Genomic DNA, 103,281 nt, shown 5'->3' on the forward strand with positions numbered 1-103,281 from the left:
GATCTCCTCGAGGATCTGCTCGGGCAGTTCCCCGTCCCGCGGGACCCGCAGCGAGATCATGCCCATCCCGACGCCGGCGATCCCCTGCTCGGTGAACCAGTCGAGCCATTCACCACCGCGCTGCGCCTGTCGATCGAGGTCTTCTCCGGCGTCGGCCAGCCACAACGAGACATAGCTGACCGGGTCGGCCAGCTCGCGCTGTACCACCCAGGCGTGCAGGCCGGTGCCGGCCAGCCAACCAGAAACACGTTGGCGCCAGGTCTCGCCTTCTTTACCCTCGCGCACAATCCAGTTCGCCATGATGTGGGCGGTGCCACCCGGGGAAAGATGATCACCGATCTGCTCGATCAGGCTCTGGCACAAGGCATCTCCGGCCACACCCGAATCGCGGTAGATGTAATCGCGGGCACCCGAACCCACCACGAACGGTGGATTGGAGACGATCAGATCGAATCGCTCTCCCGCCACCGGCTCGAAGAGGCTGCCCTGACGCAGATCCCACGACATGCCGTTCAGCCGCGCAGTCATCGCTGCCAGTGCCAGCGCCCGCTCGTTGGTGTCGGTCGCGACGATCTCGTCGCAGTGTGCGTCCAGATGCAGCGCCTGGATACCGCATCCGGTTCCGAGGTCAAGGGCGCGGCGCACCGGGTTACGGGTGACCGCCCGCGCCAATGACACCGACGCCCCGCCGATCCCGAGCACATGATCGTGTCGCAACGGCCCCCGGCGCACCGCGGCGTCCTGATCGGACACGACGTAAAAATCCCGGGCTCCGTCGCTGTGCGGGCGGATGTCGAGGGCGGCCCGAACCTTGTCGCCGGTGAACTCCAGGACGCCGTTGGCAGCCATGGTCTCCAGGCTGGTCGACGGGAGGGCCGCCCCGACCAGATCGCGTGCCTCCTCGGTCCCGAGCAGCAGCAGACGCACCAGCACTGCCAGTCGTTGCCGGTCTGCCGGGGCGGCATGGGTAACCCGCAGGACCGGCCACCACACGCCCCGGCCCAGCGCGGCGTTGGCGTCGGCGCCGAGCAGCTCGGCCACTCCGTCGGTGGTGAATCCGGCCGATCGCAGGTCGGCACCGATTGCGTCGATTAGGTCAGGGTCGACACCACCGGCATCGATGCCGCTCAAAACAACCCCATCTCTTCGGGCTCGGCCGGCTCGATGAGCTCGGGGCCGTTGTTCCGGACACTGTTGACCAGTCGTGACACCTCACGGACGGCGATCCGGTCGAGATCCCCGTGACCACGCAGCAGGCCCTCATCGATGGGGGCGTCGGGATCCATCCAGCGGTCCCAGTCGGGCGCGCTGATGGTCAGCGGCATCCGGTCATGGATCTCGGCGAGCGGGCCGGCGGAGTCGGTGGTGATGATCGTGCAACTGAGCAGCGGCGGGGCGTCCTTCGGTGCGCCCTGCGGACGCCACGTCGTCCACAGCCCCGCCATGAACAGCAGCTCGCCGTCGGCCCCGTACATGTAGTACGGGGTCTTGGCTGCTTTTTTCCCGGCGTCCGGATTCGGCTTCCACTCGTACCAACCGTCCATCGGGATCAGACACCGCTTGCTCTTGGCGGAGTTGCGGAATGCCGGTGATGTGGTGACCTTCTCCGCGCGCGCGTTGATCAGCAGCGGCCCCTTGGTGTCGGGGCCGCCACCCTCGGCCGTCTTCACCCACGGCGGGATCAGCCCCCAGCGCATGGACCGGACCCGGCGGGTCGATTCGTCCTCGGGCTCGGTGTGCCGTTTGACGACGCTGGAGATGGTGGTCGTCGGCGCCACGTTGTAGTTGGGACCGGCACTGTAATTCGCACCCGCGACGTCCTTGTCGCCCTTGTCCCCGGAGCTCGACGTGCTTTCATCAATCGCCTGGATCTTCTGCGCCAGCAGCGCCGGGTCGGTGGTCACCGCGAAACGTCCACACATAGTGCCCATGGTTGCAGAGTCCGCGGACAAGGCAGGATGTAGTGCGTGAGTGCACGTGAGGAGCAAACAGAACACTGGCAGGCCCCGTCGACGGCGGTGCCGGTCGACGCCACCGTCACGGTGCCGGGTTCGAAGTCTCTGACCAATCGTGCACTCGTACTGGCCGCGCTGGCCACCGCGCAGGGTCCCTCCACTGTCAGCGGCGCACTGCGCAGCCGCGACACCGACCTGATGATCGACGCGATCCGCACCCTCGGCGTCAGCGTCACGGCAGCCGACCACGACGACACCGAGCTGACCGTCAGCGGCCGCATCACGCCGGCCCCGGATGCGCGGGTCGACTGCGGACTGGCCGGCACCGTGCTGCGGTTCGTGCCCCCGGTCGCCGCGTTGGGCACCGCCTCGGTCACCTTCGACGGCGACGAGCAGGCCCGGTCCCGGCCGATCTCCCCGCTGCTCAACGGGCTACGTGGGCTCGGAGTCGAGGTGGACGGCGACAGTCTGCCGTTCGCGGTACTCGGCCGGGGCGCCGTCACCGGCGGCACCGTCGAGATCGACGCGTCGGGTTCCTCGCAGTTCGTCTCCGGGCTGTTGTTGTCGGGTGCGACCTTCACCGACGGGCTCACCATCGTGCACACCGGAACCTCGGTGCCGTCGGCTCCGCACGTCGCGATGACGGTGGCGATGCTGCGCGACGCCGGTGTTCAGGTCGATGACTCGGTTCCCAACCGCTGGCTGGTCTCTCCCGGGCCGGTCGCCGCGCGGGCCTGGCACATCGAACCGGATCTGTCGAACTCCACGCCCTTTCTGGCCGCTGCGATCGTCACCGGCGGAACAGTGCGGATCGCCGGTTGGCCGTCGGCCAGCATCCAACCCGCCGACACCATCCTCGACCTGCTGACGAAGGTGAATGCGACTGTCCACCAACGTGATACCCACTTGGAGGTCAGTGGCGCCGAAGGATATGGCGGGTTTGACGCCGACCTACACGACGTCGGCGAGCTCGCTCCCACGGTGGCCGCGCTGGCCGCATTGGCCGCTGACGGCTCGACGTCGCGGCTACGGGGTATCGCGCACCTGCGCGGACATGAGACCGACCGGCTGGCCGCACTGACCACCGAGATCAACGGACTCGGCGGCGACTGCTCGGAGACCGAGGACGGCCTGCTCATCACCGCGCGGCCGCTGCACGGCGGGACCTGGCGCTCCTACGCCGACCACCGGATGGCCACCGCAGGGGCGATCATCGGCCTGCGGGTAGCCGGTGTGGCGGTGGAGAACATCGAGACCACCGCCAAGACCCTGCCCGACTTCCCGCTCATGTGGGAGCAGATGCTGGCGGGCGACCCGTCGACTGGCCCGCACAAAAAGGGGAAGTAAACCACTTTGGGAGCGCGGGAATACGACGAGTCCGATGTCCGGATCAGGCCGGGCCGGGGTACCCGTCCGCGCACCAAGACCCGCCCCGACCACGCCGATGCCCAGTCCGCGATGGTGGTGACCGTCGACCGCGGCCGCTGGGGCTGCGCCCTGGATCGCGACCCGCATCACCGCGTGGTCGCGATGCGGGCCCGTGAACTGGGCCGCACCCCGATCGTGGTCGGCGACGACGTCGACATCGTCGGCGACCTGTCCGGCCGCCCGGACACCCTGGCCCGGATCGTCCGCCGTGGTGAGCGCCGAACAGTGTTGCGCCGCACCGCCGATGACACCGATCCGACGGAACGGGTGGTGGTCGCCAACGCCGACCAGCTGTTGATCGTGGTGGCCCTGGCCGACCCACCGCCGCGCACCGGTTTCGTCGAACGCGCACTGATCGCCGCCTACGCCGGCGGGCTGAAACCAGTGCTGTGCCTGACGAAATCCGATCTGGCCGCCCCAGAGCCGTTCGCCGCGCAGTTCGCGGATCTGGACCTGACCATCGTCACGGCGGGCCGCGAGGATCCACTCGATGCGGTCGCACCGCTGCTGACCGATCAAGTCACCGTGTTCCTCGGGCATTCCGGGGTGGGCAAGTCGACGCTGGTGAATCGCCTTGTCCCGGAGGCGGATCGGGCCACGGGCGAAGTCTCCGGAGTGGGCAAGGGCAAGCACACCTCCACCCAGTCGGTGGCGCTCCCGCTCGACGGCCAGGGCTGGGTGATCGACACTCCAGGCATCAGGTCGTTCGGGCTGGCACACATTCAACCGGACGACGTGATCAGGTCGTTCTCGGATCTGGCCGACACCATCGAGGACTGCCCGCGCGGCTGCGGCCATATGGGCCCACCCGCCGATCCCGAATGTGCGCTCGACACCCTGACCGGGCCGGCGGCGGGCCGCGTCGCGGCGACCCGTCACCTGTTGACCGCTCTGCGGGAAGCCTGACCTGCCCCGACGTCTCGGCGACTATGGTCGCTGAACGTGGCTACTTACGTTCTCACCGGCAGCGCCTCTGGTCTTGGGGCGGCAACCAAGAAACGGCTGGAATCCGACGGGCATCGGGTGATCGGCGTCGACCTGCGCGGGGCCGACGTGAACGTGGACTTGAGCACCCCGGACGGACGTGCGGAGGCGATCGTCAAGGTCACCGAGCTGGCCGACGGCGGCATCGACGGTTTCGTCCCGTTCGCCGGTCTGGCCGCCGCAACCGGCCGTCCGGCGGACCTGCTCATCGCCGTCAACTACTTCGGCGCCATCGAGCTGCTGGAAGGTCTGCGTCCACTGCTGGCCGGCCGGGAGAACGCGTCGGTGGTGCTGATCAGTTCGAATTCGACTACCACTCAGCCCAATTGGCCGGTGGAGCTGGCCGAAGCCTGCCTGGCCGGTGATGAGACGGGCGCCAATACCGTCGCCTCCACCTACGGCGATTTCGCGGCCCTGCAGGCCTACCCGGCGACCAAGGCCGCCCTGGCGTACTACGCCCGCACCAAGTCCGCGGAGTACATCGCCGACGGCATCCGGCTCAACGCGATCGCACCGGGGCTCATCGACACTCCGATGACCCAGGAGGGCCGCAAGGATCCGCTGACCGGTGCGGGAATGGAGCAGTTCCTCAAGACGATCCCAGCGGGGCGCGGCGGGCGGCCCGAAGAGGTGGCTGCGCTGGTGGCGTTCCTACTGGGTCCCGATTCGGGTTACTTCGTCGGATCGGTCGTCTTCGTCGATGGCGGTATCGACGCCGCCTTCCGGGGCAAGGACTGGCCGAAGGTCTGGGAACTCAACATGTAACGGGTCAGTGCTTGGTCTTGGCCTGGTCGGCCGCAGCCTGCTGCTGTTCCTGCTCGGCCTGCTGTTTGGCCGCCGCGATGGCGGCGCGCCCCTCCGGGCTCGCCGCCGAGTTGCCCGGCGTCTTGGCCGAGGCCACCCCGGCGTTGCAGTTCAGGTTGAGCAGCACGGTGTCGGTGACGGGCGCGAAGTTGTCGCCCTTGTGCCAGGATGCCTTCTCCGAGCTCGCCACCACGCAGTCGTCGTCGGCCTCGGAATCACCCGAACGGGTCGCAACGACACCCTTCATCCCGGCATCGGACAGCTCGGACTGCACGTCGGAGTATTTCTGCCCGGCGTAGTCGTCGGCCGCGGCGATACCGGTGGCCAGTGCACCGACCGGAACGGCCGAGGCGCCCAGCACCATGGCAGCCGCAAGTAGCTTCCTCACGAACGCAGAATATGAACGACGACTGCGAGGACCCTGGGAGTGCGTCGGGCAATTGCTTGGAATTCGAGCGCAACGTGAAGAAGGTGTCGAGAAATCAGCGATTTCTCGACACCTTCTTCACATTCGACCAGCTCAGCGGCGGCGCCAGCCCCGCACGGTCGCGATGGCCGTCTTCAGACCACGACGACGTCCCGTCGTCGGATCGGTGACGCCGTACCCGTCGAGCTCGGTGAACATCCGCTCACTGCGCGTTTCCGGGGCATTGTCGGCCGTGTCCTTCAGGAACCGGTCCGGCAGCGACAGTTTGGCGATCGTGCGCCAGGTCTTGCCGTACTGCACCAGGAACGGTCCCGTGGTGTAGGGCAGGTCGTACTTGTCGCACAGCGCCCGTACCCGGACCGCGATCTCGGCGTACCGATTGCTCGGCAGATCCGGGAACAGGTGGTGCTCGATCTGGTAGCTCAGATTGCCGCTCATGAAGGCCAGCACCGGACCTGAGTTGAAGTTGGCGCTACCCAGCATCTGGCGCAGGTACCACTGGCCGCGGCTTTCACCGACCATGTCGGTCTTGGTGAATTTCTCTGCGCCATCGGGGAAGTGGCCGCAGAAGATCACCGCGTTGGCCCAGACGTTGCGGATGACGTTGGCCACCGCATTGGCCTTCAAAGTGGACTTGAAGGTGGCGCCGGGCGACAACGACGTGAGCGCGGGCCAGACCACGTAGTCCTTGGCCAGCTGGTGGCCGGCCTTGACGCCGAACTCACGTACCCGGACGAGCGTCGCGTTGCGATTGTCGCGACCCTTGAAGATCTTGCCGAGCTCCAGGTGCTGCAACCCGACGCCCCACTCGAAGCCGATCGCGAGAAGGGTGTTGAAGAGCAGGTTGCCGTAGAGGTTGAACGGCTTCCACTTGGCATCCCGGGTCACGCGGATGACGCCGTAGCCCACGTCGTCGTCCATGCCGAGGATGTTCGTGTACTTGTGATGCATGAAGTTGTGGGTGAACCGCCAGTGCTTGGACGCCCCGCTCATGTCCCACTCCCACGACGAGGAGTGAATCTCGGGATCGTTCATCCAGTCCCACTGGCCGTGCATGGTGTTGTGGCCGATCTCCATGTTCTCGATGATCTTGGCCACGCCCAGGGTGATGGTGCCCGCCCACCAGGCGGAACGCTTCGAGCTCGCCGCGAGCATGACGCGGCCGGCGACGTCGAGCGCACGTTGCGCCGCGATGGTGCGGCGGATGTAGCGGGCGTCCCGCTCACCACGGGAGTCTTCGATGTCTTGTCGGATCGCGTCGAGTTCGATGCCCAGATTCTCGATGTCGGCATCGGTCAGATGCGCGAATGCGGGAACGTCGGTTACTGCCATCGTCAGCCTCCTCTCAATTACCTACGGTAGCGTAACCTACGACCCCGTAGGTTACTAGCCAGTAAAGCTTAGACATCCAGGACGCAGTCGCCGGAAGCGGCGGAAACACACGTTTGGATCCTGGTGCCGGGGTCATGCTCGACGCCGGTGCGTAGATCGCGCACATGTCCTTCGACCAGGCCCACCACACAGGACTGGCAGATCCCCATCCGACAGCCGAACGGCATCTGAATCCCGACCTGCTCCCCCGCGTCCATCAACGGCGTCGCGCCGTCGATCGTGACCTCCTTGCCGCTGCGCTCGAACGTCACCGTGCCCCCGGCGCCGTGCGGAGCCGCCCGCGACACCGCGAACCGTTCCAGGTGCAGGTGCTCGGCGATACCGGCGGCCTCCCACACCTGTTCGGCGTCGTTGAGCATGCCTTCGGGCCCGCACGCCCACGCTTGACGCTCACGCCAATCGGGAACCAACTCACCGAGTTGCGCCAGATCAAGCCTGCCTTCGGTCCGGGTGCTGCGCAACAACAGCCGGTAGCCGGGATGCGCATCGTGCAGCTCTGCCAACTCCTGGCCGAACATCACATCGGATTCGGTTGGCGCGGAATGCACGTGCACGATGTCGGTGATCTGGCCCCGTCGCACCAGGGTGCGCAGCATCGACATCACCGGAGTGATGCCCGAGCCCGCCGTCACGAACAGGACCGTTGCCGGCGCCGGTTGCGGCATGACGAAGTTGCCCTGCGGCGCGGCCAGCCGCACCACGGTTCCCGGACGCAGCCCGTCGACCAGGTGAGTCGACAGGAACCCCTCCGGCATCGCCTTGACGGTGATCGCGATGGTGCGCGCGGATTTCTCCGGCGTCGAGGTCAGCGAATACGACCGCCAACGCCAGCGCCCGTCGATCAGCACACCGATGCCGATGTACTGACCGGGCTCATAGTCGAACGAGAAACCCCAGCCCGGCTTGATCACCAAAGTCGCCGAGTCGGCGGTTTCGCGGCGCACCTCGACCACCCGGCCGCGCAACTCCCGTGCCGACCACAACGGGTTGGCCAGCTTGAGGTAATCGTCGGGCAGCAGCGGCGTGGTCACCTGACCCAAGATGCGGCGAAGCGCGTTCCACGCGGGACGGTGCTCGGCGCCGGCAACGGTAGGGCGAACCGTGTCGGCCACATTGGCCGAGACCTTGATCGAGTTCTTGGCCATGAACCTACGGTACCGTAGGTTACTGCCCCGTAGCTAGTCGTACGTCCGCTCTCACAGGTCAGGACGCCAAAGTGTTCTTGTACGTTTTCCCGTCCTTCATGATCACTTTGAAATTCCGTTCCGGGTCGGCAACCAGGTCCAACTGAGCCAGCGGGTCACCGTCGACCAGCAGGAGATCAGCCAGCGCACCCTCCTGCACCACGCCCAGCTTTCCCGCGTACGGACTGCGCTTGCCTGACAACGCCAGCAGTTCGGCGTTGGTTCCGGTGGCCATCGTCAACGTCTCGGCGGGCGAGAACCACTTGCCGAGCCCGGCCAACAGCGCGCCCTGTTTCGGCGCCAGCTGCGGCGAGAACAGGATGTCGGTGCCGAAGGCCGTCTTGAGCTTGTACTTGCGGGCCAACTGATAGACGTTGCCGACGCCGTCGACGATCTCCTTGGCCTTGGCCGCCTCGTCGGAGCCCGGCCGAAACGCACCGATCATCTCGGCCGGGATGGGCTGCGTGCTCAGCCAGATGTTCTTGTCCGCCATCTCTTTTGCCGTCGCCTCATCCATCAGGTGGGCGTGTTCGATGCACGTGACGCCGGCGCGGATCGCCTGCTGGATGGTCTGCGGGGTGTAGGCGTGTACGGCGACATAGGTGCCCCAGTTGCCGGCCGCTTCGGTGGCCGCCCGAAGTTCGGGTTCGGTGAAGGTGGTGACGTCGAGCGGGCTGTGTGGGGACGACACCCCGCCCCCGGCGGTCAGCTTGATCTGTGAGGCACCCTGGAACAGCTGCTCGCGGGCACGCATCCGCACCTCGTCGGGACTGTCGGCCACCATGGCGGCGCCGAGTTCCTCCTGACGCGACTGCGGGTCACCGGAATTGCGGGGTAAGTCCGAGGACGTACGGAAGTCACCGTGGCCGCTGGTGACGGTGATGATCGCGCCCGACGGGAAGATGCGCGGTCCATCGATGACACCTTCGTCGATGGCCTTCTTCAGCCCGAAGCTCGGGCCACCGAGATCGCGCACCGTGGTGAATCCACGCATCAAGGTGTCGCCGGCCTCGGCGCCGGCCAACAGGTTGAGGTACCCCGGATCCAAGGTCGTCAGCTGTGTCACCGGCGGCCGCACGAGCATCGTGTGCCAGTGGTTGTCGATCAGGCCGGGCATCAACGTGCGCCCGTCGCCGTCGATCACCGTGGCGGCCGGATCAGCCGGGAGCTCCTCGGTGGAGATCCGTTCGATCCGGTTGCCTTTCACCCGCACATTCGACGGCGCCGACAGCCGATCACTATGGCCGTCAAAGATTTTCACGTTCCGGAAGTCCGTCGTGGCCACCTCGGCGTCCGTGGCCGGCGGCGCCGGAGGCTGCCGGGACTCCGTCGGGGGCGCCGACTCGGTCGGGCCTGCCGACGGGGCGTCACCCCCGCCGGTCGAACACGCTGCACTCGCCAAGACCACGGCCAGCACCGCCAACAGTCCGAATCCGCGCATCGAAATCCCCGTCTCGTCGATCAGAGCAGTTCGAGCAGGAACGGCAATTCCTGCGGGGCGTACCACGCCAGGTCGTGATCCTGGGCGTCTCCCACCGTGAGTTCGGCGTCCTCGTCGCCCATGTCCGCCTCGTCGATGACGTCGACCGCGGCCAGCACCGCCGACTCCGCATCGGCATTGTCGACGTACACCGCGACCACGGCATCGATCGGCAACGGCCCGGACAGCCGCACCACGGCGTCATCGAGATCAGGGCGAATCGTCACCTCCACGTCCGCCCCGGGGTCGGCGACCACGACCGCCCGCCGCGGCGGCAGGCCCGAATCGGACGGGCCGACGGCCAGCAACCGCAGCGAGGCCAGGGCGGCCTCCCGCAAGGCCACCTCGGCGAGTTCGTCGTCGTCGCCCTCGGCATAGGCCTCCCGCAAGGTCGGGGTGACCGCGAAGGCGGTCCCGTTCACGACGAGCAGGTGACGGTCGGCGACGAGCTTCTGCAGGGCGACCAGGGTCGTCGGGATGTAGACGCGCACACCGCGAGGTTAATCGTCCGCGGCGTCTCTGCGGTCGTCGGCTTGCGGGTCCTTCTCCACCGAAATCACGAAATCGTCGCCGTGCTGGGTGACACCGGCGACCACCGCATCGTTGACCGCCTCCAGCGCGTACTCGCGGCGCACCACCAGCGGGTCCTGGCGCAGGTCTCGGACCAGCGACACTGCAAGCCCGATCATCACCAGCACGAAGGGCACCGCGACGATGATCGTGATCGACTGCAGGCCGTTCAGCGCGTCGGCTCCACCGACCAGCAGCATGACCGCGGCCACCGCACCGGTGGCGACACCCCAGAAGATCACCGTCGGCCGGGTCGGCTTGATGGTGCCGCGCTCCGACAGCGAACCCATCACGATCGACGCCGCATCGGCGCCCGACACGAAGAAGATGGCGACGAGCACCATCACCACCACACTGGTGACGGTCGCGATCGGATACTCGCCGAGCAAGCTGAACAGCTGTTGCTCCTGGCTGCCCATTCCGGCCAGGTCCACACCGTTCTGCTGCTCGAAGATGGCCGCGCCGCCGAACACACAGAACCAGACCACCGACACCACACTGGGCACCAGCAGCACGCCCGTGACGAACTGCCGGATGGTGCGGCCGCGGGAGATCCGGGCGATGAACATCCCGACGAACGGAGTCCACGAGATCCACCACGCCCAGTAGAAGATCGTCCACTTCTGCAGCCAGGTGCTGACCGCTTCACCTTCGGCCCCGGTCCGGGCAGCCATCTGCGCCAGCTGATCCACATAGCTGCCGATGGAGGTCGGGATCATGTTCAACATGAACATCGTCGGGCCGACCAGGAAGATGAACAGCGCCATGGCCAGCGCCAGCACCATGTTGATGTTGGACAGCCACTGAATCCCGCGCGCGACCCCGGACACCGCCGACAGCACGAACGCGACGGTGAGGATCGTGATGATGCCGATCAGGACGGCATTGCCGGTTTCACCGATTCCGGCGACGATGTGCAGCCCGCTGCGGATCTGCAGCGCACCGAGGCCGAGCGAGGCCGCGGACCCGAACAGCGTGGCGAAGATCGCCAGCATGTCGATCACCTTGCCCCACGGCCCGTTGGCGTGTTTGCCCAGCAGCGGCTCGAATGCCGCCGACACCAGCTGCAACCGGCCCTTGCGGTAGACGCCGTAGGCGATGGTCAGGCCGACGACTGCGTAGATCGCCCACGGATGCAACGTCCAGTGGAACATCGTGGTCGCCATCGCGGTCTCGGCTGCCCGGGGATTGCCCGGGCCGCCGGTCCCCGGTGGCGGGGAGTCGAAATGCGACAGCGGCTCGGACACCCCGAAGAACATCAGACCGATACCCATGCCGGCGCTGAACATCATCGCCACCCAGGACACGGTGCGAAACTCCGGCTCGTCGTCGTCACGACCCAGCGGGATGTTGCCGTAGCGACTCATCGCCAGCCAGATCACGAAGATCACGAACCCGGACGCGGTCAGGACGAACAACCAACCGACATCGGCCATCACCCAGCCGAGGGCGTTCTTCGAGGCGCTGGCAAGCGAATCCGTGCTGACGAATCCCCAGACCAGGAATGCGAGCGCGATGACGGCGGTGACCCCGAAAACCACCCAGTCCACGCCGGCACGGCGGGTGTAGGCCTTCTGCTCTACCGGGACGTCGAGTACCGGGTGGTGGGGCACCACCTCGGCAACCGACTTGAGCGCATCTTCGGTCTTCTTGACGACTGATCTCTTGGCTTCGTGCGTGTTCTTGTCGGGTCTACTGTTTCGTATCTCAGCTGGCATGATCAATTCATCAGACCGCGAATTGCAGCTCAGGTCAAACAGCCCACGCGCTTCGCCACGATTATCTTGCCGCCTCCAGCAACTCTTCGAGGGATTCGCGGAACAGGCTCGGCAAGACGTCGACGTCGCTCATCGCGTCCCGGTCGGCGTTGATCCCGAAGTACAGCATGCCGTTGTACGACGTGACCCCGATGGCCAGCACCTGGTTCTGCAGCAGCGGCGGCACCGCGTAGGTCTCCAGCAGCTTGGTGCCCGCGACATACATCTGCTTCTGAGCCCCGGGCACATTGGTGATCAGCAGGTTGAACAGCCGAGCCGAGAAACCTGTCGCCACCCGAATGCCCATGGCGTGCAAGGTCGGCGGCGCGAACCCGGACAGGGTGACGATGGTGCGCGCATCGACCAGGCTGGCGGCGGTGGAATGCGATTCGGTGGCGTGGGCGATCTGCGACAGCCGCACCACCGCATTGCCCTCGCCGACCGGGAGGTCGACCAGGAACGGCGATACCTCGCTGATGGCCTGGCCCGGTCCCGTGGAGTCCAGCTCGGCATCCGGGTACACCGACATCGGCGCCATCGCCCGGACCGTGGTGGTCGGGTTGACCGGTTCCCCGCGCGACAGCAGCCAGTTGCGCAGCGCGCCGGCCACCACCGCCAGGACGACGTCGTTGATGTCGCAGTTGTAGCGGGCGCGCACCAGCCGGTAATCCTCCAGCCGGTGCTCGTCCACCGAGAACCTGCGGTTGCGCGAGACCGTGGTGTTGAGCGGACTGCTCGGGGCCGTGCCGCGCGCCACCGTGCGGGCCACATCGGCCACCCGACGGCCCACCGCCGCCAGTTCGCTGGCACTGGTGGCCACCTCGGTCACCGTGTCGCGCAAGGCGGCGAGCTGGGTGGTGGGGCGGGTGATCCACTCCCCGATCGCACCGAGCATCAACTGGCGGTCGCTGGGTTCGCGGGCCGGGATCCAGATGTCCTCGCCGAACTCCGGCGGCTTCTGCGCCCGATCGACGATGACGTGCCCGATCTCAAGGGCGGTCATCCCGTTGACCAAGGCCTGGTGCGTCTTGGTGTAGATGGCGATGCGGTTCTTGGTCAGCCCTTCGACCAGGTACATCTCCCACAGCGGACGGGTCCGGTCCAACGGCCGCGAGCCGAGCCGGGCGATCAGGTCGTGGAGCTGCGCGTCGCTCCCCGGAGACGGCAGCGCCGAGCGCCGAATGTGGTAGGTGATGTCGAAATCCCGGTCGTCCACCCACACCGGGCGGGCGAGGCCCAGCGTCACCTCACGCACCTTCTGCCGGTAGCGAGGGATCTGCGGCAACCGGCGCTCGACGGTCTCCAGGAGAGTCTCGTAACTCAAGCCGGCCCGCGGCTTGCGGAGGATCGACAAGGACCCCACATACATCGGCGTAGCGGAGTTCTCCAGGTGGAAGAACGCTGCGTCGGACGCCGACAGCCTGTTCACCATGCGGCGCCAACCTCCCCTTCTCGCTCCCCTTGAACCCGTCACGTTAACCGGCGAATCTGCTGCTCCGCATCACGGGTGCTACCGCGCGTCAATTTCACGCCGGAGCTACCGAGAGTTCATCCCGGGATCACCGAGAGCTCCCAGCGGCCACTGCCCTCCAACTGCAAACGTGACCGGTGATGCCGGTCGATGGTGGACCGGTGCCCCACACTGACCACCACACAGTCGGGTAACCGTTCTCGCACCAGCCCATACATGGCGTCCTCGAGTCCCTCGTCCAACGCGGAGGTCGACTCGTCGAGGAACACCACCCGTGGACGGACCAGCAGCACCCGCGCAAAGGACACCCGCTGTTGCTCGCCCAGGGACAGCACCGACGCCCAGTCGGCCTCCTCGTCCAGGCGCTCGGTCAGATGCCCGAGGGCCACCGCCCGCAAGGTGTCCCGCAGTTCGCTGTCGCCCACATCGGCAATCGGCAGCGGGTACACCACCGAGGCCCGCAGGTCACCCAGCGGCAGGTACGGCAGTTGGGGCAGGAACAGTGTCGACCATCCGGACGGATACTCCGCCAGTCCCCGGGCCCTCGGCCACAACTCGGCCAGACTGCGCAGCAGGGTGGTCTTACCGCACCCGGACGGCCCCTTGACCACCACGCTGTCCCCCGGGTTCAGCACCATCGACAGATCCGCGATCAGCGGACTCCCCTGCAGGTCGTCGACCTGCACCTCCGTGAGCGCCAGCGAATCGCGGGTGGCAGCGACCGAGATCCGGGGCAGCTCCCGGGCCTGGCGATCGTGAGCGAGCATCTGATCGATGCGCATCAGGGCGGCCCGGTAGACGGTGAACTCGTCATAGCTGTCCCGGAAGAACGACATTGCGCCACAGACATTTCCGAACGCCGCAACGGTCTGCAGCAGACCGCCGAGCGTGATCTGCCCGGCGAAGAACCGTGGCGCCTGCACGATGTAGGGGATCATGCCCGTCGTCACGTCACCGACCCCGCGGTTCCAGCCGTTGAGGCGCAACTGCGCGAACACGATCCGCCACATGTTGGCGATGATCTCGGCGAACCGGGAGTGCAGCAGTGTCCGTTCACGCTCCCCACCGCGGTAGAACGCAACGCGCTCGGCGCTGTCACGCAACCGCACCAGCGCGTACCGGAAACTGGCGCTGAACCGTTCGTTGAGGAAGTTCAACCGGACCAGGGGGCGGCCGATCCAGAACGCGATGACCGTCACCGTGATCGAGAAGATGAACGCCACGAAGACCATCGCCCGCGGAACCACCAAGCCGCCCAACTGCAATGGCCCCGATAGTTGCCACAGCACCCCGGTGAACATGACGATCAACAAAGACTTGCTCACCGCCCCGATGCTCAGGTCGACCGACTTGGTGGTGAAGGTCTCGACGTCGGTCTGGATGCGCTGATCAGGGTTTTCCACCGGCGCATCCAGAAAGCGGTTGCGGTAGAACGCATCGCCGGCCATCCAGTCGTCGACCAGCCGCGCGTTGAGCCAGACCCGCCAATGGATCGAGAAGACGCGGCGCAGGAAGAGGTCCACCACGGTGTAGATGACGGTGAGTGCCACCAGAATCCCGCTGATCGCAAACGACGTCATGAACGCCTGTCGCGCGGCATCGAGTTTCGCGTCGTCGTGGGTGGCCAGTGCCTCCGAACCGGCCTGCACCGCATTCATCAGGTCCGCGTACTGGTAGGTGAAAATGACCACCACCCGCGCCGCGTACACGGTGTGCCACAGGATGAACGCCAGCAGCACCCAGGTGCGCCAACTGCCGGCGCCGGTGAAGAACGGTGCGTTGACCCGCCAGAACTGTTGTCCCCACCGGGTGAACCTCGCGATCAGCACCGCCACGGCGAGGAACACCACGAACGTGATCACCCACGCCTGCAGCGTCCACACCAGCGAGCGCAGCGGCTCGGCCGGCCAATCGATGCTGGGCTGAACCATTCTGTTCCCCCTGGTTCGACGACTCTCGTCACGCTAACCGGAGAAACCGAGCGCCGGATTATCCGTGCTTCCGGCACGCCGAACCCATGCGATCATGGGTAGGTCTGCACCTCTCCAGCAGATGTCGTCCGTGATGCCGACCGCTGGAGGTTGCCTGTGACCACCCCGAAACGCGCTGCGCGGCCGCTGACCGCACCCGTCATCGACTGCGAGCCGCCGGCGCTGCCGCTGGGCGGCCCACCGCCTGACGTGCCCGCCGCCCCTTGCCCGAGCCCGACCGTGCTGCACGGGCACAGCCCGCGCCGGCTACGGCTTGTGAGTCCCGAACCCGAACGCCAATTGCAGCCTGGTGCGGCACAATTCGCCGACATGGCCCTGCGCCGGGTCCTTGAGGTCGTCGACCGGCGCAGGCCGCCGTCCCAGCTGAGATCACTGATGAGCCAACTGCTGCTCGACGCGGTCGTCGCCTCCACCGCATCCCGGCACGTCACCACCGCCAGCCTGCGACGGGTGGGGTTACGCCCGGCAGCCTCACCCGAGGCCGCCGAGCTGTTCGCCACCTACACCCGCGGGGCGCGCGTACGCGCCATCGCCGGACGTATCGAATTGCGCAGTGGCCGTTGGCAACTCACCGCGCTGCAGTTGGGTTAACCCTTGCGGTGCGACTTCGACGGCCGGCCGGTCTTGGCCTGCTTGCGGGCTGCTTCGCGCCGCTCACGCCGCGTGCCACCACCGGCAGGCGCGGAATGCTTCCCACCACCGCCGGACCGCTGGACCTCCGCGGTTCCGTCCTCGGACGGTCCGGTGTAGGTCAGCGGCGGAGCGTCGTTCTCGATCCCCTTGGCCCGCAATGCAGGTGCCGGGCGCTCCTTGGTGGCCACCGCACCGGAGTCGGCCTCGGCGGCTGCAGCCTCATTGGCCTCACCGGCCTTCGCCGCCGCGGCCGCAGCGAACTCGGCCAGCCCGCTGGGCGCGGCCACAGGTGCCACCTGGGCGCTCGGCTGCGAAGGCACAGCCTCGACCTGAACGTTGAACAGGAATCCGACCGACTCCTCCTTCAGCGCGTCGAGCATGCCGACGAACATGTCGTAGCCCTCGCGCTGGTACTCGACCAGCGGATCGCGCTGCGCCATCGCGCGCAGACCGATGCCCTCCTTGAGGTAGTCCATCTCGTAGAGGTGCTCGCGCCACTTGCGGTCGATCACGTTGAGCAGGACGTTGCGCTCCAGCTGGCGCATGGCGCCCTCGCCCGCCAGTTCCTCGAGCTGCTTCTCGCGCTCGGCATAGGCGCGGTCGGCGTCGGCGACCAGCGCTTCGAGCAACTCGTCACGGGTCAGCTCACCGGGCTCGCCCACTGCATCGGAATCGACCAGATCGTGGTGGTCGATGCCCACCGGGTACAGCGTCTTGAGCGCCTCCCACAGCTTGGCCAGATCCCAGTCCTCGGCGTAACCCTCGGCCGTGGCGCCGTCGACGTAGGCGGTGATCACATCGACGAGCATGTCGTGGGCCTGTTCCTGGAGGTTCTCGCCCTCCAGGAGCATCCGCCGCTCCTTGTAGATGACCTTGCGCTGCTGGTTCATCACCTCGTCGTACTTGAGGACGTTCTTGCGGACCTCGAAGTTCTGCTGCTCGACCTGGGTCTGCGCGCTCTTGATCGCGCGGGTCACCATCTTGGCCTCGATCGGCACATCGTCGGGCAGGTTCAGCCTGGTCAGCAGCGACTCGAGCGTCGCGCCGTTGAACCGTCGCATCAACTCGTCACCCAGCGACAGGTAGAACCGGGACTCGCCCGGGTCACCCTGGCGGCCCGAGCGGCCGCGCAGCTGGTTGTCGATACGCCGGGACTCATGACGCTCGGTGCCCAGCACATACAGCCCACCGGCCTCGGTGACCTTCTCGGCCTCTTTGTTGGCCTCTTCCTTGATGGCCGTGAGGGTGTCGTCCCAGGCGGCCTCGTACTCCTCCGGGGTCTCCACCGGATCCAGGCCCTTTTCCCGCAGCCGCTTGTCGGCCAGGAAGTCGGCATTGCCGCCGAGCACGATGTCCGTACCACGACCGGCCATGTTGGTGGCGACCGTGATGGCGCCGAGCCGTCCGGCCTCGGCGATGATGTTCGCCTCCTGCTCGTGGTACTTCGCGTTCAGGACGTTGTGCGGAATCTTGCGCTTGGTGAACTGCCGCGACAGGTACTCGGAGCGCTCGACGCTGGTGGTACCGATCAGCACCGGCTGTCCCTTTTCATAGCGCTCGGACACGTCGTCGACGACCGCGATGTACTTGGCTTCCTCGGTCTTGTAGATCAAATCGCCCTGATCGGCGCGGACCATCGGCTTGTTGGTGGGGATCGGCACCACACCCAGCTTGTAGATCTCGTGCAGCTCGGCGGCCTCGGTCTCGGCCGTGCCGGTCATGCCGGACAGCTTGTCGTAGAGCCGGAAGTAGTTCTGCAGCGTGATCGTGGCCAGCGTCTGGTTCTCGGCCTTGATCTCGACGTGCTCCTTGGCCTCGATCGCCTGGTGCATGCCCTCGTTGTAGCGGCGCCCCAACAGCACACGGCCGGTGAACTCGTCGACGATGAGCACCTCGCCGTCGCGGACGATGTAGTCCTTGTCGCGCTGGAACAGCTCCTTGGCCTTGATGGCGTTGTTCAGGTAGCTGACCAGCGGCGAGTTGGCCGCCTCGTAGAGGTTCTCGATGCCCAGCTGGTCCTCGACGAACTCCACGCCCAGCTCGTGCACACCGATGGTGCGCTTGCGGATGTCGACCTCGTAGTGGGTGTCCTTCTCCATCATCGGGGCCAGTCGGGCGAACTCGCTGTACCAGTTGGAGGCGCCGTCGGCGGGACCCGAGATGATCAGCGGGGTACGGGCCTCGTCGATGAGGATCGAGTCGACCTCGTCCACGATCGCGAAGTTGTGGCCACGCTGGACCATGTCCTCGACCGAGTGCGCCATGTTGTCGCGCAGGTAGTCGAACCCGAACTCGTTGTTGGTGCCGTAGGTGATGTCGGCGTGGTAGGCCGTCCTGCGCTCCTCCGGGGTCAGGCCCGAAAGGATCACGCCGACCTCCAGGCCCAGGAACCGGTGCACGCGGCCCATCCACTCGCTGTCGCGTTTGGCCAGGTAGTCGTTGACCGTCACCACGTGCACGCCCTCGCCGGACAGCGCGTTGAGGTAGGCCGGCAGCACCGCGGTCAGGGTCTTGCCCTCACCGGTCTTCATCTCGGCGACGTTGCCGAAGTGCAGCGCCGCGCCGCCCATGATCTGGACCTCGAAGTGCTTCTGGGACAGCACCCGCCACGCCGCCTCACGGGCCACCGCGAACGCCTCGGGCAGCAGGTCGTCGAGGTCCTCGCCGTCGGCGATCCGCTTCTTGAACTCGTCGGTCTTGCCTCGCAGCTCGGCGTCCGAGAGCTTCTCCATGTCGTCGGACAAGGTGTCGACATAGTCGGCCACCTTCTTGAGGCGCTTGACCATGCGGCCTTCACCGAGACGGAGCAACTTCGACAGCACGCTATTTCCCCTGTGGGTTCGATGGATCCCGTGGGCGGGATCGCACGGGCTTAGTTGACGTCCATCGTAGGTGACCGGTCGAAGTCGCTGGTTCTGCTGGCGCCAAGAGACAAAATCGCACCCCGGAATGCTCCGAGGTGCGATTCTGCGCCTTCTGGCGGTCAGGCCAGACGGATCAGCCCGTAGTCGTAGGCGTGGCGGCGGTACACCACCGACGGGCGATCACTCTCCTTGTCATGGAACAGAAAGAAATCGTGGCCGACCAGCTCCATCTCATAGAGGGCGTCATCGACGGTCATCGGCTTCGCCGGGTGTTCCTTGGTCCGTACGATCCGGCCCGGCTCATGGTCGTCGAGGCCATCCGCCAATCCGCCATCGACCGTCGCCGTCGGCTGCTGTTCGAACAGCGTCTCGTGCGCGGTCGCTTCGGCCAGTGAGACCGGGGTCTTGTCGCCGTAGTGGATCTTGCGGCGGTCCTTGCTCTTGCGGAGCCTGCTTTCGAGTTTGCCGGCCGCTGATTCCAGGGCCGCATAGAAGCTGTCTGCGCAGGCCTCGCCGCGCACCACCGGGCCACGGCCGCGAGCCGTGATCTCGACGTGCTGGCAGTTTTTGCGCTGACGGCGGTTACGTTCGTGGTCGAGTTCGACGTCGAACAGGTAGATGGTGCGGTCGAACCGCTCCAGGCGCGACAACTTCTCCGAGACGTAGATACGGAAGTGATCGGGAACTTCGACGTTTCGACCTTTGACCACAACCTCTGCGTTCGGCTCCGGGGTGGTGTCGCCGACCTGCTCGTCGGGGTCGACCACCATGGTGGCGCTTGTGTCCGGGGAATGGGTTGACATACTCGGCAACTCGTTTCTCTCAGTTGTCACACGCGTTCACGCGTGCCCTACTTCTCAACGAATCGAGATGGTGCCGATGGGCCGAATAGTTTGCTCCACCCATCGGCGAAAGGTGTCGGGTACTCACCTCCTACCGTTTGGCAGTGAAGTGGCGCCGCGTTCGGGGGGCGCCGCCGTGAGTCGTTCACGGGTGGTTGCTGCCGACGGTAGTCCGTGTTCACCCACTCGTGCCACCAATTTCAAATACGTGTTCTCAGTTCTTCATGTGGGTTTGATCTCAGCGAAATGACGCGCGCGTCAGGCATGCGAAATCGCCAGTACAGCAGCCACGTCGGCCCCCGAAGTGGTAAGCATCCGCACCGATTCGGCCGCCGTGGCTCCGGTGGTGACGATGTCGTCGACCAGCACCACTTCACCCACGACCGGCCTGATCAGACGCACGCGGCCGGCGATGTTGCGCTCGCGGGCGGCGCCCGACAGGCCCACCGAATCACGCACCCACGGCCGCAGGCGCAGCGCGGGCACCACGCCGACACCCGGCAGTCCGGCAACCGCCGCCGTCGCGATCCGGCGGACCGGATCACCACCGCGCCGACGAGCCGCGACGAAGCGGGTCGGTGCCGGCACCAGTGTCACCGGAGTGCCGACGACGCCCCAGGTCAGCAGATGCTGCAGGCCGGCACTCAGCGCATCGGCCAGCGGGACGATCAGGTCGCTGCGGCCGTGTTCCTTGGCCGCCACAATTACGCGCCGGCGGATACCGGCGTGGCGGCCCAGGGCAAACACCGGCACCCCCGGATCGGTTCGTGGAGTGACCAGGTGCGGCTCGTCGTCGCCGACGCTCAACTGCGCGGCACACGTCACACACCATCTGGTTGCCGGTGCCCCACAGCCGCCGCACTCCAGCGGCAGGATCAGGTCGAGCATGCCGGCAGTCTGCGCGCCGGCACCGACACGGCGGGGGGTCGGTCAGCCGGGCAGCACCGGGGCCGAGCCGGGAACCATCAGCGGACGCACCTCGACCCAGCCGGGGTTGTCCTCACTGACCGATGCGGACAGCTGCATCACCCCGCGCTGATCAGCGACGTAGACCGTCGACGGATTCGCCGCCACCGTGCCCACCGGGACCTGCAGATTGCGGCTGGGCCCGTCCGAGTTCACCCCGTCGAGATTGACGTAGGACACCGGGTGCGCCGGATCGGTCCGGCTGACCACGATGTCGTCGCCGGTACGCCAGGACAACGACACCACCGTGTTGCCCAGGCCGAAGCCGAGACGCCGCGGATAGGTCAGCAGGAACTGTCCTTCCGGAGTCCGCTCGATCCCGGCCAGGATCACCTGCCCACCGATCACCATCGCCGCGCGAGTGCCGTCCCGGGACAGCTGCAGTTCGGTGATCGGGCCGGGATATCGGGTGACCACGGCCGCCGCGTCGACGGGGATACGCGCCGGCACACCGGACGCGTCGCGGATGGCGCGGACCACATTGACGTCGTCGACCACCACCCATACGGCTTGGTCCAGCGACCAACTCGGGCGGCTCAGGGTCCGGCCCTCGATGGCCATCGCGGTGGGGCCCCCCAGCGGGCCCATCCACAGCGAGGCGGCCGTCGCCTCCGGGGCATCGGGCAACACGACGACAGACGCCGCATCCTGGCCATTGCGTGACACCGCGGCCGACTTCTGATTCGGTGCCGAACCGAACGCGCCGGGCACGCGGGTGGTGCTCTGCCCGTCCAACGCCACCAGCGATCCACCGACCAGTGCGTGCAGGCCTGCGGCCGCGCCAGGCACCGCACCCGGGTCGGTGGCCGCGACGTCGGAGGTCTCCCAACCGTCGGCGAACCGGTCGTCCAGCGGGGCACCGTCGACGTTGATCACGTACGGCCCACGGATCCCGGCCCGCGACAGGGTCCAGATGATCTGTGCGGCAAGCAGTTGCCGGCTGTGCGGATCGGTGGTCGAGAGATTCTCGAGGTCGATTCGGGCGCCGCCGTAGCCGCGCCCCACTCCGGTCTTTCCACCGTCGGCCCGGGTGACCGGACCGCGCAGCCGCAATGGTGCGTCGAGCAGGTTACGCACGGCCCTGGCGATCTCCGGGCGGGGCCCGGAGACCAGTTTGGAGATCAGTTCGGTGGCCAACTGGTCGGGATCGGACACCGCGACATAACGGGGATCGGGCACGACCGTGGTCCCGGTCGGGTCGACGAAGTAGAGCGTGTTGCGCTTGTACGTGGACTGAAACTGTTGCCAGTCAAGGAAAACGCCGTTGGGCAGCCGGTCGATGCGCCAGCCGGCCGGAGTCTGGACGAGCTCGATCGGACCGGGATCGGGCAGTGCCCCCTCCCCGGTCTCGAACACCCCCATGTCGGAAAGGGATCCCAGGATGTCTGCCCGCATGCTCACCGAAACCCGGTCCGCGCCGCGGGTTTCGACGAACACCACCCGGTCGAGCAGCAGCGCGCTGCCGGCGTCGTCCCACGAACTGGACGCCGACTCGGTGAGGAACTGCCGGGCCGCCAGGTGCCGGTTTGCGGGATCGGCGGTGGCCTTGAGGAATTCGCGCAGGAGAACATCGGGGTCCATGCCCGGCGCCGGTTTGGGCAGGTTCGGTGGCGCCGGCCTGTCGACGGTACCGATCGCTTGCGGGGACGACGAATTCGGAATTCCCGCGCATCCGGACACCAGAACTACCAGACCGACGACCACCACCGTCAGTAGGCGCTTCACACGTTCTCCTCCGCATGCTCCCGGTCGCGGTTGGGGCGCTGCCGCGACTTTTGCTGCTGCGAAGCAGGTTTCAACGGCAGCGGACTGGTGGTCACCTTGTGGCCGCGCACCAGGGGCAGCGTCAGACGGAAGCAGGCTCCCTTGCCCGGCTCACCCCAGGCCTCCAACCGGCCCTGGTGCAGGCGCGCGTCCTCGATGCTGATGGCCAGGCCCAGGCCGGTGCCGCCGGAGCGGCGAACCCGGGACGGATCGGACCGCCAGAACCGGCTGAACACCAGCTTCTCCTCGCCGGGACGCAGGCCGACACCGTAATCGCGCACGGTGACGGCGACGGTGTCCTCGTCGGCAGCCATCCGGATGCGCACCGGTTTGCGCTCGGCGTGATCGATGGCGTTGGCGATGAGGTTGCGCAGGATGCGTTCCACCCGACGCGGATCCACCTCGGCGATCACCTCGTCGCCCGGCATGTTGACGTCAAGCTCGACCTCGGCATCGGCCGCCAGGTGCCCGACGTTGTCCAGCGCACTCTGCACCGTCGTCCGCAGATCCACCGACTCCACCGACAGCTCGGCCACACCGGCGTCGTGGCGGGAGATCTCCAGCAGATCGGCCAGCAGTGTCTCGAACCGGTCCAGCTCGTTGACCATCAGCTCGGTGGACCGTCGCAGCGCGGGGTCGAGGTCCTCGCTGTGATCGTGGATCAGGTCGGCGGCCATGCGCACGGTGGTCAGCGGGGTCCGCAGTTCATGGCTGACGTCAGAGGTGAAGCGGCGCTGCAGGTTTCCGAATTCCTCGAGCTGTTGGATCTGGCGTGAGAGACTCTCGGCCATGTCGTTGAACGACACCGCGAGCCGGGCCATGTCGTCCTCGCCGCGCACCGGCATCCGCTCGGTCAGGTGGCCTTCGGCGAACCGCTCGGCGATCCGTGAGGCGGACCGGACCGGCTGCACGATCTGACGGGCCACCACGAGAGCGATCGCCGCCAGCAGACCCAGCAGTACCACGCCACCGGTCGCCATGGTGCCGCGCACAAGGGAGATGGTGCTTTCCTCGTTGTTCAGCGGAAAGATCAGGTACAGCTCAAGATTGGGCACCGACGAGGACGCCGGGCTGCCGACGATCAGCGCAGGGCCGGAGAACGCATCGGTGGCGACCGGCGTGTACTGGTAGCTGACCTGTCCGGCCTTGACGAAGTCACGTAGCGCCTTGGGCACCTGTTGCACCGGCCCGGCCGCAGCGGCTTCGCGCGGCCCGTCGCCGGGGACCATGAGCACCGCGTCGAACGCGCCGGCCACGTCCGCTCGGGCGTCGGCCTTGCGATCGATCAGGGTGTTGCGGGCCAGCTGCAGGCTGCTGTCGAGCGACCTGCTCTCCTCACCGCCGACGATGCCGCCGACTGTGACGCGGGCCCGTTCCACCTCTTCGGTGGCGGCCTTGACCTTGACCTCGAGGATCCGGTCGGTGATCTGGCTGGTCAGCACAAAGCCGAGCACCAGGATGACGGCGAGCGAGAGCCCCAGGGTCAGCGTCACGACCCGCAGTTGCAGCGAGCGACGCCAGACCAGGCTCACCGCCCGTCCGAGCGTCCCCAATCCGCGCAACAGCGGACCAGAACCTCCCCAGCGACCACGAATGCGACGTCTGGAGCTGAAGATCACGGCCACCGCCGGGCGGTGAGTGTCACGGCGACGGCGAGCCGTCCGATCACGGTGGTCCGGCCTTGTATCCCACTCCTCGAACGGTCAACACCACCTGCGGGTTCTCGGGATCCTTCTCGACCTTGGCCCGCAACCGCTGGACATGCACGTTCACCAAACGGGTGTCGGCGGGGTGGCGATATCCCCACACCTGTTCGAGCAGCACATCACGAGTAAACACCTGGCGTGGTTTACGTGCCAGCGCCACCAGCAGGTCGAACTCCAGCGGCGTCAGCGAAATCTGCTCGCCCTGCCGGGTCACCTTGTGGGCGGGCACGTCGATCTCGACATCGTTGATCGAGAGCAGCTCGGCAGGCTCGTCTTCGTTGCGGCGCAGCCGCGCGCGCACCCGGGCCACCAGCTCCTTCGGCTTGAAAGGCTTCATCACGTAGTCGTCGGCGCCGGACTCCAGGCCGAGTACCACGTCAACCGTGTCGGTCTTGGCCGTCAGCATGACGATCGGCACGCCGGAGTCGGCACGCAGCACCCGGCACACGTCGATCCCGTTCATGCCGGGCAGCATCAGATCCAACAGGACCAGGTCAGGCCGCAATTCGCGGACCGCTGTGAGCGCCTGGCTGCCATCGCCGATGACCGCGGTGTCGAATCCTTCACCACGCAAGACGATGGTGAGCATCTCGGCCAGCGATGGGTCGTCGTCGACGACAAGGATCCTTTGCCTCATGGTGTCCATGGTGTCACCCGATAGCGATAAAACCGGGGTACCACACGCGGGTTTCTCCGCTTTATCTGCTGCTTAGCCGCCCCGCCAGGGCTGCCGGGTCCACATCCGGGCCCGCGACCGCCCATCGGCCGCACCAGTCGGCGGCTGCCAGCGCGGCATACACCGCACCGGTGCGCTGTTGCAGCCCGCCGTCGCGCTCGTAGGCGTCCTTGGCGCGGTCGGCTTCGGTGTTGGCGCGATGCTCGGCCCGCGCAGCAGCCAGCTCGGTGGGGACATCGAGCAGAATCTGCCAATCCGGGCTGGGGAGTTTCAAACGGTCGAACTCGAGCTCACGCACCCAGGCCACCGCTTCCCCGTCGGCACCCTGGTGGAGCCGGGCCGCGCTGTAGGCCGCGTTGGACGCCACGTAGCGATCCAGGATGACGACGTCATAGGCGGCCTGCAGGTGTTCGATCTCCTCCCGGGCACCGGCACGGTCGAGCGCGAACAGGGTGGCCATCGCGTAGACGGATCCGGCCAGATCGCCGTGGGCGCCGTGCAGCGCCTCGGCGGCCAGGTCCGCGGGCACCGAGCGGTGATAGCGCGGGAACGCCAGACTGCCGACAGAGAGGTGGTCGGCCTCGAACGCCGCCCGCAGGCCGCCCGTCAACGTACGTTTGCCTGCGCCGTCGACACCCTCGATCGCAATGAGCACCCCGCGAGCCTAGCTCTGCGGCGGCCGTCGCCCCCCAATGTCACGCCAGAGTGGCGCCAGCCCTCGAGCGTCACGCTGGAGTGGCGGCCGCGCGTCAGCTCGGCCGCTGCGCGGGCGGCACATAACCCGGCGTGAATCCGCGTTCCTGCACAATGAGATTCAGTCCGCCGAGCGAGCACTCCTCGATGTCGTCGAAGGCGATGTCGGGTTTCAGGTCGGTGTGGAAGATGGGATGACCGTCGGCGTCGTAGCCGCCGTAGCCCTTGTCGGCGTAGACGTCGACGTACTTCACGAGGCCCATGGCGTCGGCAGCCCGACGGGCGTAACCCTCACCGCCCCCGGACCAGAGCATGATCCGGGTGTTCTTCATGCTGGCCAAGGTGATCAGTAGCGTGCGGATGCGTTCGTTGGCCACATAGCCATCGGTGATCGTGTTGTCCCGCAACGTCCCGTCGATGTCGAAGGCGATCGTCACCTGCTTCATTTCCATCCCCCCTATTGACCGCTCAGCCAGCCATACACCCGCAGACTCACGGCCCCGAACAACAGCAACGGGCCCAGGACATCTGTCAGCGGAGTCGATCCCACCGCCGCAGTGACCGCTCCGGCGACGATCGCAAACCCCAGGAACCCTAGCCGGACGGCCAGGAAGGTTCGTTCACGTAACACTGCGTACAGCGTCGGGCGTGGCACGCTGCGCACCAGCCAGGCGATCACCGCCACCAACCCGAGCGACAGCAAGGCAGTGAAAATCCTTGGTACCACGGTCGGTTGGGAATCTCCGTGCACGGCCATCACGGAGATCATCGCGAGGGCCAGCAAGATGACGCACGCGGTGGAGACGCGCAGAACCCGGATCAGCACCACCCCGATGTTGCGGCGGGCCAACGCGCCCAGTCCCGGATCCAGCCGGCCCGCCCCGAGGAAACCGTTGATCGACGTCGTCAGTTTGCCCCACTTCAGCCTGGCGACCGCCAGATTGTGAACCGCCGAAGCATGGTCGGGTTCCAACCGCAGGGCCGCCTGGTAGCTGTCCTCGGCAGCGGTGAAACTCCCCAGCGCCCGGTGGATGTCGCCGCGCAGCACCAGCGAGTCCGCCGACTCCGGGTACAACCGGAGGGCTTCGTCGATCACGTCGAGCGCCTCTCGCGAACGCCCGGCCTCGTGCAACAGACTGGCGTAGGTGTAGTGCACGGAATAGATGTGCGGATTCTCCGTGGCTGCTTTCCACGCCATCTGCAGCGCTTCCTGCCGCCGTCCCTGTCCGTTCAGCGCGAGGGCATACACACGCATCACGTGTTCGTCGCCGGGAGCGGCGGCCAACGCCGAATGAGCGGCCTGCGCCGCCCGCTGATAGTCCTTCAACCCCAGGCACGCACGGGCGTACTGCGCAAGGAGTCCGGCATCGTTGGGGGCTTCGGCCAACGCGGACTGCAGCACTTCGGCAGCCCGCTGGTAGTTTCTTGTGCCCAGATACGCCTCGGCGACATCGCCGGGGCCTGCGGCTGCCGACGTCACCGAAGTTTGTTCCGCCGCATGTATTTTGCGAGATCGTCGTAGGTGCCGTCGCGGTTGCTGAACTCCACGACGTTACGTGCGGTCTCGAACCACGGTCCGGTCGACGGCCGGATCTGCGCCACCGCGGCGTCGATGTCGGACATCTGAACGGGCCGCACCTGACCGCTTCGCAGAGATTCGGCCATCGCCAATTGCGTTGCGGTATCACAGACATGGGCCAGGTCGGCGCCGGAGAAACCGTCGGTACGTTTGGCCACCGACGCCAGGTTGATGCCCTCCACCGGCCGGTCCTGCAGATGCAACTTCATGATCGCCGCACGCGCATCGACGTCAGGCAATGACACGAAGATCATCCGGTCGAACCGGCCGGGCCTGCGCAGCGCGGCGTCGACGTCCCATGGAGCGTTGGTGGCGCCCAGCACGTAGACACCGTCGTTGTCGGATGTGGCCGAATCCAGTTCTTCCAGAAGGGCGTTCACGACGGTCCGTAACCCGGCAGACCCGCTCAGTGCCGAACGACGATGACCGAGCGCATCCACCTCGTCGAAGAACAGCACGCAGGGCGCGTTGCGACGCGCGTTGTCGAAGATCGCCCGGACACTGTGTTCGCTCTCGCCGAGCCAACGGGACAACACGTCGGCGATCCCGACCTGATAGAAGTTCGCCCCGAGTTCGCCGGACACCGCCTTGGCGATGTACGTCTTGCCGCATCCGGGTGGGCCGTACAGCAGCAGTCCGCCGCGCGCGGACACCTTGAATGCCTTCATCAGCTCGGGATTGCGGATGGGGCCCAGCAGTGAGAGCTCGAGCTGTTTCTTGACCTCGGCCATCCCCGCGATGTCGTCGAGCCGGACCGACGTGCGCTGCAGTGCGTCGTAGTCGTTCTCGTTGACGGCTTCGGCGGGTTCGGTGACGAATGCCGGTTTGACGATGTCGGCGACCTCCTTCTCGGCCGCCGTCCAGTCGAAGCCCCGAGCGGGCTCTGCGGGCGCAGCAGGGGCTGACGCGCCCGCCAGGCCGGCGCTGCACTGCTGCAGCAGCGTCACGGCCCGGATGTTCGAGGCGTCCTGGGCCAGCACTGCGCTGCAATGTGTCAGCGCCTCGGCATAGCGGCCCCGTTCGACCAGCAAAGTGGCCAGGTGCAGGCGCAACTCTGCCAGCTCCGGGCTGCGTTCAACAGCGGCAGCTAACTCCTGGATGACTGCGTCCTCAGCCATGCAAACCCCCGATCGATCGCTGGTGAAATCCTATCCGGAGCTCGACGCCGCCTCCTGCGGGTAATCCGAGGGCCCTCCGGGGCGTCCGGTACGGTCGCCTGATCCCAGGAATCGCCGACGTATGAGGTAGCGGATGCACCAGAACACAGTGCTCGCGGTGAAGCCCGCCGCAGCAACCCTGCTGGAGATGCTGCAGCAGCGGGCCGCGACGTATCAGGACAAGGTTGCGTTCAGCTTCTCCTACGACGGCGACGACCAGAACCGCACCCAGCTGACCTACCGCGACCTGGATCGACGGGCCCGCGCGATCGCGTCCACCCTGCAAGAACTGGGCGCTGCCGGTGAACGCGTTCTGGTCCTGTGCCGGCCCGGCCTGGATTCCGTCGCCGGGTTCTTCGGCTGCATCTACGCGGGCGCTGTCGCCGTGCCGGTGCACGAGCGGCTGGCTCCGCGTCTGTCCTCGGTGGTGCCCGACGCACATGCGCGCTTCGCCCTGGCCACCGCCAAGACGCAGGCGAAGATCAAGGCCGCCATCGATGAGTTGGCCGAGGGGCGTGACCTGCGGTGGGTCCGCACCGATGAGGTGGACGGCGCTTCCGCAGACGGCAGCGGCTGGGCAGCACCCGATGTCGACGCCGACGCGATCGCCATGGTGCAGTACACGTCTGGCTCCACCACGACCCCGAAGGGCGTCGCCCTGACGCACCGAAACCTTATGCACAACATGGAGTCGATCCGCCAGGTATGGCACGGCGACGACACCGCAACCAGCGTGTTCTGGCTGCCGTCCCACCACGACATGGGGCTGATCGGCGGGATCCTCTCGATGATCTACGTCGGGTGCACCACCCATCTGATGTCGCCGTCCTCCTTCGTCAAACGGCCGATGGGCTGGCTCGAAGCGATCTCCCGGCTTCGCGCAACCTTCACCGCCGCACCGAACTTCGCCTACGACCGGTGTGTCGACGAGAGCACCGCAGAGCAGCGCGCGGCGCTCGATCTGTCCAGCCTGGCCACCGCCATGAACGGCGCCGAACCGGTACAGGCCGCCACGCTGGAGAAGTTCGCCGAGGCGTTCGCACCGGCGGGCTTCCGGCCGGAGGCGCTGTGTCCGGTGTACGGGCTCGCGGAGGCGACGTTGCTGGTGTCCGGCGGGTCGGACTCCGCGTTGCCGGTCGTTGCACACGTCGATCGCACCAGCCTTCAGGTCGATCGCGTCGTCGACGTCGACCCGGGTCATCCGGCTGCTCTGGCGTTGGTGGGATGCGGTCGTCCGCGAGGCGGCCAGGACGTGGCCATCGTCGACCCGCTGACCCACCAGCCTTGTGGGGCAGACGAAGTCGGCGAGATCTGGATCGCCGGTCCCAGCGTCGGTTGGGGCTATTGGGCCCGACCGGACGAGACGACGCAGACGTTCTCGGCGACGCTGCCAGACGAATCCGGCGGCCCGTTCCTGCGCACCGGCGATCTGGGTTTCCTTCGTTCGGGCGAGCTGTACATCACGGGACGCTGCAAGGACCTCGTCGTCATCCGTGGCGGCAACTACTACCCCAACGACATCGAGCGGACGGTGCAGGACTGCCATCCGGCACTCGTCTCGGGCCGCGGCGCCGTCTTCACAATCACTCCCGGCCTGGGCGCCGTCGAACAGATGGTGATCGTGCAGGAGGTGGCGCGCCGACGAGAGGGGTCGGCCGACCTCGCCGCGGTGGCCGATGCGATCCGGACCGCGGTGACCACGCGATACGGAGTCGAGCCGAATTCGGTTCTACTGGTGGAACATCTGTCGATTCCGACGACGTCGAGCGGCAAGATCCAACGGGGCCGGTGCCGGCAACAGTTGCTCGACGACGAGATCGCACCCGTGGCGCACTGGCGTAGGCCGTCGGCACTTGATGACCTCGCCAAGGCCAGGGAACTCGAGGCGGCGATCCAGATCGCCGAGCTGATCAAGGCGGAGGCGGCCCGCCAGCAGGCCGCCGGCCAGAACTGACTCAAAAGCTGACCAAGATTGTTAGCTGACCGTGGCCACCCGGTCGGGTGGCCACGGGTTATCGCGTCCGAATCTGGTCGGCACGACCCAGGCACGGCCCGTACCGCGAGCCACGGTTTCCGCCCACCCACGCACAAATGACGCTGCACCGAGATGCCTCGACCTCGCGCGCCTGCCCCATCCGAGCCGGATGACCGACTACCGGCAGCACGCCCGGAACGGGGCTTGATCGCATGAATCATGTTGTCAGACAAATTTTTTGACAGACGACACACGATCTCGCCGGGCGCCCGGCGACGCGAATCGATACCTCACCCCGAGGTCGTTCGCGACATAAGGAAATGTCTAATTATTAGCCCAAATGAGGTTCGAGCCCAGCGAGCAGCGGATTCCCGCGCCGCAACGCGTTGCTCGAAAGCGCGGAACCTTAAACTGGCTACATTCGTTGCCCAAATTTTGCATCTGCAACTACTTGGCCAGGCTATGGTCTGTCCGATTATTTACAGATGCGAAAGGAGATGCCGTGCATCTCGTTGCTCAGCCCCACACTGCCGTGGGTGCAAAGCAAGAAACCACCCGTCACTGGCTCACTGCAGCCGGAGTCGTTGTCGCCGCTGCCGGAATGATCGCTGCCACGCCGGGGATCTCCCCGGTCCAGGCCGGCGTTCAGCACGACATCCAGGCCGACGCGGTCCGGCTGACGGCGGGTTGGGACCCCTTCGCGCCGTTGCAGGCGGCCTTCGACACTGCGAAAGCCAACGGCACGATCCTGGGCGACAACTTCCTGTTGGCCCCGGGAGTCGGACTGCAACAGGCGATCGCCAACCAGATCGGTTACGCCAAGCAGCTGTTCGACGACCCGTCGAGCTTCGAGGCCGTGTCGCAACAGTTCGCCGCCAATGCGATGAAGGTGCTGACCGGTCTCACCCTGATCGGCGCGGACGAGGAAACCAGGGACGCTGTGGTCAAGCACACCCTGGGTGGTATGCACGGCATGGCGCTCGACATGTTCCCCGGCTTCCTGGCCGAAGGTGTTGACCCCGAGGCCTTCTCGGCGGTCATGAGTGTATTGGCCTCGCCGCTGAGCGGTGTGCTCATCGGCTCCATCGGGCCGGTCGTCAGCCCCGCGGTGGCGCTCCTCAACAGTGCCGTGGCGATCTCAAACGCGCTTCAGGCCGGTGACTCGACGACGGCGCTCTCCAGCCTGCTCGGGGTACCGGCCGGCATGGTCGACGCGTTCCTCAACGGTGCCAACCTCAACCTCGATGCGCTGGCGCCCATGATCAACGATGCGGGGCTGATCAAGGACACCGTCACCATCGCCGGGCTCAACATCGCGTTCGGCGGTCTGCTCACCCCGGGCTCCACCGATCGGAGCACCTACGAGTACACCGACGAAGACGGCAACAAGGTCACGATCCCCTCGGTCGGCGGCTCGATCTTCAACAGCCTCGGCATGGATATCAAGCTCGGTGCCCTGCCCATCTCGGTCAAGGGTGAGGCCGTCGGCCCGATCGGCGCCCTGCAGGGTCTGTCGCAGACGGTCGGCGTGCTGCTCGGCAGCGGCTGGGACGATTGGGACGGTAAGGGGAATGCTCCTGCCCCGAAGCCCCCGCTGTTCGGACTGCATCCGCTCGCGACGGGCGACATTCTGAGCGACACCGCCGAAAGTGCAGGCGTCACCAAACTTCGTGAAGCGTTGAAGGGTGCCGCTGTCGAGAACATCGTCAAGAAGCTGCAAGGCATCACCACGGGCACCGAGGAGGCCGCCGACCTGGCTGCCGCTCCGGTGACGGATGCCGACAGTTCGGTCACCGACAGTTCAGCCGCCAACGCCATCGCAGCGGCCAACGAGCTGACGCACACAACCGTGAACAAGACCGTCACGGTGTCGTTGGAGAAGCCGGCCGCCGTACCCGCGGCCGCGGATGCCACCAAGACCCCGGCCGCCACCAAGGTCGATGCCGCTGACGAGGCAAGCATCGCCGGCGAGACCGCCGGAACGGCAACGGAATCGGCTGACGATGCCGGGACCGTAGTGAAGGCGACGCCTAAGGTCCAGACCCGCCTGAAGGCGCCGTCCACCCGGCCGGCCGGCCCGACGGACAAGGCCCCGCGCAGCAATCTGGTCAAGGGCGTCAAGGATGCGGTGAAGAACGTCCGCAACGGACTGGGCGCGAACAGCACCCGCAAATCCAGCGAATCTTCCTCCAGCTCAAGCGGTTCGAGTGCCGGTGCGTCCAGCTCCGGTTCCGAAGCCACCAAGCCGGCCAAGAAGGACGCCGGCAGCAAGAGCAAGCACGACAACAAGAAGTAATCGGCCAGCAGACAGAAAAATGCCCCAAATCGCTTGATTTGGGGCATTTTTCCGTCTGGTCGCGCTACCTCAGTGACTCAGTAGCGGTAGTGCTCCGGCTTGTACGGGCCGTCGACGTCGACGCCGATGTACTCGGCCTGCTCCTTGGTGAGCTTGGTCAGCGAGCCACCCAGTGCCTCGACGTGGATGCGCGCCACCTTCTCGTCGAGGTGCTTGGCCAGGCGGTAGACCTCGTTGTCGTACTCGTCGTTCTTGGTCCACAGCTCGATCTGGGCGATCACCTGGTTCGAGAAGCTGTTGCTCATCACGAACGACGGGTGCCCCGTGGCGTTTCCGAGGTTGAGCAGCCGGCCCTCGCTCAGCACGATGATCGACTTGCCGGTGTCGCCGAAGGTCCACTGGTCGACCTGCGGCTTGATGTTCAACCGCGTAGCACCCGACTTCTCCAGGGCCGCCATGTCGATCTCGTTGTCGAAGTGGCCGATGTTGCCCAGGATCGCGTGGTCCTTCATCGCCTTCATGTGGTCCAGCAGGATGATGTCGAAGTTGCCGGTCGCGGTCACCACGATGTCGGCGTTGCCGATCGCCTCTTCGACGGTCACCACGTCGTAACCGTCCATCAGCGCCTGCAGGGCGTTGATCGGGTCGACCTCGGTGACCTGCACGCGCGCGCCCTGACCGGCCAGCGACTCGGCACAGCCCTTGCCCACGTCGCCGTAGCCGCAGATCAGCACCTTCTTGCCGCCGATCAGCGCGTCGGTGCCACGGTTGATGCCGTCGACCAGCGAGTGCCGGGTGCCGTACTTGTTGTCGAACTTGCTCTTGGTGACCGAGTCGTTGACGTTGATGGCCGGGAACGCCAGCTCACCCGCGGCGGCGAACTGGTACAGCCGCAGCACGCCGGTGGTGGTCTCCTCGGTGACACCCTTGACCGACGCGGCGATCTTGGTCCACTTGTCCTTCTCGGTCTCGAAGCGCTTGCGCACCAGGGACAGGAAGACCTTCCACTCGGCCGAGTCGTCTTCCTCGGCGGGCGGGACCACGCCGGCCTTCTCGTACTCGGCGCCACGCAGCACGAGCATGGTGGCGTCGCCGCCGTCGTCGAGGATCATGTTCGCCGGCTCACCCTCCCAGGTGAGCATCTGCTCGGCGGCCCACCAGTACTCCTCCAGCGTCTCGCCCTTCCAGGCGAACACGGGGGTGCCCTTGGGCTCCTCCGGCGTGCCGTTCGGACCGACGACGACCGCCGCGGCAGCATGGTCCTGGGTGGAGAAGATGTTGCAGGACGCCCATCGCACTTCGGCGCCGAGAGCAACCAGTGTCTCGATCAGCACCGCGGTCTGCACGGTCATGTGCAGTGAGCCGGAGATGCGGGCGCCTTTGAGCGGCTGCACGTCGTGGTATTCGCGACGCAGCGCCATGAGGCCGGGCATCTCGTGCTCGGCCAGGCGGATCTCCTTGCGGCCGAATTCGGCCAGCGAGAGGTCGGCCACCTTGTAGTCGATACCGTTGAGGCTGTCGGCCTTCAACTCGGTCATGTAGAGCCCTCTTTCAGTCGTGATTGCTTGCACGCGCACAGACGCGCCCAACGGCGACGCCACACGCAGATACCTCTAGCCTGCGGGCTCGCGGGACAGGCGCTCATGCGGAGTAACGGCAGCGGCGCTCTGACAGCTACGGGGTATCTATGACACCGTAGCGCTCGGCGAAAGGCGTCATGAGTCGGGCCAGGTCACCGGCCACGTCGTGGTCCGCCTCGGGCGGCATCGACACGTAACTCATCGCCAGGCGCACGATCGCGCGGGCCAGCACCCCGGCGTCCTCGTCACTGGCTTTCATCCAACTGTTCTGAAAGGTTCCGGTCAGCCGGGCAGAGCATCGCGAGATGATCGGGCCGCTGCCGGTGGTGATGATCTGGAGCAGGTCGGGCTTGGAAGCGCCGGTGAGCAACGAGATCACCAGCGGATCGGCGGCCGATTCCAGGAAGAACGCCCGGAACCCCTCCAGGAACGCCGCGTGCACCTCGCCGACGTTGTTGTTGATCGCATTGTCGACCGCGTCGACCAACCGGTCCGCCAGGCGCATGGCATAACCCTCGGCCAGTCCCTGTCGGGACCCGAACTCGTTGTAGATCGTCTGACGGCTGATCCCCGCGACCTGGGCCACGTGCGAGAGCGTGATGGCCGACCAGTCGCGGGTCAACAGCAGTTCCCGCATGCCGTCGAGAATCGAATCGCGCAGCAGCACCCTGGATGCCTCCGCATACGGGATGCGCTGTTTGTCTCGCGGCCGACTCACACGGGCGACAATATCGCTTTCCGTCCGTGTTTCGAGCGCGTCGCTCGAAGCCGTCAAGGCCGTGCGACCTCGACCATCTCGAAATCGGTCTTCGCAGCGCCACAATCCGGGCAGCTCCAGTCCTCGGGGATGTCATCCCAGCGGGTCCCCGGGGCGATGCCGTCCTCGGGCCAGCCCTTGGCCTCGTCGTACTCGAATCCGCACTGGACGCAGATGTACAGCTTGTACGGCTCGGTGCCGGTCGGCTCCTCGCGCAAGCGCTCGTCGGTCATTTCACTGCTCCCATCGGTTCGAAGTCGACCTTCTCCCGCACCGCACAGTCCGGGCAGCACCAGTCGTCGGGCACGTCGCTCCATGGCGTTCCAGCCGGGAACCCCTCTCGCGGAGCGCCTTTCGCTTCGTCGTACACGTAGCCGCATCCAGGACACTCGTAGGCGCTCACGCGGCATCACCGGCCCCGTAGCGCGCCAACACCTTCGCCCGCAGCCGCGGCTGGATGTTCACCTTGGTGATGTCACCGTCGTAGTGCTCCAGCACCCGGTGGTCCATCAGCTTGCGCCACAACGGCGGCAGGTAGGTGAGCCCGATCAGCGACGCATACCCACTGGGCAGGTTGGGTGCGCCGTCGATGCTGCGCAGGGTCTGATACCGGCGGGTGGGGTTGGCGTGGTGATCGCTGTGCCGCTGCAGGTGATACAGGAACAGGTTGGTGACGATGTGGTCGGAGTTCCAGCTGTGCACCGGGGCGCACCGCTCGTAGCGACCGCTGGCCGTCTTCTGCCGCAACAGCCCGTAGTGCTCGAGGTAGTTCACCGATTCCAGCAGGCTGAAGCCGTAGATGGCCTGGATGACGATGAACGGGATCAGCGCGGGTCCGAACACCGCGATCAGGATGCCGAAGAACACCACCGACATGGCCCACGCATTGAGAACGTCGTTGGACCAGTGCCACGGCGACTTGTCCTGCCGGCGCAAGCGCTGGGCCTCCAACTCCCACGACGAGCGCAGGCTACCGAACACGCTGCGCGGCAGGAACTCCCAGAAGGTCTCGCCGAAACGCGCCGACGCGGGATCCTCGGGCGTGGCGACCCGCACGTGGTGCCCACGGTTGTGCTCGATGTAGAAGTGGCCGTACCAGGTCTGGGCCAGCGTGATCTTGGACAGCCAGCGCTCCAACGAGTCTCGCTTGTGCCCCATCTCATGCGCGGTGTTGATGCCCACCCCTCCGAGCACACCCACCGACAGCGCGATACCGATCTTGGCCGGCCAACCGAGTCCGCCGTCGAACCCGAGCCAGCTGAGATCGGACGCCGTGAACAGATACGCGCCCATGACGACGCTCGCGTACTGGAACGGGATGTAGAGGTAGGTGCAGTACCGGTAGTACTTGTCGTTCTCCAGCTGCTCCATCACCTCGTCGGGCGGGTTCTGGCCGTCGGGCCCGAACCGCAGGTCCAACAGCGGCAGCAGCACGTAGAGCAGAATCGGCCCGATCCACAGTGGCACCTGGGCGGCGGTGTGCCAGCCGAGCTGGTTGAGCCCCCAGATCAGCGGCAGCATCACGAAGATCGCCGTCGGGGCGATCAGGCCCATGAGCCACAGATGCCGCTTCTTGTCCCGCCACTGCCCGACGTCTGCGACGTCCGGTCCGCTCGAGAGTTCCGCCACCACGATGAGCCTCCTTGTGTGAGTGCTGTCACTGCGATGACTTGACTATAAGCGCGCCTATGTCTCTTGTCTAGACATTGACCTATCTTTTGTAAAGTGACCCAGGCCACGAGGGATCCACTGTGGTCGAGCGTCGATTTCAGCTACTGCGACGGCGTCGCCGCGACTTCCCTACTGGCCAGCGTCGAATGGCTCCGGCCGTACACGGCGTACACCACCACCCCGATCACCATCCAGAGCAGGAACCGGATCCAGGTCAGCCCGGTGAGGTTGAGCATCAACCACAGGCACGCCAGGATCGCGGCGATCGGCAACACCGGCACCCACGGCACGCGGAATCCGCGCTTCAGGTCGGGCCGGGTCCGCCGCAGCACGATCACCCCCGCCGAGACCAGCACGAAGGCGAACAGCGTGCCGATGTTGACCATCTCCTCGAGCCGGCCCATCGGGAACACCGAGGCGGCGATCGCCACCAGCACCCCGACGATCAGGGTGATGCGGACCGGCGTCCCGTGGGTGCCGGTCACGGCCAACTGTCGCGGCAGCAGACCGTCGCGCGACATCGCGAACAGCACGCGGGTCTGTCCCAGCATCAGCACGATCACCACCGTGGTGAGCCCGGCAAGCGCGCCGATGGAGATCACCTTCGCGGCCCAGTGCACACCGTTGGCTTCGAAGGCAGTGGCCAGGTTGGCGTGGCCGTCGGGTGCATCGCGCAGCACGGTGTAGGACACCATGCCGGAAAGCACCACCGACACCGCGACGTACAACACGGTGACGATCCCGAGTGAGGCCAGGATGCCGCGGGGTACGTCGCGCTGCGGATCGCGGGTCTCCTCGGCAGTGGTTGCGACGACGTCGAACCCGATGAACGCGAAGAACACGATCGAGGCACCGGCCAGCACCCCGTACCAGCCGTAGTGGCTGCCCGCCGCTCCGGTCAACAACGAGAACAGTGACTGGTCGGCCCCGCTGGCCCCCTCGCCGGCCTCGTTCGGCGGAATGAACGGGGTGTAGTTGGCGGCCTTTATATAGAAGGCGCCCACGACCACCACCAACAGCACGACCGACACCTTGATGACAGTGATGACCAGGCTGAAGAGCGCTGACAACTTGGTGCCCACCACCAGCAGAACCGTCACCAGCGCGATGATCACCAACGCGCCCCAGTCGATCTCGAGACCGCCGAAATCCGCGATCCCGCCCCCGAACCCGAACACGGTTCCGAGGTAGCTCGACCACCCCTTGGCCACCACCGCGGACGCGACGGCGAACTCCAGGATCAGGTCCCATCCGATGATCCACGCCGCGAACTCCCCGAACGTGGCATAGGAGAAGGTGTACGCGCTACCGGCAACCGGCACGGTGGAGGCGAACTCGGCGTAGCACAGGGCGGCCAACCCGCACGCGACGGCGGCGATGACGAAGGCAATCGAGATCGCAGGCCCGGTCAAGTTGCCCGCCGTGGAAGCGGTGATGGTGAAAATGCCCGCACCGATGACGACCGAGACACCGAACACCGTCAGGTCCCACCAGGTGAGGTCCTTGCGGAGCCGGGTCGACGGTTCGTCGGTGTCGGCAATCGACTGTTCGACAGATTTGATTCGCCGAAGGGCAGACATCCCGTCATGCTCCCATCACGGTGGCGGTGAAACCGGTAGGACTCTCAAACTTCGCCGAACCGTGCCCTGCCGCGAGAGTGGGGCGTACGTCACACTCGGCGCCGATCGTGATACGGTCCGCGCATGGCTGAGCTCCCCTACTTCGACCTGCTGATCGATGAACGGCAGGAAGGTGGCGAAACGGGCCAGCTGTGGGAAAACCAGGTGCACTGGGGCTACTGGGAAGATCCCAAGACCGCCAAGGGCACCCGGGATGACTACATCGCGGCCATGGAGCAGATGGACCATGTCCTGTTCGCCGCCGGAAAGGTTGCCGACGGGCAGAAGCTGCTGGACGCCGGCTGCGGGTTCGGTGGGACCATCCAGCAGATCAACGGCACCTACTCGGACATGGACCTCACCGGCCTCAACATCGACCCGCGCCAGCTCGCGGCGGCCGAGGCCCAGACCAAGCCCGTCAACGGCAACAAGATCGGTTGGGTCGAGGCCGACGCCTGCCAGTTGCCGTTCGAGGACAACTCCTTCGACCGTGTCCTGGCCGTCGAATGCATCTTCCACTTCCCGTCCCGCGAGAAGTTCCTCGCCGAAGCCGCGCGGGTGCTCAAGCCGGGCGGGTACCTGGCGGTGTCCGACTTCGTACCGACCCTGATGTTCTTCGGGAAGACCCCGATCTGGATGGCGATCCGTCCCCGGATCGCGAAGTCCTACGGAACGCTCGGGAATGTCCCGCTGCGGGGTTACCGGTCCATGGGTAAGCGTGCGGGGCTCGAGCTCGCCGAGAAACGCAACATCCGGAAGAACACCTTGCCGACGTACCCCTTCCTGCTCAAGTTCTTTCGCGAGCAGGGGTCAGCGGACGCCCAGAAGACGATGATCGTCGGCACACGCTGGATGAAGTGGCTGTCCAAGGCCGGCCTCATCCAATACCGCGTGTACACGTTCCAAAAGCCCGCCTGACCGGTAGCCGGATCGGCCTGAAACTCCTCGACTGACGCGGCGCCGCCCGCGCAGGCCGTCATGCGCCGAGGCCGGCCGAGACCAGGGGCACCAGACTCACTCAGGCTCAGCGGTTCTCCCCGGATACGCGTCGCAGGACGTTGCCGACCGGCAACGTCCTGCGCAAACGATTCAGGTTGGCTCAGAGGGTGGGCATGAATTCGGCGAGTGCCAGGATCATGAAGACCACCAAGGCGAGTCCGATCAGCCCGCCGGCGGGAATCATGGCCACGCACACCACTATCCACACAAGAAGCCTCGGCCATTCGAACGGCTGGTTGCCCATCACACCGCCGCGGCGCTCCCGGAACGTGTGATAGGCCGCCCACACGCCCGCGCCGGCAGCGGCGCAGCCGATGATCTTCAGGCCGTCCGGCGCCACCAGCAGGGCAACGCCCGCCATGATCGCCACGGCCGCAAGGCGGGCCGCCACTGCCGTGCGAAGCCCGGTCACGCGCGTGATCGCCGAGCCGCGATCCGGCTCACCGCGGTACCGCGGTAGCCGCCCGTCGATACCCAACATTCGCCAGATCCAGCGCGACCACACCGTCCGCAAACCGAGGTCCTCGGCTACTCGCCGAACATCGGCAGCCGATTCAGCCATCATCTGGCGCGACTGATCGCTCCGCCAGAACGCAGCCTTGAAAACCCGTCGCGGAACACCGAATTGCCGGGCAAATGTGCGCGGCGGCCCCATCATCTCCCCGATCAACCACCGCAGAAAGAACGGGAAAAGAATTGCGTACCACGCTCGCTTGCGCCGACTGACGCTCTGCATTCGCTGAGCCAGAAGGTCGTCGGCAAACGATATATGGCGCGCTTCCTCGGCCAGGTGAATGTAGGTGATCTTGTTCAGCAGCGGCGGCACGTGCGCTGCGCCACGATGCTGCAGCGTCTGCTGGAAGTGCAGCGGCTGTTCACCGCACAGCACCCCGATGAAGTGAATCATGTTGGCATAACCGCCGATAAAGCCCAGGATCGGTCCGATAAACCGGGACCCTCGCCGCATTCCTGGCACGTCCTCGCCAGTGCGGTTGACGAATTCCTGGAACATCTGGATGTGATTGCATTCGTCGATCAGTTCGTGGAGCAGATACTGGAATACCGGCGAACCATTCGGCATCTTGCCGGCGTAATGCACCACTCCTCGAATCAACATCATTTCGAATTGGAGGGTGACCTTCAGGGTGTTCGCAGTTACCCAGCGTCCCATGTCGATACGGCGCTGCAAAGGCTGTTGGGCATACCATTCAGTAGCCGCGAGCGGAGCACTGTCCGGGTCGAGTTGCCATCGCGGGTCGTCGTCTGCCAGCGCGTTTTCGGGTGCATCCCAGTCGATGTCAACGTACGGATCGAAGCGTCGACGGACCGTCGCACGAGAGAGGGCCTCCACCCTGTCGAAATAGAGGTCCCCCGTTGCCGTGCCGTCCGCGTCGCTGACCGTTGCCATTGCCCCATCCGTTGACTGTGAGTTTCCTTGCAGAGGGTATCAACTTGAGAGCCATATCACGCCTCCAGCCACAGGATTGTGCCACGAGTTGTTGCACGTTCGTTAGACAGGCCCACTGGGCGGGACGCCCGGTTGCGCCGCCCGGGTGCGCGGACCGTGCCTGCAGCGCAGCGCAGGCCCAAACCCGGACACCCAGGAGCACACTCCCCAATCGAGGACGCGTGGCCCGTCGTTACAGTTGACGCTGCTTCTGATTTTTGTGCGCCGGACGCCGTGGGCCCAGTACCGTGTCGATCTAATGCACAGCTCATCCAGAACCCTCGCGACCCACGCCGTTGTCATCGGCGGCAGCATCGCCGGGCTGTGCGCGGCCAGGGTCCTCGCCGATCACTACGGCCTCGTCACCCTGTACGAGCGTGACGAGCTGCCGGATCAGCCCGTCAACCGCGGCGCCATACCGCAGGGCCAACATGTGCACCTCCTGATGGCTCGCGGGGCCGACGAGTTGGAGGCCCTCTTTCCCGGATTGCTCGTCGACATGGTGGCCGCGAACGTTCCGGTGGTGGAGAACCGACCGTCCTCCATCCACTTCGAGGCCGGCGGGCACCTGCTCGGCACCGGACAGACGCTCGAGTCAAACTTCACCGCGTACGTGCCCAGCCGCGGACAGCTGGAATGGCAGATTCGCAGACGGGTGTCGGGATTGCCCAACGTGCAGATCCTGCGACGGGGAGTGAGCGAACCGCAGTACGACCCCGGTACCGAACGGGTCACCGGCCTCGTGCTCGACGACGGTGAACAGGTTGCGGCCGACATGGTGGTCGACGCCTCCGGCCGCGGCAGTCGGCTGCCGGTGTGGTTGGAACAGTGGGGCTACGAGCGACCGCCCGAGGAATCGATCAAAGTCGGGGTCACGTACGCGTCACAGCGGGTCCGTATCCCCGCGGAGCTGATCAACGAGAAAATGGTCGTCGTCAGTGCGGCGCATGACAGCGGTCTTGGTATGGGCATGCTGTTCCACGAGGATGGCATCTGGACGGTCACCGCGTTCGGTGTCGCCAAGGCCGAGCCACCGAGCGATTTCGCCGGCATCAAACAACTTGGTGGCACCGCGCTGCCACCGCACCTTGCGACGGCGTTGCGCGCCGGTGAAGCGGTGGGTGACATGAACTTTCACCGTTATCCGGTGGCCAAGTGGCGGCGCTACGACAAACTGGACCGGTTCCCTGACGGGATCTTTCCGTTCGGCGATGCGGTGGTCAGCTTGAATCCGACGTACGGGCAGGGCGTGACCATGTCGACCGTGCAGGCGGCCAATCTGCGCCAGGTGCTCGCCGAAGGAACCCAAGATCTGGTTCGCCGACTGGCACGGCGCACCGCGAAAACCACCTACCCGGTGTGGATGATGAACTCGGTTGCCGATCAGGTGAAGCACGGGGCGGAAGGCGACAAGGCCTTCTGGTACAGCCCGTTGTTCGGTCTCTTCAACCAGTTCCTCGGCGCAGCCGAAACGGATCCCGTTCTGGCCGAGTGGTTTCTGCGGCGTACGAGCATGCTCGACAGCCTGTGGCTCACTCCACCCCCACGGATCGTCGGACGTGCGATCCGCCACAACATCAAGGCGTGGCTGGCCGAACGCCGCCGGCGCCCCAATGGCTCCGAGCAGTCGGTTACCGCCCGCGGCCGATCTGCCGGCTAGATCCCGATCGTCACGCGGAACAGTTTCGTCGGCTCGGCCGCGGTCAGCCGGATGGGACCGTCCTCGGCCGCCACCCACGCCGCCGCGCCACGTTGCAGCGTCAGCTTGTCGTCGTCGGCATAGATCACGGCGGCGCCTTCGATACACAACAGCAGCTGCGGACCATCGTGGTGGGAGTGCACGTCGATCTCGTCACCGAGGTGCTCACCGTCGACCGTCAGCGCCGACACCGCGAATTCCTGCGCGGGCGTCCGATAGATGGTTTCCGTTCCCTCCGTGACGGTTTCCGACCGCAGCCGATCTTCCGGCGTCGGGGTGAAGTCCAGCACCCGCAATAGTTCCGGCACGTCGACGTGCTTCGGGGTCAGCCCGCCGCGCAGCACGTTGTCCGAGTTGGCCATCACCTCAACGCCGACACCATGCAGATAGGCGTGCAGATTTCCGGCGGGAAGGTAGATGCCCTCGCCGGGTCCCAGGCTGATGCGGTTCAGCAACAGGGAGGCCAACACCCCGGCATCGCCGGGGTATCGTTCACCGAGTTCCAGCACCGTCTTGACCTCGGCTGCGAATTTCTTTGCCCCGGAACGGATATAGTGGACCGCCCCGTCGAGAACGGCCGGCACCAACACGTCGAGATCGGGCTGCGGCGCGGTGATCCAGGTGGTGAACAGGGCCCGCAACCCGTCGGCATCGGACTGATCCGACAGCAGGTTGATGAATGGATCGAGATCCGAGACCGCCAGCGCACGCATCAACTCGACCGTGCGGTCTACCGGGCGGAATCCGGCCAGTGCATCGAATTGTCCCAAAGCAACCAGCAATTCGGGTTTGTGGCTCCGGTCACGATAATTGCGGACGGGTGAGGACACCGGGATGTCGAGTCGGTCCTCGCGGTCGAAGCCCTCCCTCGCCTGCGCGGCACTTGGATGGGCCTGCAACGACAACGGCTCATCTGCGGCCAGCACCTTCACGAGGAAGGGCAGCGCATCGCCGAATCTGCCGATCGCCACGCTGCCCAGTTGCCCCTCGGGGTCGTCCTGAACGGCCTGGAGCAACGACTCTTCACCGTGTTCGGTCTGTAGCCACGCCGGGTCCTGCGGATGTGCGCCGAGCCACAGCTCGGCCTCCGGATGGATTGTCGGACTGGGCCTTCCGGTGAAATCAGCGATTGCAGTGCGCGAACCCCAGGCATAGGTCCGCACCGCTCCCCGTAGCAGATGCACGTCTTATCCTCGAACCAGTTTCAAATACACGGCCGTCATCTCCAAGCGGACAGCCAGAACCGCCAGTTGTTGTTCCGGGCGCCCCACCGGCAGGGTCGTCCCAGCCTGGTCCGGCACATCCTCGGCACCGATCATCACGATGTCGTCGAAGCCGCTGACCCTCGCCCCCACCAGTTGTCGTTCGGTATCGGTGATCAAGGCGAACGTACGCATGCGGCGCGGCAGCGGTCCGTCGATCTCCTCGTCGTGGAACAAGGACCGGGCCTCAGGGTGGGCGACCGCGCCGCTGCCGATCGCAGCGAGAACGTCACCCAGTCCGGCGGCGGCCACCACTTCACCCGCCAGCCTCAGCATCACCGTCGCCCCGTGCCGGGCCAGCGCCAGGGTGGCCGGATTGTCACCGGCCAGCACGACCGCCCTGTCCGACATCCGTTCGGCCAGGGTCTTGGCCGGGTTGGTGAACAGGTCCCGTCCGGCGCTGTTGCGAAGGGCCTCGGCATCCAATTCGTCTGCGAGCGCGGCCAGATCCACGCGCATACCGTGATCCACCACTTGCAGCGCGGCCAGACCCGCGGCCAGGTATCGAGTCAGTCCGAAGTCGTCGGGAACCCACAACCTGGGTGCCAGCACCACCGCGCGTCCGGCCGCGACATCACGCAACGGGCCCTCGTGCGGCGCCACGATCAGCACCCGGGCCCCGCGACGCACCCCGGTGGCCGCCGCGTTCACCAGAGCCGGATCACCCGGATCGTGACCGGCCACGATCACCACGTCGAGTGCCCCCAGCCACGGCGGGGTCTCGGCGGCCACCACGATGGGGGCGGCGATCGATGCGCCGAGAACGGCGGCCAACATGGCGCCTGCATTCTCGGCAGCGCCGCGACCGGCAACCCAAATCACCGTCCGCGGAGGATGATCGGCGTGCAGCGGGTCGAGCACTCCTTCGGCCACTGCCGCGGCGGTCGCCCGAACCTGGGCGCCCGCCATGGCCGCCGCCCGTAGCAGACCGTTGCGGTCGGCGGCCAGAAGTCCGTCACCGTCGTCCAGGTCGACCGTGGCGTCCACGGCGTTCACGGCACCGGCTCGCTCACCCCACGGATCTGTCCCAAAACTCTGTCGACGAGCGCGGCGACGTCCTCGGCAGTGCGTGCTTCCACGTTCAGACGCAGCAGCGGTTCGGTATTCGACGTGCGCAGGTTGAACCAGCTGCCACCGCCGAGATCGACGGTGACGCCGTCGAGGTGGTCGATGGACTGGATCGAACCGGAGAACGACTTCAGCACGGCATCGACACAGGCCGGCGCGTCGCTGACGGTGAAGTTGATCTCGCCGGAGGCCTCATAGCGCTGATAGTCCGCCATGAAGTCAGACAGCGGACGATCCTGCTCGCCCAGGGCGGCCAACACGTGCAGGGCCGCGAGCATGCCGGAATCGGCGCCCCAGAAATCACGGAAGTAGTAGTGCGCCGAGTGTTCTCCGCCGAAGATGGCGCCGGTCTCGGCCATCAGGCCCTTGATGTAGGAGTGCCCGACCCGGGACCGCACAGGAGTGCCGCCGCGCTCGATCACCAACTCGGGAACAGCGCGCGAGGTGATCAGATTGTGGATCACGGTGGCACCGATTTCCCGCTTGAGCTCACGGGCGGCCACCAATGCCGTCACCGCCGACGGCGAGACCGGACGGCCGAGTTCGTCGACGACGAAGCAGCGGTCGGCATCACCGTCGAACGCCAGGCCGATATCGGCGCCGCTGGCCAGTACGTGGGCCTGCAGGTCGACGAGGTTGGCCGGATCCAGTGGGTTGGCCTCGTGATTGGGGAAGCTGCCGTCGAGTTCGAAGAACAACGGGAGAATCGTGGCCCCCGGGATCGGCCCGAGCACCGCAGGCGTGGTGTGGCCGGCCATTCCGTTGCCCGCGTCCACTGCGATGCGCAGCGGACGCAGCCCGGCCAGATCGACCAGGGAGCGGAGGAAGGTGCCGTAGTCCACCAGCACATCGCGATCGGAGATCACACCGGGCGGGCCGTCGTGGGCAGGCACCCCCGAAATCACCTCGTCGGAGATCGTGGACAGTCCGGTGTCCTTACCAACCGGTTTGGCTCCGGCGCGGCACAGTTTGATCCCGTTGTACGCGGCCGGGTTGTGGCTGGCGGTGAACATCGCTCCGGGGCAGTCCAACAGGCCCGAGGCGAAGTAGAGCTGATCGGTGGAGGCCAACCCGATGCGGACCACATCCAAGCCCTGGGCTGTCACGCCGTCGGCGAATGCGGCCGCCAGCGTCGGCGAACTCTCTCGCATGTCATAGCCGATCACGACCTGTGTGGCGCCCTCGGCGCGGACCAGGCGAGCGAACGCACCGGCGACGTCGGCCACGAACGCTTCGTCGATCTGGCTACCGACCAGACCACGGACGTCATAGGCCTTGATGACATCGTGAACAGCCGCCGCTGGCCTAGACATATAGCTCCTTGTGAAACGGGATCGTTGGCGCCAGCCTAACCGTCGGGCGGCGCCGACACGTTCACTACTCTTGGGCCGGTCGTCGTCTAATCAGGATCTAATCAGGGCTAGTCCGTACTAGTTGTCGGGGTCCGGCAAGACCCGCAGGTGCCCGCGACGGCGGCCGTTGGTCTCGGCGGGACGCGCCTGCGGCGCCATCACCGCACTGGCCCCCACACCGGTGGAGGGATCGGAGAATCCGGCCACCACCCCGCTGTGGGGAACCGCACCGGGCTGGCCTTCACGCACGGCGTCGGCGAGTGCGACGAGGTCGTCCTCGTCGGGGTGGGTGGGCAGCGGGCCGGCATGACGGACCAACTCCCAGCCTCGCGGTGCCGTGATCCGGCCGGCGTGGCCGACGCAGAGGTCCCAGGAGTGGGGTTCAGACACCGTGGCCAGGGGTCCGACCACCGCCGTGGAGTCGGAGTAGACAAAAGTCAACGTCGCCACGGCATAGTGCGGGCACCCGGGCCGGCAGCAGCGACGGGGAACATTCACGCAACAGAGATTACTTTGGACGGTCGCTGTGCGGTGCCGGACACGCGCAGCCGTCGGGTCCCCGATCCCGAACCGTTACGATCATCGCCGTGGCCCAGCGAAACCCATGGCGATCGCGTCGCGGCCGCGACATGCGCGGACCGCTGCTGCCGCGCTCGGTTCCCGGCTGGCGTAGTCGGGGCGAGCGGTTCGACATGGCAGTACTGGAAGCCTATGAGCCGATCGAGCGTCGGTGGGCGGCGCGGATCAAAGAACTCGATGTCGCGGTGGATGAGATTCCGCGGATGTCTCCGAAAGATCCCGAGGGCGTGCAATGGCCGCCCGAGGTCATCGCCGACGGACCGATCGCACTGGCGCGGTTGATACCTGCTGGGGTTGATGTCAGAGGAAATGCGACCCGGGCTCGAATTGTCTTGTTCCGCAAGCCCATCGAGCGCCGGGTCAAAGGATCCGATGAGCTAGCTGACCTGCTGCATGAAATCCTGGTGGCACAGGTGGCCACCTATCTGGGAGTTGAACCGTCAGTCATCGACCCAACGATCGACGACGACTGACGTCGAGCGCTACATCGTGCGATGAGCGCTCCACCGGAGAGCGTCAGATGATGCCGCGCTTGAGGCGGCGACGCTCCCGTTCGGACAATCCTCCCCAGATGCCGAAGCGCTCATCGTGCGCGAGCGCGTACTCCAGGCAGGCATCCTTGACTTCACAGCCTAGGCAGATGCGCTTGGCCTCGCGGGTAGACCCGCCCTTCTCCGGAAAGAACGCCTCCGGGTCGGTCTGTGCGCACAGCGCACGTTCCTGCCATTGGTCGTCTTCGTCTTCCGGATCAACATCAATGTGTTCGGGAACCGAACTCACCGGAACCAGACTCAGTTGAGGACGTCCGGCCGCCCCCAGCGGTGTCGGTCCCACGTTGATGTGCGGTGCGTTGTCTACCGAGCCGAGTAGCCGATCGTCAAACCGGACCACATGATCGAAATCGCCGCTCTCATAAGACATTATCCCCCGCCTCCTCACTCGGTCTCGTAGATCCTAAGTGGAGCCCCACTACTGCGATGTGCGGTCACCCCATTCGAACAGTTGATCGAATCTCGGTCCGCGACACCGGAATAGGTCACCAACCGGGAAATGACACATCTGTGATTACACACGTGTTAGCTGCCAGGGTCAAGCGCCAGGACGCGAATTCATACCATCTCGTAATGTCAAATCGGCGCGTCGCGACATCGGCGTGTCCTGCCCGTGACGACGTCGTTTCCATCCGCACGCTCTCAACGCTTAGGGTCGGACGTTGTGAAGATCACCGTTCTGGTCGGCGGCGTCGGAGGCGCCCGGTTTTTGCTGGGCGTACAGCACCTGTTGGGCCTCGGCCAGTTCGCCGGGACCGACAGCAAGCAAAAACATGAACTCACCGCGATCGTGAACGTCGGTGACGACGCCTGGATGCACGGCGTCCGCATCTGCCCGGACCTCGACACCTGCATGTACACGCTGGGTGGCGGAATCGACCCCGAACGCGGCTGGGGTCACCGCAATGAAACGTGGCACGCCAAGGAAGAACTCGCTGCCTACGGTGTGCAACCCGACTGGTTCGGACTCGGCGACCGGGACTTGGCCACCCATCTGGTTCGCACCCAGATGCTGCGCGCCGGCTACCCACTGTCACAGGTCACCGAGGCATTGTGTAAGCGCTGGTCACCGGGGGCGCGGTTGCTGCCCGTCACCGACGACCGCAGCGAGACCCACGTGGTCATCACCGACCCCGCGGACGGGGAACGGCGGGCCATCCACTTCCAGGAGTGGTGGGTGCGTCACCGCGCGCAGGTGCCCTCACACAGCTTTGCGTTCGTCGGGGCGGAACAGGCAACCGCCGCGCCGGGCGTCGCCGAGGCAATCACCGACGCCGATGCGGTGTTGCTGGCGCCGTCGAATCCCGTCGTGAGTATCGGACCGATCCTGCAGATTCCCGGCGTCCGCGGCGCGCTGCGCTCGACCAAGGCGCCGGTGGTCGGCTACTCCCCCATCATCAATGGAAAACCGTTGCGCGGCATGGCCGATGAGTGCCTGTCCATCATCGGTGTGGAATCCACGTCACAGGCCGTCGGCCGGCATTTCGGCGCCCGGTCGGGCACCGGAATCCTGGACGGCTGGCTGATACACGAGGGCGATGAGGCCGACATCGAGGGGGTTCAGGTGCGCGCGGTGCCACTGCTGATGACCGACCCGTCGACCACCGCCGAGATGGTGCGGGCCGGCCTTGACCTGGCCGGCGTTGTGCTGTGAGCACTGCTGTGAACACCGAACACGGCTCCGGCGACAAGGTCGAGATCCTGCCGGTGGCAGGGCTTCCTGAGTTCCGCCCCGGAGATGACCTGGCCACCGTTCTCGCCGAAGCGGCACCTTGGCTGCGCGACGGTGATGTACTGGTGGTCACCAGTAAGGTCGTCTCCAAGTGCGAGGGCCGCATCGTCACCGCTCCTTCCGATCCGGAAGAGCGGGATACCCTGCGGCGCAAGCTGATCGACAGCGAGGCGGTTCGGGTACTGGCCCGCAAGGGTCGGACGCTGATCACCGAGAACGCGATCGGGCTGGTCCAGGCCGCCGCCGGCGTCGACGGCTCCAACGTCGACTCGAACGAGTTGGCGCTGCTGCCGGTCGATCCCGACGGCAGCGCGCAGGCACTACGTGTCGGCCTCCGTGAGAAACTCGGCGTCGCCGTCGGCATCGTGATCACCGACACCATGGGCCGCGCCTGGCGCAACGGCCAGGCCGATTTCGCGATCGGCGCGTCCGGGCTCACCGTTCTCCACGGCTACGCCGGAGCGCGCGACCGGCACGGCAATGAGCTGCTGGTCACCGAGGTGGCCGTGGCCGACGAGATCGCTGCCGCAGCGGATCTGGTGAAGGGCAAGCTCACCGCGATCCCCGTCGCCGTCGTGCGTGGGCTTGAGCTGACCGACGACGGGTCGAACGCGGCCACATTGCTGCGCTCCGGCGAGGACGACCTGTTCTGGCTCGGCACAGCCGAGTCGATCGAGCTGGGACGCAGCCAGGCTCAGCTGCTGCGCCGCTCGGTGCGCGCGTTCTCCGACGAGCCCGTCGACCACGCGCTCATCGAAGCCGCCATCGGCGAGGCGCTGACCGCACCCGCGCCGCACCACACCCGTCCGGTGCGGTTCGTCTGGGTGCAGGACGATGCCACCCGCGTCCGGCTCCTGGACCGGATGAAAGACAAGTGGCGGGACGATCTGAGCAGCGACGGCCGAGATCCCGATTCCGTCGAGCGGCGACTGAACCGCGGTCAGATCCTGTACGACGCTCCGGAACTGGTGATTCCGTTCATGGTTCCCGACGGTGCCCACAGCTATCCCGACGAAGCTCGCACGCAGGCCGAACACACCATGTTCACCGTCGCCGTGGGCGCGGCGGTGCAGGCCCTGCTGGTGGCGCTGGCGGTGCGTGAGGTGGGCAGCTGCTGGATCGGATCCACGATCTTCGCCGCCGATCTGGTCCGTTCCGTGCTCGATCTCCCGCCGGATTGGGAGCCCCTCGGGGCCATCGCGATCGGTCACCCCGCCGATCCGCAGCCTCCCCGCGACCCGGTGCCCACCGACGGCCTGCTGGTCGTGAAGTGAGCGCCGAGAGCCTGCACGCCTCCGCCGTCGAGGTGTTGACGCAGTGGCAGACAGCCGATCCCGGTCAGGACACGCTGCGACATGCGGTGCTGTCATTTCTGGCTGCCCGTCCCGATGCCTGTCTCCGGGCGTGCGTTCCCGGTCACATCACCGCCTCGGCGCTGGTCGTCGACCATACCGGCACCCAGACACTGCTCACCCTGCATCCGCGCTTCGGCCGCTGGCTGCAACTCGGCGGGCATTGTGAGGAAACAGATTCCGACATTCGCGCCGCCGCGTTGCGCGAGGCCACCGAGGAGTCCGGGATCACCGGGCTGATCATCGACACACAACTGGCCGCGCTGCACGTGCACCCGGTCACCTGCTCGCTCGGGGTACCGACCCGCCACCTCGACATGCAGTTCGTGGTAAGGGCCCCGGAAGGTGCCGAGATCGCCTGCAGTGACGAGTCTTTGGATCTACGGTGGTGGCCGTTGGAGGCGCTGCCCGAGGGTACCGACTTCGGGTTGACCCAGCTTGCCGGCACCGTGACCGGAGCCCCCTAGCGCGGCGCCTGCGTGCAGTAGGACCGACGGGCCGCGCGCAGTGCAACTGCGGCTTGATCCGGAGCAGCGCCGTACTGGCCCGCCATCTGATCGATCACCGCCTGTGCCGGCGTACCGGTATAGAGCAGGCGGCACATCTCCCGGCCCACCATCAGCAACTGGTCATCGTCACCGGGGAACACCCCGCGCGTGGCCTTGAGGTAGGTGTTGTCTTCCCCGGTCAGCGGGATGGGCCAAGCCACCGCCTCCGGTGCGGTGATCCCCAGAACCCCTCCGAGCACCACCAGAGCCGCCAGCGGCGCCACCCCATTGCGCCGCAATACGTTGAACATGCCGTTGGACATGACCCCTCCCCTTCTGCCGATAGAAGCCTAAGGCCGCCGGGGGTCCGGCAAACACACTTTTTCGGCGCCAGAGGCCGCCGAAGTTAGGTAGTCGACTACTCAAGCGCTGCTGGGCCCGATCTCCCTACCGTTGATACGCCACGGAAATACGGGTGGGAGGAACCATGAGCCTGCAGATCGAATCCCCTGCCGAAGACTCCGCCGGCGGCAAGAATGGCGACAAGACGCCGGAGCAGCAGACTTCGCAAGTCGAAACCCCGCTGGGTGTCCGCCCCCGGGTCACAGAGGCTCTGCTGCTTATCTGCCTGACTGTCCAGACCGCAGTAGTTCTCTGGCTCGCGGTCTGGGACGCCACGCTGACCCGTTCAGCCTGGGATCTGTTAGGTGCCGCACTGCTTCTCGGTATCGGGATCACATGCGCGCTCGCGATCGGCGCGATACTGAGAAAATCGTCGAGCGCGTTCCTCACGGCGATGACAAGCCAGATCTTCGTGGTCTGTCTGGCGGCGTACGTGTGGCTCGTCGACGAGCGCAGCCCGGTCCGGCAACTGATCGGTATCACCGGGACGGCGCTGGTCTTCGGCGCGGTTGCTCTCTTCTGGATGGTCTACCTGGCCAGGTACACCCATGGAGCGATCAACCGGGGCGCGGTGGCAGTCGTCGCATTGTTCCCGGTGTTGGGACTGGTCCAGTTCTGGCTGCAATCGGACTACCTGCCTGCGCGTTCACTTCCCCTGGTCGATGTGCAAGCCGAACTGACTCCAGTGGGTTCCTCGGGTTCGATCATCCACCTGTCCGCCAACCTCACCATCCATAATCGCAGTTCGGTGGCGGTCGACATCCCGGCGGGCGTCATGCGGATAAGGGCATACCCGTTCGGGGTCCCGGAGGAGCCTGCGACCACCAATACGGTTGCCTCGTACCTGGATCCGGTGGGAAGCATGATCGGCGACTACCGCCAGATCCCGGTCCTGCCCAGCGACTCCAAGTTGCTGTATGCGGGCAGCATCGGCGCCGCTGGGAAGTTCCTGACGCCCGGGTCCACCACAGGCGCGCAGATGATTCTCGATATCAACCCGCAGACTGTGCGGTTGGTCCAGATGGGTGTCAGCATCGTCGCCGTGACCCGCCGCGCTGTGCAGGACACCCGGACCTGCTACGAACCCAAGAAATCCTACACCGAGGACATTGAAGCGTTCCTGAAAGAGGCACGCCGGCTGCATGATTGGGTGGGTGGTGGCCAGGCGCTCTGCACCGAGACGCAATTCGCGGCCAGGGGTGCGATCGAAGAACTGGTCTCCGACCACCCGGTGCTGAGGATCTCCACCGTGGTGGACCACCCCGTGTTCACGACGCCGATGTTGGTACCGCTTCTGGGCACCAAAACCTCTCTCGACGATCCGGCGGGCGGGATGGACGAGGCCGCTACCATCGAAACAGCGACGCCCTCAGGGATATTCGGCGGAGGTGCCGAATATGCACCTGCCGACTCCGACTTGCACAAGACGGGCTGAGCACCACCGAGGCTACGGTTTATGACGCATTTCCGCCGATTCTCGTCAGAAAGCGCAGTTTCGGCGCAGTAGCCGCAATCTCAGACGTCGGTGGAGTACCGGATGCCGCCGTCGGGGATGGACACCCCGGGCCACACCCTGGCACCACGCAACAGTTCGCAGCGCGCACCGATGTCGGCACCGTCGCCGATCACGCCGTCGCGGATCAGTGCGCGCGGACCGATACGGGCACCGAAGCCCACGATCGAACGTTCAATCACCGCACCGGCTTCCACGCGCACCCCGTCGAAGATCACCGCGCCGTCGAGGCGGGCGCCCGCACCGATCTCGGCTCCGCGGCCCACCACGGTACCGCCGATCAGCAAGGCGCCCGGCGCGACCGCCGCACCTTCGTGGACCAGTGACTCACCACGCTGGCCGTTGAGCGCCGGCGACGGCGCAATGCCACGAACCAGATCGGCAGAGCCGCGGACGAAATCGTCCGGCGTGCCCATGTCCCGCCAATACGAGGCGTCCACATACCCGCACATCTTCAGTCCGCGGGAGAGCACCTCGGGGAAGATCTCGCGCTCGACCGACAGGGCCCGTCCGCGCGGGATCTCGTCGATCACGTTGCGGTTGAACACATAACAGCCCGCATTGATCTGGTCGGTCGGCGGATCCTGAGTCTTCTCGAGGAACGCGGTCACGAACCCGTCGGCATCGGTGGGCACGCAGCCGAACGCCCGCGGATCGCTGACGCGCACCAGATGCAGCGTGACGTCGGCCTGGTGGGTGTCATGGGACTGGAGCAACGCGCCGAGATCGGCCGCCGACAGCACGTCACCGTTGAACACCATAGCCGTGTCGTAGCGCAGCTTGTCGGCCACGTTGGCGATCGCGCCACCGGTGCCGAGAGCCTCGGTCTCGGTGACGTATTCGATCTCCAGCCCCAGATCCGAGCCGTTACCGAAAGCTTCCTCGAAAACCTCGGCCTTGTACGAGGTGCCCATCACGACATGTTTGATGCCGGCCACCGCGATCCGGGCCAGCAGATGGGTCAGGAACGGCACGCCCGCCGTCGGCAACATCGGCTTGGGCGCCGAGAGGGTCAGCGGCCGCAGCCTGGTGCCTCGTCCACCGACGAGGACGACGGCGTCCACCTCCGCGGGATTGATCACGTCAGTGCCCTTTCGCCTGTTTACGTCGTGAACTACCGACCACCAGGCCCGCACGTGCTGCCAGCGCGCCCCGAATTGTCCACCGTAACGGCGCCTGCCAGGGCGCCGGGTATCGATCAGCCAAGAAAGTGTAGGTACTGCGGTGATGGGCGGCCAAGTTGCGCGCCGGGTCACGGCCGGTGGAGTGCCCCTTGTGGTGCAGCACCTCCGCCGTCGGGACGTAGACGTTCTGCCAGCCGGCCCGGGCGATCCGGTCACCGAGGTCGACGTCTTCCATATACATGAAGTAGCGCTCGTCGAACCCCCCGACCGCGTCGAAGGCGGCCCGGCGCATCAGCAGGCAGGAACCGGACAGCCAGCCGACCTCGCGCTCACTCGGGTCCTGCCGGTCCTGGCGGTAGGCCGCCGTCCACGGATTCGACTTCCAGAACGGGCCCACCACGGCATGCATGCCGCCACGGACCAGGCTCGGCTGATGGCGCGCCGACGGGTAGACGGAACCGTCGGGATCGCGGACCAACGGTCCGAGCGCCCCCGCGCGCGGCCACCTCTTCGCCGCGTCGAGCAGCAGGTCGATCGAACGTGGGCCCCACTGCACGTCGGGGTTGGCGACGATGAAAAATTCCGGGCACTCCGCATCCGAGATCTGCTCGGCGCCGCGGTTGACGGCGCTGCCGTAACCCAGATTGCTGCCGGTTCGGAGCAGGCGCACGTTCGGGTAGCGCTTCTCGGCCTGCTCGGGTGCGCCATCCGTTGAACCGTTGTCAGCCATCACGACCGTCACCGGACGGTCGGTGGCCAGGGCGAGGGAGGCCAGGAAACGGTCCAGGTGTCGACCCGGCGAGTACGTCACCGTCACCACCACGAGCGGGCGGGCCGCATCCTCAGTCACGGCGTAGAGGGTAGCGGGCCGGACGGGCTCTCTTTTCCAACCGCCGCTGCCAGGGCTTCCCGCCAATCGCGCAGCGGGGTCAGGCCCGCTTCGGCGGATCGGCGCGCGGACAAGACTGTGTAGGCCGGGCGCGGCGCGGGCCGCGGGTGACGGTCACTCCCGACCGGCCGGACCCGCTCCGGATCGGCACCGACGGCCGCGAAGGTCTCTCGCGCCTGGTCGAACCGGCTGGCCGACCCCGCGTTGGCGGCATGCAACACGCCGGGTCGCACACCGCCGTCGGCGATCTGCAGCAGAGCCGTCACCAGGTCGCCGGTGTAGGTCGGTGACCCGATCTGGTCGGCGACCACATCCACGGGGCCGTCGCCGCCGGCCAGCCTGCGCATGGTCGCCACGAAGTCTTTCCCGTCGCCACCGCGGTACACCCATGCCGTGCGAACGACGTACGCATCGGGTTTGGCGGTCAGCACCGCCTGTTCCCCGGCCAGTTTGGTCTGGCCGTAGATGTTGACCGGCCCGGTGGGGTCGTCGACCTCATAGGGGGTGCGACGCTGCGCGGCGCCGAATACATAGTCGGTGGAGATGTGCACCAGCGCGGCGCCGGCGCCGGCACACGCCGTAGCGAGGTTGCCCGGGCCCACGACATTGACCGCGTGGGCCCGGTCCTGGTCGGTTTCTGCGGCGTCCACCTGCGTGTATGCCGCGCAGTTGATCACCACATCGCCGGACTCGACGAACCCTCGAACTGTGTCGACGTTGGTGATATCACAATCGGCAGAGGTCAGGGCCAGCACGTCACGACCCTCACGACGTCCCTGATCAGCCAATACGCGGCCGACCATGCCGCCGGCCCCGGTGATCACAATCCGTTGCGCCATGCGACCGAGTCTGGCACGCCGGTCCGCGTTACCCGGCTCACGTCCAGGCCGCAAGTAGCCTGGGCACGTGCGCATCCCCCTCCTTCGCTCCCTTGCTGTCGCCACGGCGTCGGCCGTGGTGCTCGGAACAGGGGTGGCCTGGTCCCAGATCCGCTCGTTCGAATCCGGCATCAACCACATCAGCTCGGCGGCGCTCGGCGGCGGCGGTGAGGACGGCGCCATCGACATCCTGCTGGTCGGGATGGACAGCCGCACCGACGCCCACGGCAACCCGCTGTCGCAGGAAGAGCTGGACACCCTGCGCGCCGGTGACGACGTTTCGACCAATACCGACACCATCATCCTGATCCGCATCCCCAACAACGGGAAGTCGGCCACCGCCATCTCCATCCCTCGCGATTCGTACGTCGAAGCACCGGGCTGGGGAAAGATGAAGATCAACGGCGTGTTCGGGGACGTCAAGCTCGACCGCATGAAGCAGCTCGTCGAGGTCGAGGGCGAGGATCCGGCGGTCGCCGAGCCCAAGGCCACCGAAGCCGCTCGCGAGGAGCTCATCCAGACGGTCGCCTCGTTGACCGGCGTCACCGTGGACCATTACGCCGAAATCGGACTACTCGGCTTCGCGCTGATCACCGATGCCCTGGGCGGCGTCGATGTCTGTCTCAAAGATGCTGTCTACGAACCGCTCTCCGGTGCCGATTTTCCCGCCGGCTGGCAGAAACTCAACGGCCCGCAGGCACTGAGCTTCGTTCGGCAACGTCATGACCTGCCGCGCGGCGACCTCGACCGGGTGACCCGCCAGCAGTCGGTGATGGCGTCGCTGGCCCATGAGGTGATCTCCAGCAAGACGCTGTCCAGCCCGGGAACGCTGGGTCGGCTGCAGGATGCCGTGCAGCGCTCGGTGGTGATCTCCGACGGCTGGGACATCATGAATTTCGTCGAACAGCTGCAGAAGCTTGCAGCCGGCAGCGTGGCGTTCGCCACCATCCCGATCCTGCGTGAGGACGGCTGGAGCGACGACGGCATGCAGAGCGTCGTCCGGGTGGATCCCGACGAGGTCCACCAGTGGGTGTCGAGCCTGCTGCAGGACCAGGACCAGGGCAAGACCGAACAACTCAGCTACTCACCGGAGAACACCACCGTCGAGGTGGTCAACGGCACCGACATCAACGGCCTGGCGGCCGCGGTGTCACAGGTACTGGGCAACAAGGGATTCGTGCCCGGTGCCACCGGTAACCACGAGGGCGCCCCGCCCGCGTCCAGCCAGGTGCTGGCCGCCAAGAGCGATGACCTCGGCGCCCAGGCGGTGTCCAAGGATCTCGGCGGGCTGCCGGTGAACGAGGATTCGTCGCTGCCACCCGGTGCGGTACGGGTGGTCCTGGCCGCGGATTACACCGGCCCCGGCTCCGACGGCATGGATCCGACCTCAGGCGCGGGCATCGTGGATCCGGCCGCGGCCGGCGACAGTTACAGCGATACCGGCGAACAGACCCCGCCACCACCGCCGTCGCCGATCCTCAATGCAGGTTCGGACGATCCCAAGTGCGTGAACTGATCGTCCTCGAGTAAAACCAGAGGCTATGAGCACAGTCAGCGCTGCGATCCTGGATCCGTTGTTGGCCGCGGACCCGGCAGGCCCACGGATCACCTACTACGACGACGCGACCGGTGAGCGCATCGAGTTGTCGGCGGTGACCATGGCCAACTGGGCCGCCAAGACCGCCAACCTGCTGCGCGACGAGATGGGCGCCGGCCCGGGAACCCGGGTGGCGGTGCTGCTGCCCGCTCACTGGCAGACGGCCGCGGCGCTGTTTGGGATCTGGTGGATCGGCAGTGAAGTAGTGCTGGACGGGGACGCTGACATGGCTCTGTGCACGCGGGACCGGCTCGACGAGGCCGACGACGCGGTGTCCGGAGGCGAGGTTGCAGTGCTGTCGCTGGATCCGTTCGGCAAGCCGGCGCCCGATCTGCCGATCGGGGTCACCGATTACGCCACCGCGGTGCGGGTCCACGGTGATCAGATCGTGCCCGAGCGGGTTCCGGGCCCGGCCCTGGCCGGGCGATCGGTGTCCGAGGTATTGGAAGCGGCCAGAAATTCCGCTGCCGCACAGGGTTTCACCGCCGACGACCGAGTGCTCTCGAGCGCGGCGTGGGCCACTCCAGACGAGCTCGTCGCGAATCTGATCGCAGTGTTCGCCGCCGGGGCGTCACTCGTGCAGGTGGCCAATCCCGATGTGGGCGCACAGGAACGGCGTCGCACCACGGAGAAAGTCACCCGCGGCTAGATCAACGTGCCCCGAAAAGCCCGATGGCCAGTTACCGCACGGTCTTTCGATGAATGCGTGCGCCAACTGGCCACTGGGCGTGGGAACTACTTCAGCAGGGCGCGGCTCATGACCACGCGCTGAATCTGATTGGTGCCCTCGTAGATCTGGGTGATCTTGGCGTCACGCATCATGCGCTCGACCGGGAAGTCCACGGTGTAACCGGCGCCGCCGAACAGCTGCACCGCATCGGTGGTGACCTCCATGGCCACATCCGAGGCCAGGCACTTGCTCGCCGCCGAGATGAAGCCCAGGTTGCCCTCGCCGCGCTCGGCGCGTGCCGCCGCCGAGTACACCATCAACCGCGCGGCTTCCACCTTCATCGCCATGTCGGCGAGCATGAACTGCACGCCCTGGTTGTCACTGACCGGACGGCCGAACTGCTTGCGGTCCTTGGTGTAGGCGATCGCCGCGTCCAACGCACCCTGAGCGATACCGACGGCTTGCGCGCCGATGGTCGGGCGCGTGTGGTCCAGTGTGGCCAGCGCGGTCTTGAACCCGGTGCCGGGATCGCCGATGATCCGGTCCCCCGGAACGCGGCAGTTCTCGAAATACAACTCGGTCGTCGGGCTGCCCTTGATGCCGAGCTTGCGCTCCTTGGGGCCGACGACGAAGCCCTCGTCGTCCTTGTGGACCATGAACGCCGAGATGCCGTTGGCGCCCTTGTCGGGGTCGGTCACCGCCATGACGGTGTACCAGGTCGACTTGCCGCCGTTGGTGATCCAGCACTTGGTGCCGTTGAGGATCCAGCCGTCACCGTCGGCCTTGGCGCGGGTCCGCATGCCGGCGGCGTCGCTGCCCGCCTCGCGCTCGGACAGCGCGTAGGACGCCATCGCCTCACCCGAGGCGAGCGACGGCAGCACCTGCTTCTTCAGCTCATCCGAGCCGCGCAGGATCAGACCCATGGTGCCCAGCTTGTTGACCGCCGGGATCAGCGACGCCGAGCAATCCACCCGGGCCACTTCCTCGATCACGATGCAAGCCGCGACCGAGTCCGCTCCCTGGCCGCCGTACTCCTCCGGCACGTGAATCGCGTTGAAACCCGAGGCGTTCAGTGCCTGCAGGGCTTCTTCCGGGAAACGCGCATTCTCGTCGACGTCGGCAGCGTGCGGGGCGATTTCCTTCTCCGCCAGCGCCCGAATCGCCGCCCGAAGCTCCTGATGCTCCTCCGGCAGCTGAAACAGATCGAATGATGGGTTACCGGCCCAACCAGCCATGATCTTCTCCTTCGCTTTCAGCCCTTGGCTCTCTTGGTTTCCATCGTTGCCCGGACTGCACATCGAGTACATCGCCCTGCTACTTTTGGTACCCAGTACCATAGCATCGGCACTCAGTACCATGAAAGGTGCACTCATGCCCGACCTGCCAAGTACCCGGGAGCGCCTGGTGAGCGCGGCATTCGAGCTGTTCGAGGAGCGTGGATACGAGGCCACCAGCGTCGACGACATCGCGACACGGGCGGGGGTGGGACGCACCACTGCGTTCCGCCAGTTCGGATCGAAAGAGGCGTTGATCTTTCCCGATCACGAGGCGCTGCTACGCCGCGCAGACGAGAGATTGTCGGCAACGCCGGCCGAAGCGCTCCCCGCCGAGGTCATCGCGGTGGCGACCACCTCGGTCTTCGAGAACTATCTCGCCGAGGGCGAGCGTGCCCGGACGCGGTACCGGCTCACCCGCTCGGTACCTGCCCTGCGCGACTTCGAAACAGCCGTGGTGTCGCGGTATGTCCGGCTGTTCACCAAACACCTTCGGACCTCGCAGACCGAGGATTGGACGGCGGGCCTGCGCGCCGAACTGTTCGCCAACGCCGTCGTCGCCGCACACAACCATGTTCTGCGCCGGTGGTTGCGTGGCGATGTGACCAACCCGCGGTCAGACCTGGCCGAGGCGCTGGCCGCCACCTGGCCGATCTACCGGGGCGGTAGCGGCCGCACCGCCGTTGTGGTGATGTCGACCGATGAACCGGTCGAGTCCCTGACGTCTCGTATTCGCGAGCTCATCGGGGATTGACTCACTGTCGCCCGGTCAGCCCAGCAGGCGATCGCGCAGGGCGGCGTCCTTCTCCAACACCATGGTTTCCAGATCCGCCTGGAATTTCACCATCCGGGCCTGGAGTGCGGGATCTGACGAACCGAGGATTCGTACGGCCAGCAAGCCCGCATTGCGTGCTCCGCCAATGGAAACCGTGGCCACCGGCACCCCGGCCGGCATCTGCACGATCGACAGCAGCGAGTCCATGCCGTCGAGACGGGCCAGCGGCACGGGGACGCCGATGACCGGAAGCGGTGTCGCGGACGCCACCATGCCGGGCAGGTGCGCCGCGCCACCCGCTCCGGCGATGATCACCTCGATCCCCCGGTCTGCGGCGGTCTTGGCGTAGTCGAGCATCCGCTGCGGGGTGCGGTGCGCGGAGACGACACCGACCTCGAACGGCACCTCGAACTCTGCGAGTGCGGTGGCCGCGTCGGACATCACCGACCAGTCACTGTCGCTGCCCATGATGAGGCCAACCCTGGGGCCGTCACTCTGCGCCATGTTCATCCCATCCGTCGGTCCACTCGCCGTGCGACAACCAGTGCGCCGCGCGCACCGCACGCTCGCGAAGTTCATCCATATCCGTGCCGATGATGTTGACGTGTCCGAGTTTGCGTCCGGGCCGCTCGCCCTTGCCGTACAGGTGCACCTTCGCGTCGGGGATCCGCGCGAAGAGGTGGTGCAGGCGCTCGTCCATCGACATCGTCGGTGTCTCCGGAGCCCCCAGCACGTTGGCCATCACCGCGGCCGGGGCAATCGCAGAGGTGTCACCCAACGGGTAGTCCAGCACGGCCCGCAGGTGCTGCTCGAACTGGCTGGTGACCGCGCCGTCCATGGTCCAGTGCCCGGAGTTGTGCGGCCGCATCGCCAACTCGTTGACCAGCAGCGTGCCGTCGACCGTCTCGAACAACTCGACCGCCAGCACCCCGACGACGCCGAGTTCGTTCGCCACTCGCAGGCCGAGTTCCTGTGCGGCCGAGCCGAGTTCGTCGGACAGTCCAGGAGCCGGGGCGTATACCTCGACGCAGATACCGTTGCGTTGCACGGTTTCGACGACGGGCCAGGCCGCCCCCTGTCCGAACGGCGAGCGCGCCACCAGCGCGGCCAGTTCCCGGCGCATCGCGACACGTTCCTCGGCCAGTACCGGTACCCCGTCGGCCAGGTAGCCGGCCACGACCTCGCGCGCGGTCGCGACGTCGTCGGCCATCACCACGCCCTTGCCGTCGTAGCCGCCGCGCACCGTCTTGATCACCACCGGGCCGTCGATCTCCCGCACGAATTCCTCGACGTCGGCGACCGAGGTGATCTCGGCGAAGCGCGGCACCGGGACACCCAGGCTGTGCAGCTTGCGACGCATGAGCAGCTTGTCCTGGGCGTGCACGAGCGCCTGCGGCGGCGGGTTGACCGTGATGCCTTCGGCCACGAGTGTGTCCAGGTGTTCGGTGGGCACGTGCTCGTGGTCGAACGTCAACACCGTGGCGCCGTCCGCCGCCCGGCGCAGCGCGTCCAGGTCGGTGTGAGAGCCGATGACGACATCGGGAGTGACCTGCGCGGCGGATTCGTCCGGACCGGCGGACAGCACCCGCAGGGTCTGCCCCAGCGCGACGGCCGCCTGGTGGGTCATCCTCGCGAGCTGGCCGCCGCCGATCATCACCACTGTCGGATTCCGCCTGCTCACGGGCGAAGGCGGCTTCTGGGGAGTTGTCGGCACGCACTCCATGGTGTCATGCGCGAATTCATGACTTCGTCATGACCGGCGCATTGACCTGCGGTTAAGGTCCGGAGCCCGCAACGATGCGGCATCTGATGGGGCATTTACGTACACTGCCTAGTTGTGTCCTTTGCCGATGCGACAATCGCTCGATTGCCGCGGTTCGTCCGTCCCTACGCCGAGCGGCATCACGAGCTGATCAAGTTCGCGATCGTCGGCGCGACGACGTTTGTCATCGATTCGGCCATTTTCTACACCCTCAAACTCACGGTGCTGGAACCCAAACCGGTCACCGCCAAGATCATCGCCGGCATCGTCGCGGTCATCGCCTCCTACATCCTCAACCGGGAGTGGAGCTTCCAGAACCGCGGCGGCCGCGAGCGCCACCACGAGGCCTTGCTGTTCTTCGCGTTCAGCGGCGTGGGCGTGCTGCTGTCGATGCTTCCGCTGTATTTCTCCAGCTATGTGCTCGGCCTTCGGGTTCCCGAGGTCTCACTGACTGTGGAGAACATCGCCGACTTCATCTCGGCCTACATTCTGGGCAACCTGCTTCAGATGGCCTTCCGGTTCTGGGCGTTCCGCCGTTGGGTGTTCCCCGACGAGTTCGTCGACAAGCCCGACCTGGCACTGGAGTCCACACTCACCGGCGGCGGCTTCGCCGAAGCGCTGGAGAACCATTCCGAGCTCCACAAGCCCGCGACCGTGACGCCGCTGCGCACGCGCGGATCAGACGGGGTCCTCCGTCGGCCGGGCCGTCGCTCGAAGGCGCGTCAGCTCGGTGACTCGTCGGACCCCGTGTCGAAGAGCTCCTGACCATCTCGGCCCCGACGTCAGACCGGTCATCGACGGTCGAGCTGCGGGAAGAGCGTCTCGCGCGCCAGTAGCAGGATTGCGGCAGCTATCGGGATGGCCAGTAATGCGCCGACGATTCCGAGTAACGCCCCTCCGAGCAGTACCGCGACGACGGTGACCAGGGGTGGCACCTGGACGGCCCGTCCGATGATCCGCGGCACCAGCAGGTAGTCCTCGACCAATCGCAGCGCGATGAAGAAGACGACCGTGGCGACCGAAACAGGTACCGACACAGTCAAAGCCACCAGGGCGACGATGATGCCGGCGAGCGTCGAACCGACGATCGGTATCAGGTCCAGCACCGCGACCAGTACGGCGAGCAGCAACGGGTACGGCACGTCGAACACCATCAGCCAGATGAAGGTGAGGACCGCGGTCACAACCGATACCAGGATGTTGCCCAGCACGTATCCGCCGACTTTGGCGAAGATCGCATCGCCGATCAAGATCGTCCGGGGACGGCGAGAATGCGGCGCCAGTCGGTAGAGCGCCGCCCGGATCCGCGCGAAGTTCGCCAGGAAGTAGGCGGTGAGCACGAGCACGATGACCGCCCCGCTGACCGCGCCGACGACGATTTTCCCGGCACCGACGATGCCACCGGCCAAGGCGGAAGCGTTTCCGCCCGCGAGTGCAACATTGAGCTTGTCCTGCAGGTGGAATCGGCCGTCGAGCTGGTCGACGATCGGGTATCGGTGTTGCAGGTCATGCAGGTAGTCGGGAGCGTTGTGGACGAGTGCGCTGCCCTGGGTGACCAGAGGCGGAATCGCGGCCGCCACGAACCCCGCGATCATGAGGATGGCCGCCAAGAACACCACCGTCACCGCCGCCCAGCGCGGGATCCGGTGGCGCACCAACCAGGACACGGCAGGCTCCAGGCCGATCGCGACGAACCCGGCGACGACGATGAGGATCACCGCCCCGCGCGCAGCGATCAGCAGCTCGATGCCGCCGTAGGTGACAGCCACCCCCGCCGCGCCGGCCATGCCGATCATGAAGGGCGAAGCGCGGTTGAAACGAGGCCCCGCCTCGCCCAGCGGGTGGGCCGGCGAACTGATCTGCGCCGCGCCCTTCTCCGCAGCGACGATCACGTCACCCTCGGCCTCCGTGTGAGGTTGACCGACGGATTTGTCGTGGGCCGCGTCGGCACCGGCGGCCGATGCATCACGGCCAGACATCGTCGTGGGGTCAGTCCTTGAAGACGTCCTTGATCTTCTCCCCGGCCTGCTTCACGTTGCCTTTGGCCTGGTCCTTGTGCCCCTCGGCCTCGGTGTCCCTGTCTCCGGTGGCCCGACCGACCTTCTCCTTGGCCTTTCCTGCGAGCTCTTCGGCCTTGTTCTTGGCCTTGTCGACGGCGCTCATGTGTTTCTCCTTCAAACCGGCTTGGCCACGGGTTCGCGGCACGGGAATGACATAGCGCGGGAACGAGATTCGTCGCGCAGTCACGCATCGGATACCCAACCCGGCGATATCTAACCCTTCTCTGGAGATCCGTGACCAGCTCCCGGCACACCATTGCGCGCAGCGACGGACGCAGCACTGTGGGTGTCGAAGACCTCGATGACCACGTCGCGGTCGCGGTAGCCGCCGATCGAAATGAGACCCGGCGTCGCCCCGATGACCCGGTTGGCCTGATCACCGCTGAGCGGATAGTCGGCGACCTCGTGACGCCAGTGCGCCGCTATCACCGTCGCACCGCGGGCCAACTGCGGACACTCCCGGCGGAGCAGCTCAGCCAGCAACTCCTCGTCCAGGTAGTACGCCACTTCGGAAAGCACAAGTAGGTCGAAAGGCCCTGGCGGCCAAGGATCGTCGAGAGACCCACGGGTCAGGGTGACGCGGTCCCGCGTCCCGTCACGGTCATCGGCACGCAATCGGACGTCGGCGATCTGTAGCGCAGACGCCGCCACATCCATTGCGGTGACGTGATCGCAGCGTCCGGCGAGCAGCGCGGTGAGGGTGCCGATCGAGCAACCCGGCTCGAAGGCATGCCGATAGCGCCGGTACGGCAACATCGACAGAGTGATCGCGTACTTGCGTTGCTCATACCAGCGAGTCGCCAGCTGCCACGGGTCGGCCGAGGCCGCGTACATGCGGTCGAAGTATGCGTCGGGCAGGCGCGTCAACGGAACACCATCTCCCCGACCGCGAGCAGGCGAGGCAACACGAACGGCGGCAGCACTGGGCCCGCACCAGGCGCGAGAGGGTGGAACTGACTGCGGAAGCATTGCGCGGCAACCTGCTTGAGCCCCACGGCGGAGGCCGTCAATGGCACCGTAAGCGCCCGATCCCAGGGCACTGCGGAGTCTCCAGGCCTGGCCCAGTGCCACATCCAGACCGGGTACTCGAGCAGAACTGCTGCGGTGCGGCGCACGGCCGTGGCGGCGGCCCGTCCGACGGCCTCGTGATCCGGGTGCCCGTCACCGCGCCACGTTGTGGCACACCAGGTCCCGGGCGGGCAAGCCTGGAGAATCCCGGTCAGCAGATCGGTGATCGAGTCCTGGTGGGCGGCAAGCTCGCCGTCAGGTAATGCGAGGCTGATCGGCTCGCCCACACCGAGAACCTTCGCTGCCTTTACCAACTCGGCTCTCCTGGTGCGTTCCAGCCGGAATCTGTCGACCGGGGTGAGATCGCCTTGGGCCGCCCCGCCGTCACTGACCGACACCACCTGGACGTCGACACCCCGCGCCGCCAGCAGCGCCGTGGTCGCCCCGAAGCCGAGGGTCTCGTCGTCGGGATGCGGTGCGACCACCACCAGTGCGGGACAAGTGCTGAGATCCAACTCGCCGAAGGAGCGGCCCCAACTGGTCCAGACGTGGCCGGGGGTGCCGCCGCAGCTCAGCGGCCGTGACCCGAACCGCGGTGCGTTGCCGCATGATTCAGCAGACTCCGCGGCAGTCATCGGTGCTCCCCCGCCAGCCTTCCGAGCGCGGCGAGGTCACGCTCGGCGTGGCTCTGCCGCACGTAGATCGTCAGATCCGCGACGTGTCGTGCGTGCTGGGCATCCTGGCACAGCGGCGCGGGCCCGAGTGCGCGGCCTGTGCGGGTGATCGCCGCGTCGACAGCGGTTTCGATGACGGCGCGGGTTCGCCTGGCCAGCAATTGGGCCGACCCGGACCGGTCGAACGGGTCGGCGTCGGTCGCCGCAGCCGCCGCGGCCAGCATCGCTTCGGCGGCCGCGATCGCAGCGTCGACAGCGCCGAGGTGGGCCAGCGCATGCTCGTCGGCGTCTCCGCGTGCGACGCGGCCGTACAGGGGTGCGGCGACCGCTCGGGCGGCGCCGAGCCAGCACGCCGCGACGCCGATCGCGCCGTGCCAGAAGCCGGGACGATCCAGGTAGTCGCCGGGACCGCCGACGGGTACCCCGAGCACATTGCTGAATTGGACCGAGCGGGTGTCACTGGCCGCCATGCCGGCATTCCTCCACGTGCTCGGCAGAGGCTGCACCCCGGCGCTGTCAGTCGCCACCAGGTACAGCGCGCGGCGGCCGTCGTCTCGGCGAGCGGTGACCAACGCGTGTGTGCAGAGCCCCGCCCCCGAGCACCACGGTTTGGTTCCTGACAGTCTCACTGTGTCTGTTTCGCGGTCTCCCGTGGTGTGGGCGTTGAGTACGGCCTCCGGGTCTTCGGCGGCCCACACCGCCCACAGCTCGCCTGGGGCAGGCGGTTTGCCCCCGAGCTCGTCGAGGATCGCGACCGCGTCGACGTGAGCTTCCGCGAGTCGCCCGGCGACGACGTCGATCTCGGTGAGCTCCGCAAGCCGCTGCCAGCGTCGCGCGGTCGCACCGGAACCTGGTAGTGGCAACTCCAGCCGGCCTGACTCCAACCAGTTCCGGACCAAGCTCGCCGTCATGCGGAATCCCTTTCTGCCGAAGGGAATACGGATCGCGATAAATCGCGGAGGTAACTGGCGAAGCCGCCGGGAGCGCGGCCGTTCCGCCGCGCTGACGTGGTGACCGACAGCGACGGGTCCCGCCGTATCCGATAGGAGGCGGTCTCGAACCTTTCGACCAGTTCGACATCCTCGCCAGTCGTCAGCGGGTGGAAGCCGCCAACCCGCCAGTATGCGTCGGCACGGAAACCCATGTTGGCGCCGTGGATGTGGTTGTGACTGTTGCTGCCCCGCATATCGGACTCGTATGCATGCAGGTACCGACGGACCAGTGCGGCGGGGTGATGCCGCCAGTCGGCCACCCGCACCACACCCAGCACCATGTCGGCAGCCGGCGCGGTCTGACGCAGCAGCCAGTCGGGGTCCACTCGGCTGTCGGCGTCGGTGGTGGCGTACCAGACACGCGAGTCGTCGACGTGGTTGCTCAGCGAGTGCGCGTAGGAGAAACCGGCGGCTCGGCTCGCACCGACGTTGCCCGCCTCGACACTGACGAAGTGGACGTCGCAGCCGAACTGGCCCGCCAACTGGACGCTGCTGTCGTCACAGGAATCGAGGACGACTACGACCAGCACCGGCCCCTGCCAACATGCCGCGGCCGTGGTGATCCCGCGCAGGCAGCGAGGCAACACTGCAGCTTCGTTGTGGGCCGGTATCACCACCACGGCCTGATCGAAGGCGGTCTCCAAGTGGTTCGGCCGTGCGGTCATGGCTGATAGATAGCCATTTCCACCCGATTCCACACCCACTGGCCCCAGTGGCGGCGGCAACGGGCCCGGCCGTCACCCGACGCAGTGTCAGCTGGGCGACTCTTCGGACCCCAGAGTGTCGAAAACTTCGTGATACAGCAGTGAATGCACCTGTTCCACCCGCGGAATGTCGTGGAATTCCAGGGGATCCTGCGACGCTGATTCGATGATCAACGTGCCGGTGCGCATCAGCCGGTCGGTCAGCCCGTGGCGGAATTCGACGCTGTTGATCCGCGCGAGCGGGATGTCGATGCCCGAGCGGGTCAGGAGGCCGTGCCGGAACATCACCCGGCGGTCGGTGATGACGAAATGGGTGGTCCACCAGTTCAGGAACGGCCAGACCGTCAGCCAGCCGACCACGATCAGCCAGATCGCGCCGATCACGATGAACAGGACGTTCTTGGCGGTGGCCTGCCAGTCCATGGTGTTGACCACGGCTGCGACGAACGCCGAGGCCGCAGTGATCAGGACCAGGACCAGGACCGGTCCGATCAGGCGTTTCCAGTGGGGGTGCCGGTGCAGCACCACCTGCTCGTCCTTGGCCAGCACATTCTCCGGGTAGCCCACGGCAGAACTCTACGACTCCTCGGGGCGCAGGTGCGTGATGTCGCCCGCAGACAACGTGACCTGTTCGGTTGCGGTGTCGATGATCAGGCGCCCGAGATCGTCGACGTCGACGGCAGTGCCCACCAAGGTGTTGTCGCCGGGAAGGATCGCGCGGACGCGGCTGCCGATGGTGACGCTGCGGGCACGGTAGTCGGCCGCGAGCGACGGATCGTCATCGCGCCAGGCGGTGATACGTGCGTCGAGATGGCGCAGCAGGGCCCGCGCGAGCGGCGAGCGGTCCACGGTCGCCGTGCCGAGTTGGGTGAGCGAGGTGGCGCGCGGATCGGGTGCTTCCTCGGCGGTCATCGTCACGTTCAGGCCGAGGCCGACGACGATGACCGGAGCCGGCGAGGCCACCTCGGCGAGGATGCCGGCCAGCTTTCCGCCGCCTGGTCCTACCAGAACGTCATTGGGCCATTTCAGGCCGACCCGCGTCCCGGCGACCTCGGCGACCGCATCGACGGTGGCCAGGCCGGTGGCCAACGGCAGCCACCCCCAACGGTTCGGGGACACCGCCGAGCCGTCGACGCCGAAGGACACGATCACCTGTGAGCGGGGCGGTGCTGACCAGTGCCTGCCGTGTCGGCCGCGGCCGGCGTGCTGATGCTCGGCGAACAGCACCGCGCCGGCGATGTCCTCGCCCGACGCCGCCCGCGCCAACAGGTCGGCATTGGTTGATCCGGTCTCATCGACGACATCGACGCGCCGCCACGACAGGCCCTCGAGCCCGTCGCGCAAAGTCGTCACGTCCAACGCTGGCCTTGTGTTCATCGCGGCCAAGCTTACGGCGCGACGTCAGCGGGAAGCCCGGGCAGCGTTGGGCGCCGCCAGGTTGTCGGCGACCTCCTGGTGCCACAGCTCGTTCGCGTGCGTGGTGTCGACCTCCTGCTCGAAGCGGTCGGTCATGTCCGGTGTGACATCGGCGAGATCGACGTAGAACTGCTCGTACCACCGGCGGTGGTGGTAGACGGGGCCGTCCTCCTCGGTCAGCAGCGGGTTGTCGATGCGTGCCTTGTGTTTCCAGATCTCGACGTCCTCCATGAAGCCGTCACCGAACGTCCGGCTCATCGTGGCTGCGAGTTTCTCGGCCTTGTCGCCGGGCATCGTTGGATTCTGCTGGACCGCGACACCCCACTGCAGCACGAACGAATCGTGCGTCACCGGGTAGTGGCAGTTGATCAGGGCGATCTCGACGGTGAAGTTTGGGGCGAGGTCGTTGTGCAACCAGTTGATCATGTAGGCCGGACCGAAATACGTTGCCTCCGAACGCAAGTAGGTGCCGTCCCAGAGTTCTCTGGTGGCGTAGTCCGGACGTGGCTTGGACTCCATGAACTGGCTGGCCGTGTGGCCTTCGATGACGTTCTTGAAGTACGTCGGGTAGGCGTGATGGATGTAGAAGAAGTGCGCCATGTCGACGTTGTTGTCGACGATCTCGCGGCAATGCGACCCTTCGATCAGAATCGAATTCCACTGCCACGGCGACCAGATCCCGTCCTCATAGCCTTCGATGGTGGGCGGCGTCAGCTCGGCCGGGGGCGTCGAGCCCTCTGGATCGTGCCAAACCAGCAGCTGGCCGTTGACCTCGGTCGTGTCCCACTTGCGGGTACGCGCCAGTCGCGGTGTCCGCTTGGCATATGGCACCAGCTTGCACTTTCCGTCGGCGCCCCAACGCCAGTCGTGGAACGGGCAGGCCAGGTTGTCGTCCTTGACCGAGCCCATCGACAGGTCACCGCCCATGTGCCTGCAGTACGAGTCGAGTACGTGCAGTGCGCCGGCGGAGTCGGAATAGACGACCAGCTTGGTGCCGAAGGCTTCGATACCGTGCGGCTTCCCGTCCCGAAACGTGTCAGCGAGGCCGACGCAGTGCCAGCCGCGCGCGAAGCGCGTCATCGCAACGCCGGTGTCGATTTCCCGGATGTCACTCATTGCTACCTCGGTTCTTCGCGCAAGCGCTCATCACATGTCTCTCCCTAGCATGTCTTTGACCGCCAGGTGGCTGAACAGCATGCTGGTTCCGATCGGATTTCCGCCGCCCGGATAGGCGGTGCCGCTCGGGGCGGCCATGGTGTTGCCCGCGGCATACAGTCCGGCGATCACCTGACCGTCCGCGTCGAGCACCCGGGCCGCGGTGTCGGTACGCAACCCGCCCTTGGTGCCCAGGTCGGAAATGCCGAAAGCAGCGGCGTGGAACGGGCCCTTCTCGATCGCGACGAGTGGGGATGCGCCGCCGGAGAACGCCCGGTCGTACGCCTCGTCGCCGCGCCCGAAGTCCTCGTCCGAGCCGGCGTCGACGAAGCCGTTGAAGCGCGCCACGGTGGCAGTCAGGTTCTCGGCGGGAATGCCGATCTTGGCGGCCAGTTCCTCCAGGGTGTCGGCGGTGTGCCACAGCCCGGCGTCGAGGTAGCGCTGCGTGTCGACCATCGAGACGTTGGTGGCCTTGACGGGAGGGACTTCCCCCTCCCGATCGTCGTAGATCATCCAGTACGGCAACGTCATCGAACCGTCGGCCAGCCGCGGCAGGATTGCCCGGCCGATCCGGTCGTAGGCGGCAGATTCGTTGACGAAACGCTGTCCGTTCTGGTCGACGAAGATACCGCCGGTGAACCACAGCGCGAACGCCGAACGGCCGTCGGGGTGCGTCAACCCCGGGGACCACCAGGCCTGCTCCATCAGGTCGACGTCGGCGCCCACAGCCATCGCCGCCTGGTGTGCCTGGCCCAGGTTGGCCGGCGGCCCCATGGTGTCGCGGGCGACGCCAGGAACCCCGTGTTCACGGCGCAGTTCGTCGTTGCCTTCGAAGCCGCCGGCAGCGAGCAGCACTCCGCGGCGGGCCCGGATCGCCCGCCGCTCGCCGTCGGATTCGACGATCGCACCGGTCACGGTCCCGTCCTCGACCACCAATTCGACCAGCGGGGTGTTGCGGCGAAGTGAGGTATTCGGGTACTGCTCAATGGCTTTGAGGAACCGGGCGATCAGTGCCCGGCCGCCGATGAAGTAGTCATCCGGCTGCTCGGCGCCCAGCCGGTCGGCGTCCAGCGGGCCTCGTACCAGCTCGCGCAGGTGCGGGGCTTTCTCCACCTTCAGTGGGCGGGCCGCGATGTGGCGCTGGCCGTCGGCGCGAGCCTTGGGCGCCTTGCCGAAGTAGTCCGGCCACGGCATCGGCGCGAACTTCAGATTCTCGTCGGCTTCCAGGTACTCGATCAACCCGGCGCCGCCGCGGACGTAGGTGTCCTGCAGTTCCCGCGGCGTACGGTCCCCGACGACGGCGTGGTAGTACTCCAGCGCATCTTCGATGGTGTCGTCGGTGCCCGCCCGCTTGAGCACCGGGTTGCACGGGAACCACACGCCGCCGCCACCCGAATACGCTGTGGTGCCGCCGTATTTGTCGCTGGCTTCCACCAGGATCACCGACAGACCCTCGCGAGCCGCGGTGTAGGCGCCGGTCACGCCGCCACCTCCGGATCCCGCGACCAGGACGTCACATTCCTCTGCCCATTTCATGCGGACCGCCTCATAGGTAACGCTGCCTCCCGTACTGCGCGAACTCGGCGTCCAGCGCCTGCTTGTCATCGTCGCCCATGGCCAGATACGCCGGTGCTCCGCGTCCCGCCCACCGGTACACCACATCGTCGGTGTGCCAGCGTTCCTGCTGCAGTTCCCGTTTGAGCACCTTGTTGGACCCGGTCACCGGCAGATTCTTGGATACCCGCAGGAAACGCGGAATTGCCTTGGTGCCCAGGTCATCCTGTTCGGACAGGTAGGACACGAAGGCGGCGGGGTCGAAGCCGGCGGGATCGGCCACCTCGATCGCAGCCATCACCTGATCGCCCGAGCGCGGATCGGGCACCGCGTAGACGCCGGCCGCCACCACATCGGGATGGCGGCGCAGCACCCGCTCGATGTTGAGCGCGGAGGTGTTCTCGCCGTCCACCCGGATCCAGTCGCCGCGACGGCCCGCGAAGTAGATGAACCCCTGCTCGTCGAGATAACCGAGATCACCCGTCCAGTACCAGCCGTTGCGGATACGTTCGGCGTTGGCCTCGTCGTTCTTGTAGTAGCCCTCGAACGTGCGGGTGCCGAACTTGTCGACGATCTCCCCCACCGCGTCGTCGGGGTTGAGGACCCGGCCGTGCTCATCGAAAACCGCAGGCGCACAATCGTTCAGCGATTCGGGGTCGATGATCGCCACCCCCTCATGCGCGGGCCGGCCGAGCGCACCCGGCGGCATGTCGGGGGCCAGCACCACTGCCCCACCGCCTTCGCTGGAGCCGTAGCCCTCGAACAGTTCGGCGTCGAAGCGGCGGCGGAACTCGTTCTGGTCATCGGGCGACGCCTCGGTACCGAAGCCGCGGACCAACGGGTTCTCGGCATCGTCGGGTTGTTCGGCGGTGGCCATCAGATAGCCGAGCGCCTTTCCCACATAGGTGAAGAACGTCGCGCCGAAGTACCGCACGTCGGGCAGGAAACCGGACGCCGAGAAGGATGGCGTCAGGCACACCGTGGCACCGACGGACAACGCCGGCGCCCACAGCGCCATGATGGCGTTGCCGTGGAACAGCGGCATGCAGCAGTACTCCACGTCCTCGCGCACATGGCCGAACTTCTCGGCGGCCGCATAGCCGATCCGGGCCAGCCTGCCCTGGCTGCAGATGACGGCCTTGGAGGCGCCCGTCGTTCCCGAGGTGAACAGCAGCAACATCAGGGAGTCCTCGGTGACCCCGGGCGCGACCGCAGGGGTGACACGATGTGCGTCGAGTTGCGCCGCATGGTCCGGGCTGTCGACCACCAGGAACTGGTCCGGCGTCAACCCGAGGTCGAGGTCACTCAGACGCGCGGCACCCGCGGTGTCGGTGACGATCAATTGGCAGTCGGCAAGCCGGATTTCGGCTGCGAGCTCGGCGGCGCCCCTGGTCGGGTTGATCCCGACGATGGTCGCCCCGACCAGGGCCGCACCACCGAGCCAGAACAGGAAGTCCGGCACGTTGTCCAGCAGCACGCCGATGTGCAGCGGGCCGTCCACCCGCATCGCCTCCGCCAGCGCACCACGCGCCGCGGATTCGGCAACCACCTCTTCCCACGTCCAGTCCCGGTCGCGGGTGCGCAGGCCGAGGTGTTGGTCGCCGACCCGGTCGAGCAGCAGTGAGGCGATGTCGGTTCGAGCGTCAGGCATTGGCTTGGGCGGCGGCGCGCTTCTGGTCGATGTAGGCCTGCGGCAGGTCCTCCTGGCTCAGCTTGGTCACGCTGACCGGGCCGGTCTGGTAGGCGTCCTCACCGACGATCAGGCCGTCGGCGTCGATCGGCCAGTTGATGAGCTGACGGAACAGCAACAGGTAATCGCCGGCCGGGTCTTCGACCTCGACACCGATCGCCTGCGCGGCCGCGCCCGGGTAGATCATCTTCATCCAGCCTTCGGTCATCACCAGATCATCGTCGACGGCGAGGCGATCGATCTCGAAAACGAGATGGTTGGCGCCACTGGCCACGAATGCCTCGTAGTAGGCGCGCACGCCCTCGGTGGTCTTGGGGCCCATATCGGCGTTCGCGTACCAGAAGTGGTAGTCCGGGTTCGGGGCCAGGGTGGCCATCAGCCGCTCCATGTCGGGCTCGGCCTCGGCCTTCATGTGCTCGAGAACGATGCTGAGCACCTGACGGTGCCGCTCGTTGGTGGTGACGGCAAGACGCTCTTCCACGGGAACCCAGGTCTTGGTCGGGTCGATAACGGCCATGTCGGCCTCCTTGTCGGTTGTGAGCTCGTGTGGGCTGCACCGCAATCTTGGCCAATGAGGTGATGGCGGTCACCCGCCACCTGTCGGTCTATTCCACCAATTCATCCGACAGTTGTCGACCGGATCGAGCTGCGCCTGCCGACTGGCCACTTATGCCACGGCCATCGCGATATGGCGTGCCATAAGTGGCCACTCGCCGGCGAGGCCCGGCGCCTACAGCAGGTCCGCATCGGCGAGTTCGGCCGAGGACATCGCGATCCGCCGCACCATGAGCACCAGCGTGCCAAGGAAGCGGTCGACAGGGTCGTCGAAATCCCATCCCATCGCGGCCTGCACACGCGCCAGCCGCGCCGCGACGGTGCTGTGGTGCACGTGCAGTTCGGCGGCGGTCCGCCGCAGCGAGCCGTACACGAAGAACGCCTCGGTGGTCCGCACGTCGAGATCCCCGGCAGGAGATGCCGCAATCTCGTTGATATGGGCCACATCTCGGTTGCGACGCACCCGGTCGATCGGCAGGTCGGCCAGAAGTTCCAGTGAGCTCAGCCGCTCGTAGGCCACCACCCGCCTGCCGAATCCGGTCGATGAGGCGAACCGCAACGCGCGCACGGCCTCATGCCAAGAGCTCGACGCGCTGAATGCGTTTCCCACGGAGCCGATTCCGACCCACGGTCCCGACGCGGTGCCGACATTCACCACTGTCGGGAACTGCTCGACGATGACGCGCTCCAGGCGGTCCGAGAACTCACGTATGTCGAACGATCCCTGACACACGATGGCCGTCGCGTTACCGATGACGGCGGACCGCACCGCCGGCGCGGGCAGCTCGCCGGTGATGAGCCGCACCGTCTCCCGCGGCGGATGTCCCGATGCCGCCAGCACAAATGTCGGCCGGCTCTCGTCGAGCCCCAACAGTCGGATGGCCCGGGCCCGGTCTTCACGGTGCTCTTTGGCCGACAGCACGACCTCGAGCAGTGCCGGGTCCCCGAGGTGCGGTGTCCCGCTTACCCCGGTCCGTGCCGCGACGCGACCCAGTACCCGTCGCAGCCGGTCCAGCAGCACCTCGTCCAGCGGATGCCCGGATCCGTCACGTTCCACCCAGACGAGCGTCTCGTGCTGATCCGATGTCGGCGCGGCGGTGTCGTCGATCGGATCGAGCCGTCCCGACGCGTCGTAGCGGACAACGGTGCCGCCGGGCCAACGGACCCCGACCGGGCAACCCGCCGTCAACGCGGCAAACCGCACGGCGGCGTCGGCGTTGACCTCCTGCTCCTCCAGCCCGTCGAATTGCGTGATGAGCCGCAGCACCGATGCGGGGTCGGTGCCCAGTTCGGACAGCACCAGCGGCCCGGGGGTCATGGTCGAGAGCGTAGGCCCACGGCTGGGCAGGCCCTCAGGCGAGTGCCACCCGCCTGACGTCCGCCCGATTCTGTCGGTACCACGCCAGGGTCTGCTCGATCCCGTCATGCAGCGAAATCGACGGTTGCCAACCGCTGTCCCGCAAGGTGCTGATGTCCAGCAGCTTGCGGGGGGTGCCGTCGGGCTTGCTGGTGTCCCAGGCCGTCTCGCCCTCGTATCCCACTGCAGTCGCGACGAGCTGCGCTGTCTCTCGGATCGAGTGGTCTGTCCCGGTGCCCACGTTGACCTGTTGTGGCCCGTCGAACTGCTGAAGCAGATGTAGACAGGCCGACGCCATGTCGTCGACATGCATGAACTCACGGCGCACGGTGCCGGTGCCCCAGTTCGTCACCTGGGACTTGCCCGATTCCTTCGCTTCTTCGTACCGGTGGATCAAGGCCGGTAGGACGTGCGAGGTCGTCGGGGAGAAATTGTCACCGGGCCCGTACAGGTTCGTCGGCATTGCCGATATCCACGGCAAGCCGTATTGCCGCCGTACCGCCTGGACGGCCACGATTCCGGCGATCTTCGCGATCGCGTAGGCATCGTTGGTCTCCTCCAGGGATCCGGTCAGCAATGCATCCTCGGTGATCGGCTGTGCTGCCATCTTCGGGTAGATGCATGACGATCCGAGAAAGAGCAGACGCTGGGTGCCGTATTTGAGCGCCGCGTCCATCACGTTGGTCTGTATCCGCAGATTCTCGGAGATGAAGTCCACCGGGTAGGTCTTGTTCGCCAGGATTCCACCGACCCGCGCTGCCGCCAAAATCACCACCGGTGGTTGGGTTTTCGCGAAGAACTCGAATGTCGCCGCCCGGTCGGTCAGATCCAACTCACGGTGCGACCGGCCGATGAGATCGGTAAATCCCTCCGATTGCAGCTTCCGGTGGATCGCGGACCCGACCATGCCCCGATGGCCGGCGATGTACGTCGGCGCTGCGGGGTCGAGCGGATGTGTCGTGTTGATGAGGTCATTCCGAAGCAATGTCAGCCCCACCCTGCCAAGGCCGGCGTGTCGATCCATGGCTTGCCGAGGCATTCGAGCTGCGCGATGTCGGCCTCCACCATGATCTGTGCGAGTTGGGGCGTACGCACCGTCGGACTCCAGCCGAGCAGCCGGTCGGCTCTGGCGGCGTCACCGACAAGCGCATCGACCTCGGTGGGACGCAGGTAGCGCTCGTCGAACCGGACGTGCCGTTCCCAGTCCAGGCCCGCATGTTCGAAGGCGGCGACGAGAAAATCGCGCACGGTGTACCGGTCGCCGGTGGCGAGCACGTAATCTTCGGGCTCATCGACCTGCAGCGTGCGCCACATCCCCTCGACGTATTCCGGTGCGTAACCCCAGTCGCGGATCGCGTCCAGATTGCCGAGATAGAGGTGCTCGTCGATACCAGCTTTGATCCGCGCGGCGGCCCGGGTGATCTTCCTCGTCACGAAAGTCTCACCGCGGCGCGGTGACTCGTGGTTGAACAGGATCCCGTTGACGGCGAACATCCCGTAGGCCTCGCGGTAATTCCGGGTCATCCAGTACGAGTAGACCTTGGCTGCGCCGTAGGGCGAGCGCGGATAGAAGCTTGTCTGCTCGTTCTGCGGAGGGGGTGAACCACCGAACATCTCTGAACTGGAGGCCTGGTAGAAGCGACACGGAACCTTCGAGATCCGCACGGCCTCCAGCAGTCGGGCGGAACCGATACCGGTGGTGTCACCGGTGTGTTCGGGCTCGTCGAAGCTGACCCGCACATGCGATTGCGCGGCCAGGTTGTACACCTCGTCCGGTTCGATGGTGCTCAGCAGGGTTACCAAGCGCGCGCCGTCACTGAGATCGCCGTAGTGCAAGAACAGTTGCGCATGTGGATCGTGTGGATCGACGTACAGATGATCGATCCGAGCGGTGTTGAAGGACGAAGACCGACGGATCAGCCCATGCACCTCGTAACCCTTGTTGAGCAGGAACTCGGTCAGGTAAGAACCGTCCTGACCCGTGATTCCGGTGATCAGGGCTTTCTTCTTCACCTGATTCACTGCGTGTTCTCCTTAATCTCGTACACCCGTAAAGCATTGGGTGGATTTGCTTTTGGAGATCAGTACGCTCCCTGGCTGAGCAGCACTGCCCGCACGGTCTTGGCGATGATGACCAGGTCGGCCACCATCGACCAGTTCTCGACATAGGAAAGATCCAGCCGCACTGATTCCTGCCAAGACAGGTCCGCCCGTCCACTGACCTGCCACAGACCGGTGATACCCGGCTTGACGAGCAATCTGCGCTGAACGTCGCCATCGTAGGTTTCGACCTCCTGCCGCAGCGGTGGACGAGGGCCGACGACGCTCATTTCCTGCCTGAGCACGTTGACGAACTGTGGCAGCTCATCGATGCTGAGCCGGCGGAGGATCTTGCCCACCGATGTGACGCGCGGATCATCCTTGATCTTGAAGAGAACCCCGCCGGAGCTCTCGTTCAGGTTTTGCAGGCTCTCCAGTTGCCGATCCGCATCCGAGACCATCGTACGGAACTTCAGCATTGCGAACGGCCGGCCGTCGATGCCGATGCGTTCGGCCGTGTAGAACACCGGTCCCCGGCTGTCGAGCTTGATGGCGATCGCCGCGGCCAGCAGCACCGGGGAGGCGACGACGAGTGCGACCGCCGCGAAAACGAAGTCAAATGCCCGTTTCTCGAATCGTTTCGCACCGTCGTACTGCGGCTTCTCGACATGTACCAGCGGGAATCCGGCTACCGGCCGCATCTCCAGCCGCGCCCCGGAAACGTCCATCACACCCGGCGAGACCACGAGGTCGACTCCCATCGCCTCCAGGTCCCACATGAGTTTCCGAATCCCCTCGTAGCCGAAGTGGTCGACGCCCGTTACGGCTACCGTGTCGGCGCCGCATTCTCGGATGGCGTCCAGGACATACTCCTCGCCACCCATGATCGGGATTTCCTGATCGCCCACGGTGAGACGTTCGCCCGCGGGCGCTCCATAGCCTGGAATGCCCACTGCCACAATGGCGTATCCGGCGCGCGGATCGCGGGTCAACTCCTGCGCGAGATAAGAGACCGCATCGGCATCACCGATCGCCATCACCGCCGTCTGATAACGCCCCTCCGCCCGTTGCTTGGCAAGGTAACGACGCCAACCCCACCTGGTCAGGCACAACGCGACGGTTCCGGTGGGCAGCGCAACCGCAAGGTAGCCGCGCGCAATCTCGAGCTGAAGTAGGAACGCGATTATCGCGATGCCCCCGAAGGTCCAGAAAGACGCAGACGCAACGCGTTTGTACTCCTCGGCACCGGCCCCGGTCACCCGCGGCGACCTGGTTCGACACAGCGAGAGCGCACCCAGCCAGATGGCGCCGAACAGTATCGAAACGGACGTGATGTATCCGTCGGTGCTGGAAAGATCCGGCGCTTGCCCGAAACGGACGTACTGCGCCAGCACCACCGCCGCGCACACCACGAGAACGTCGGTGATCAGAATGTTGACCAGGTACTGCCGTTGCCATCGGGTGCGTTTGAACACTTCTCGCGGCATCGTCACGACGGTCATTTTTGTCGTGCACCTCCCCGGCCCATGGCCGGCGGGAATGCCTCGCAATCCACTCATACGCGCAATTGCGGCAATCTTTACAACAACAACCGCGCGACCCTGGGCGTCGTACATCGATTATGCGGTCCGTTTGCAATCTAACAGTTCCTCGTCGTTGTCGGCTGGGCAGGTTTGGGGCAGAGCGGCACGAAAGGACTCAATTCAGCTCGCTTTTCGAGCACACGCTGCGAAAACGCACACAGTGGCAACGGATGTTGTGACAACCCACACCACGACGTCGACCAGCGGCGGCTAACCTGATCAGCGATGGTGACCTCGACTTCGGCCGGCAGTTGGCAGCTGCGGTGGATCATTGTGGGCGCCGTAGCCGGAGCTGTGGTGCGCCATCTCGCGATCCAGATATGGGATACGCCCGCCCATCTGCTTCTGATCACCCTGATCGTAATGACGATCTCCGGTTTCGCGATGGGCGCCGCACTCACTTGGCCTGTGCGCCAACAGTTCCGGTCCTTCACCTGGGGCGCAGCCGGAGCTGCGGCCAGCCTCAGCGGCTACAACGCCCTCGCCATCGACCAGCCTGCGCTGAGCGCACTCACGATGCTGCTGTTGGCACCCGTGTGCGCCTTGGCGGGTCTGTGCGGCGGCGCGGTACTGGGATTGCGATCGGCCCCTGCGAGAGGCGAGGACACCCTGCCGTGATCACCGATCTGCTGCTGGTTGCGGCGGGTGCTGCGGCGGGCGCCCCTGCTGCGGTCTACCTCTATCGAAATGCCGACAGATGGCGCATCATTGCGATCAACTCTGTGGTGTGCGCCCTGCTGGGGTGTCTCACCGCCCTGCAGACCACGATGGATTCGCCGCCTCCCGTCCTGCTCGTCGGTGAGGGACTGCTGGTGACGGCGGCGCCCATCACCACCGTGTTGCTCCCGCTGGCTGCGATCGACCCGCGCGGGTACCCCTGGCAGACGATCCGCCGCACTGCGCGCACACTCGCGTTAACCGCCATGTACTGCAGCGCATTTGCCATGATCGGATATCTCAGTGTCTATGTATTCGCGGGCGTCCAGTACAAGCTGAAGTGGTGACTCACCGGCTCAGTCACACTTCTTCGACTCCATCACCGCCTTTCCCAACGCGAAGAACTGGTACAGGTAGGTGTACTCCCACGAGCCCGCAGACAGACGGTATTCGCGCGGTACTGCGCGCATCACGGTGGAGTCTGCCGAGGATGAGAAACAATGCTCGAAGATGAAACGGGCCCGGGGTAAGTGGTACTGCCAGGAAGCGACCACCACAGTGGTCCAGCCCCTTTCGCGGGCCAACTGCCGAATCAGCTTCGCCTCACCCAGGGTGGTAGAGGGCTTCGGTGGCACGCACAACACTTCGACACCTGGTGGACGCCGGTTGCACGCTTTCTTCATCACCGGATCCGATGACCGATATGGGTTGGACAACACCAACACTGGGGCGACGCCATCGCGGACCAGCTGAAAGCCATAGTCCTCGCGGCCATCGTGCTCACCACCGAGAACGAACACCGCGTCGGCCTTACGCAAGTCGTCCTGCGGCGCGTAACGGAACACCACCGTGCCGACGGCAGCGACGAGAAGCAGAAGCACCACCACGGCAGTGGCGACAACGGTCACGCCGATACGCAAGCGCCGAGTCAATCGTCCTCCCCCACATAGACGGCGGCCAGGTCGCGAGCGATGGCTTCCATACTGAAGACCGCGGCGGCAGTCTGGCGCGCAGCAGCGCTCATCTTCTCCCGCAGCTGCTGGTCGATGATCAATGTGCGCATCGCCTCGATCAGAGCATCCTCCGATTCATCCACCACGATTCCGCTACCAGAAGCACGCACCGTTTCCGCCAGCCCACAGCTCTCGGTGATCACCACAGGCAATCCGACCGACATCGCCTCCAGCACCGACATCGGAAAGGGTTCATCGACCGAAGGCAATACGTAGATGGACGCGGCAGCCATCCGCGCCACCGTACGGTCCGGTGGCAACGCTCCCTCCCAACGGATCTCGTCGGACCGGGTATCGGATCGCGCGATGGTATCGAGAACCTCGGTCCCCTCGCCTTCGTCGGGACCGACCAGGGTGAACCGCGCATCGCACCCCGCCGCGAGCAGGCGGGCGGCGGCTTTCGCAAAGAGCACGGGACGTTTCCGTGCCTGTAACCGCGCCAGGTACAGCACCTCGACGCACCCGGCCGTCCGGTCGGCACGGGCAGCCGCGTGCGCCCCTTCGTACCCGGGAACGCCGTTGCGAAGGTGCCGCACCGCAGCCTCGGGTTGCACGCGTAGCAGTGCGGCCCGCTCGTCTTCGGTCAGATACAGAACGGCGGCTGCTCGGCGCAGAATCGGCCGGGTCAGAATGCGGTCCAGGATCGGTGCAATCGGATGACTGCTGTCGGTGACCATTCCGTGGGTCTGCACGACCAGGCGCTTCCGCAGCATCAGCGCGATCGCGGCCGCCGGCAACGTGATCAGATCGCGTGCCAGGTGCACATGGATCACGTCGAAAGACTTGCGGTTGCGCATCATCCAGCCGAGCAGCGCCGGAGCGAGCAATCCGGAGAATCCCAACATGGGAATGATGCTGCGGGCCTTCGCGAGTCGGACCGGAATCCCGTCGAGCACGGTGGGGATCTTCGGATAGCCCCGTACCGCACCCGCGACCAGGGTTCGATGGCCGGCCGCGCACAGTTGTCGGGATTGGTTGAACGCCACCCTGACCGGCCCGCCGTAGGCACCGTCCGGCGTGATCAGCGTAACGACGTGAAGCACGGCCGGCCGAACCGCACCGGTGAACTCCTCACTCATCGGACCTGCGGCCTCTCATCTCCGCTTCGAGGACATCGACCGTCGGCCAGGCAATCCCGGTCTTTTCCAACGGCTTTTGCAACTCGACCGCAGCGTCCTGGCCGGCAGAGGGCGCCTCAGTCGCGCCGTGCCATGCAACGCGCCGGGCGAGCCCAACACCGACCAGAGCGGCGAGAACACCCGCCACAGCCAGCGAGATGGCGATGGCGACCGCTGTGCCCACTGCCAGTCCGGCGCACAGGCACAGACCGAGTTGCAGGCCGATCTGGAATAGCTTGACCCGCAAGACCGTCCTGCTCATGCCCCGCGCCTGGAAGAAGCTGTACACGCTGACCATCCAGCACATTGCCGCGCATTCGATCCCGAGATAGACGACGAGTGCCGAGGCATACGTCCACGTGTCGCCCAGGATGGCGGAGCCCAGTCGGCTCGGGATGAGGGCCAGGCACAGGCCTGCCACCACGGTCAAACCCGACGTCGCGATGGATGTCTTGACGAGTACCCGCCACTGCTCGCCGATCGATGCCGCTGCACGGCGGACATGCGGAACGAACACCAGAGGCAATGCCGACACCAGCATTGCAATCGGCCCGAACAGTGTCGCCGCGCCGCGCAGCCCGGCCGCCGCGGTGCCGCTCACCACTACCGTCACGGTCAGTGTCACGAGGGTGGCACCAACCTGGTTGAGCGCATAGACAATTCCGAATCTCAGCCGGGCACGGTCATACGTGCGCCACCACCCGACGAGGCGATGACCCCGTGGTCTGGTCTGCAGGACCCGCATCAGCACCACCGCCGAAACGAGTCCGCCCACACCCCACAGGTACACCGTGACCACTGCCGACATCCCGGAGGTGATCAGGTTGACCAGGTAGACGGCCAGGATCCACACCACCCAGAACCCATCACAGACGGCCGCGGCGAGTGGTCTGCCTTGTGCGATCGCGACGAATCGCAGCACATCCTGGGCCAGGACGCCAACCAGGCTCACGGCGAACGCCACACCGATCCAGATCTGGCCGAAAACTCCTGACAGGACCAGCAATACCGCGCCCGCGACGACCGATGTCAGCAGCGACCAACTGGTCGCGTACCCGCCTTCGGCCGATATCTCGCGCCGGTGCATGTTGCTGGTCAGCAGCAGCGCGGTACCCAGCGCCCCCCGGTTGAAGCCGATCCAGGTGGTGGCCACCGTGACGAGCAGGGCGACGATCCCGAACTGCTCGGCCGGTGAAACCTGGGCCACCGCAAAGACCATCAGCGCATTGCTGGCGCTCGACAACACCTGGTCGGCGGTGGTGATCACCCCTGTCGAGCGCGTTCTCGGCCCACTCTCAGTCGACGGCATCGGTGTCCGAACCATCTCACCGCCCCGCCCGACTGTTCGGTGTTGCAATCTGGCCCATGCGCACCAGCGGCGAATCTGTCGCCACGATCCGGTCGAGGACCGCGGAAATCGTCTCGGGGTCGAAGGTGCTTGCGTAGTACGACGCGGTGAGATGCAGTTCGGAGTCGACGCGGTTGACGGCCAACGAGATCTGGTTCGAGTAGCGCACCGGCGCCTTGCGGACGAAGTGGTGTCCGTTCGGCGTGGTCGCCCAGGAAATCTTGCTGCCCGCAGCCGAGTTGGCGTGGTCGGTCACGACGATCCGGGCCCGTCGGCTGTTGGTCTGCCAACGGGGAAGGTCGGCTGGACGGGTACGGAGCCGCGCGGCGTATGCCATTCCGTACCGGACCAGGGCTCGGCACCCGTGCGTGTACTCGCTTATCGCACCGGCCACCAGGGCCGGGTCGTACGGTGGCGCAACCTGTATGGGCGCGATGCCGACGAAATTCGCCAAGGTGCCCGCCCCGGGCGGAAGGTACCGCCCCAGGTCGACCAGGAGGCCGACCTCGTCTTCCGGCGTTATTCCGTGGCTGCACAGTCCGTCCAGAAAGGCCGAGAGGACGATGGCCGCCAGCGGTGCGCGTGGCAGGCAGATGTCACGGTTCGACCGCACCTCTTCCAGGAAGCCGGGTCGGCTTCGGGCGTATGCCAACGATTCCGGTTCGTCGAATTGCCCGGTGGGAACCACGGCGGCACTGCGGCGCAGCGGTTCGTCCAGTGCCCGCAGCAGGCGCATGGGTTCTTTGCGCGCGGTGTGGGCAAAGGCACGCAGGCCGGGGTTACTGGTGGTCGCCACGGGTGCGGGCTCACTGAACCCGTGACCGTCTGAGCCGGCCGCCGCGATCACCTCGCTGAACAGCCGTCCGCCGCCGAGACCGTGGTCGAAATTCAGAAACAGCCATCGGTCCGCGATGTGGACGTGCACGGTAGCCGGCGGAACCGCCGGACCACCGGCCAGCAGGTCGAGCATCGCCCGGGCCGGGTCAGAAATATCCGGGGCCGGGCCGCTGGTCAACACCACCCCGTCGCACTCCGGATCGAAATCCCAGTGCCGCGACCTGCGGGTCGGACGCAAGCCGAGGCGGTTCTGCGGTCCTGCCGCGGCGATGGTCTGCAGCCGCGCTTTGAGGCGGTCCGGCGGGAGGACCTGCTCCAGCGGGCCCACCAGATAGGTGGCGGGCTGCCCGGCGTAAAAGCAGTCGTTGCGACTTACCTGAGTGGTCACGCCGGTAGTCCTCGGGCAGCGGAAGCCAGATCGCTCACCCACTTCTCATACTGCGCAACCGCATTGGCCGCGCCGAGGCGATCGCGGGCATATCGCGCCCCGCAGGAGCCGAATCGCTGCCGGGTCTGCTGGTCGCCGGCGAGCTGTCGCACCGAGTCGACAAGGGCTTCTGGATCACCCGGCGGAATGACGAGTCCGGCTCCGGATGCACGAAGCTCTTCGGCGCTTCCGCTGGTCGGTTCGGTGGCGGCGATAATCGGCTTGGCCGCAGCGAAGTACGACGTCAGCTTGCTCGGAACGGCCATCTCGCCCACTCCGGGACGCTCGTTGACGAGCAGGATGTCCGCGGCAGCCAGCGCCGCGCGAAACTCGTCGTCAGGCAACGGGTCGATCAGTTGCACGGCTTCGGCGTCCTGGGCGATAGCGTCGAGCAGGCGACGCTGGTTACCGTCGCCGACCAGGACGAAGCGGATGTCGGGGTCGTCGACCTCCGCGTCACCGGCGAGTTTCCCTGCGGCAACCACGTTTTCAAGGCCCTGCTTCACACCCATATTGCCGGTGTGCATCACGATGGTCTCGTTGGGCTGCCAACCGTACTTCTCTCGCACTGCCGACGGTGCGCTCGCAGGGTCGGCGTCGTCGATATGGGTCCAATTCCGGATGACAGCCAGATCGTCACTGCGCACGCCGATCTCCGCCAGTGAATCGGCAAACCGTGGGTGAATGACCGCGACGCCGGTTGCGGACCTCAGGACCGTCGATTCCAGCCGGGCGGCCACCGCGGCGGACCGCCCTCCGACCGCCCCGGTTTCCACCACGCCCTTGCTGTATACGTCCTGCACGATGACCCCGACCGGGGTCTTCGACAACCGGGCCCGCGCGACCACGGGAGCGGCGGACAGCAGCGCGGGACTCACGGTGATCACCACGTCGGGGTCATCCCACTTGTGGCTGGCCACAGCAGATCCGAAGCTGGCCTCCATCCGGATTCGGCCCAGTGCGCTGTGCTCGTCTGGCACGTAATGGCCGACGCGGTGCACAGTCACACCTCGCACCACCTCGGTACAGCGGCGCACGCCTTGGTACTCCTGGGCGACACGCCACTGGGGGTAATGCGGCAACCCGGTGATCACCGTGACGTCATGTCCACGCTCGGCGAGTCCTTCGGCAATCCCGGTGGTATACGGGGCTATTCCGGTCACTTCCGGCGCGTAGTTGATACCGATGATCGTCACCCGCATGCGGCCCCCTTCGTCGGCCGCGGCGGGAACAGCGTGTGACCGGCCGGAACATCCTGGGAGACAAGAGTGGTCGCGGCGATGGTCGCGCCGTCGCCGATTCGCACCCCCCGCAACACGGTTGCGCGGGCAGCCAGCCAGACCTGGTCACCTATCACGATGGGCCCATTGTCGAACTCGAACGTCGGACTGGCCCGATCATGGCTACCGGTGCACAGCAGAACATCTTGGGAGACACACGAATTCGATCCGATTTTCACATTTTCGAGGTTGAGAATCCACGCACCCTCACCGATCCACGAGTACGCGCCCACGTCGAGCTTCCACGGCCAGTGGATTTTGACGTCGTGGCGGATCAGCGCGCCGATCCCGATCCTGGCGCCGAATGCCCGCAGTACGGCAACCCGCACCCGGTTCGGCATCCACCACCGGAACAGAACGGATCGCGAAACGACCAGCCACATGATCTGCACCGGCAGACTCCGGCCGCGGTCATAGCCCGTCCCGGCTAAGCCGGAGAGCGCAAATCGATTGCCGGTGGAGGGCAGTTCGCTCGATGACGTTGATGACATTGGCGCGATCAGGTGAAAGCTCCCGTCCCCTTGGCGGCGCACGAAGGTCCACAACAACAACGATTGCGCAATCACGCGACATCACAATGTTCGCTTGTCGGACGTCCCCCGGCGCCGTACCGGCATTTTCATCACGACCCCGGTCACTGATCCAGGTCGTGGGCACCCAGTGTCTGCAACACTGGCGTGACGTCCCGACCATACGCAACGACAAGCGATCTCGCACCCGTCACCTGTCAGAGCGTAGATCAGCACTTTCGGGTCGCCGTTCTGATCTACCCCGAATCAGCTGTGCCCACACGGATATCGGTGTGTACCTCATCTCACGCCTCCGTGATCCGCCCCACAAACTGTCGTAGCGGTAAACGCGTGAGTGGTCCGGCGTCAGTAGATTCGGCAGTACCGACCGACGATGTCCGCCATGGGACCACTGGCGGAGAAAGGCGTATCGATGCTGGAAATGCTTTGCTGGCTTCTACTTCCGCCGTCGTCGTTCAAGAACCGGGTACTGCGGTTGTTCGGTCATCGAATCGCCGGCACCGCCAGAATCGGTCCGACCGTTGTCCGCAACGTCGGGCGTTTTGAGCTGGGCGAAGGCACTCGGATCGGAGCATTCAATGTGATCCGCGGGCTGGGGTGGGTGCGTTTCGACGACTACGCGGCGATGGAATCGTGGAATTGGATATCGGCACACCCCGCCTTCCAGCAACTCGACGCTCGGGCCGGGACGCTGTTCCTCGGCTACGGCGCGAAGCTGGGCAGCAGGCACTACGCGGACTGCTCCGGCACGATCGTCGTCCGCGAGTACGCCGCGGTCGGCGGCAACCGGTGCCTCCTGCAGACCCACGAGCCCGATTTCGCCCACAAGCGCCAAACGGTCGGCCGGATAACCGTCGGACACCATTCACTGGTCGGCAGCCGAGCGGTGATGCTGAAGGACAGCCACCTTCCCGATCAGTCGCTGCTGGCCGCCAATTCGACCCTGACCCGCGGGTCGACACCTGAGTCGAAGCGCGGGCTGTACGCCGGGTCGCCGGCCACCTGGAAGCGGGAGACTCAGGGTGAGTACTTTGACCGCGACACGCTCAGCATGACCGAACATGTGATCGACAGCCCCATGGGTGTGCTGCCCGAGGACCGTGCGCTCGACACCGGACCGTTCGGTCCCTGACCGGCCTGCACGCCCCGCGAACCCATTTGCCCCATGCGTGGACACGTCTCAGTCCGGACGGAACGTGACGCGCGCCACGCCCACCTCTCTTAGACCAGTCTTAGGGTTACCGATAGCATCGTGACCCATGACGAGCGTTACCGAGCCGTCCGCCGAGCACCAGGTGGACATCCACACCACTGCAGGCAAGCTGGCTGATCTCAAGAGGCGGGCCGAGGAGACGCTGCATCCTGTCGGCGAAGAAGCCGTGGAGAAGGTGCACGCCAAGGGCAAGCTGACGGCCCGAGAGCGCATCCTCGCGCTGCTCGACGAAGGTTCGTTCGTCGAGCTCGACGCGCTCGCCAAGCACCGCAGCACCAACTTCGGCCTGGAGAACAACCGGCCGCTGGGTGACGGTGTGATCACCGGCTACGGCACCATCGACGGCCGCGACGTCTGCATCTTCAGCCAGGACGCCACCGTCTTCGGCGGCAGCCTCGGCGAGGTCTACGGCGAGAAGATCGTCAAGGTCCAGGAGCTGGCCATCAAGACCGGCCGCCCGCTGATCGGCATCAACGACGGCGCCGGCGCCCGCATCCAGGAGGGTGTGGTCTCCCTCGGCCTGTACAGCCGGATCTTCCACAACAACATCAAGGCCTCGGGTGTCATCCCGCAGATCTCGCTGATCATGGGCGCGGCGGCCGGTGGCCACGTGTACTCCCCCGCCTTGACCGACTTCATCGTCATGGTCGACCAGACCAGCCAGATGTTCATCACCGGCCCGGACGTCATCAAGACCGTCACCGGCGAGGACGTCACCATGGAGGAGCTGGGCGGCGCCCACACCCACATGGCCAAGTCCGGTACCGCGCACTACGTCGCCTCGGGTGAGCAGGACGCCTTCGAGTACGTCCGCGATCTGCTGAGCTACCTGCCCCCGAACAACTACGCCGAGCCGCCGCACTACCCGGTCGCACCGGCGCAGGGCTCGATCGAAGAGACCCTGACCGACGAGGACATCGAGCTCGACACGCTGATCCCGGACTCCCCGAATCAGCCGTACGACATGCACGAGGTCATCACCCGCATCCTCGACGACGACGAGTTCCTCGAGGTGCAGGCCGGCTACGCGGGCAACATCGTGGTCGGCTTCGGCCGGGTCGACGGTCGCCCGGTGGGCATCGTGGCCAACCAGCCCACCCAGTTCGCGGGCTGCCTCGACATCAACGCCTCGGAGAAGGCCGCCCGGTTCATCCGGACGTGCGACTGCTTCAACATCCCGATCGTCCTGCTGGTCGACGTCCCAGGCTTCCTGCCCGGCACCGACCAGGAGTACAACGGCATCATCCGCCGCGGCGCCAAGCTGCTCTACGCCTACGGTGAGGCCACGGTCGCCAAGGTCACCGTCATCACCCGCAAGTCCTACGGCGGCGCGTACTGCGTGATGGGGTCCAAGGACATGGGCGCCGACGTGGTCGTCGCCTGGCCGACGGCTCAGATCGCCGTGATGGGCGCCTCGGGCGCGGTGGGCTTCGTCTACCGTTCCCAGCTCAAGGACGCGGCCAAGAACGGCGAAGACGTCGATGCGCTGCGCCTGGAACTGCAGCAGACCTACGAGGACACTCTGGTCAACCCGTACATCGCGGCGGAGCGCGGTTATGTCGACGCGGTCATCCCGCCGTCGCACACGCGCGGCTACGTGGCCAATGCGCTGCGACTGCTGGAGCGCAAGATCATCCAGATGCCGCCGAAGAAGCACGGGAACATTCCGCTGTGAGCGAGGCGAACGATTCAACCGCTGTGAGCGAGGCGACTGTGGCCGACGAAACCGCCACCGAAGAGGTCAAGGCCGACCACGAGGCACACATCAAGGTGCTGCGTGGTGAGCCCACCGACGAGGACATGGCGGCGCTGATGGCCGTCCTCAGTGCCGCCGGTGGCGGCGGCGACGCCGGCCCCGTGGTGCGGGAGCGCAACCTGTGGGGCCACCCGGTGGACAAGCTGCGCTACTCGATCTACAGCTGGCAGCGGGTGACGCTGCTGGAGCGCACCCACATGCGGCGCTAGTGGGCCGTTGATGAGCGCTTGCGCGAAGAAGAGACAGCACTGAATGACCCGGGTCGTCCTGGGTTCGGCATCGACGGGCCGGCTTGGCGTTCTGCGCCAGGCCGGCCTCGATCCGTTGGTGGTGGTGTCGGGTGTCGACGAGGACGCCGTCATCGCGTCATTGGCCGATGCGCCGCCCGAGCGCGTCGTGAGTGCCCTGGCCGCAGCCAAGGCAGACGAGGTGCTCACCCATGTACCGGCCGCCGTCTCCGCGGACTGCGTCGTCATCGGTTGTGACTCGATGCTGTTTCTCGACGGACGCTTGTGCGGCAAGCCCGGGGATGTCGATACCGCGCGGCAGCAATGGCAGGCCATGGCGGGCCGGACGGCCCAGCTGTACTCCGGTCATGCCGTACTCGTGGTCCGCGACGGCGCCGTCACCCACCGGCTGGCCGATACCGGTGTCACCGCAGTGCATTTCGGCTCGCCGACGGAATCAGATCTGGAAGCCTACCTGCGCAGCGGCGAACCACTCGGTGTGGCAGGCGGATTCACGCTCGACGGGCTGGGTGGCTGGTTCGTCGAAGGTATCGAGGGCGATCCGTCCAACGTGATCGGGCTGAGCCTCCCGCTGCTGCGCCGGATGCTCGCCGAGTGCGGCCTGTCCGTCGCACGACTCTGGGAGGCTTCGGCGCAGCTCTGAAGGCCGAGGGGCGCCCTCACAGCCCGGGGGGGGGTGAAACCCTCATGCCGGGCGTGCGACCCGCCTTCTTCTGGCCGTGCGAGCTGCGGCGATCCGCACGACCTCCTTCGACGCCCGCCGGATCAGCTCCATCTCGACGCGCTCGACACGCTGACGCCGACCGGCCCCGATCGTCTTGGCTCCGGCGGAGAGCCGGTGCACCCACGCGTCGGGTTCGATCAACGCCGTCTCCCACGCCTGCGCGTCGCGCCAGTCGTCCAGGCCGACCGCGGTGGCCTCGCAGCGCAGGGCTGCACCGAGTTCGCGATCGAGAAGTTGGCGCACCGCATCGGCGCCCCGCCACGGATCGTTGATCAGCCAAGAATGGTAGGCGCCGGGTATCCGGTACAGCGTCGCGTCGGCCTCATCCGCCAGTTCCACCGCGCACTCGAACGGCACTATGCCGTCGCTTTCCCCGTGCAGCACCATCGTCGGGACCTCCCGATCCCGCAACTTTCGCAGTAGGGAGCCGCATTTGTCGGATCGCATCAAGGCGCGCGCGGCGCCGACGAAACCGGTGTGCGGCAGCATCTTGCCCATCGACACCGCGGTCAGCATTCGCAGGTATCGGTTGACGGCGGCCACTTTCATCCAGATCGGGTCGCGATACATGTCGGAGACGGCTCCGGCCACGGCGCGCATCATCAGCCGCGGTGACCGCATGGTCGTCTCAAGGGCGGCGTCGAACGACGCCCCTGCCGCAGCGTCGATGAGTAGCGCCGCAAGTACTCGGTCGGGTGCGATCGCGGCGAGTTGTATGACTATCCGGCCGCCCATCGAATGACCGGCGAGGACGGCACGCCGAATACCGAGTACATCGAGCGTGCGCAACACCAAATCAGTGCGGTCGTTCAATTCATCTGCCTCACAAGGCAAATCGACAGTGTCTCCATGCCCGGCAACGTCGATCGCCACGACGAGAAATCCGAGTGCGGCGATACGGTTGAGCAATCGCAGGTAATGCCGCCGGTTGAGGCCGAGGCCGTGCAGGAAGACCATGGGCACGCCGTGGCCCCCGATCGAGACCCCGACCTGGAGGCCATCGTCGAGTTCGAGCACGTGATGCTCGAAGCGCACCCTTCGTCCCGCGAGATCGGTTGCCACCGCGTCCATCCCGGCTCCTTCGTTTTGGAGCGGGTGTACCCCGACAGGGCATTTGCAAACCTGATGGACGAGAACCGCCGCCACAGCACCTACCCGAGTAGCCTCATGCGTTGGGGCTCAATGTAGTTCCGTTCTACGCCACCGCCCCCTGGCAATCAGCCCACCCGGACGCGAGCTCGGTAGTCGACCTTGCTCATCCGCCCGCTGCCGGCCGCGGCGGGTTCATGACGTTGGGCGATTCGGTGTGCAGGCGCTCGACTGTCGGCTTCAGCTTCATCCCGGCCGGAAGGCCTGAGCTCGCCGGGTAGATCGTGACTCGCCAGATGCTGTTGAGATCGTTCGCGGTGAAACAGGTCTTGTCCAGACACGGCACGCATTGCTGGTTCGGGCCGCACCCGTCGGCGACGGGAATTCCCAGTTTGTTGATGATGCGATAGATGTTCTCCGTATTGCCACCCACCAATGCGGTGCTACCCGCCGGAAGGTCTGTCACGGCTTGAGCTATCGGCGCCGCCGCCGCTTCGGCCGGGGTGCCCGGATCACTGTTGGGCAGCTGCACGACCGGCAACCCGAGCGGACCCGCGGTATAAGACACCGTCTGCTTCGATCGCAATGCGCTGGATGAATAGACGTTGGTGAAACTGACATCGCGCAGCACGGCGGCGACGGCCTTGCCGTGATGGATCCCGTTGGCGGACAACGGCATGGTTGGGTCACTGAACACGGGCTCTCCGTGCTCGACGATGTAAACCACGATGGGTCCTCGATCCGGGGCCGCGTTCGCGACCCCTGCCCCACCAGCCAGGAACAGCCCACACACGAGCGCGATGGCCGTTGCGATTCTGCGGGCGGTCGCGGTTGCTCGGTTCGATCTTCCAGTCATCGATCGACCTTCCAGTTCGCAATCTCACGGAACTCGGTTGCCGCCTTGCCATTTGGCTGACGCTGGCGAGCAAGCTTGCCGATGGCTCGCCGTCCGTCGCATGCAAAATCCCACTGACCGGAACCGCCTACCCTTGTTACCGGTGATGCAGCAGTGACCAAACTGCAACCTTTCGAATGGCGGCACGCCGTGCCGATGTCCCGAATAGTCTCAACCTCGGGTTGACACTGGGCCGATGCCAGTCGAAGAAACAATGTGGGATGTTCGCGTAGCACGCGACTTCGAGACCTGCGATCTGGAGCGGCTGCGCGCCGCATTCGCCGACATCATCTCCAAGCGCCTGTCTCCCGGCAAGCGTCTGCTGCGCGTGGTGACCTGGTCTCAGAACGGCGGCTCACTGTTCCGCGCCAACAACGGCGCCCGCCGATTCGCCGTGGCCTACGAGGTGGCGTTCACCGCGTGACTCACCGCCTGGGCGGCGCGTCGAGTTTCGGCACCGCGTTGCCGGGCTTGGCAGGCACGAGAACCGTCCCGTGCGGGTCGACGATGGGCGAGTCGGTGACCAACTGCACCCCCGGATCCACATAGATGGGCTGCGTCTCGATCTCGGTCGACTCCGCGATATCGCGGGTGCTACACGCGTCGGACGCGGCGCTGTCGACCTGTGGCACATCAGGCTCCCAGCTCAGGTAGGCCGTGATCGGCGCCGGATTGACGCCTCCGGGCGCAAACCGGCTGACGTGGGTCACGCACTGGTAGCGGCCCTTCGGGTTGTGCATGAACTCTTTGAAGCCACTTTGAAACACGTTCGGCGGTTGCAGGTAATACACCTCAAGGACCCGTGACGCCCCTTGCGGCTTCTCCACATAGCCGATGATCGGAAGCGCCCCACGATTCTCCGGCGGCGGTGGCTTGTACGCCGCCACCGCCGCGTCCCAGTCGTCTTTCTTCTTCTGCTCGGCCTCGGCCTCGGTCTTGTCGCGGTCCGTCGACCACGCCAGCCAGGCCAAGATGAGCGCTGCGACGATGACGAACAAGCCGCCGAGGGCCTGCATGCCGTAGCCGGCTTCACTGGGTTCGTTGGCATCGGGATTCTTGTATTTCCACGATTCGGTGGCCCACCAGATCTTCCTCGGCCGTAGCAGCATGAACAGGCCCAGCGGGATACCGATGACAAGGCAGAGGATCGCAAGCGCCACGACAAGCAGCCTAAGGCCGCACAACGGGCCCCGATGCGGCAATCCGCGCCGGTCACCGACACTGCCACACCGCGAATATCCGGACCGACGGTACGCTCATGGTGTGCCGCTGCCTGCTGATCCCAGCCCCACTCTTGCCGAGTACGCCCATCCGGAGCGCCTGGTCACCGCCGACTGGCTGGCCAGCAACCTGGGTCGGCCCGGCTTGGCCATCGTCGAATCCGACGAGGATGTCCTCCTCTACGACACCGGCCACATCCCCGGTGCGGTCAAGATCGACTGGCATCTCGACCTCAATGACCCCAATGTGCGCGATTACATCAACGGTGAGCAGTTCGCCGAGCTGATGGACCGCAAGGGCATCGGCCGCGACGACACCGTCGTCATCTACGGCGACAAGAGCAACTGGTGGGCGGCCTACGCCCTATGGGTGTTCACCCTGTTCGGCCACCCCGACGTGCGCCTGCTCGACGGCGGCCGCGACCTGTGGGTTTCCCACGGCCGCGACACCACGCTCGAGGTACCCACCCGCCAGTCCAGCGGCTATCCGGTCGTGGAGCGCAACGACGCCCCGATCCGGGCCTACCGCAACGACGTGCTGGACATCCTCGGCAAGCAGCCGCTGATCGACGTCCGCTCGCCTCAGGAGTACACCGGCGAACGCACCCACATGCCCGACTACCCGGAAGAGGGCGCGCTTCGCGGCGGGCACATTCCGACCGCGAAGTCGATCCCATGGGCCAAGGCTGCCCGGGACAGCGGCCAGTTCCGCAGTCGCGCCGAGCTTGAGGAGCTCTACGGCTTCCTCAAGCCGTCCGACGGCGTGACCCCGGAGACAGTCGTCTACTGCCGCATCGGTGAGCGCTCCAGCCACACCTGGTTCGTGCTGACGCACCTGCTCGGGCTTCCCGGGGTGCGCAACTACGACGGATCGTGGACCGAGTGGGGTAATGCCGTGCGGGTCCCGGTGGCTGTCGGACCGGATCCGGGCGAAGCTCCGTGACCATGCCGGCCGCCCTGGCCGAGGTTGTCTCCGACTTCCAGGAGGTGGCCGGCCAGGACAAGTTGCAGCTGTTGCTGGAGTTTGCCAACGAGCTGCCGCCCTTGCCGGCTCATCTTGAGGAAGCGGCGATGGAGCCGGTTCCGGAGTGCCAGTCCCCGTTGTTCCTCGATGTCGACGCGTCCGACCGGGGGAAGGTGCGGCTGTACTTCAGCGCTCCCCCGGAGGCTCCTACGACGCGCGGCTTCGCCGCGATCCTGGCCACCGGTCTGGATGGTCAGTCCGCCGATGACATCTTGGCGGTGCCCGACGACTTCTACACCGCGCTGGGCCTGGCGGCGTTGATCAGCCCGCTGCGGCTACGCGGTATGTCGGCGATGCTGACGCGGATCAAGCGGCGGCTGCGCGGCGCCTGAGCGGCGTCAGGGATTCGTTCGCAGTGCCTTGGCGAGCTTGGGGACGATGTTGCCCGGCGCCGCGGGCATCACCTCGGTTCCATCCTTGTCGGCGATCGCCGAGTCGGTGACGATCGTCGCCTCAGCCGTCACGTCGCGCAACGACACCGCGTGAACATTGAGGCCGGCCCCGGGGCGGCACCTGTCCGACTTCGACATATCGCCGAGTTCCTTTGGCGCCCAATAGAGTTCGGGATACACACTCGTCCGGTCGCCGTCGGCCTTCGTCACGCTCGCCGAGGTGTAGCACGGGTAGCTGAACTTGTCCGACATCGTGCGAACGTAATGGTGCACCGCCTCCCCGGGCGCCAGGTAATACACATAGACCCGCCGCATGCCGGTGGGCGTTGGTTCGGCGAAATAGCCGATCACCGGCAGCCGACCACGCTCTTCCGGCGGTGGCACCACGAAGGCCGCCTCGGCCGCCCGTTGCTGCGCTTCGGCCTCCTGCTGGCGTTTGCCGGCGGCCGACTTCGACATCCCGTCCCCGATGAGCAGGCCACCCAGAACGAGCACCAGGAGGATGAGCAGGACACCGCCGACCCGCGTCATCCCGTAAGCCGTGTCGCTCGGTTCGTTGGCCGCGGGATTGCGGAACCTCCAGGACTGGGTGGCCCACCAGATGCCCCGTGGTGCCGCCGCCATCACGCCGCCCACCAACACGCCCACGACAATCAGAAAAATCCCCACACCCACAGACCGACAGTAATAGCGTCGGACTGTCGGTCGCGACAGCATTTCAGCCCGTCAACAGGACTGATGTGTCCACCGAGAAATCCAGCGCGAAACCTACCCGCCGGTAACCGATACCGGTTTGGCAAGCGCCAAGGTGCGGCGCATAAACTGCCCGCGATAGATTCTTAAAGACGTTTCTTAGAGAACACTGCCGAGGAGGCACCGTGGCCAACCACGCCAGCTCAAAGATCTCCAAGGTGCTGGTCGCCAATCGCGGGGAGATCGCGGTCCGGGTGATCCGCGCCGCGAAAGACGCAGGACTGGCCAGCGTGGCCGTGTACGCCGAGCCTGACGCCGATGCACCACACGTACGGCTTGCCGATGAGGCTTTCGCACTGGGCGGCCAGACCTCAGCCGAGTCCTACCTGGTCTTCGAGAAGATCCTGGACGCTGCCGCGAAGTCCGGCGCCAACGCCATCCACCCGGGTTACGGCTTCCTGTCGGAGAACGCCGACTTCGCCCAGGCCGTGCTCGATGCCGGGCTGATCTGGATCGGGCCGAGCCCGCAGTCGATCCGGGATCTCGGGGACAAGGTCACCGCGCGCCACATCGCCGCCAAGGCCAAGGCACCGCTGGTGCCGGGCACCCCGGACCCGGTCAAGGACGCCGACGAGGTCGTGGCGTTCGCCAAGGAGTACGGCGTGCCGGTCGCGATCAAGGCCGCCTTCGGCGGTGGCGGTCGCGGCATGAAGGTGGCCCGCACGCTCGAGGAGATCCCCGAACTGTTCGAGTCGGCGACCCGTGAGGCCGTCGCCGCGTTCGGTCGTGGCGAGTGCTTCGTCGAGCGCTACCTGGACAAGCCGCGGCACGTCGAGGCCCAGGTGATCGCCGATACGCACGGCAACGTCGTCGTCGCCGGTACCCGCGATTGCTCGCTGCAGCGCCGCTTCCAGAAGCTGGTCGAGGAGGCCCCGGCCCCCTTCCTGACCGACGCGCAGCGCAAGGAGATCCACGAGTCCGCCAAGCGCATCTGCAAGGAGGCCGGTTACTACGGTGCGGGCACCGTCGAGTACCTGGTCGGCCAGGACGGCCTGATCTCCTTCCTTGAGGTCAACACCCGTCTGCAGGTCGAACACCCGGTCACCGAGGAGACCTCGGGCATCGACCTGGTGCGCCAGCAGTTCAAGATCGCCAACGGCGACGCCCTGGACATCACCGAGGATCCGACGCCGCGCGGCCACTCGTTCGAGTTCCGCATCAACGGTGAGGACGCCGGCCGCGGCTTCCTGCCCGCCCCCGGCCCGGTCACCAAGTTCGAGGCCCCGACCGGCCCGGGCGTCCGGATGGACTCCGGCGTGGAGAGCGGTTCGGTCATCGGCGGTCAGTTCGACTCGATGCTGGCCAAGCTGATCGTCACCGGCGCCACCCGCGAGGAGGCCCTGGATCGGTCCCGCCGCGCCCTTGCCGAGTTCAACGTCGAGGGACTGGCCACCGTCATCCCGTTCCACCGGGCCGTGGTGTCCGACCCCGCCTTCATCGGCGACGAGGACGGTTTCACCGTCCACACCCGCTGGATCGAGACCGAGTGGGACAACACCGTCGAGCCGTTCACCGGTGGCGACCCGATCGAGGAAGAGGACACGATTCCTCGCCAGACCGTGGTCGTCGAGGTCGGTGGGCGTCGCCTCGAGGTGTCGCTGCCCGGTGACCTGGCGATCGGCGGAGGCGGCGGCGCTGCCCCCGGCGCGATTCGCAAGAAGCCCAAGGCCCGCAAGCGCGGCGCCAGCGGCGGTGCGGCGGCCTCGGGCGACTCGGTGACCGCGCCGATGCAGGGCACCGTGGTCAAGGTTGCCGTCGAGGAGGGCCAGGAGGTGGCCGCAGGCGACCTCGTGGTGGTTCTGGAGGCCATGAAGATGGAGAACCCGGTGACCGCCCACAAGGACGGCGTCATCACCGGGCTGGCCGTCGAGGCCGGTGCCGCCATCACCCAGGGCACCGTGATCGCCGAGATCAAGTAATTCTTTTCCCGCCGAATGGCCACTTGTGGCACGGATTCTGTTGAATCTTGTGCCGTAAGTGGCCATTCGGCATTCGTGACAGCATTCGTGAAGGCGTTTGACGCCAGGGTGGAGGTCCCGTGGAACCTGTGGAGATCAACAACGGCCAGTGGTATCTGCGCGGGCTGCGCGCCGACGACCGTGTCGACGACCGGCCGGCGCTCACCGACCTGGGTGAGGACGACCTGGACTACGTGCACGATGCCGCCGACGGCTGGGCCGATGACACCCGGTACACGTGGGCCGTCTGTGAACCGACCAGCGGCGAACTGCTCGCGGAGGTCATCCTCGATCCCGTCACCGGATTCCTGAGCAGCCGGGGCAGGCCGGGATTCGAGGACGCCGCCGCGATCTCGGAGGACACCGTGCGGCGCTACGCGACGCAGGTGCTCGGGCTGGAGGTGCACACGTGACCGCCCCCAAGGTCGTCACGGTCACCGGCGCGGCCGGTCAGATCGGCTACGCCGCGCTGTTCCGCATCGGTGCCGGTGCCCTGCTGGGACGCGACGTGCCGGTGAAGCTACGCCTACTGGAACTGCCTGCCGCGATCCGCGCGGCCGAGGGCGTGGTCATGGAGCTGGTCGACAGCGCCTTCGACGGGCTCGTCGACGTCGAGATCTACGACGACCCGGTGCAGGCGTTCGACGGCGTCGACGTGGCGCTGCTGGTCGGTGCCCGGCCCCGCAGTAAAGGCATGGAACGCGCCGACCTGTTGGCGGCCAACGCCGCGATCTTCGCCGAGTCGGGCAAGGCCCTGAACGCAGGCGCGGCCACAGATGTGCGCGTCGTCGTGGTCGGCAACCCGGCCAACACCAACGCGTTGGTGGCCGCGGCCCACGCGCCCGACATTCCGTCCGAGCGATTCACCGCGCTGACCCGGCTCGACCACAACCGCGCTGTCGCCGCTCTGGCCACGCACGCCGGTGTGCACGTCACCGACGTGTCCCGGGTGACCGTATGGGGCAACCATTCCCCGAGCATGTACCCCGACATCTTCCACGCGGTGGTCGACGGGCGCCCGGGAGCCGAGTACGCCGCTGACACCGACTGGCTGACCAACGATTTCATCCCGACCGTGGCCACCCGCGGCACCGCGATCATCGAGGCGCGTGGCACCTCGTCGGCGGCGTCGGCTGCCAACGCCGCCATCGACCACGTCCGGGACTGGGTGGACGGCACCGACGCCGACGACTGGACCTCGGTGGCTCTGCCATCCCCCGGCGTGTACGGGGTGCCTGAGGGCGTGGTCGCCTCGCTTCCGGTCCGCGCGGTCGACGGCCGCTGGGAAATCGTCGAGGGCCTGGAGATCAACGAGTTCTCCCGGGCCAGGATCGACGCGTCGGTGGCCGAGCTCCTCGAAGAGCGCCACGCAGTCGAACAACTGGGCCTGCTGTAGCGGTCAGCGCATGTCGATGTCGAGGCCGGTGGCGAGGTCACCGCACTCCACCGCGACGACGTCGTCGCGGCCGCCGAGAAATGCCCGGGCGCCCTGGTCTCCGTCCAGGGTGCCCGCGAGCTCAGCGAGGTGCCTGCGGGCCACGACGACGGGGTGGCCCGGGCGGCCCTCGTAGATGGCGCGGGCCAGGCCGGAGCCGGAGCCATGCGCCGCAGCCAGGACCCGGGCGACGACGTCGGCGCCGATGTCCGGCGTATCGACGGTGTGCAGGATGACCCATTGCGCATCGCCCGCGGCGGCGAGCCCTTCGCGGACCGATGCGCTCATGCCGTCGGCCCAACCTGCGGCCACTACGGCGCGGGCCGGCGCAGGCACGTCCACCACGGCAGCGCCCAGTACCACGATCACATCGTCACAGCCGCCGCCGGAGAGTGCGGACACCGCGCGGCGAAGCCAAACACCCTCTTCGCCAAGAACTTTCGGCATCCCGAAGCGGCTGCCCGCACCGGCGGCCAGCACCACCCCAGCGACGGCTGCGTCGGCGTTCGGCATGCGAACAGTCTGAACTGGAACTCTAAGAATCCACTCAGACAAATTGTCCGATGACCTTGATCGCGGTAGGGTCCAAGACAGGTTGAGTTCACAGCCGCGGCGGGCGTCAACGGCATACGCGCGGGAACTCGCATTCTTGTCGATTGACGCCGCACCAACAGTTCGAATACGCGTATTACGACTGATGGAGCTAAGAATGACCGTCTTTTCGACAAACGCACTGATCGACCGGACCGACAATTCGCAGGCCGGGTTTTCGACCCGCCGACTGCCGCCGTCAACCGCGGTGATCAGCGCTCACGGTGAGATCGATGCCACCAACGCAAACGAGTTCGCCGACTACGCATTGCGACACACCGGCGAGGTCGAGCGGTTGGCCGTCGACTTGACAGAGGTCGAGTTCTTCGGCACCGCAGGGCTTTCCGCTCTCAAGGCCATCGAAGCGCAATGCTCCGTCCGCGATATCGACTGGGTTCTGGTACCCAGCAAGCCGGTAAACCGACTGCTCTGTATCTGCGACCCCGAGTCGGACTGGCACACGTGCTACAGCGTGGCTGCGGCCCTGTCCACGCTGAACGGCAAAACCCCGCTACTGCAGTTGGTCACGAAGTCGCGCTAGCGATTTCGCCAGCAGCCTCGATACGTGCATCTGCGAGACACCGACCCGCTCAGCGATCTGGGTCTGCGTCATGGATTCGAAGAAGCGCAGGAGCAGCACTGTCCGTTCCCGCTCAGGTAGTTGAGCGAGCAACGGCCGCAACGTTTCCCGATTGTCGATCTGGTCCAGCCCATCGTCCAGATCGCCGAGCGTGTCCACGATCGCAGGCGCGTCTTCGTCGCCGCCGCCGCCGCTGTCGATCGAGAGCGTGTTGTACGAACTGCCCGCCACCAGGCCTTCGATCACCTCTTCGCGGTCCATGTCGAGTTCCTCGGCGAGCTCAGAGGCCGTCGGGGCGCGACCCAGCCGCTGGGACAGCTCCGCGGTCGCCGTGCCGAGCCTCAGGTGCAGCTCCTTGAGCCGCCGTGGCACCTTCACCGACCAACTGTTGTCGCGGAAGTGGCGCCGGACCTCCCCCATGATCGTCGGCACGGCAAACGACACGAAGTCCGATCCGGCCTCGACATCGAACCGGTTCACCGCGTTGACCAGGCCGACACGTGCCACCTGGACCAGGTCCTCGCGCGGTTCGCCGCGACCGTCGAATCGCCGTGCGATGTGATCCGCGAGCGGCAGGCACCGCTCCACGATCCGCTCACGTTGACGTTCGCGGGCCGGCGAGTCCTCGGACAGTCCGCTCAGTTCGCGAAACATGTCGCGAACATCCGCATATTCCGACGTCACCGCAGCAGGCTCGCTCGCCTCGTCGTCAGGGTGATGCCGTGTACCTGTCCGGCGTCGGACCCGTCACCGTCGGTAAAGGTGTTGACTTCGTCGGTCAGGGAGCTCAGCACGTGCCAACTGAAGCTGCCGTGCTCGACCACCGCGGTCTCCGAGCTGGTGGTCGAAGCGGTGATCACCACGGCTTCTTCACGGGGGTCGACCGTCAGTCGCAGGGTCGAATCCGGCAACGCGGCCCGAATCAATGCCGTGCAGGCCTCGTCCACGGCCAACCGGAGGTCGGCGACGACGTCGAAATCAAGATCTTCGAATGCTGCTACCGCAGCGATAAGTGTACGTACTACAGCCAGGTTCTCCAGCCTGGCAGCGACCCGAATCTCCACTGACCGCTCCGCGCGGTTCAGCGGCTTGGATTGGCCTCGTTCGTCGGCCATCTCACCTCCCGACATCTCGGATCGACAGTATCCCAGGTGGGGACCCGGCCCTCACGAGGCCGCACTGCTGACCACAACGCGTCGCGATGATGTCGGTCTCGACTTCGACACTGCTGTTCCTTTCCTGCGCAGCCCCACGTGGGACTCCGGCCAGGGATGCCCATCGCGGCGCAAGCTGAAACCTGTGACAAACGTGGGATTATCGAACTTATGGATCCGGACCGTCCCGAGCTGGATCAGCGCTGGGACCAGACCGCCCGGCATGAAACGGAAGCCGAACGGCTTGACCGTAACTGGAGCAGTCTGCTGCAGGAACTGCGGGTCGTGCAGACCGGTGTTCAGCTGCTCACCGGCCTGCTGCTGACTCTGCCGTTCCAGGAACGGTTCTCGATGCTCGACGAGCCCATGCGGGACGTCTATCTCGTGACCGTCGCGTGTTCGGCCGCTGCTACCGCGCTGCTCGTCGCCCCGGTCGGGATGCACCGCATCCTGTTCCGCCGGCACCGGTTGAACCTGCTGGTCTCCGCCGCGCATCGGTGCGCGTTCATCGGGTTGGTGTTGCTCGGGCTCGCGATGACCGGGGTGACCGAGTTGATCTTCGACACGGTTGCCGGGCGTGAGGCCGGAGTGATCGCGGGGGTCATCGCCCTGCTGACGTTCATCGGCGTCTGGCTGCTGCTGCCGTTTGCGATGCGGCTGGGTCATCCGATGTCGACGACCGGGTCCTCAGTCGAGTTCCGCGCGCAGCGCAGCCAGTAGCGGCTGCGCCGCCTCGTCGAGAAAGCGCTGCTGTCCCTCATCACCGATCTGGACCAGGGCGATATCGGTGAATCCGGCGTCACGGTACGGCGCCACCGCAGCGACGATCGCGTCCAGATCCGGTCCGCACGGGATGGCATCGGCCACGTCCTCAGGACGCACGAACTTGGTTGCCGCCGCGAATCCCGCCGGGGTCGGGAGATCGGCGTTGACCGCCCAGCCGCCGCCGAACCAACGGAACTGGTCATGGGCTCGCTCCACCGCCGCGACCCGGTCTGGATCCCAGCACACCGGAACCTGTCCGATCACGCGTCCCTCGGGCAGCACGCCGGTGGCTTGACGACGCTCCTGCCAGCCCTCGACGATCTCCCGGTCGGGAGCGACGTTGATCAGGTGATCGGCGGCCACGGCGAGCTTCTCGACGGATTTCTCACCCGTCATCGAGACGGCGATGGTCACCGGCACTTCCGGCACGTCCCAGATGCGCGCAGAGTCCACCTCGAAGAACTCGCCCCGGAAATCGATCAGGTCCCCGCTCAGGAGTTCTCGAATCAGCTTGATGGCTTCGGCGAGCATGTCGAGGCGACGCTCGACGGTGGGCCACCCCTGCCCCACCACGTGTTCGTTGAGGTTCTCCCCGCTGCCGAGACCGAGGGTGAACCGGCCGTCGGCCAGGATCTGCACGGTGGCGGCCTGCTGGGCGACTATCGCCGGGTGATATCGGATCGTCGGACAGGTCACATACGAATACAGCTGCACGGTATTCGTGGCGTGGGCGACCGCGCCCAGCACCGGCCAGGCATTGGGAGCGTGTCCCTGACTCGCCAGCCACGGGCTGTAGTGGTCACTGCTCACTTCGAAGTCGAAGCCCGCCTGCTCGGCGGATACCGCGTAGTCGACCAGCTGTCGTGGGCCGCTCTGCTCGGTCATCAAGGTGTATCCGAATCTGGCCATGCCGCAGGAATACCCGTGCAGAAGCTCATGAAACTGGGTATGCGGACACCATGACCGAATCACAGACTCTGCAGACTGAGCGCACCGGCGAGCGGCGGATGCGGATCTCGATCAGCTGGGTGCTGGCGGTTTTGACCGTCCCCGCGGCCGTGTTGGTATTCCTGTACGGCATGGGTGCGGTGATGGGCATGGCCGGGTGCACCAGCGAGGCGTGCGCGGACAAGGGCCCGGGCGAATTCTGGTTCGGGATTCTGTTCTACGGCGCGCCGGTGGTGCCCGTGGTCACGATCGCCGTATCGATATTCACTGCGCGGCTGCGCTACGGCGTTCTGGTCCCGGTGATCGGATTGGCACTGCTGGCAATCGATTTCGCGGTGCTGGCACTCACCTTCTGAGCCACACCGCATCCTGAGCCACACCGCATCGCAAGACAGGGACCCGGCCGCACAGCGGCCGGGTCGCTCGTCGAAATGCTCAGCTGCTGGGCCGCTGCCTCATGACGCCGGGATGGTCGGTGTACCAGCGATCCTCGATGCGACGTACACGCATGTGCTCGAGCGCCAGCCACATCGATCCGATGAGGAATCCGGCGGCGGACAATGTGCCCACCATCAATCCGACATCGGAATGGCCGGTGGCGAACGCCGCCAGAGTGCCGACGAACAGCACCAACCCCACGAGGATCAGTACCAGCGCGGGCATGATCACGTTGTCCTTCATCGACTCGCCGGCATGCGGCCGGGTTGTCCGGGCGTGGTCAACTGGATCTTTTGGGCCATGCATGGCTGCTCCTTCCGCCATTTCTCGCCCCACCTGCCGTACATGGGCTGCCTTCCACGGTAGATCTCCCGGGCGACTCTGGCGACAAAACCAGCATGATCGCCTTCTGCAGTTACAGAACCCCGTGCGCTGCGCGAACGACCCGGCCCCGACGGCACCCGTC

The 103,281-nt window shown here is 66.2% G+C and carries 102 protein-coding genes; 32 read left to right on the forward strand and 70 right to left on the reverse strand.

Annotated elements, in window-relative coordinates; all coding sequences use genetic code 11:
- Nucleotides 1-1,131 (reverse strand): DUF7059 domain-containing protein (locus tag A5779_RS24920; protein ID WP_064886411.1); only part of this gene is annotated, 1,131 nt, incomplete at its 3' end.
- Nucleotides 1,128-1,922 carry an SOS response-associated peptidase gene (locus A5779_RS24925; protein WP_207549115.1) on the reverse strand — a complete coding sequence of 265 codons (795 nt, stop codon included), beginning with the start codon at nucleotides 1,920-1,922 and terminating at the stop codon, nucleotides 1,128-1,130. The genes A5779_RS24925 and A5779_RS24920, both read right to left, overlap by 4 nt.
- 45 nt (nucleotides 1,923-1,967) lie before the next feature.
- Between A5779_RS24925 and aroA the strand changes: the two genes are divergently transcribed.
- Genes aroA through A5779_RS24940 form a run of 3 tightly spaced genes read left to right on the forward strand, consistent with a single transcriptional unit; the run spans nucleotide 1,968 to nucleotide 5,132 of the window.
- Entirely contained in the window at nucleotides 1,968-3,302 is a 1,335-nt protein-coding gene (aroA, locus tag A5779_RS24930) for a 3-phosphoshikimate 1-carboxyvinyltransferase (protein WP_064886413.1), read from the forward strand.
- 6 nt (nucleotides 3,303-3,308) lie between these two features.
- Entirely contained in the window at nucleotides 3,309-4,289 is a 981-nt protein-coding gene (gene rsgA, locus A5779_RS24935; protein ID WP_064886414.1) for a ribosome small subunit-dependent GTPase A, read from the forward strand.
- A 36-nt stretch (nucleotides 4,290-4,325) separates the two neighbouring features.
- A complete protein-coding gene (locus A5779_RS24940) occupies nucleotides 4,326-5,132 on the forward strand; it encodes an SDR family oxidoreductase (RefSeq protein WP_064886415.1) in 807 nt (268 codons plus the stop codon).
- Between the two features lie 4 nt (nucleotides 5,133-5,136).
- On the opposite strand, the gene A5779_RS24945 is transcribed toward A5779_RS24940, so the two are convergent.
- The 8 genes from A5779_RS24945 to A5779_RS24980 all read right to left on the reverse strand — a co-directional run bounded on the left by A5779_RS24945 (nucleotide 5,137) and on the right by A5779_RS24980 (nucleotide 15,383).
- The gene (locus A5779_RS24945) at nucleotides 5,137-5,535 is read right to left on the reverse strand and encodes a hypothetical protein (protein WP_174554268.1); all 399 of its coding nucleotides are present in this window, start codon (nucleotides 5,533-5,535) and stop codon (nucleotides 5,137-5,139) included.
- A 156-nt stretch (nucleotides 5,536-5,691) separates the two neighbouring features.
- On the reverse strand, nucleotides 5,692-6,930 hold the full coding sequence (locus A5779_RS24950) for a fatty acid desaturase family protein (RefSeq protein ID WP_064886417.1): 1,239 nt from the start codon (nucleotides 6,928-6,930) through the stop codon (nucleotides 5,692-5,694).
- A 68-nt stretch (nucleotides 6,931-6,998) separates the two neighbouring features.
- Entirely contained in the window at nucleotides 6,999-8,135 is a 1,137-nt protein-coding gene (locus tag A5779_RS24955) for a ferredoxin reductase (protein WP_064886418.1), read from the reverse strand.
- Nucleotides 8,136-8,193: 58 nt separating this feature from the next.
- Nucleotides 8,194-9,615, reverse strand: a complete 1,422-nt coding sequence (locus A5779_RS24960; RefSeq protein WP_082941843.1) for a metal-dependent hydrolase family protein — start codon at nucleotides 9,613-9,615, stop codon at nucleotides 8,194-8,196.
- A 20-nt stretch (nucleotides 9,616-9,635) separates the two neighbouring features.
- Nucleotides 9,636-10,145, reverse strand: coding sequence for a DUF6912 family protein (locus A5779_RS24965; RefSeq protein WP_064886419.1), 510 nt, complete (start codon nucleotides 10,143-10,145; stop codon nucleotides 9,636-9,638).
- 9 nt (nucleotides 10,146-10,154) lie between these two features.
- A complete protein-coding gene (locus A5779_RS24970; RefSeq protein WP_064886420.1) occupies nucleotides 10,155-11,942 on the reverse strand; it encodes a BCCT family transporter in 1,788 nt (595 codons plus the stop codon).
- A 61-nt stretch (nucleotides 11,943-12,003) separates the two neighbouring features.
- Entirely contained in the window at nucleotides 12,004-13,413 is a 1,410-nt protein-coding gene (locus A5779_RS24975; protein WP_064886421.1) for a WS/DGAT/MGAT family O-acyltransferase, read from the reverse strand.
- Nucleotides 13,414-13,529: 116 nt separating this feature from the next.
- Nucleotides 13,530-15,383, reverse strand: a complete 1,854-nt coding sequence (locus A5779_RS24980; protein WP_064886422.1) for an ABC transporter ATP-binding protein/permease — start codon at nucleotides 15,381-15,383, stop codon at nucleotides 13,530-13,532.
- A 156-nt stretch (nucleotides 15,384-15,539) separates the two neighbouring features.
- Between A5779_RS24980 and A5779_RS24985 the strand changes: the two genes are divergently transcribed.
- On the forward strand, nucleotides 15,540-16,034 hold the full coding sequence (locus A5779_RS24985; RefSeq protein ID WP_236734874.1) for an Rv3235 family protein: 495 nt from the start codon (nucleotides 15,540-15,542) through the stop codon (nucleotides 16,032-16,034).
- Here the strand turns inward: A5779_RS24985 and secA are convergent.
- The 10 genes from secA to A5779_RS25035 form a co-directional block, all read right to left on the reverse strand.
- Nucleotides 16,031-18,898 (reverse strand): preprotein translocase subunit SecA, encoded by a 2,868-nt coding sequence (gene secA, locus A5779_RS24990; protein WP_064886424.1) that lies wholly within the window; start codon nucleotides 18,896-18,898, stop codon nucleotides 16,031-16,033. The genes A5779_RS24985 and secA overlap by 4 nt on opposite strands.
- A 161-nt stretch (nucleotides 18,899-19,059) precedes the next feature.
- Nucleotides 19,060-19,743 (reverse strand): ribosome hibernation-promoting factor, HPF/YfiA family, encoded by a 684-nt coding sequence (gene hpf / locus A5779_RS24995; RefSeq protein WP_064886425.1) that lies wholly within the window; start codon nucleotides 19,741-19,743, stop codon nucleotides 19,060-19,062.
- A gap of 297 nt (nucleotides 19,744-20,040) precedes the next feature.
- Complete coding sequence (locus A5779_RS25000) at nucleotides 20,041-20,670, reverse strand: ComF family protein (RefSeq protein WP_064886426.1); 630 nt, start codon at nucleotides 20,668-20,670, stop codon at nucleotides 20,041-20,043.
- Nucleotides 20,671-20,712: 42 nt separating this feature from the next.
- The gene (gene lpqB, locus A5779_RS25005) at nucleotides 20,713-22,473 is read right to left on the reverse strand and encodes an MtrAB system accessory lipoprotein LpqB (protein ID WP_064886427.1); all 1,761 of its coding nucleotides are present in this window, start codon (nucleotides 22,471-22,473) and stop codon (nucleotides 20,713-20,715) included.
- Nucleotides 22,470-24,131 (reverse strand): MtrAB system histidine kinase MtrB, encoded by a 1,662-nt coding sequence (gene mtrB, locus A5779_RS25010; protein WP_064886498.1) that lies wholly within the window; start codon nucleotides 24,129-24,131, stop codon nucleotides 22,470-22,472. The genes lpqB and mtrB overlap by 4 nt, the downstream gene beginning before the upstream one ends.
- 46 nt (nucleotides 24,132-24,177) lie before the next feature.
- Nucleotides 24,178-24,864 carry a two-component system response regulator MtrA gene (gene mtrA / locus A5779_RS25015; RefSeq protein WP_019343547.1) on the reverse strand — a complete coding sequence of 229 codons (687 nt, stop codon included), beginning with the start codon at nucleotides 24,862-24,864 and terminating at the stop codon, nucleotides 24,178-24,180.
- A gap of 52 nt (nucleotides 24,865-24,916) precedes the next feature.
- Entirely contained in the window at nucleotides 24,917-25,549 is a 633-nt protein-coding gene (locus A5779_RS25020; RefSeq protein WP_064886428.1) for a dTMP kinase, read from the reverse strand.
- Between the two features lie 94 nt (nucleotides 25,550-25,643).
- Nucleotides 25,644-26,033, reverse strand: coding sequence for an HAD family hydrolase (locus A5779_RS25025; protein ID WP_131811692.1), 390 nt, complete (start codon nucleotides 26,031-26,033; stop codon nucleotides 25,644-25,646).
- Nucleotides 26,034-26,044: 11 nt separating this feature from the next.
- On the reverse strand, nucleotides 26,045-27,067 hold the full coding sequence (locus tag A5779_RS25030) for a tetratricopeptide repeat protein (protein ID WP_064886430.1): 1,023 nt from the start codon (nucleotides 27,065-27,067) through the stop codon (nucleotides 26,045-26,047).
- A complete protein-coding gene (locus tag A5779_RS25035) occupies nucleotides 27,064-28,284 on the reverse strand; it encodes an AAA family ATPase (RefSeq protein ID WP_064886431.1) in 1,221 nt (406 codons plus the stop codon). Before A5779_RS25035 ends, A5779_RS25030 begins: the two co-directional genes overlap by 4 nt.
- A gap of 133 nt (nucleotides 28,285-28,417) precedes the next feature.
- On the opposite strand from A5779_RS25035, the gene A5779_RS25040 reads away from it, so the two are divergent.
- Together A5779_RS25040 and gjpA are read left to right on the forward strand one after the other, a co-directional pair.
- On the forward strand, nucleotides 28,418-30,277 hold the full coding sequence (locus A5779_RS25040; protein ID WP_064886432.1) for a fatty acyl-AMP ligase: 1,860 nt from the start codon (nucleotides 28,418-28,420) through the stop codon (nucleotides 30,275-30,277).
- A gap of 523 nt (nucleotides 30,278-30,800) precedes the next feature.
- On the forward strand, nucleotides 30,801-32,594 hold the full coding sequence (gjpA, locus tag A5779_RS25045; RefSeq protein ID WP_131811693.1) for an outer membrane porin GjpA: 1,794 nt from the start codon (nucleotides 30,801-30,803) through the stop codon (nucleotides 32,592-32,594).
- Between the two features lie 77 nt (nucleotides 32,595-32,671).
- On the opposite strand, the gene ahcY is transcribed toward gjpA, so the two are convergent.
- The 6 genes from ahcY to A5779_RS25070 form a co-directional block, all read right to left on the reverse strand.
- A complete protein-coding gene (ahcY, locus tag A5779_RS25050) occupies nucleotides 32,672-34,132 on the reverse strand; it encodes an adenosylhomocysteinase (protein ID WP_064886434.1) in 1,461 nt (486 codons plus the stop codon).
- A 136-nt stretch (nucleotides 34,133-34,268) separates the two neighbouring features.
- On the reverse strand, nucleotides 34,269-34,892 hold the full coding sequence (gene alkX, locus A5779_RS25055; protein WP_055111995.1) for a TetR family transcriptional regulator AlkX: 624 nt from the start codon (nucleotides 34,890-34,892) through the stop codon (nucleotides 34,269-34,271).
- A gap of 53 nt (nucleotides 34,893-34,945) precedes the next feature.
- Nucleotides 34,946-35,164, reverse strand: coding sequence for a rubredoxin (locus tag A5779_RS25060; RefSeq protein WP_055111993.1), 219 nt, complete (start codon nucleotides 35,162-35,164; stop codon nucleotides 34,946-34,948).
- Nucleotides 35,161-35,334 (reverse strand): rubredoxin, encoded by a 174-nt coding sequence (locus A5779_RS33185; RefSeq protein WP_082448908.1) that lies wholly within the window; start codon nucleotides 35,332-35,334, stop codon nucleotides 35,161-35,163. The genes A5779_RS25060 and A5779_RS33185 overlap by 4 nt, the downstream gene beginning before the upstream one ends.
- Nucleotides 35,331-36,485 carry an alkane 1-monooxygenase gene (locus tag A5779_RS25065; protein WP_413784938.1) on the reverse strand — a complete coding sequence of 385 codons (1,155 nt, stop codon included), beginning with the start codon at nucleotides 36,483-36,485 and terminating at the stop codon, nucleotides 35,331-35,333. The genes A5779_RS33185 and A5779_RS25065 overlap by 4 nt, the downstream gene beginning before the upstream one ends.
- 218 nt (nucleotides 36,486-36,703) lie before the next feature.
- Nucleotides 36,704-38,182, reverse strand: a complete 1,479-nt coding sequence (locus tag A5779_RS25070) for an amino acid permease (RefSeq protein ID WP_003882728.1) — start codon at nucleotides 38,180-38,182, stop codon at nucleotides 36,704-36,706.
- Between the two features lie 123 nt (nucleotides 38,183-38,305).
- On the opposite strand from A5779_RS25070, the gene A5779_RS25075 reads away from it, so the two are divergent.
- A complete protein-coding gene (locus A5779_RS25075; protein ID WP_064886436.1) occupies nucleotides 38,306-39,139 on the forward strand; it encodes a class I SAM-dependent methyltransferase in 834 nt (277 codons plus the stop codon).
- A 181-nt stretch (nucleotides 39,140-39,320) separates the two neighbouring features.
- Here A5779_RS25075 and A5779_RS25080 read toward each other — a convergent pair whose 3' ends face one another.
- Complete coding sequence (locus tag A5779_RS25080; RefSeq protein WP_064886437.1) at nucleotides 39,321-40,628, reverse strand: AurF N-oxygenase family protein; 1,308 nt, start codon at nucleotides 40,626-40,628, stop codon at nucleotides 39,321-39,323.
- Between the two features lie 298 nt (nucleotides 40,629-40,926).
- Between A5779_RS25080 and A5779_RS25085 the strand changes: the two genes are divergently transcribed.
- Complete coding sequence (locus A5779_RS25085) at nucleotides 40,927-42,327, forward strand: FAD-dependent oxidoreductase (RefSeq protein WP_064886438.1); 1,401 nt, start codon at nucleotides 40,927-40,929, stop codon at nucleotides 42,325-42,327.
- Here the strand turns inward: A5779_RS25085 and manA are convergent.
- From manA to A5779_RS25105, 4 genes are all read right to left on the reverse strand, one after another.
- Nucleotides 42,324-43,550: a mannose-6-phosphate isomerase, class I gene (manA, locus tag A5779_RS25090; protein ID WP_064886439.1), complete on the reverse strand. Its 1,227-nt coding sequence runs from the start codon at nucleotides 43,548-43,550 to the stop codon at nucleotides 42,324-42,326. The genes A5779_RS25085 and manA overlap by 4 nt on opposite strands.
- Before the next feature lie 3 nt (nucleotides 43,551-43,553).
- The gene (locus A5779_RS25095; RefSeq protein WP_064886440.1) at nucleotides 43,554-44,624 is read right to left on the reverse strand and encodes a hypothetical protein; all 1,071 of its coding nucleotides are present in this window, start codon (nucleotides 44,622-44,624) and stop codon (nucleotides 43,554-43,556) included.
- Complete coding sequence (locus tag A5779_RS25100; RefSeq protein WP_064886441.1) at nucleotides 44,621-46,009, reverse strand: phosphomannomutase/phosphoglucomutase; 1,389 nt, start codon at nucleotides 46,007-46,009, stop codon at nucleotides 44,621-44,623. Before A5779_RS25100 ends, A5779_RS25095 begins: the two co-directional genes overlap by 4 nt.
- A gap of 117 nt (nucleotides 46,010-46,126) precedes the next feature.
- Nucleotides 46,127-46,546 (reverse strand): DUF3499 domain-containing protein, encoded by a 420-nt coding sequence (locus tag A5779_RS25105; RefSeq protein WP_055111973.1) that lies wholly within the window; start codon nucleotides 46,544-46,546, stop codon nucleotides 46,127-46,129.
- A 131-nt stretch (nucleotides 46,547-46,677) separates the two neighbouring features.
- On the opposite strand from A5779_RS25105, the gene A5779_RS25110 reads away from it, so the two are divergent.
- A complete protein-coding gene (locus A5779_RS25110) occupies nucleotides 46,678-47,100 on the forward strand; it encodes a metallopeptidase family protein (RefSeq protein ID WP_055111971.1) in 423 nt (140 codons plus the stop codon).
- 43 nt (nucleotides 47,101-47,143) lie between these two features.
- Here the strand turns inward: A5779_RS25110 and A5779_RS25115 are convergent, their stop codons facing one another.
- The gene (locus A5779_RS25115; RefSeq protein WP_064886442.1) at nucleotides 47,144-47,548 is read right to left on the reverse strand and encodes a WhiB family transcriptional regulator; all 405 of its coding nucleotides are present in this window, start codon (nucleotides 47,546-47,548) and stop codon (nucleotides 47,144-47,146) included.
- Nucleotides 47,549-47,842: 294 nt separating this feature from the next.
- On the opposite strand from A5779_RS25115, the gene cofD reads away from it, so the two are divergent.
- The 3 genes from cofD to A5779_RS25130 are packed head-to-tail and all read left to right on the forward strand — an operon-like array spanning nucleotide 47,843 to nucleotide 50,729.
- Nucleotides 47,843-48,832 (forward strand): 2-phospho-L-lactate transferase, encoded by a 990-nt coding sequence (gene cofD, locus A5779_RS25120; protein WP_064886443.1) that lies wholly within the window; start codon nucleotides 47,843-47,845, stop codon nucleotides 48,830-48,832.
- Nucleotides 48,829-50,184: a coenzyme F420-0:L-glutamate ligase gene (locus A5779_RS25125; protein ID WP_064886444.1), complete on the forward strand. Its 1,356-nt coding sequence runs from the start codon at nucleotides 48,829-48,831 to the stop codon at nucleotides 50,182-50,184. Before cofD ends, A5779_RS25125 begins: the two co-directional genes overlap by 4 nt.
- Nucleotides 50,181-50,729 carry an NUDIX hydrolase gene (locus A5779_RS25130; protein WP_064886445.1) on the forward strand — a complete coding sequence of 183 codons (549 nt, stop codon included), beginning with the start codon at nucleotides 50,181-50,183 and terminating at the stop codon, nucleotides 50,727-50,729. Before A5779_RS25125 ends, A5779_RS25130 begins: the two co-directional genes overlap by 4 nt.
- Here A5779_RS25130 and A5779_RS25135 read toward each other — a convergent pair.
- Nucleotides 50,726-51,073, reverse strand: a complete 348-nt coding sequence (locus A5779_RS25135) for a DUF732 domain-containing protein (RefSeq protein WP_064886446.1) — start codon at nucleotides 51,071-51,073, stop codon at nucleotides 50,726-50,728. The two genes, A5779_RS25130 and A5779_RS25135, sit on opposite strands and share 4 nt — an antisense overlap.
- Nucleotides 51,074-51,237: 164 nt before the next feature.
- On the opposite strand from A5779_RS25135, the gene A5779_RS25140 reads away from it, so the two are divergent.
- A complete protein-coding gene (locus A5779_RS25140) occupies nucleotides 51,238-52,587 on the forward strand; it encodes a hypothetical protein (protein WP_064886447.1) in 1,350 nt (449 codons plus the stop codon).
- A gap of 80 nt (nucleotides 52,588-52,667) precedes the next feature.
- Here the strand turns inward: A5779_RS25140 and manB are convergent, their stop codons facing one another.
- From manB to rfbD, 3 genes are read right to left on the reverse strand one after another with little or no spacing between them, the layout of a single operon-like run.
- Nucleotides 52,668-53,747 carry a mannose-1-phosphate guanylyltransferase ManB gene (gene manB / locus A5779_RS25145; RefSeq protein ID WP_064886448.1) on the reverse strand — a complete coding sequence of 360 codons (1,080 nt, stop codon included), beginning with the start codon at nucleotides 53,745-53,747 and terminating at the stop codon, nucleotides 52,668-52,670.
- 1 nt (nucleotide 53,748) lies between these two features.
- Nucleotides 53,749-54,639 carry a glycosyltransferase family 2 protein gene (locus A5779_RS25150; protein WP_064886449.1) on the reverse strand — a complete coding sequence of 297 codons (891 nt, stop codon included), beginning with the start codon at nucleotides 54,637-54,639 and terminating at the stop codon, nucleotides 53,749-53,751.
- Nucleotides 54,636-55,517 (reverse strand): dTDP-4-dehydrorhamnose reductase, encoded by an 882-nt coding sequence (gene rfbD, locus A5779_RS25155; RefSeq protein WP_064886450.1) that lies wholly within the window; start codon nucleotides 55,515-55,517, stop codon nucleotides 54,636-54,638. The genes A5779_RS25150 and rfbD overlap by 4 nt, the downstream gene beginning before the upstream one ends.
- A gap of 67 nt (nucleotides 55,518-55,584) precedes the next feature.
- On the opposite strand from rfbD, the gene A5779_RS25160 reads away from it, so the two are divergent.
- Nucleotides 55,585-57,072 (forward strand): LCP family protein, encoded by a 1,488-nt coding sequence (locus A5779_RS25160; RefSeq protein WP_064886451.1) that lies wholly within the window; start codon nucleotides 55,585-55,587, stop codon nucleotides 57,070-57,072.
- A gap of 25 nt (nucleotides 57,073-57,097) precedes the next feature.
- Complete coding sequence (locus A5779_RS25165) at nucleotides 57,098-57,802, forward strand: TIGR03089 family protein (protein ID WP_064886452.1); 705 nt, start codon at nucleotides 57,098-57,100, stop codon at nucleotides 57,800-57,802.
- An 86-nt stretch (nucleotides 57,803-57,888) separates the two neighbouring features.
- On the opposite strand, the gene A5779_RS25170 is transcribed toward A5779_RS25165, so the two are convergent.
- A complete protein-coding gene (locus A5779_RS25170; protein ID WP_055111946.1) occupies nucleotides 57,889-59,058 on the reverse strand; it encodes an acyl-CoA dehydrogenase in 1,170 nt (389 codons plus the stop codon).
- A 136-nt stretch (nucleotides 59,059-59,194) separates the two neighbouring features.
- On the opposite strand from A5779_RS25170, the gene A5779_RS25175 reads away from it, so the two are divergent.
- Complete coding sequence (locus A5779_RS25175; RefSeq protein ID WP_064886499.1) at nucleotides 59,195-59,851, forward strand: TetR/AcrR family transcriptional regulator; 657 nt, start codon at nucleotides 59,195-59,197, stop codon at nucleotides 59,849-59,851.
- Between the two features lie 15 nt (nucleotides 59,852-59,866).
- Here the strand turns inward: A5779_RS25175 and purE are convergent, their stop codons facing one another.
- A complete protein-coding gene (purE, locus tag A5779_RS25180; RefSeq protein WP_082941844.1) occupies nucleotides 59,867-60,376 on the reverse strand; it encodes a 5-(carboxyamino)imidazole ribonucleotide mutase in 510 nt (169 codons plus the stop codon).
- Nucleotides 60,363-61,595 carry a 5-(carboxyamino)imidazole ribonucleotide synthase gene (locus tag A5779_RS25185; protein ID WP_082941845.1) on the reverse strand — a complete coding sequence of 411 codons (1,233 nt, stop codon included), beginning with the start codon at nucleotides 61,593-61,595 and terminating at the stop codon, nucleotides 60,363-60,365. The genes purE and A5779_RS25185 overlap by 14 nt, the downstream gene beginning before the upstream one ends.
- Before the next feature lie 114 nt (nucleotides 61,596-61,709).
- Between A5779_RS25185 and A5779_RS25190 the strand changes: the two genes are divergently transcribed.
- Nucleotides 61,710-62,399, forward strand: a complete 690-nt coding sequence (locus A5779_RS25190; protein WP_064886453.1) for a GtrA family protein — start codon at nucleotides 61,710-61,712, stop codon at nucleotides 62,397-62,399.
- A gap of 26 nt (nucleotides 62,400-62,425) precedes the next feature.
- Here the strand turns inward: A5779_RS25190 and A5779_RS25195 are convergent, their stop codons facing one another.
- From A5779_RS25195 to A5779_RS25270, 16 genes are all read right to left on the reverse strand, one after another.
- On the reverse strand, nucleotides 62,426-63,613 hold the full coding sequence (locus tag A5779_RS25195; RefSeq protein ID WP_064886454.1) for an AI-2E family transporter: 1,188 nt from the start codon (nucleotides 63,611-63,613) through the stop codon (nucleotides 62,426-62,428).
- Nucleotides 63,614-63,623: 10 nt separating this feature from the next.
- Nucleotides 63,624-63,797, reverse strand: coding sequence for a CsbD family protein (locus A5779_RS25200; protein WP_064886455.1), 174 nt, complete (start codon nucleotides 63,795-63,797; stop codon nucleotides 63,624-63,626).
- Nucleotides 63,798-63,907: 110 nt separating this feature from the next.
- Nucleotides 63,908-64,528 carry an SAM-dependent methyltransferase gene (locus A5779_RS25205; protein ID WP_064886456.1) on the reverse strand — a complete coding sequence of 207 codons (621 nt, stop codon included), beginning with the start codon at nucleotides 64,526-64,528 and terminating at the stop codon, nucleotides 63,908-63,910.
- 29 nt (nucleotides 64,529-64,557) lie between these two features.
- A complete protein-coding gene (locus tag A5779_RS25210) occupies nucleotides 64,558-65,337 on the reverse strand; it encodes a PIG-L deacetylase family protein (RefSeq protein ID WP_064886457.1) in 780 nt (259 codons plus the stop codon).
- Entirely contained in the window at nucleotides 65,334-66,287 is a 954-nt protein-coding gene (locus tag A5779_RS25215; protein WP_064886458.1) for an acyl-CoA dehydrogenase family protein, read from the reverse strand. The genes A5779_RS25210 and A5779_RS25215 overlap by 4 nt, the downstream gene beginning before the upstream one ends.
- Nucleotides 66,284-67,033 carry a glycosyltransferase family 2 protein gene (locus A5779_RS25220; RefSeq protein ID WP_064886459.1) on the reverse strand — a complete coding sequence of 250 codons (750 nt, stop codon included), beginning with the start codon at nucleotides 67,031-67,033 and terminating at the stop codon, nucleotides 66,284-66,286. Before A5779_RS25220 ends, A5779_RS25215 begins: the two co-directional genes overlap by 4 nt.
- A gap of 87 nt (nucleotides 67,034-67,120) precedes the next feature.
- Nucleotides 67,121-67,639, reverse strand: a complete 519-nt coding sequence (locus tag A5779_RS25225; RefSeq protein WP_064886460.1) for a PH domain-containing protein — start codon at nucleotides 67,637-67,639, stop codon at nucleotides 67,121-67,123.
- Nucleotides 67,640-67,648: 9 nt separating this feature from the next.
- Nucleotides 67,649-68,449: a biotin--[acetyl-CoA-carboxylase] ligase gene (locus tag A5779_RS25230; RefSeq protein WP_064886461.1), complete on the reverse strand. Its 801-nt coding sequence runs from the start codon at nucleotides 68,447-68,449 to the stop codon at nucleotides 67,649-67,651.
- Nucleotides 68,450-68,473: 24 nt separating this feature from the next.
- Complete coding sequence (locus A5779_RS25235; protein WP_064886462.1) at nucleotides 68,474-69,604, reverse strand: 3-ketosteroid-9-alpha-monooxygenase, oxygenase component; 1,131 nt, start codon at nucleotides 69,602-69,604, stop codon at nucleotides 68,474-68,476.
- A 30-nt stretch (nucleotides 69,605-69,634) separates the two neighbouring features.
- Nucleotides 69,635-71,179, reverse strand: a complete 1,545-nt coding sequence (locus A5779_RS25240) for an FAD-binding protein (RefSeq protein ID WP_064886463.1) — start codon at nucleotides 71,177-71,179, stop codon at nucleotides 69,635-69,637.
- Between the two features lie 10 nt (nucleotides 71,180-71,189).
- Complete coding sequence (gene casI, locus A5779_RS25245) at nucleotides 71,190-72,848, reverse strand: steroid-22-oyl-CoA synthetase (RefSeq protein WP_064886464.1); 1,659 nt, start codon at nucleotides 72,846-72,848, stop codon at nucleotides 71,190-71,192.
- Nucleotides 72,841-73,404, reverse strand: coding sequence for a nuclear transport factor 2 family protein (locus tag A5779_RS25250; protein ID WP_064886465.1), 564 nt, complete (start codon nucleotides 73,402-73,404; stop codon nucleotides 72,841-72,843). Before A5779_RS25250 ends, casI begins: the two co-directional genes overlap by 8 nt.
- Before the next feature lie 213 nt (nucleotides 73,405-73,617).
- On the reverse strand, nucleotides 73,618-74,760 hold the full coding sequence (locus A5779_RS25255; RefSeq protein ID WP_064886466.1) for a PucR family transcriptional regulator: 1,143 nt from the start codon (nucleotides 74,758-74,760) through the stop codon (nucleotides 73,618-73,620).
- A gap of 34 nt (nucleotides 74,761-74,794) precedes the next feature.
- On the reverse strand, nucleotides 74,795-75,766 hold the full coding sequence (locus tag A5779_RS25260; RefSeq protein WP_269085851.1) for a GDP-L-fucose synthase family protein: 972 nt from the start codon (nucleotides 75,764-75,766) through the stop codon (nucleotides 74,795-74,797).
- Between the two features lie 20 nt (nucleotides 75,767-75,786).
- Nucleotides 75,787-76,812 carry a GDP-mannose 4,6-dehydratase gene (gmd, locus tag A5779_RS25265; RefSeq protein ID WP_064886501.1) on the reverse strand — a complete coding sequence of 342 codons (1,026 nt, stop codon included), beginning with the start codon at nucleotides 76,810-76,812 and terminating at the stop codon, nucleotides 75,787-75,789.
- A 68-nt stretch (nucleotides 76,813-76,880) separates the two neighbouring features.
- Nucleotides 76,881-78,341 carry a sugar transferase gene (locus A5779_RS25270; protein WP_064886468.1) on the reverse strand — a complete coding sequence of 487 codons (1,461 nt, stop codon included), beginning with the start codon at nucleotides 78,339-78,341 and terminating at the stop codon, nucleotides 76,881-76,883.
- Nucleotides 78,342-78,647: 306 nt separating this feature from the next.
- On the opposite strand from A5779_RS25270, the gene A5779_RS25275 reads away from it, so the two are divergent.
- Nucleotides 78,648-79,040 carry a hypothetical protein gene (locus tag A5779_RS25275; protein WP_064886469.1) on the forward strand — a complete coding sequence of 131 codons (393 nt, stop codon included), beginning with the start codon at nucleotides 78,648-78,650 and terminating at the stop codon, nucleotides 79,038-79,040.
- A complete protein-coding gene (locus tag A5779_RS25280; RefSeq protein WP_064886470.1) occupies nucleotides 79,037-79,426 on the forward strand; it encodes a hypothetical protein in 390 nt (129 codons plus the stop codon). Before A5779_RS25275 ends, A5779_RS25280 begins: the two co-directional genes overlap by 4 nt.
- Nucleotides 79,427-79,435: 9 nt before the next feature.
- Here the strand turns inward: A5779_RS25280 and A5779_RS25285 are convergent, their stop codons facing one another.
- Genes A5779_RS25285 through A5779_RS25310 form a run of 6 tightly spaced genes read right to left on the reverse strand, consistent with a single transcriptional unit; the run spans nucleotide 79,436 to nucleotide 85,593 of the window.
- Nucleotides 79,436-79,987: a YdcF family protein gene (locus A5779_RS25285; protein ID WP_236734875.1), complete on the reverse strand. Its 552-nt coding sequence runs from the start codon at nucleotides 79,985-79,987 to the stop codon at nucleotides 79,436-79,438.
- Between the two features lie 20 nt (nucleotides 79,988-80,007).
- The gene (locus A5779_RS25290) at nucleotides 80,008-81,171 is read right to left on the reverse strand and encodes a glycosyltransferase (RefSeq protein WP_064886472.1); all 1,164 of its coding nucleotides are present in this window, start codon (nucleotides 81,169-81,171) and stop codon (nucleotides 80,008-80,010) included.
- On the reverse strand, nucleotides 81,164-82,519 hold the full coding sequence (locus tag A5779_RS25295; RefSeq protein WP_131811694.1) for an MATE family efflux transporter: 1,356 nt from the start codon (nucleotides 82,517-82,519) through the stop codon (nucleotides 81,164-81,166). Before A5779_RS25295 ends, A5779_RS25290 begins: the two co-directional genes overlap by 8 nt.
- A gap of 16 nt (nucleotides 82,520-82,535) precedes the next feature.
- The gene (locus tag A5779_RS25300; RefSeq protein WP_064886474.1) at nucleotides 82,536-83,783 is read right to left on the reverse strand and encodes a hypothetical protein; all 1,248 of its coding nucleotides are present in this window, start codon (nucleotides 83,781-83,783) and stop codon (nucleotides 82,536-82,538) included.
- Entirely contained in the window at nucleotides 83,780-85,024 is a 1,245-nt protein-coding gene (locus tag A5779_RS25305) for a WcaI family glycosyltransferase (RefSeq protein WP_064886475.1), read from the reverse strand. The genes A5779_RS25300 and A5779_RS25305 overlap by 4 nt, the downstream gene beginning before the upstream one ends.
- On the reverse strand, nucleotides 85,015-85,593 hold the full coding sequence (locus A5779_RS25310) for a DapH/DapD/GlmU-related protein (RefSeq protein WP_064886502.1): 579 nt from the start codon (nucleotides 85,591-85,593) through the stop codon (nucleotides 85,015-85,017). The genes A5779_RS25305 and A5779_RS25310 overlap by 10 nt, the downstream gene beginning before the upstream one ends.
- A 451-nt stretch (nucleotides 85,594-86,044) precedes the next feature.
- Between A5779_RS25310 and A5779_RS25315 the strand changes: the two genes are divergently transcribed.
- The 4 genes from A5779_RS25315 (at nucleotide 86,045) to A5779_RS25330 (ending at nucleotide 89,492) form a co-directional block, all read left to right on the forward strand.
- Complete coding sequence (locus tag A5779_RS25315; RefSeq protein ID WP_165609830.1) at nucleotides 86,045-86,764, forward strand: acyltransferase; 720 nt, start codon at nucleotides 86,045-86,047, stop codon at nucleotides 86,762-86,764.
- A 127-nt stretch (nucleotides 86,765-86,891) separates the two neighbouring features.
- The gene (locus tag A5779_RS25320) at nucleotides 86,892-88,520 is read left to right on the forward strand and encodes an acyl-CoA carboxylase subunit beta (RefSeq protein WP_064886477.1); all 1,629 of its coding nucleotides are present in this window, start codon (nucleotides 86,892-86,894) and stop codon (nucleotides 88,518-88,520) included.
- Nucleotides 88,517-88,810, forward strand: a complete 294-nt coding sequence (locus A5779_RS25325) for an acyl-CoA carboxylase subunit epsilon (RefSeq protein ID WP_064886478.1) — start codon at nucleotides 88,517-88,519, stop codon at nucleotides 88,808-88,810. Before A5779_RS25320 ends, A5779_RS25325 begins: the two co-directional genes overlap by 4 nt.
- 43 nt (nucleotides 88,811-88,853) lie before the next feature.
- Entirely contained in the window at nucleotides 88,854-89,492 is a 639-nt protein-coding gene (locus A5779_RS25330) for a Maf family protein (protein WP_064886479.1), read from the forward strand.
- A 42-nt stretch (nucleotides 89,493-89,534) separates the two neighbouring features.
- Here A5779_RS25330 and A5779_RS25335 read toward each other — a convergent pair whose 3' ends face one another.
- Together A5779_RS25335 and A5779_RS25340 are read right to left on the reverse strand one after the other, a co-directional pair.
- On the reverse strand, nucleotides 89,535-90,644 hold the full coding sequence (locus A5779_RS25335; RefSeq protein ID WP_064886480.1) for an alpha/beta fold hydrolase: 1,110 nt from the start codon (nucleotides 90,642-90,644) through the stop codon (nucleotides 89,535-89,537).
- Nucleotides 90,645-90,828: 184 nt separating this feature from the next.
- Nucleotides 90,829-91,359: a histidine phosphatase family protein gene (locus A5779_RS25340; RefSeq protein ID WP_165609188.1), complete on the reverse strand. Its 531-nt coding sequence runs from the start codon at nucleotides 91,357-91,359 to the stop codon at nucleotides 90,829-90,831.
- Between the two features lie 394 nt (nucleotides 91,360-91,753).
- Here A5779_RS25340 and A5779_RS25345 point away from each other — a divergent pair, with 394 nt between their 5' ends.
- A complete protein-coding gene (locus A5779_RS25345; RefSeq protein WP_234927067.1) occupies nucleotides 91,754-91,981 on the forward strand; it encodes a hypothetical protein in 228 nt (75 codons plus the stop codon).
- 1 nt (nucleotide 91,982) lies between these two features.
- Here the strand turns inward: A5779_RS25345 and A5779_RS25350 are convergent, their stop codons facing one another.
- Nucleotides 91,983-92,717: a DUF6199 family natural product biosynthesis protein gene (locus A5779_RS25350; protein ID WP_064886483.1), complete on the reverse strand. Its 735-nt coding sequence runs from the start codon at nucleotides 92,715-92,717 to the stop codon at nucleotides 91,983-91,985.
- Between the two features lie 103 nt (nucleotides 92,718-92,820).
- On the opposite strand from A5779_RS25350, the gene A5779_RS25355 reads away from it, so the two are divergent.
- Nucleotides 92,821-93,720: a sulfurtransferase gene (locus A5779_RS25355; RefSeq protein ID WP_064886484.1), complete on the forward strand. Its 900-nt coding sequence runs from the start codon at nucleotides 92,821-92,823 to the stop codon at nucleotides 93,718-93,720.
- 2 nt (nucleotides 93,721-93,722) lie between these two features.
- The gene (locus A5779_RS25360; protein ID WP_064886485.1) at nucleotides 93,723-94,133 is read left to right on the forward strand and encodes a SufE family protein; all 411 of its coding nucleotides are present in this window, start codon (nucleotides 93,723-93,725) and stop codon (nucleotides 94,131-94,133) included.
- A 6-nt stretch (nucleotides 94,134-94,139) separates the two neighbouring features.
- On the opposite strand, the gene A5779_RS25365 is transcribed toward A5779_RS25360, so the two are convergent.
- Nucleotides 94,140-94,868: a DUF6199 family natural product biosynthesis protein gene (locus tag A5779_RS25365; RefSeq protein WP_064886486.1), complete on the reverse strand. Its 729-nt coding sequence runs from the start codon at nucleotides 94,866-94,868 to the stop codon at nucleotides 94,140-94,142.
- A gap of 203 nt (nucleotides 94,869-95,071) precedes the next feature.
- Between A5779_RS25365 and A5779_RS25370 the strand changes: the two genes are divergently transcribed.
- From A5779_RS25370 to A5779_RS25380, 3 genes are all read left to right on the forward strand, one after another.
- Nucleotides 95,072-96,865 (forward strand): acetyl-CoA carboxylase biotin carboxylase subunit, encoded by a 1,794-nt coding sequence (locus tag A5779_RS25370; RefSeq protein WP_064886487.1) that lies wholly within the window; start codon nucleotides 95,072-95,074, stop codon nucleotides 96,863-96,865.
- A 119-nt stretch (nucleotides 96,866-96,984) separates the two neighbouring features.
- Nucleotides 96,985-97,317 carry a hypothetical protein gene (locus A5779_RS25375; RefSeq protein WP_055111886.1) on the forward strand — a complete coding sequence of 111 codons (333 nt, stop codon included), beginning with the start codon at nucleotides 96,985-96,987 and terminating at the stop codon, nucleotides 97,315-97,317.
- A complete protein-coding gene (locus A5779_RS25380) occupies nucleotides 97,314-98,300 on the forward strand; it encodes a malate dehydrogenase (RefSeq protein WP_064886488.1) in 987 nt (328 codons plus the stop codon). The genes A5779_RS25375 and A5779_RS25380 overlap by 4 nt, the downstream gene beginning before the upstream one ends.
- 3 nt (nucleotides 98,301-98,303) lie before the next feature.
- Here the strand turns inward: A5779_RS25380 and A5779_RS25385 are convergent, their stop codons facing one another.
- Complete coding sequence (locus tag A5779_RS25385; protein WP_064886489.1) at nucleotides 98,304-98,852, reverse strand: nucleotidyltransferase family protein; 549 nt, start codon at nucleotides 98,850-98,852, stop codon at nucleotides 98,304-98,306.
- 196 nt (nucleotides 98,853-99,048) lie between these two features.
- Here A5779_RS25385 and A5779_RS25390 point away from each other — a divergent pair, with 196 nt between their 5' ends.
- Complete coding sequence (locus A5779_RS25390; RefSeq protein WP_064886490.1) at nucleotides 99,049-99,471, forward strand: STAS domain-containing protein; 423 nt, start codon at nucleotides 99,049-99,051, stop codon at nucleotides 99,469-99,471.
- On the opposite strand, the gene A5779_RS25395 is transcribed toward A5779_RS25390, so the two are convergent.
- Together A5779_RS25395 and A5779_RS25400 are read right to left on the reverse strand one after the other, a co-directional pair.
- Nucleotides 99,442-100,164 carry an RNA polymerase sigma factor SigF gene (locus A5779_RS25395; RefSeq protein ID WP_236734879.1) on the reverse strand — a complete coding sequence of 241 codons (723 nt, stop codon included), beginning with the start codon at nucleotides 100,162-100,164 and terminating at the stop codon, nucleotides 99,442-99,444. The genes A5779_RS25390 and A5779_RS25395 overlap by 30 nt on opposite strands.
- 26 nt (nucleotides 100,165-100,190) lie before the next feature.
- Entirely contained in the window at nucleotides 100,191-100,625 is a 435-nt protein-coding gene (locus tag A5779_RS25400; RefSeq protein ID WP_064886492.1) for an ATP-binding protein, read from the reverse strand.
- 210 nt (nucleotides 100,626-100,835) lie between these two features.
- Here A5779_RS25400 and A5779_RS25405 point away from each other — a divergent pair, with 210 nt between their 5' ends.
- Nucleotides 100,836-101,384, forward strand: coding sequence for a DUF6328 family protein (locus A5779_RS25405; RefSeq protein ID WP_064886493.1), 549 nt, complete (start codon nucleotides 100,836-100,838; stop codon nucleotides 101,382-101,384).
- Here A5779_RS25405 and A5779_RS25410 read toward each other — a convergent pair.
- Nucleotides 101,352-102,338 (reverse strand): LLM class F420-dependent oxidoreductase, encoded by a 987-nt coding sequence (locus A5779_RS25410; RefSeq protein WP_064886494.1) that lies wholly within the window; start codon nucleotides 102,336-102,338, stop codon nucleotides 101,352-101,354. The two genes, A5779_RS25405 and A5779_RS25410, sit on opposite strands and share 33 nt — an antisense overlap.
- Nucleotides 102,339-102,388: 50 nt before the next feature.
- Between A5779_RS25410 and A5779_RS25415 the strand changes: the two genes are divergently transcribed.
- On the forward strand, nucleotides 102,389-102,733 hold the full coding sequence (locus tag A5779_RS25415) for a hypothetical protein (protein ID WP_064886495.1): 345 nt from the start codon (nucleotides 102,389-102,391) through the stop codon (nucleotides 102,731-102,733).
- Nucleotides 102,734-102,812: 79 nt separating this feature from the next.
- On the opposite strand, the gene usfY is transcribed toward A5779_RS25415, so the two are convergent.
- The gene (usfY, locus tag A5779_RS25420) at nucleotides 102,813-103,121 is read right to left on the reverse strand and encodes a protein UsfY (protein WP_064886496.1); all 309 of its coding nucleotides are present in this window, start codon (nucleotides 103,119-103,121) and stop codon (nucleotides 102,813-102,815) included.
- Nucleotides 103,122-103,281: the final 160 nt, after the last annotated feature.

It is taken from the genome of Mycolicibacterium peregrinum, from assembly GCF_001665625.1.
Classification (GTDB): domain Bacteria; phylum Actinomycetota; class Actinomycetes; order Mycobacteriales; family Mycobacteriaceae; genus Mycobacterium; species Mycobacterium peregrinum_B.

Bases quoted from the DNA above. Each gene is read 5' to 3' on its own strand.
- A5779_RS25210 (WP_064886457.1), bottom strand. From the start codon at position 65,337: ATGACTGCCGCGGAGTCTGCTGAATCATGCGGCAACGCACCGCGGTTC.
- A5779_RS25385 (WP_064886489.1), bottom strand. From the start codon at position 98,852: ATGCCGAACGCCGACGCAGCCGTCGCTGGGGTGGTGCTGGCCGCCGGT.
- A5779_RS25235 (WP_064886462.1), bottom strand. From the start codon at position 69,604: ATGAGTGACATCCGGGAAATCGACACCGGCGTTGCGATGACGCGCTTC.
- A5779_RS25250 (WP_064886465.1), bottom strand. From the start codon at position 73,404: ATGGCCGTTATCGACCCGACCAAGACCTGGGTTCCCGTGGAAGAGCGT.
- A5779_RS25335 (WP_064886480.1), bottom strand. From the start codon at position 90,644: ATGGACGCGGTGGCAACCGATCTCGCGGGACGAAGGGTGCGCTTCGAG.
- A5779_RS24950 (WP_064886417.1), bottom strand. From the start codon at position 6,930: ATGGCAGTAACCGACGTTCCCGCATTCGCGCATCTGACCGATGCCGAC.
- A5779_RS25135 (WP_064886446.1), bottom strand. From the start codon at position 51,073: ATGTCCAACGGCATGTTCAACGTATTGCGGCGCAATGGGGTGGCGCCG.
- A5779_RS25215 (WP_064886458.1), bottom strand. From the start codon at position 66,287: ATGACGGCGAGCTTGGTCCGGAACTGGTTGGAGTCAGGCCGGCTGGAG.
- A5779_RS25140 (WP_064886447.1), top strand. From the start codon at position 51,238: ATGAGCCTGCAGATCGAATCCCCTGCCGAAGACTCCGCCGGCGGCAAG.
- A5779_RS25315 (WP_165609830.1), top strand. From the start codon at position 86,045: ATGCTGGAAATGCTTTGCTGGCTTCTACTTCCGCCGTCGTCGTTCAAG.
- usfY (WP_064886496.1), bottom strand. From the start codon at position 103,121: ATGCATGGCCCAAAAGATCCAGTTGACCACGCCCGGACAACCCGGCCG.
- A5779_RS25195 (WP_064886454.1), bottom strand. From the start codon at position 63,613: ATGTCTGGCCGTGATGCATCGGCCGCCGGTGCCGACGCGGCCCACGAC.
- purE (WP_082941844.1), bottom strand. From the start codon at position 60,376: ATGGCGCAGAGTGACGGCCCCAGGGTTGGCCTCATCATGGGCAGCGAC.
- A5779_RS25070 (WP_003882728.1), bottom strand. From the start codon at position 38,182: ATGTCTGCCCTTCGGCGAATCAAATCTGTCGAACAGTCGATTGCCGAC.
- A5779_RS24980 (WP_064886422.1), bottom strand. From the start codon at position 15,383: ATGGTTCAGCCCAGCATCGATTGGCCGGCCGAGCCGCTGCGCTCGCTG.
- A5779_RS25025 (WP_131811692.1), bottom strand. From the start codon at position 26,033: ATGAAGCAGGTGACGATCGCCTTCGACATCGACGGGACGTTGCGGGAC.
- A5779_RS25330 (WP_064886479.1), top strand. From the start codon at position 88,854: ATGACCCGGGTCGTCCTGGGTTCGGCATCGACGGGCCGGCTTGGCGTT.
- A5779_RS25415 (WP_064886495.1), top strand. From the start codon at position 102,389: ATGACCGAATCACAGACTCTGCAGACTGAGCGCACCGGCGAGCGGCGG.
- A5779_RS25040 (WP_064886432.1), top strand. From the start codon at position 28,418: ATGCACCAGAACACAGTGCTCGCGGTGAAGCCCGCCGCAGCAACCCTG.
- A5779_RS25035 (WP_064886431.1), bottom strand. From the start codon at position 28,284: ATGGCTGAGGACGCAGTCATCCAGGAGTTAGCTGCCGCTGTTGAACGC.
- A5779_RS25275 (WP_064886469.1), top strand. From the start codon at position 78,648: ATGGTGACCTCGACTTCGGCCGGCAGTTGGCAGCTGCGGTGGATCATT.
- A5779_RS25360 (WP_064886485.1), top strand. From the start codon at position 93,723: ATGCCGGCCGCCCTGGCCGAGGTTGTCTCCGACTTCCAGGAGGTGGCC.
- A5779_RS25200 (WP_064886455.1), bottom strand. From the start codon at position 63,797: ATGAGCGCCGTCGACAAGGCCAAGAACAAGGCCGAAGAGCTCGCAGGA.
- A5779_RS25395 (WP_236734879.1), bottom strand. From the start codon at position 100,164: ATGTTTCGCGAACTGAGCGGACTGTCCGAGGACTCGCCGGCCCGCGAA.
- A5779_RS25320 (WP_064886477.1), top strand. From the start codon at position 86,892: ATGACGAGCGTTACCGAGCCGTCCGCCGAGCACCAGGTGGACATCCAC.
- A5779_RS25410 (WP_064886494.1), bottom strand. From the start codon at position 102,338: ATGGCCAGATTCGGATACACCTTGATGACCGAGCAGAGCGGCCCACGA.
- A5779_RS25075 (WP_064886436.1), top strand. From the start codon at position 38,306: ATGGCTGAGCTCCCCTACTTCGACCTGCTGATCGATGAACGGCAGGAA.
- A5779_RS24925 (WP_207549115.1), bottom strand. From the start codon at position 1,922: ATGTGTGGACGTTTCGCGGTGACCACCGACCCGGCGCTGCTGGCGCAG.
- A5779_RS25405 (WP_064886493.1), top strand. From the start codon at position 100,836: ATGGATCCGGACCGTCCCGAGCTGGATCAGCGCTGGGACCAGACCGCC.
- A5779_RS24970 (WP_064886420.1), bottom strand. From the start codon at position 11,942: ATGCCAGCTGAGATACGAAACAGTAGACCCGACAAGAACACGCACGAA.
- A5779_RS25305 (WP_064886475.1), bottom strand. From the start codon at position 85,024: ATGCGGGTGACGATCATCGGTATCAACTACGCGCCGGAAGTGACCGGA.
- A5779_RS25400 (WP_064886492.1), bottom strand. From the start codon at position 100,625: ATGGCCGACGAACGAGGCCAATCCAAGCCGCTGAACCGCGCGGAGCGG.
- A5779_RS25060 (WP_055111993.1), bottom strand. From the start codon at position 35,164: ATGACCGACGAGCGCTTGCGCGAGGAGCCGACCGGCACCGAGCCGTAC.
- casI (WP_064886464.1), bottom strand. From the start codon at position 72,848: ATGCCTGACGCTCGAACCGACATCGCCTCACTGCTGCTCGACCGGGTC.
- rfbD (WP_064886450.1), bottom strand. From the start codon at position 55,517: ATGGCGCAACGGATTGTGATCACCGGGGCCGGCGGCATGGTCGGCCGC.
- A5779_RS25255 (WP_064886466.1), bottom strand. From the start codon at position 74,760: ATGACCCCCGGGCCGCTGGTGCTGTCCGAACTGGGCACCGACCCCGCA.
- A5779_RS25390 (WP_064886490.1), top strand. From the start codon at position 99,049: ATGACCGTCTTTTCGACAAACGCACTGATCGACCGGACCGACAATTCG.
- A5779_RS25085 (WP_064886438.1), top strand. From the start codon at position 40,927: ATGCACAGCTCATCCAGAACCCTCGCGACCCACGCCGTTGTCATCGGC.
- A5779_RS25175 (WP_064886499.1), top strand. From the start codon at position 59,195: ATGCCCGACCTGCCAAGTACCCGGGAGCGCCTGGTGAGCGCGGCATTC.
- A5779_RS25110 (WP_055111971.1), top strand. From the start codon at position 46,678: ATGCGCGGACCGCTGCTGCCGCGCTCGGTTCCCGGCTGGCGTAGTCGG.
- A5779_RS24975 (WP_064886421.1), bottom strand. From the start codon at position 13,413: ATGGTGAACAGGCTGTCGGCGTCCGACGCAGCGTTCTTCCACCTGGAG.
- A5779_RS25205 (WP_064886456.1), bottom strand. From the start codon at position 64,528: ATGTACGCGGCCTCGGCCGACCCGTGGCAGCTGGCGACTCGCTGGTAT.
- A5779_RS25000 (WP_064886426.1), bottom strand. From the start codon at position 20,670: ATGCTCGACCTGATCCTGCCGCTGGAGTGCGGCGGCTGTGGGGCACCG.
- A5779_RS25115 (WP_064886442.1), bottom strand. From the start codon at position 47,548: ATGTCTTATGAGAGCGGCGATTTCGATCATGTGGTCCGGTTTGACGAT.
- A5779_RS25080 (WP_064886437.1), bottom strand. From the start codon at position 40,628: ATGGCAACGGTCAGCGACGCGGACGGCACGGCAACGGGGGACCTCTAT.
- A5779_RS25220 (WP_064886459.1), bottom strand. From the start codon at position 67,033: ATGACCGCACGGCCGAACCACTTGGAGACCGCCTTCGATCAGGCCGTG.
- A5779_RS25185 (WP_082941845.1), bottom strand. From the start codon at position 61,595: ATGGAGTGCGTGCCGACAACTCCCCAGAAGCCGCCTTCGCCCGTGAGC.
- A5779_RS24955 (WP_064886418.1), bottom strand. From the start codon at position 8,135: ATGGCCAAGAACTCGATCAAGGTCTCGGCCAATGTGGCCGACACGGTT.
- A5779_RS24945 (WP_174554268.1), bottom strand. From the start codon at position 5,535: ATGGTGCTGGGCGCCTCGGCCGTTCCGGTCGGTGCACTGGCCACCGGT.
- A5779_RS25270 (WP_064886468.1), bottom strand. From the start codon at position 78,341: ATGACCGTCGTGACGATGCCGCGAGAAGTGTTCAAACGCACCCGATGG.
- A5779_RS25230 (WP_064886461.1), bottom strand. From the start codon at position 68,449: ATGAACACAAGGCCAGCGTTGGACGTGACGACTTTGCGCGACGGGCTC.
- A5779_RS25310 (WP_064886502.1), bottom strand. From the start codon at position 85,593: ATGTCATCAACGTCATCGAGCGAACTGCCCTCCACCGGCAATCGATTT.
- A5779_RS25345 (WP_234927067.1), top strand. From the start codon at position 91,754: ATGCCAGTCGAAGAAACAATGTGGGATGTTCGCGTAGCACGCGACTTC.
- hpf (WP_064886425.1), bottom strand. From the start codon at position 19,743: ATGTCAACCCATTCCCCGGACACAAGCGCCACCATGGTGGTCGACCCC.
- A5779_RS25295 (WP_131811694.1), bottom strand. From the start codon at position 82,519: ATGCCGTCGACTGAGAGTGGGCCGAGAACGCGCTCGACAGGGGTGATC.
- A5779_RS25165 (WP_064886452.1), top strand. From the start codon at position 57,098: ATGAGCACAGTCAGCGCTGCGATCCTGGATCCGTTGTTGGCCGCGGAC.
- A5779_RS24960 (WP_082941843.1), bottom strand. From the start codon at position 9,615: ATGCGCGGATTCGGACTGTTGGCGGTGCTGGCCGTGGTCTTGGCGAGT.
- mtrA (WP_019343547.1), bottom strand. From the start codon at position 24,864: ATGGACACCATGAGGCAAAGGATCCTTGTCGTCGACGACGACCCATCG.
- A5779_RS25100 (WP_064886441.1), bottom strand. From the start codon at position 46,009: ATGTCTAGGCCAGCGGCGGCTGTTCACGATGTCATCAAGGCCTATGAC.
- A5779_RS25065 (WP_413784938.1), bottom strand. From the start codon at position 36,485: ATGGGCCTGATCGCCCCGACGGCGATCTTCGTGATGCTGCCGCTGATC.
- ahcY (WP_064886434.1), bottom strand. From the start codon at position 34,132: ATGACCGAGTTGAAGGCCGACAGCCTCAACGGTATCGACTACAAGGTG.
- A5779_RS25170 (WP_055111946.1), bottom strand. From the start codon at position 59,058: ATGGCTGGTTGGGCCGGTAACCCATCATTCGATCTGTTTCAGCTGCCG.
- A5779_RS25290 (WP_064886472.1), bottom strand. From the start codon at position 81,171: ATGAGTGAGGAGTTCACCGGTGCGGTTCGGCCGGCCGTGCTTCACGTC.
- A5779_RS25240 (WP_064886463.1), bottom strand. From the start codon at position 71,179: ATGAAATGGGCAGAGGAATGTGACGTCCTGGTCGCGGGATCCGGAGGT.